Source organism: Methylobacterium sp. 092160098-2, from assembly GCF_028920805.1.
In the GTDB taxonomy this organism is placed as follows: domain Bacteria; phylum Pseudomonadota; class Alphaproteobacteria; order Rhizobiales; family Beijerinckiaceae; genus Methylobacterium; species Methylobacterium fujisawaense.
In genome coordinates this window covers 880942-996284 of record NZ_JAQPZJ010000002.1, presented here as the reverse complement: position 1 = coordinate 996284, position 115343 = coordinate 880942, and the positions used below count along the sequence as shown (strand labels likewise).

Sequence of the window (115343 nt, the reverse complement as noted above, 5' to 3'; positions counted from 1 at the left end):
GTAGCCGGATCCGCGGCCGAGAAGGCCGGCTTCCTCAAGGGCGACCTGATCGTGGCCGTCGACGGCGTCTCGATCGACCGCTTCGAGGACACCCAGGCTCTGGTCATGCCCCGCGCCGGCATGCCGACCCGTTTCGAGGTCCTCCGCGACGGCGCCTCCGTCGCGCTGGAGGCGACGCCGGCCGCGACGCTCGTCGAAGACAACTTCGGGCGACGCCACGAGATCGGCCGCATCGGACTGTTCGGCGGCAAACCCGTCTTCGAGCGCGTTCCCGTCGCCTCCGCCTTCCTGTTCGGCCTTTCCGACATGGTGTTCCAGGGGCGCCAGATGCTCGGCCTCCTGCGGGAGACCGTGTTGGGCGAGCGGCCGGTCAACCAGCTCGCAGGTCCCGCGCGGATTGCCGAGGCAGCCGGCGACGCCATACGGGGCGGCTGGGCCAATCTCCTGTTCCTCGCCGCGTTCATCAGCATCAACCTGGGCATCGTGAACCTGTTGCCGATCCCGCTCATGGACGGGGGCCTTCTCGTGTTCTGCGGCCTGGAAGGTCTCCGGGGCCGCCCCTTGGGTGCCCGGGCCCAGAAGATGGTCAACCTCGCCGGCATGGCCGCGGTGGGCGGCCTGATGGTCACGGTCGTGGCCAACGACGTCCTGTACCTGATCCACAGGTCGTAAGGGTGCCCACTCGGCGCGCGCGATCGAAGGAATGACTTTACAGTTGCGCGAGCCGCTCCTAGCATCGATCCATTCCTTCCCGAGCACATGGGGACCTGCGGTGGCGGACGACGTGGACATGACCCAGCATCTGGAGGAGGCGGCCATGTCGGGCCGGATCGCCGCCATCCGCGTGCGCACCGAAGCCACCCAGCTCGCGCCGGCCGACTGCGACGACTGCGAGGGCGAGATCCCGATGGCCCGCCGCAAGGCCGTGCCGTGGACCCGACGCTGCGTGCGCTGCCAGACGCTGGCCGAGCGCGAGTTCGGCGGACGTGCCTGAGACCTCTCTCGCGGACGGTCTCGCCAAGCTCTGCGGTGCGCTGGTCCTCTCCACGGAGCACCAGCAGATCAAGCGTCTCATCGACGACGCACGCCGGGTCCGGCTGACGCCGTCGGCAGTCGCCCTCGTCGACCGCATCCTCGACACCGCACCCTGGACCCTCGAGCATAGCCTCGATGCCATCGTGCATCCGGATGGGCGCCCCGTCTGGATCGAATTCGGCGACGAGCCGCGGCGCCGCGAGGGTCTTCCGTTCGGCGGCCGCGACGTCGATCTGATCGGCTACCTCGTGTCCCCTTCGCCTGCGGACGACAATGCCGTCGTTCTCGTGGTCGCATGGCGCCTCGCCTCCGGCACCATCCATCACGCCTACGGCGTCGTGCACTGGCACCGCCTGGACCTCGTCGCCCACGCGGCCAACGCCCGTCACCGCTACAGCCGCGTGCGCACGCAGGCGTTGGCCAGGATGATGGCGCTGTTCACCGTCTCGACGCCGTTGGGATTCCGCGACATCGTCGGAGAGATGCATCTCGGCGAGGACCGTCGTCTGGAGCAGGCCGCCCTGATGGACGGTCGTCTGGCGGCCTCGGGGGAAGTGCTGTTCGCCTTCGCATGTCTGGCCCTGCTGGCCGGATCCGAGGGCGAAGCGAAGTCCGAGGACGGATTCGAAGTCGTCGAGGCCGAGACGTCCCGGCGCGGCCTGATCGGGCGTCTCGGAGACCGGTTCGCGCGCAGAACTGTCCCACGCTTCGTGCGTCGTCCTCGTCCGGACGCTCCGTCCGTTCACATCCTGAGCTGAGGCAGTCCTGCGGAACGGCTACTCCTTGAATCCCACTCCCGCATCTGACGTATGAAATGTGATAGATGAGGGAGCATGATTTCGATCCTCCGTCCGATCAGGGGCGCGATCGGGATACGACACTCCCGCATCTGTAGTACCGCATGTGCTAGATACGGGAGTGTCGCTAGCGATTTTCATCGCACTCCCTTATATATCAAACCGCATGTGATAGGTGGGGGAGTGCGAGATGCCCGGCGAGATCGGCAAGGTCCGACGCTTCCTCTCGTCCAGGTCGGTGTTCACGCGCGTGCAGTTCCGGGAGATCGTAGGGGCGGGACAGTCGGCGAGCACGGCCGACACGCTTCTCGGCCACCATGTGAAGGCGCAGCACGTCGTGCACGCGGCTCCCGGCGTCTACGCGGCGATTCCTCCTCACCTCGCCCCGGACACGTTCACGCCGGACGCCCTCCTGGTCGCCTCCATGATCCGGGATGACGGCATCCTGGCCTATCACACCGCCCTCGGGCTGCATGGGTTGGCCTATTCCGAGGGCGGCGAGACCTTCGTCCTGAGCTGCGGCAAGCCTTGGCAGGTGGACACGATCTCGGGTCCGGTCCGCTTCGTGACCCAGCCTGCCGCCCTGCGTCGGGCGCAGATGGAGTACGACGGGGTCGAGACGATGGACCGGCGCGGTCTCGACGTCCGCGTGACCGACGTCGCCAGGACGATCGTCGACTGCCTGGAGCGGCCGGATCTCGCCGGCGGCGCGGAGGAGGTCGGACACGCGCTCGGATCCGTCGAGTTCGTCGACGTCGAAGCGGTTCTGACCACGACTTTTGCGCGCGGAAACCGTACCTTGGCGGCACTGGTAGGCTGGTGGCTCGAGAAGCGGCGGGAGGACTTCCTCGTCGACGACGAGACGCTCGACCGGCTCCGGCAGGTGGTGCCGCCGGCGACACGCGCCGTGATGGGGGCCGACCCGGAGAGCGGCGTGCGGACCGGCGACTGGAATCTGATCGTTCCTTCGGAGCTGGCCGGCCCAGCCTTCGAGGACGTGGACCCGGGGATGAGACCGTGATCTCGATCGAACGCCTGGAGCGCATCGCCGCCGAGCATGCCTTCCAGCCCGCCACCACGGAGCGCGTGATCCGCCTGACAGACGTGCTCCAGCGCCTCGCCAAGGACCCGGTCGTCGGGAAGGCGACGGCGCTCAAGGGCGGGACCGCGCTGAACCTGTTCTACCTCGGCCTCGACCGGCTCTCCGTCGACATCGATCTCAACTACGTCGCGTCCCCCGACCGCGAGACGATGCTGAAGGACCAGAAGGCCCTCAACGACCGCATTCCCCGCCTCATGAGAAGCTGGGGCTACACCGTGACCCGGGACGCATCGAGCGAACACGCCGGCGGAAAGTGGCGCTTCCGGTACAACTCGGCCTACGGCCGCCAAGGCACGTTGGAGATCGACGTCAACTATCTCTACCGAAGCCCCTTCTTCGGCGTCCATACCTTGGATAGCGTAGATCTCGGCGGATATGTAGCAGAGAACGTCCAGGTCGTTGATCTTCACGAAATATGTGCTGGCAAGCTAGTCGCTTTTGTCGCGCGGCGTGCTTCGCGCGACCTATTCGATGCTTGGCGCCTGCTTCATACCGACGGAATCGACTGGAATCTGGTCAAGAACGCCATGTGCGCGATCGGAGCCGCGTCGCGGGACCTCGATTGGCGGAACGTCAGCCTGGACGGCTACGACTACGACCTCAACGATTTCCAATCCAAGCTGCTGCCTTGCGTGAAACGCGGGCTCATCGACGACGCCGGCGGTGCCGACGCGTGGTGCCGTCGGGTGCTGGCGGAATGTCAGGACAGGCTCTCCGACCTGTACAGACCCGACGAGAACCAGATGCGCTTCCTCGACGCCGTCTACGAGGAAGGGCGGGTGGATGCCGGGCTCCTCGACGTTCCCGACGAGGTCCGGGTCAACATCGATGCGTTTCCGGCCCTCCTCTGGAAGGCCAGGAACGTGTTCGAGCACGCGGCCCGGAATGCTCCGGGTCCGCGGCTCTGACCCGCAGGATCCGGCGGGCCGATCCGGCTCTGGGACAAGCGGCACTCGTGCGGGCCACTTGTCCCGGAACTCAGGCTTTCAAATTGACGGCGCTCTCCTTGCCGCTACGCCGGTCGGCCTCGACCTCGTAGGAGATCTTCTGACCCTCGTTGAGGCCGCGCAGGCCGGCGCGCTCGACGGCGGAGATGTGCACGAACACGTCCTTGCCGCCGCTGTCGGGCTGGATGAATCCGTAGCCCTTGGTCTCGTTGAACCACTTCACGGTACCGGTAGCCATGTAGATACCCTGGTCGTTGGTCGTCTCGCGGCCGCCAACGTGGCAGGCCGCAGGGCCTGAACTGCCCGGCTTGGTGGCGTGTTCCAGGCCGGCGCGGTGAGGGCGCCTCCCCGGCGGTCCGGGCTACCTTTGCCACGTTGAGGGCGACGGTCGGACATCCCTCCCTCGAAAACGCGAACTCGATCCGATCGGCCTCGAGGGCGCGCACCTGACGCTCCAGGGCGGACTTCCTTGCATGCGTGGTCTCGATTTCGATGGCCGCGACCGAACGTTTCGAGATGCCGGAACGGACCGCAAGCTCGTCCTGGGTCCACCCGAGAAACGCCCGGGCACCCCGGATCTGCACCGGGAGGATGCTCGGGAGTTTTTTGCGGGAACGACCTTCATCTGCGGGCGCCCGCGGACGGAGATCGAGGCATCGAGCGCAGTCCGCCGGCATCTGGCACGATGGAGGGAATCTGATCCGCAGGACGAAGGCAAGGGTGGGCTTCGTGAATGCGTGCCTGACGTTGTCGAGGCCACGGCCGAACCGACGCCGTCTTCCAGGCAATCCTGTTTGTCGGGGCAGTGGGCCAGGAACGGCTGGTGTCGGCGAATCGCACGCAGTTTTACCCGACAAGACAATGGCTGACGCATTGCCTCGACCGGCCTTCTGGGAGGAAAGTTAAGGCATCATCGGATTGACGCTTTCACTCGCAATGCTTTCCGCAAACGAGACATGCCCACCCACAACCGACACGCAACCGAGTTCCTCAAGCTTGCGGAGTCTGGCAGCTAGTTTTATGTCACTTGTATCGGCATCTATCTCTCCAGAGCCTGCCACTACGTGTCGCCAATCAGCAAGCAGTTCCGGGATTGGAGCGTCATTCCCAACGCGATTGAGGCTCCATAGAATGGAAGCGTCAGCAGGCTCAAGCGTGACGGTCACGGCATTCCGGAATGCTTTCACGAAGTACAATCCGGCGGTGACGGCGGCAAGCGACACCTTTTGTTGATCGGGAGCCGCAACAGCGACACCGGAAATAGCGGCCATTGCCTGAATGATGTCGACAGCGCGAACCTTCTTCGAATTCTTGATAACATGCCGGATCGATGTTGAACTCGCCTCTCCAGCCTTCTTGATGCGAAGATTGTATAGTGCAGCCTCGTCTTCTACTCCCAGAAAGAAAAGAATATAGCCTTTGCATACATCGTAGTCTTGGTCATACACTTCAGACATCTCAAGTGCAGCTGTGGCGACGAGTTCCGAGAGTGGTTCATCCTGGTTCATAGGTCATCGTCCTTTCACAGATGCATAAATCAATTCGAATAGGCTCATTGGATCATATAACGGCAGTGGACTTGGCAGTTTTCCCAGCTCGTAAAAATGCTCATAGACCCGTGCGGCTGCGACGATATCATTTGGAACACGCTTGGCTGCTGCGTCGAAGACTATTTGTCCTACATTGTTTACGCGACTGGTGATGGGGCGGGGTGCCTCGCGAATGCCGAAACTGCCCTTGGGCGCCTTTGCCATAGCCCTGCTGACAAGATCGACTGCATAGAGAGGCGCGGAGCCGATATTTACGTAACTCCGCGCCATCGACAGCAGTCCAGCCGGCCCCCTTCCAACCTTATGGAATGAACCATCGGTCCTTCGGTAGACAAAGGATGTGTTGTTAATGATATGCGACGGAGATGAGATGGGAGTCCAGTAGGCTATAGTTCCAAGATAGCCCAGAGCATCGCCGAGGATCTGCGTAGCGGGCACGTTCATAGAGGGGAACCCGAACGATGCAGGCAACATCGCGATGACGAGTTGTGCCTTCCCGACGCGGGCAAGCTCCGACTCGACGGCTTCCCACTCGCGCCCACGGTCAACGAACATGATCGACTTGTCGTATCCCTGCGGCTTGAGCAGAGCGTAACAGTCGATGGCGTTACCCGAGTTGGCGGCCAAATAGACGACAACTTCACGCATGCCCTCTAATGGTTGGGCTGATAAATTGCCTTCCGGCCATGAGCCATCGTGCGCATAACAATCGTAGGAGACGGTCAGCGAAGGGTCCGAGCCCAGTACGCCGCCAATCGATTGCGCATTGGCATATGTCTTTAATCTGCCGTCCGGGTGCAGGAATCGCTTATCGAGGTCGACCCAGGATCCCAACGCCCACCCAAGGTGACCTGACTCGAGGTGACAGTGCAGGTGCCCGACCGCCAGTGTTTCGAGACGCTTCCCGAGGAGTACGGAGCGCGCGGAAAGCGTTGCCGTATCGACGCCGAGATGCCCGTGCAGATCGGCTCGCCTCAACGCCTCTACAAGTATCGGTTCCATACGCGCTTCGCCTGATTGATACCTTGAGTACTCCAATGGCGCATGTACCTTTATGGATTTAATTTCTGCCATCAAAACCGAAGACCGCTGCTCCAGCGATTCGCGTGAGGATGTCATGCCGATCTGGTCATATAGCTGGCGTGGGCTTGAGATTGCCAGCAAAGCATCAAGATCACCGACATTTAGGACAGCTTTAGCTGCTGCATAGGCAATCCGGAATACCGGTGGATAGTAGTCGACACTTCTAGGCTCGGCGATTGCACTCGCGATCTCCAGCAACAAGTCGTACCGCTCGACCTCCTCGTTCCAGAGATCGTCTAGAGCGGAAGACGGACTATGCGGCTCAATGGCATACTGAAAACAGAATGCGCAGTACTTTGCAAAGGCTTCGTGAACGGCGAGCGCCCGAGCAAGCGTTCGATCCTTAAGCGCGCGAATACGATTGTAGACACGCAGCGGGACCAGATCGCTGATATCTTCTTCAGGATAGCGCGAGATTACGATGTTAGTGTCGGGCCACGGGAAAATCGCCCCGAGAGCACGGTAGAGGGCACCGTGCGTCGTGTTTGCGAGAAGCGCGCCGTGCGTCTTCTCCTCCTCCTCCACCAGCAAGGGAAAGGGATGGGTGCGATTGATAAGCGTCACCCCGAACGGATCGGTGACACCGAACACGGCAGCGGCCTCGTTTTCTCGCCGTGAATGCAAGAGCATCCGGGTGCCCCATCCTTGCGACGTGGTCTCTGTTCGATCCCTGCCGCGTGAGCAGCGACGGATCGTTCGACGCCTGATTCATCATGTTGGGCGTTCATCGGAGATGTCGAGTTCGATGGGGTTATGGACCACGACCATTTATACCGACGATGCCGCGGCGGTGGCTTAGTACGCGAATTCCTGTGCAGATCGGCGTCCAGCCTATGAGCTATGGGCTTCCACGTCACGGCGGGTGCCGACGGATCGCTGACGAGGACGAACCGGACATGCGATGCGTTCGACATGAACTCCACTCCGGCCTCGAACCGTCCCGTAAAATTGTTGTCGTCGACGCTGTGGATCGCCTCCTCCGCATCTAGCCCGCGCATCCGGAGCGCCTCCCTGCGACGGCCATCCTCGACGGCGGCGCTGCCGGAAACCCGCGCGCGGCTGCAGGCAGCTGGCGACGGCGCGGCGGCACCGATCAGCCGCACGGCCTCGTCGAGGGTGGCCGCGGACTGGCGCTTGCGATCGTGCTGGATCACCAGCAGAAAGGGCTCCCCGCCGAAGACGAAGGGCGAGACTTGCCAAGTGAAGGTGCTGTCCATGGTCCGAGAGTGCCGCCGCGTAGGCTCCGGCATGCGACCAGAACGCACCCAGGCTCGGTAGGCTGCGGGGAGGTCGACGGGATCTGCGATGCGGGATCCCGGCCGATCCGCGCGAAGCGGTAGCCCGGCTATTCGGATATCAGTTTCGAAATCCGCTTGGGAGGATCAGCCTGGGCGACGCCTCCCGCACCGGGGCAAGCCGTTGCCCCGACGACCTTGCGGGACGGCCGTCGCCGTCCCCGCCCGATGGGAAGCAGGCTTCCCGTCACCCCGGCGGCCGGCGAGTGAACCCCGCTCGCCGCCGCGGACCGAGCCTTCCGGCTCGACCGCGCGTGCGCCTCATGCGCCGCTTTCCAATCCTTCGCGATCCGCCCCCAGGTCGACCACACATGCCTCCGGGCCCCGCGGGGCCCCTTCCGCATGCGCACGGCCGCGGGGAGGGTGACGTGGCCGCCGCCGTCCAGCGGCAAGGAGAGGACGGCTGCGGCCGCTCCCTCCTGGTCCGCATGGACGGTTCCGGGCGGTCGCTCGGAAAGCCCCATGGCCCTGCGGCCGATGGAGAGGGAGGCGGCCGCGTGTGCGCTCAAGCCGTAGAGGCGAGCGAACTTCACGCGGCCGATCAGGGAGGTGTAGGCCGGATTGACCCGGACCTGGCGCACGCCGGCTCGCACCAGGGCCGAGCGGAGCGCCAGGTGGAAGCTCGAATAAGCGAACGCCGATAGCTGGCGCGAACGGCGCGCACCGTCGTCCGATGTCAGCTGAGCCTTCTTCCTGCGGAAGTCGAGGCGCTCCGAGACCACCGGCGCGCCGAGCCGCTCGGCGATCGCGCGGATCTCCGCGCAGGCCTTGCGCACGAGGTCCAGCCGCCGGCCGTCCGTCAGGCCGTAGGTCGCCAGCGGGATGCGCCAGGAACCCAAGGGATTGCCGTCGTGCGAGACGTGGCACAGCGCGATGTGGTCGGCATTCAGATCGACGCCCAGGGCGCCGTTCGACCAGTCCAGCCCGACCCGCTCCGCGACCTCCTGCCCAACGGCGACGAAGGCCCGCCAGGAGGTGTCGTCGCGTAGGAACCGCCAAGATAGCGGCCGCCCTTCGGCCAGAGCCGCACGGATCGCGTCGGCGCCATGCGCGAAGCGGAGACACTTGAGATCCACGGCAGCCAGCGAGGTTCCGTCCCTGGCGGACCAGCGCCTTTCGGCAAGATGGTGGAACGCCGGCGGCAGCCGTACCTCAAGATCGAAGGAGCCGTCGTCGTGCACTGCCACCCTGACGAACTGGTTGCCCGATGGGTATGCCGCGTCTCCCTCGACCATGAACTGTGACGAGCGGGCGGCGCGCCAGTCGGCGAGCCACGCAGCGTGATCGGGGTAGCCGTTTTCGCGCAGGTGGAACTGCTTGGTGAAGAGATCGCGGGAGCCGTGACAGATACCCGGCCGCTCGAGCCGCCTCTCGGCGGCGGCGAGCAGGTCCCTTAGGCGCGACAGCCGCCGGGCGTGCTGGTGCAGCAAGTTCGGCAGGTCGGCGAGCTGCTTCTCGGCCCGATGCGGATCACCACCGGAGGCAGCCTTTAGCCCCTTGACCTGCCGGGGCAGTTCCACGAGCAGGGTGCGCTTGCGCGCGATCTGACGTTCCTTGGCCCGGATGCGGGCGCGCAGATCCTCGACTTGGACCTTGGTCAGCTCCGCCACGGCCCGGCGCTTGGCCTGGACCTGCCGAAGGATGTGGTCGAGGTTCTTGGCCGAGATGCCGGCCGGTCTCCACATAGTTCTGGCGAGCGTCCTTGCATCCTCGCCTCGGGCGAGCGCCGCGTCGACACGCCGTGCGACGGACGAGAATAAATCCGCCGCCGCCGCGAGCCCGGGCTGGTCCCCGTCGATGCGGGTCTGGAAGGTGCGGGTTAGGCTCGACACCACCGTAAGCTAGCGCACGGCGAACGGAAAGGGAACGACATGTCTCGCGAGACCGGTTGCGACCACGTGGCTCCACACCGAAATCTGAATAGCCTCAGCCCGAAGGCTCCCGCTCGTCGCGGACGAGGGGGAGGGTGCCGTGGAGGCAGCGGGGCGCGTACGCGTCCTCCGCGGCGGAGGCCGCCTCAGCGGGCGGCATGCAGAGCGACGAGCCGGCGACCGGTGAGGGAGGCCGACAGATCCCGGATGTCCGGCCGCGCCAGGAAGTCGGCGAGCGGCATCGACTGCATGGCCTTCGGCAGGTAGGGCCGCCAGGCCGAGAAGGCGCGCTCCAGGAGCTCGTCCTTGCGCCAGTCGTAGAGGGCGCCGCGGGCGACGTCGTCCGACCACCGCTTCCGCTCGCGGACGGTGACCTCGCGGATCATGTCGTGGTTGATCGGGATGGCGCCCGAGCTCAGGCCGTCCTTGTACCACTTCCAGGCGGCGGTGGCCTCTGCCGACGGATTCGTGTTGCCGAAGCTCCGGTGCTCGTTGTGGCGGATCTCCGTCGAGCCCTGCGGAACACCGAGGATGCTCGGCGTGGACAGCCGCTCGAACGTGCCGTCCGCGTTGACCCGGCGGATCGACAGGACGTGCATGGTGCCCTGCCGGCAGTAGGATTCCTTGGTGGCCACGCAGTGGTTGAGCCCGTGGGAGCCGTCCTTGTTCAGGGTCGACTGCGGTCCGGACAGACCCCACCCGCGTCCCTCGTCGGCCAGCATCCGCGGATCGGTGAGGGGCAGGATGAACAGCCCGTTCGGAGCTGTCATGGCCTGCGCGATCGGCGCCCAGCCGTCCTCGGCGACCGTCTGCAACCGCTCTATGAGTTCGGGATCGCCGCCGCGGACGACGGCGAGCATCTCCATGGCTGTGCCGTGCCAAGCCCTCGTCGCCAGGAAGGCGCCCGGGGCCGTCTTGGTGCCGATCAGGATCTGGGCGGCGACCTCGCGGGCCTGCCGGCGCTGGATCTCGCCGACGATCGGCATCTCGTCCGACGCGGCCGAGGCCGCGGGCAGCACCAGGGTGCGCGCGAACATGTCGACCATCTCCTCGAGATCGACGCAGGCCGCGCGGAGCGCCTCGACGCTCTCGTCCGGCGGCGGCGGATTCCTCCGCCATTCGGCGATGCCCTCCGCATCGAGGCCCTCAGGGGGTCTCCGCTCCATGGCGGCCTTCGCGGTCCTCTTGCGGAATTCGGCCCACTTGCCCTGGGAATCGGCCGCGAGCACGTCGAAGGTGAGCCCGACGCTCGGCAGCATCCTGCCGATCGTCGAGGCGACGGCGGCGAAGGCCTCGAAGTCCTCGCGGGTCCGGGGCACGTTCTGCGGAGAGATCGACCCCAGGGCCTCCGCGAGCTGCTCCGGCGCCATGGTGTCCGCCGCCCATTCGACGCCCTGCAGGCGCTTCAGCGCCGCCTTGGGCAGGGTCGGGCGCCCGTCCTCGCGCCGACCCATCGCCATCTCCAGGGCGTCGGCGAGCGAGCTGCCGGCGTCGATGCGCATCTTGACGGTCGGCAGGCGCGACATGGCGCCCGCGAGCAGCGGGTAGGTGCCGGCGGCCTGGCGCCGGTGGTCGGCCTTCGGGCCGTCGCCGGCGAAGAACAGGTAGGAGGAGACGTCGATCCGGTCGGCCGCACGCAACGCGTGCAGCGCCCGGGCGTCGATCCGCTCGCGCACGCCCTCGAAGCCTGCGGCATCGAGCATGTGGCCTGCCGAGACCGGATCCGACTGCGCGGCCTCGAGACCGACCAGCGCGGCGAGCGCCCCGTCCTTCGGCACCGGACGACCCGGGATCAGGCCGAAGCCGGCGAGCAGCGGGACCAGATTGGCCTCGTCGCGCTGCTCCGGGGTGACGAGGCGCACGAGTTCGGCACCGACCCCCTCGGCGCCGCCGCGGAGCGCGGCCTCCGACAGCGGCACCGGGCCGACGCCGAAGGGAACACCGTCCGCATCGGCACCGACGAGCCAGCCGATCGGCCCGTCGTCGGATCCGTCGACGACCACGAAGGCCGGGGAATCGCCGATCATCAGCGGGGCGTAGGAGGCATCGGGCTTCATCGGGCACCTCCGGCGGCGAGCAGGCGCGGACCGTTTTCGTCGTTGGTGTTCGCGGTCGACTTCTTGGTCAGGTAGTCCGTGGACCAGCCGCGCAGGGCGGGAGAGGTCCAGAAGTGGGCCCCGGCCTCGTGGAGGATGGTGAGGTACATCCCGATCTCCTCGCTCTTCGCGATGAGACGCGGCTGCTTCCCGGGCTCGGCGACGGCCTTGGCGAGGAGCTGCTTGGCCAGCGCGTTCTCGTAGATGTAGCCGTGCCGGCGCGAGCCCTGGAGAGGCAGCACGACGTCGAAGGCGCCGTCGTTCCGGGGGGTGATCGTGATCCCCGAAGGCGACAGGTCGGGCGTCGAGCGCAGTTCGGCCGCCCGTTCCTTGACGCAGGCGATCGACATGGCCGGCCCGTCGAGCTCGACCGGCACGTCCATCATGCGGTTGCGGCGCGAGACCTGCACCCCCGCCTCCACCTTGCCGTCGGTCGTGCGGTAGACGACCAGCTGGCCGATCTTCGTGTCCACCACGTGCTTCATCGCGCGGAAGAGGTTGCCGCCCAGCAGCTTGACGGTGTCGAGCTTGACCGCGTGGGAGTCGTCGAACCGGCGCAGGATCTTGTCGTACTCCTTGTTGTCCTCCAGCCCGAGGCCGATCTTGAAGACCGGATCCCCCAGCAGGGCGCGGAGCTTGATCCGGCGAGGCTCGACGTCCCCGGGGCTGACGAACTCGACCGAGTACTGCGCGGCGACGTGCTCGAAGCCGCGGGGCGGGTGGTGGATGGCGGTCACCACCCCACGCACCACGTCGCCCTCCTCGAAGCCGCCGAAGAAGATCTCGCGGCCGGGGGCGAGTTCCTTGAGCACCTCGGACAGCCGCTCGATCCGGTTCTTCTGCTCGTGCATGCGCTTGTCGCCACGCTGCAGGGCCTCCTCGACGTTGGCGAACTTGTCCGACAGGTAGGCCTCCAGGATCACGTCCCGGTTGCGCTCGAGGTGCTCCGCGACCGTGCGGCCCCGGTTCGCCGACGCGGAGGTCAGGCCCATCTCCATGGCCTGCATCAGCTGGTCGGAGCGCATCGGGTCGAGCTCGCGCTCGACGATCGCGTCGTAGACGTAGAGCGGCTCCAGGAACGCGCTGTCGGCGTGTTCCACGGCCGCGCCCTCGAAGACGGACCGCGACGTCTTCTGGACGATGCCCGCCATCTCGCGCCGCTTGAGCGGGGTCTCGCCCTTGGCCTCGAGCTCCTCCAGCGTCGCGAGGTACTCGGCGACGAGCTCGTTGACGACCTGCTCCTGCATGGCCACCGGGAGCACCACGAGGCGCGCCATGAACTCGTTGGCCGAGCGGCGCCCGACCAGGGCGTCGAGCCCGGCCTGCTGGCTCTGCGTCTCGCGGTTGGCGTCCTCGGAATCCTCGTGGTCGAACACCTGATAACCGAGGCGGCGCATCAGGTCGGGCCGCGCCTCGGCGTAGCGGGTGCACACGATGTCGCCGACCTCGTTCAGCAGATCGGGGATGTCCCGGATCAGAAGCGAGGAATCGCGGTTCGAGGTCACGTTGGCGGACAGCTTGCGCAGGCGCGCGTTCCGGATCGCCGCGTTGCGGACCTCGATCGGGAGGCCGGAGTTCAGCGTCTCGATGCGCGGACCGACGACCTGGTCGTAGCGCGCTGCCCGGCCGTAGGTCTGGACCTGCTTCAGCACGTCGGCCGCCGGCTCCAGCTCGATCATCACCCGCTTGCGCTGGTCCTTGAACCGCTTGGACGCGTGGAGATCGATGCCGGTCGACCCGGACTTGTTGATGACCAGCGCGTCGACGTCGCCGTTGTTGAAGGCGTTCTTCACGACGACCTTGTCGACGTTCGGACGGCGGACGATGCGCCCGTCCTCGATCTCGACGCCGCGGCCGGTGATCTCGTCGCAGGTGTAGCCCGCGTCGCGGATCCTGGTCTTCACGACGTCGATGGCCGAGATCGGCAGATCGGGGATGGCGTCGATGGCAGCCCGGAGCTTGCCGACCATGTCGGCGATGCGCACGTCCTCCAGCGACAGGTCGCGCTCGAAGCGGCTGCCGTCGGCGCGCATCGACGAGATCGAGCAGAGCCGCGTGACCGTCCGCTGGACCAGGGTCGAGAAGTTCGGGAAGCGCGAGCCTTCGAGGGCGTCCTCGTCCTCCGCGAGCTCGGTCAGCAGCTTCTCGATGGTGCTGTCGGCGACGATGATCGGCTTCTCGCCCTCGGCCAGGGCGGAGAGGGACCGCTCGATCGCGAGGTCGGTGTTGATCGCCGTGACGAAGAGCTTCGAGAGGGTCTGGAGCGGCGAGCCGAAGCCGGTGCGCCGGAAGACGGACGGCTTGCGGCGCGCGCCGTCCTCGGGATCGGCCTCGGCCGGCTCGACCGCGCGGTTGTTGATCTCCCGGATCTTGCGCTCGACCATCTGCTGGAGCTGCGCCATGTCGCCGAGGATCGGCGCCAGCAGATCCATGAACATGCGGTTGCGCTCGGCCAGGGCCGGATCGTGGATGGTCGTGAACTCCATCGACGACAGGTCGTGCTCGCGGCGGACCATGACGCCGTCGGCCACCAGCATGGTCGAGAAGATCTCCTGGATCGTCTCGCCGCCGCGCATGAGCATCTCGGCCAGCTTGTCCGCCGACATCCCCTCCGGCAGCAGCCGGTGGAAGAAGGACATGGACTTCGCGTTGCGGCCGAAGGTGGCCGACGCGTAGACCACGTTTCCGGCGCGCCGGACGATCTCGTTGACGTTGTTGGCCGTGTTGCTCTCGCCGGACGAGGCGTTGTGGCACTCGTCGAGGATGACGACGGTGTCCTTGTCGATCACCGAGATCAGGAAGGCGGCGCGGTCGGCCGGCGTGTGGCCGGGCCCCGGAGGCACGATGCCCCGGACGACCTTGCCCTCGGGCGAGCGCCAGAGCGGCAGCTTGTTGAGGGTCGAGTAGCTGCCCATCATCAGGTTGTTGTCGTCGGGCCAGCGGCCGTCGGCGATCAGCTTCTTCATGGCCGCCGCGTTGGCGCCCTTGAGCACGACGCCGCCGGTGGTCTCGTCGATGATGTTCGCGCCGTCGTTGAGGATCAGCGGCTTCACGAGGTCGGTCGACCGGGTGTGCGCGAGATCGCGGTAGACGTCCGAGAAGTTCATGGGCTTCTCGGTGAGGTAGACGACCTTCTTGTCCCGGAGCACCTCGCGCCGCGCGATGGCGGCCTGGGTCCGGCCCTTTCCGACGCCGGCCTGATCGGCGATCAGGAGCCCGCGGCCGCGGTCGTCGGCGTGGACGTAGAGGCCCAGGGCGTCGATCTGCTCGACCGACAGCACCTCGCCGAGTTCCTCCTTCGAGTAGCCGAATTCGGTCGCGACCAGCTGATCCAGGTCGCCGTAGCGCTTGATAACGCGGCCGAGGGCCTCGCGGGTCGCGCCTTCGAGGGCGCGCGGCACCATGGTGCTCGCGACGCCGGCCCGGCTCGCGGGCTGGTAGGGGGCCTGGTACTCGTTGCGGGCGAGCGTGCCGTCCATACGGCCGCCGAGCGACAGGCCGGCCTCGGGCGCGTCGGCGCGCATGCGGCTGGCCGCCATCTCGGACACCCAGGTCCAGAGGCCGCCGTACTCGCCGATCTCGCGGACGCGCAGCGCCTCCTCCGGAGCGACGTCGAGCGGCGCCGGGCGTCGGCTGCCGAGCGTCATCATCCGGACCGAGCTCGCGCCGGGACGCCCGGCCGCGAGCGCGCCGTCGACGTCGGCCACGCCCTCGACGACGTAGCCGCGGCCGAGCTTCTTCTGGAAGCCGACGAGCAGTTCGTCCGCATCGGGTCCGTCGGCTCGCACGGCGATCACCGAACGGCCATCGGCCGCGCGCCGGTCGAGCACGGCCTCGATGGCGGCGAGGCGCTCGCGGAGCGGCATGTCGGCGCCGAACGGCGTGCCGACGAGCGTGACGTCGTGCGCCTGGGGGCCGGGCCCCGACTGCACGACCTCGCTCCGGCCGGCCGAGGCCGAAGCGGCGGCCTTGGCGGCGGACTGCGCGCCGGGAGCCGATCCGCCCGCGACGGTGCGGGCGCCCGCGATCGGCGTCGCGATCCATTCGCCGCCCCCGATGTCGGGCACGAACACGGTCCTGCCGGAGAGCTCGGCCGAGGTGCCGGCGAGGCGCTGGGCCGCGACGGCCACGGGAAGCGAGGATCCCTCGCGCTCCTCGACGGCGAAGAGCGACGGAACGGTCTCCTGCAGGCTGCAGGCGCTGTTGTAGATGTCGCGCAGGGAGACCTTCGTCTTCGAGCCGAGCCAGCGGCCGGCGGCGCCGGCGAGGGCCGAGCGGGCGTCCGAGATCTGGCGCTCGGTGGGCTTCTCGGTCGAGAAGGCCGTGCGGGCGAACTCCGTCAGCTCGTCCTCGCGCAGGATCCGTCCGGTCTCCACCTCGCGCATCAGGCCCTCGGCCGCGACCGCGAGCGAATCCTGATCGGTGGCCCGAAGGAAGAGGCCGGGCTGCGGCGGCTGAATGTCGGCCTCGTGGACGATGTTGCCGCCCTGGTTCTTCAGGAACCGGCGCCCGTCCGCCAGCGCCAGGACCTGCTGCCGTGCCCGGTTCTGGCCCAGCGGCCGCGCGCGCGACATCTCGCCGGCGTCGACGACCGGCGCGGAGCCGTCGGTCCTGCGCGCGGCGGTCGTCGGATTGCGGTGGTCGTCGGTGATCTCGGCGACCGCCCGGGTGACCGGCTCGCAATCGGGGAAGACGCTCTTGTAGCTGTAGACGGAGGGCTGCTCGTCGGCACCGTGGCGCCGGTACCAGTTCCCCTTGCCGTCGTTCTTGAAGCCGAGCCGCTTGAAGAGCTTCTCGTCGACCTCCCTGGCCCCGCGCAGCACCAGGACGGACTCGCCCGCGGTGGTGATGACGCGACGCAGGTCGAGCCCGTACTTGGACAGGTCCGGCCACTTCCAGATGGTGGTGGGTTCGATCTCTCGGGCCATCAGCCTGTCCGCGTCTTCCGTTCGCCGGAGCTTGTTGGCGATCTTCGCAAGGGGCAACCCCGAAGGAACGAATCAGCGTGCGCCGGCGAGGCCGAGCACGAAGGAACCGAGCATCGCGGCGGCGACGGCGAGATCCCGCCAAGCCCAGTGGACCCGCGTCGTACGAGGCGTCCCGGACCGGCGCACGGCGAACAGGCCGTCGGCGTCGAGCACGACGACCAGCGCGTCTCCCGGCGACAGCCCCGCCGCCTGCGCGGCGGAACGCGGGATCGCGATCCTCCCGGGGGTCGGGGCAGGGCAGGGAGCGGTCTCCCGGTAGGAGGTCTCGACGGGGGCGGGCCTCGCGAGATTCTCCTTCACCGCCGCGAGCACGGCCGCCTCGCGGGAGAATTCGAGGAGCACCGTGCGTCGGCCGGGTCTGGCCGGATGGACCGGCATCCGCCGATCCGCGAGCACGCCGTCGAGCTCGCCGTCCGGGACGCCCAGGGTCCGCAGCACCGAGCCGTCGTCCGCGATTTCGGCCACCAGCAGCCGGTCGGCAGGCCAGTCGCACCCGAGACGTGCCACCTCGGCGGATTCGAGCACCAGCAGGAAGCTTCCGTTCACGAGGCGATCTCCCTGGCCAATCCGGTCAGCAGCGCGTCCGCATCCTCGCCCTCCGCTCTCGGCGACATGCCCAGGACGAAGTGGCGCCCTGTCTCGAAGGGGCCTTCGATCTCGATCGCGAGGATCGGGGGCCGGCCGTAGGTGCCGAGGCGGATCATCCCGGCCGCGAGGCCGGCCCGCGACGAGAATGCGGCTCGCCATGCCCAGGGACCGCCGGCACGGTCGCGGGAGCCGGGGGGAAGGAGATCCAGGGTCTCGGACGCCTGCGCGGCGAGCAGCGTGGCGGCGGAGCGGAGCCAGTAGCCACCGCCCACCCGCGCGAATTCCGTGCGGACAAGCACGCCCTGCGGAGGAATGGCGAAGGTCCCGAACTCCGAGGGGATGGCGCCCGGCAGCTCGTCGAGCCTCGGATCGGCCTCAAGGGCCGCATCGATGGATTCGACGACGGCGGTCGCGGTCTCGTGGAGCATGTCGCCGGAGAGGCACGAGATCCGCACCTTCCAGGCGTCCGCGTCCGGCCTGTTGACCACCGTCGTCCTGACGTGCGGGAGCGACCACCACCCCGGAAGGCCGATCCGGGACCGCAGCATGCCGCCGAGGCTCCTCTGCGAGACGATGCGGTCGAGGCGCTCGCCGGGCGGAGCGAGGTCGGCATCGTCGATCGAGGCCTCCGCCGCGAGGCGGTCGGAGCCGGCGATCTCCTCGGCGCGGCCGAGGATCTCGACCGCGGTCTCGAGCGCCTCGCCTCCGAGTTCCGCCGGCAGGCGGAAATCCCAATCCCCGGCCGCGGGCGCCAGAGGGACGGTCGAGATGTCGGAACCGCCGAGCGCGTCGCGGACCGCGCCGAAGCCGCCCGGCATCTCACCGAAGGCCTCGGCGCCGGCCGCCATGCCGAAGCAGCGCAGGAACAGTGCATCCGGTGGGGTGGTCGCGACGACTGCGGCCGCATCTTCGATGCGGAACCTGCTGGTGCGTCCGTGCCTGCGAGCCATTTGCCACCGAAGGAACCGCCGATGATCATACCTGACCGGATCACTTCGTTCTGACAAGGCGAAGGAATGGTTGCACGGGACTGCGATGCCGCCCATCATCCGACGATGAGCTCCGCGCGCATCAAAGCGTTCGCCGTCACGACGGCGCTGACCACCGTGGCGTCCTGGATGGGCGGTCATGCCTACGGGTTCGTCCACGACTACGGTCGGCACGCGCTCGCGGGCGGCCTCTGCCTCGCCGCGTTGACCGCCGGCGTCGTCCTGGTGCGGCGGGCCTGAGCACCCGGGCATCGGATTTTTCATCGATACGGGTCACACTCCGTCTCCGGAGATGACCATGGACCCGTTGCCCGCATCCGAGACCGGCTACTTCCTGGAGGACGGCACGCCCTACAAGGGAGGCGTCTTCGAGGATCCCAAGGGGAAGCCGTTCGGCGAAGCCGACGTCGAGTGCTGGAAGTGCGGCGGCAGCGGGCGCTGGCGCGGCCGCCGGCAGTGCTTCGCCTGCAAGGGCGAGAAGACGATCGAGGAGCAGGTCCGGCTCTACACCGGTCCGCAGCTGGAGAAGCGCGAGAAGCAGCGCCTGAAGCGCCGGGAGGCCGCGTCGGCGGCCGCCAAGGTGAAGGAGGCCGAGATCGCGACCCGGTACGTCGCGTTCAAGGACGAGAATGCTCACCTGTTCGAGCGCGCCGAGGCGCACCGGGCCGACAAGTTCGTGTCGGACATGATGGCCAAGGCCGAGATCTGGGGTTCGCTGACCTGCGCGCAGCTCGACGCGCTCGCCGAGTGCCTCGACAGGCGGGACCGGATCGCGCGCATCTACGCGGACTCGAAGCCGGTGGCTTCGCCCGGCGACCGGATCGAGGTCGAGGTGACGTGCACCGGCAGCGCGAAATGGCTGCAGAAGAAGTTCAGGGGTCGCGGCCGCGAGGAGATGTGCCTGACCGATCTCGTCGACGGAGAAGGAAACGCCTTCTACGCGATCACCCCGAACTTCGGCATGAGCGAAGGACAGCGCGCCGTCGTCAAGGGGACCGTGAAGACCCACGACGAGCGCCCGGGCTGGCACCGCACCCAGCTGATCCGCGTCGCCGTCGTGGAGGTCCTGCCGGCGCTCTCGCCGGAGGAGATGCGGGTACCGGAGACCGCGGCGCGGACGGCGGCCTTCGTCGTCGACGAGGACATGCTGGAGGCGTTGGCGCCGGCGGCCTAGGAGGCGCGTCGATCATCTCGGCGAGGGCGCGGCCTGCTGCTCCGGTGGCCCGACGCCGTCTGCGCTCGCGTCGACCGGACCGCCGGCCAGGAGTTCGATGCGACGGATCTGGGGCGCGACGAGCCCTTCCGCGAAGGCGCGCAGGTCCGTGACCCGGCCGTTCACGAGGTGCGAGTAGGCGTGGCGAAGCTCGGCGGCGATCCGTTCGAGCTCGCCCCTGTCGACTGCGACGGTTCCCGAAGGATCCATCACATCGGCGTCCCGACGACCTCGCCGATGTAGGCGTGCACCGAGCGCTCGATCACGGCATCGAGCATGGCGTCCGGAAAGGCGCCGGCCGCCGTCATGCGCTTGCGGGCGACATCGATGAAGATCGGCTCGATCCCGATTGCCGTCAGCCCCGCGACCAGCACCTCGGGCTGCATCGACGATGCGAGCGCCGCGAAGGGCCCGTCGGAGATCCGATGGAGCGAATGCCGGAGGGCGTGGGCGAGCGTCTCCGCCGTGGTCTCGATCCCTAGGGACGACAGCGCGTTCGCAACGACGCCGCTATCGGCGGATGGCGTGGTCGCGATCTTACCGGTCAACATACGAGGGCTCCAGGGGAGCGACGTTCCGCTCCTTCCCGCAGATTAGGACGCGTACGCCGCCGTTCCAATAGCCAAGTCTGCCGACACCTTCCAACGGATCGCAGATCCTTACCGGGGTCTTGCCGCCGTTGCATCCATGCGTCACCTTCGCGAAGGAATGGAGCCGGGCGTGTCGAGAGAACGGATCGGATGGATCGTCGCGGCCGGCGACGCTGCGGACCTCTCGCGTGCGGTGGGGGCCGTGCGCCAGCAGGTCTCGCGCGCCGGCATCGAGCTGCTCGCGTCTGCCGCGGCCGACGCGGCGGCCCGACTGCTGGACCTGCACCATTCGGGCATCGTCGAGCGCGCCGCCGACGGAAGTCCGCTCGCCGACGCCATGACCGATCTTCAGGGTCGTCGGGCCACCGAGCGCGCGCGCAACCGCTTCGACGCCACCCTCGACGTCGCGGTGCACGTGACGCCGGTCGCCGACCGGATCCTGATCGTGCCCGCCTGCATGCCGGCTTCGCTGGCCCTGGACTTCGATCGCCGCGACTTCCTGCTCCCCGCAACATGGTGGCAGGGGGAGCCGCCGCGGGACGTCGCGGAACGCGAATGGCGCGCGCGCGGCCGGATCTGGGCGGCCTACGACGCGCTGCCGCGCTTCGGGCGCGATCTGGTGCTCGATCTATTTGGCGACCGGCTCCCGAACCCGTCGGCGAAGACCGTCGCCAAGCGGATGCCCTCGCTGGCCGTGCGGGCGGAGCGCACGGCGCTGGCCAAGCTATCGGTCGAGCGCTTCGGCCGGCCGGAACCGCCGGGAGCGAAGGGTGCGTCCCTGGCCGAATGGCTGTCGACCCCGGAGGGGCGCGCGCGTTTCCAGGACGCCAAGCGGGACTACGCCGCGCTGCTCCGGGAACGGTTGGGCGAGGCCGCCCTGGGGCGCTACGGGGAGCGACGCTCGAAGCGGGCTCCGCGGCAGACCGGTCCGGTACCGATCGACCACGCCGACATCATGCAGACCCACGACGGCCGCACCTTCATGGCCGTGATGGATGCGGGCCTCGCGCCGTCCGCGCGGGTGCACATCCAGGTCGGGGACAATTTCATCACCGTCGTCCAGAATGGGGTCGTCAAAGGCCAGATCGACCGCATTCCCGCGCCGATCATGGACGTCCTGCGCGGCTTCAGGGACCTGATCCTGGTCGAGCTCCGGTGGGAGGGAGACCGGCGCGTCCCCAAGGCCCAGCACAGGGCGCTCGTCCAGGACATCGGCGCGAAGGGCGTGCTCGAGTCCAGCATGGCGCGATGGCAGACCAAACGACGGACGACGCGCCCGGCACGGGGCGGGATCAGCGAGGAGACCGAGCAATGGATCAGAAGCTGAGAGGGGCGTCCGGTCACGGCGCCATGGACGAGAACCTCCTGGGCCTCGCGAACCCAATGTCCACGATCCCGATCGGCCGCGAGGATCTCGTCGGCGAGGACAGGCCGGGTGCCGGATTGTCGGAGAGCGTCCGCGCTTTCGTCGCGGACGGCGGCCGCGCGCAGCTGAAGGCCGCACGCGACGCGCAGCCGCTCACGGCTCCGCCGCCGGCGTCCACCGTTCCCTCCGACGGTCCCCGTTCGGTCCAGCGCACCCGCTACGCCGACGATCCCGAAGGCGACGTTTCCGAGGGCCGGAAGGTCTGAGAGGGACCGCGGGTCCGCTCTCAACCTCGCGTCAACCACTGCCGTAGGAACCGCGCGCGGATCGCCTCCATCGCGCGTATCCTGTCCGCATGGACCGACGCATCCCCCTGCCGCCCGCCGTGGCCCGGATCTACGAGGCGGTGGCCGAACTCTCGGCCGCCTATCCGGGGCGCAGCTTCACGCCGGACGGGCACCTCGTCGGATCGATCGGAGAGGTCGTCGCTGCGGAGGCTCTTGGGATCACCCTCTACCGCGGATCGTTCCCCGGCCACGACGGCGTAGACTCGGACGGGCGCCAGGTTCAGATCAAGATGACCGCCGGCAGCGAGGTGGCGATGTACGCGACCTGCGCGCGGCTCGTCGTGCTCAGGGTCGTCTCGCCTTCGGAGGCCGAGATCGTGTTCGACGGCGAGGGCGCGCAGGCGTGGACGGCGGCCCGCAAACCTGGGAAGAACGGCCAGAGGGTGATCACGCTGAAGAAGCTTCGCGCGATCGCGGAGCAGGCAGCGAGAGACGAGATGGCCGAAGCCGCATGAAGCCGCCGCGTGGCATCGGGATCGAATCCCGCGGCGAGCGCCGCCGCCGGGAGAAGGAGGCTGCGGCCGCCTGGAGCCGCGTGCTCGACCGGCGGGCCGCCGTGCAGGCATCCGGCGCCGGCTTCCACGTCGACGACGAGCTGCGGGAATTCCTGTCGCTCTACAACGACCGGCTCGACGCGAACGTCGACAATCCCGTGCTGCCGTTCAGCTTCGGCACCATGCAGGGCTTCCTCGAGATGCGGCGGGACGGCCCGTTCGTCTCGTACGAGTTGGCCACCGAGCGCGACCATGCCTACTCGGTCGGCGACTTCGTCGAGTTCGTGCGGGAGGGCCGGTGCCAGGACGCCGGCCGCGCCCGCCTGGAGGCGCTACCCGAGGGGGTGGTCCACAACTTCACGGCCCTTGGCGACATACGCGAGCACGCGTTCGTCGATACCGACGGCGAGGCCTTCGCGGTCAGCGGCATGTCGCTGGTCCGCCGGGGATCCAGGCTTCATTGGATGATGATCGGCGGGACGGTCTGCGACCTCGCCGAGGCGACCGAGAAGCTCCAGGCCTTCTATCGGCACATCCAGGCCGAGGGCGAGATCGTGGTCAACAGGGACCAGGGGGTCGACTTCGGCCGACAGATCGCCGCCCCGCTCGGGGACCTCGACGGCGTCTGGAAGACCGTCGCGTTCGGCCTGTTCGACCTCGACCGCATGACGCACGAGAGCCGGACCTTCGCCCGCGACGAGGGGCAGTCGCGCACGATGGTGTCCGACGACCCCGCGAGCCTCGGCATCGACGACGTGTCGAAGGCGACGCCGGGGCAGGTCGAGGGCATGAAGGCCTTCGCCGCCCGCGTGGACGAGCACCGCATCGTGTTCGACGTCGCGGAGACCCTGTTCCAGCTGCCCGCCTACTTCGCCTTCCGGATCCACCTGGTCCGCGAGGTCGAGAGGCGCACGGCGGCCGGACGCGGTGCCGGTCGCGATGCGGCGCGCGTTCTCAGGGCGCCCCGCGACAGCCGGATCGGCGTACGCCGCATCGAAACCCTCGAGATCCTCAATCTGGAAGCGGGCGGCGGGACCCGGTCCTACACCCCTCCTCGGTTCCAGGTGGACGTCGGCGGGTTCTGGCGGACCCTCCGACCGGGATCGATCGGCAAGGACCGGAACGGACGGCCCGAGCCGGGCCGCACGTGGATCGACGGGCACGTCCGCTGGCGCGATCGCCCGACGCGCAGCGGTGTCGTCACCGTGAAGGCGCCTGTGGGGCCCGCCCTCGCGAGAGCCGAGCGCCTTCAGGCGGCGGGCGGCGTGGTCTCGCTCACCGCCGGGGACTGAGCCGAGAGGCCACGGGCGAGCGTCGAGGGGGAGGTCCGAATAGGCCGCGGGAATCCCGTCAACTCGCAACGGAACCGCCAGTCGGGCAGGATCGACTAGATCCTCTTCTGCGGCGGCTTCTTGAAGACGTCGAAATCGTACGGCTTCCTGGCGACCGCCTCTTCCGGCTTGTGGCCAACCATACTCTCGGTCTCGCCCCACATCTTCAGCAGGTCGAGATGCGAGAGTGGATTCTGCACCTCCCGACCCTGAGACCTCAGCTTCCGATACTCTCCCTGCCCCTGGTACACGTATCGTCCGAAGCGATCCTTGTGGATGTGCACGGGCTCCCACCGGTCCTTGGTGGTGTCGTTGCTATGGGATCTCGTGGATTTGAGCCTAAGGCCGACTATCGCCACCTCATCCGAGGGCATCATGCTCAGGTCGCGGAGATCCTTATGGATGAAGCTCAGGTCGCCGATCGCGATGGCCTCGTCGCAATGGTTTCCATCGACGCCGTCGGCCAGCTTCTCCCAGATGTCGTCCAGCCACTTGCAGTTCGGCTCGGGCCACCCCGACTTCGCGCTGTAGGGCTTGCATTCGGCGTACACCGTCAGCCTGCAATCGGTCCTGAAACCGAAGTCGGGGTCCCACTTGCCGGTCAGTCGTGGCTTCTTGACCACGAACCCGAACATGTCGAGGAGGGCAGCCCACCGGGCTTCGGTGTAGGAATCATACCAGCACCCACCATACGGCGTCTTGCGCGACGCAATGGTGTATAGACCGCCCATACCATCGCCTCTGCGCCGCAGCATGTTCATCATGCAGATGATGTCTGTCTGGCGATGGTAGAGCAGGTCGACCTGCGAGCAAATCCCTTTCCGAAGCCAGTATAATACAGCGTTATCGATCGGTGAGCGTTCGAGCGGCGGACCTTCTCCTGTCGTCCGGCAGGGTCCGGACGACAGGCTTGCGCCGGGCCACACGTCCGGATGCGGTCGCCAGGACCTATGCTGCCGCGAACACGGGGGCGTCGAGACCTAGATCGAGATCGGCCTCGACGGAGGCCTCCTTGCGGATCCGGTCGATCAGGGGTTCGGCCGCGGCCATCACCGCGTCCTCGAAGCCCGATCGCGCGAACACCTGCTCCACCACGGGCGCGTCGGCCGGCCCGGTCACGTGGAGCACGCCCTGGAACACCTTGTCCTTCCGGATCCCGACGAGGTGTCCGTCGCCGCGCGCGGCCGCGAGGGCGAGGTCCGAGATCTCGGGCATGCCCAGCGCTGCGGCCGCGCTTCGGGCATCCGTCAGCGTGCAGATCTCGCTGACGGCGAACCCGTTGCGGAAGTCGGCGGCGGCATCGAACGCATGGTCGAACCAGTCGCGACCGGGCACGCGCATCTCGAGGGCCTCGACGAAGTCGGCGGCCGCCTCCTTCATCGCCGCGAGTTTCCCGCTCTCCTCGTCCATCGCGTGGTTGTTGTACGCATCGATGGACCAGCGCCCGGGCGGCCGCGCGGGCCGTTCCAGGGCGAAGCCCTCAAGCAGACTGTGCGCCGCCTCGCGGGTCGCCGAAACGAGGCGCGGCGTGACGATGCCCCGCGAGGCCTCCCTTGCGTCCATGAGGCGGAGGAGTGCCAGGCCGGTCTGCTTCGACATGTGCCTGAGGTAGTACCGGTTCTCGGTCGTCAGGTTCCACGAGGCGCCCCTCGCCTTGGACTTGAAGTCGTCGAAGGCAAGCAGATCCGGCCGGGCGACTTCGACCAACGTATGGTCGAGCACGGTCGTGTGGATGTCGAACTTCTCCTCGACCCGGCGCGTGCGGCGGTGGCGCCAGCTGCCGGTCGTACGCTCGACGGTCCGCTTCCCGCCCTCGTTCTCGACCTCGCGGGCATCCGCGTGGACTTGGTCGACGATCTCGTCCTTACGGTGCAGCGGCACTGCCTTGAACGATCCCGTCCGGCCGATGTCGGCCATGTAGAGGAACCCGGTCGAGGTCGTGTCGCTGGAGGGTATGACGACGACCTCGAAGGCCTTTCGGGTCTGGTCGTCGGTCGGGCTGTGCTGAAGGGCGGTGATCACCGGTTCGGCGGTCCGCATCACGACCATTCCGTCGACCACGCGCATGTCGAGCCGCGCCCGGTCGGCCGCGCAGGCCTTGTACTCGCCGATCTGGTTGTGGACCATCATCTTCATCTTGCCGGACGCGCGCAGGGCATCCGGATCCTCGATGACGGTGTCCACCCAGTACCAGAGGTTGACGTCGCCGCGGGCCACCGCGAACGGGTCGACGCCTTCCTCCCTGCGGCGATCGAGACGCGCCTGGATGTCGTCCGCCGATCCGACCTCGACCCAGTAGTCGTTGTTGAAGAACAGGACCGCGCGCGGCCGGCCGTCGATGGCGGAGAAGACCGCCTGCGGGCGGTCGCTCTGCTTCTCGGGGTCCCAGGCCTTCGCCTTCTCCAGCGCCTCCAGGCGTCCGGGCATTCCGAAGCGGCCGACGAGCGGAGCCGGCCCCGAATGCTCGGGGATCTCGACGGTGGTGGTCGTCAGGCCGTAGCCGTTCGAGTCCTTCCGGGCGCCCTTGCGACGACAGAGGTACTGGTAGGGGATCGTGAGATCGACGCGCATGTCAGCGTACTCCGCCTGGAGCCATCGCGGGTGCGGCGGCGTGGAACGTACGGCCGAGGTGGCGATCGACGACCGCGGCCACGGCCTGGACGTCCACGTCGGGAGAGGTCGCCAGAAGGCGGAGGCCGTCCTCGTCCTCCGCGATCAGCGCCTGTCGGTACCCCGACCTGTAGTCGACGCCGCCGGCACCGACGACCGCGACGTGGAGCTTCGCGCGCCCGTAGGCACAGGCGGCAGTCTCGGCAGAAAGGTCGACGTCGTAGAGCCGTTCGAGCACCCGCGCGTCGAACAGCGTGGTGATCTGATGGACCGACCCGCGTTCGTCGAAGAGGATCGGATCGCCTTCCAGGTGCTGCTCCCAGGACGCGTCCGGCTTGCGGAACTCCCAGCGCAGCAGAGCCTCCTGCGCTAGGCCCCGCACGCTCCCCAGGACCTCGCCGGACTTCTCGACGAGGTTCGACGAACGCCCCTTGGACCAGGAGCCGGTGTACTGCTCGGCCTGCGAACGCCAGTCGTTCATCTGCTGCTCGGACGGTCCTTCCATGGCGGCGATGTCCTGGAGGACCTGGAGCAGCATGGGCGTCACCTCGCCCGCGCACTCGGTGAGCGCGTCGCGCAGGTCGTAGGCCTTGTCGAGCATCTCGACCCAGACCTCGTCCGGCTTCGACATGACCGCCTCGAGCGCCGCCTTCGCGGATCCGAGGACGGCCTCGCGGTGGGTCGCGGCCTCCCAGATGCCCGGGCTCAGGATCTCGATCTCGAGCTTCTCCCGAAAGCTCTCGTCCTCGGCACCGGCACGAACCGGCCTGACGCGTTCCTGATACTCGAGTGCGCGATCGAGCTCGTCGAGATCGAACACGAGGTGGTGGTTGCCGTGCACGGTTTCGCCCGGGCCGTAGGATCTCGCGGCGCCGATGGCGATGCCGCGACCCAGGTACTGGGACAGCGAGATGACCGGCATCGGCGTCCTGACGAAGACGCCGCCGTCGAACACCGCCATGTCGGCGACGCGCCGACGGTAGCGCTCGATGGTGGCGGCGCCGCCGTCGTCGTTCCAGCGCTCCGCAGGTACGCGGGCCAGCACCTTGGCGGTCCGCTGCTCGTTCGTCAGCTCCGCGACGTCGCCGAGTTCCGAACTCTGGGTGCCGCGGCTCGCGATGTGATCCAGGTAGCCGTTCTCGATGTTGCCGGCCGTGATCTGCGCGGCGAGCTTCTCGAAGGACATGTCCTCGCGCCAGAAGGAGCCCCCCGCATACAGCACGCGGACCTTCTCGTTCCTGTCGCTCCGCCCGTAGCGGTCGCTGGAATAGGTGAAGCGGTGGCGCTCCGTGACGTTGGCGACGTGCTCGGTCGTCGCCGGGTCCAGCTCCTCGAACTCCAGCACCGTGGAACCGCGCATCGGCATGTGACGCGCGTTCTGCATCCGGGGCGGAACGTACGCGACGGTGTAGGTGAAATCGAACGGCAGGCGGATCATGGGGTGTCCTCGCGACGGCGTGCGCCGGCGATCCTTCAAGAAGACAGCCTGTCGAATGCCGTCGAAAATGTCGAAGGCAGCGCCGTTCCTTCCGCGATCTCGAAGCGCAGGCGGATGTGCTCTGCGGGATCGTCCACCGGAGAACCGGTGACCGGGTGCGGGAAGAAGAAGCCGAGACCGGCCCGCTCAACCACGCCGAGGGCCACCTCGTGCGCGCCGCCGGCCTCGTCGACGAATTCGACGTGCGCCGAGCAGGAAGGCGTCGGATTCCCTTCGAGGACGGCGATCGCCCCGACGATGGCGCCGTCCATCCCGCTTCGTCCGGCTGCGCGGCCGATCTCCGCGAGGGTCAATCCGTGAGGCGCGGCTCCGATGCGGCCGCCGATGAGATTGCCGATCGACATGGGCTGGCTCCTGATCTTGGGGGTATCAGCAGGTCGGAGCAGGTGCCTCTTCGCCCGGCACCTCGATCGGCACGGCCTGGGCCGCGATCACGTGTCGGCAGCGCTGGGCCCAGTATCGGTCGAGGATCTTCTCGAAGGGCTCCTCGCTCGTCAGAGCGCCGGGCGCGTATCCCATTCGGCCCTCGACGTTGCTCAGGAACATCAACATCTTGAAGTATCCGCCCGTGGGACCGCTCGCCGGACCGGAATGGGCCTCCTCGTAGGCAGCTCTGGCGGATGCGGGATTGTTCGGGTCGAATTCGCCGAGGATCGGCATGCCTCGGCTGTTCAGGGCCATGGCGTCCACCAGGAGCATGTAGCCATTCGGATTGGGCTGTTTGAACCGAGCTTTCATTCGTCGCAATCCCGTTTCCGTTCCTTCAGCAACACCGGATCCACGCAAGCCGCAAGCGCTACAGTTCCTTCGACGGCGCGTGTTAGAAGGATTGTCGCCCACCTGCGATCTTCAGTAGGCACCGCGACGCGAGAGCAGTGCCGGGATCGTCATGAAGAGGACGACGAGGTCGTTCCAGAACGACCAGTGGCGCACGTACCATGCGTCGAGCGCGACGCGTCTGGCGTAGTCCACGTCGTTTCGACCAGCGACCTGCCAGAGCCCCGTGACGCCCGGCCTGACGAGCAGGTAGGCGTCCGCCTCTTCGCCGTAGCGCTCGAGTTCGCTCTCGACCACCGGGCGCGGCCCCACCAGGGACATGTCGCCCCTGAAGACGTTCCAGAGCTGCGGCAGCTCGTCGAGGGCGCTCCTGCGCAGGAACCGCCCGACGGGCGTGATCCTGGGGTCGTGCCGCAGCTTCCGCTCCCGCTCCCATTCGAGCCGCGCCGCGGGGTCGGCGGCCAGCAGCCGCTGGAGACGCAGATCGGCGTCGACGGTCATGCTGCGGAACTTCCAGAGGCGGAAGGTGCGGCCATGCCTGCCCACGCGGGTCTGGCTGTAGAAGGGTGAGCCGCCGTCCGACGCCGCGAGGATACCCACGATCAGGAGAGGCACCGCGCCGATCAGCAGCAGCAGCCCCGAGACGACGAGATCGAAGGCGCGCTTGAGGGTGCGGAAGGCAGGATCGCCGAGGCCCTTGCGGTCGGTCATGAACAGCACGTCGTGCCCGAACATGATCGTCGAGCGCATCGAAGAGAAGCCGATCCCCTGGACCGAGGGGCAGACCGCGTAGGGAATCCCTGCGGACACGAAGGCGCGGGCCGCCGCCGTTCCGAGATCCTCGTCTTCGCGGGAAAGCGCGATCACCGCGAGATCGGCGTCGTAGCCCCGCAGGATGGCGACTGCCTCCCTGGCCGTGCGCGGCCTCAGGCAGGCCACGACCCGATAGCCCAGGAGCGGCTCGGATTCGACGGCCTGCCGCACGCGTTGCGCCGAGTTGCCGGTCCCGACCACCAGCACCTTGAGCGTGCGGATGCCGAGGACCAGCATCGACCGCTTCACGATGGACCGCACGAGCAGGACGAAGGGTGCGAACAGCACCCAGCTGGACACGATCCAGCTACGGCTCACGTGCTCCTTCAGGGCGTACTCGATGAAGCCCTCGACGAGCAGTCCCAGGAACGCCGCCAGCACGAGTTCCTTGGCTTCCGACCAGAACGGCATCCGATCCGTGTAGTGGCCGCGGATGCGGAACACGATGCCGACGGCGAGCAGCAGTGGCAGGGCCGTCTGGATCCGCGCCGCCGCCGCGGTGTCGAAGCTGACGAACGGTGCTCCGGCCAAACCCCGACTGGCGACGCTGGCGAGAGCGAAGGAGATCAGGGCCGCCAGGGCGGCGCCGCTGACGTCGGCCGACGCGAGGAAGAGGGCGTGCCCCGTGCGGACGAGCGGCCTGCGCCAGGCGGCCGAGCGCCGATCCGGCAGGATGGTCGCGACTAGCGCCATGCGACGCCACCCATGTCGCGGATGCGGCGCATCACGCGGGGCTTCATCGGTCGGCGCAGGTCATGGTTGCGGGATGCCCAGCCGAGGAACTGGATCAGGACCCTGTCGATCCGGTAGACGCCGCGTCGCATCGCGAACCCGCGCCCCAGCCATGCGAGCGCACAGAGCATGGCCTGCCAACGCGGGAGGTGCATGAACGCGATGCGGAGCTTGTTGAGGACCGACATCTCCACGCGGTGGTTCGACGGGACGCGGCCCTGCGGGGCCCGGCGATGTACGACCGTCACCGCCGGTCGGTAGACGATCCGCCATCCGTGCGAGAGCAGCCGGTAGGAGAGGTCGAACTCCTCCATGGAGTAGAAGAACTCGGGGAGGTACGTGCCGACCTGCTCGATGGCCTCCCGGCGCAACGCGTGCCCGACGCCGATGAAGCGGAACGTGTCGATCGCCCTGTCCGGTGCGAGCCGCTTGTCGGTGTGGGGAAACTCGGCCGGATCCGCGACCCCCGTGTCGGCCTGGATGCTCCGGAACGCGACCGCGCCGATCGCCGGATCCTCCTCGAATACGCGGAGGACGGTGTCGAGCATGTCCACGCCCGCGAAGGAGGCGTCGTCGTCGAGGAAGACCAGAAGCTGGCCGAGGGAGCGGGAGATGCCGACGTTGCGCCCGCCCGCAACGCCATGGTTGACGGGCTGGCTGAGAAGCGACGCGCGGGCGAAGCCCTCAAGCATGTGGAAGCGGTCGACGCCGTCCGCATTGTTGTCGACGACGAGGAGCTCGGCGTCGCGGCCTGCGAGTGCCGGCCGCAGGTCGGCCAACGTGCGCAGGAGCGCCTCGTCGCGTCGGTAGGTGACCACGACGACGGAGAAGGTCGGGGGTGCGGAGAGGTTCGGCCGAAGGGTCGACATGCCGAAGACTTCCCCGGTTTCATTCCTTCGTCAACGCGCCTCAGCGGAAAAACCAAGTGATGCTGGCGGCCGTCTCGCCCGTAGCGCCGCAGGCGTCCGCCGCCTGCCCCGGCTCGAGGAACTTCGTGAACGTGCCGCCGGCGCCGCCGGTGACATCGATGCGGTACACGTCCCGCCCGAAATCCTTCGCCGCCATCAGCATGCAGCCGTCCGACGGAAGATCGTCCAACTCGATGGAGAAGGAATCGCCGAAGCTGGCGACCTGCGTCGGCTGCACCTCCATGCGACCTTTGAAGGAGTGCCGCAGGCCCGCGCCCGTACTGTCGACCATGCGCCGGGGTACGACGTTGGAGGAGATCAGCTCCGATGCTGTCAGCGAACTGAACGAGGATTGCGAGCTGTAGAGTTCGTAGACGGTGTTGCGCATGAGCGCGACCTCGTTGACCGCCTGCTCGACCTTCTGGTTCGTGGACGCGGAACGCATGTAGGCGAAGATGCCCGCGATGAAGATCGCGGTCAGCGCCAGCACCATCGAGATCTCGATGAGGGTGATGCCCCTCTGACGGCGGCGCTGGCGATGGTTCTGCATGGCGTCGCCCGTCGTCGAAGGAATGGCTTGCCGAAGGTTAATGCGAGGCCCGAGGCTTGACAATGGCGGACGCCACGCCCCCCGTCATTCCTTCCGGGCGCGCCAAGGAAAGCTTCCGGCCGACCCTCAGCGACAGGGCGAGCAGCCCCGGAGCCCGCTCCATAATGCGCCGCCCGGCCCCGAAGGCGAGCAGCGCGCAGCCCGCGAACGGCACGGCCCGGCGGATCTGACCTTCCCGCCACAGGGAGTGGCGGACCGATCCCATGCGCCGGATCAGGCCGCCTTCCAGCGGACGCACGACGAGGGAGGCCCCGACGCGTCCGAAATCCATCGATCGGGCCCCGACGTCCAGGGCCTCCACGTCGCGGAGCGTCGGCCGCAGGATCATCCTGGCGAGGATCCGTTCGGCTCGCGCGGCCGCGCCATCGAGATCGGCGAGATCGCTCGGCGTCAGGGAGCGGAGGTGATCGATCAGCCCGTCGAAGAGCGGGATTCCTCTGGCCTCGACCTTGTCCCGCCAGCCGGGAATCTCGAGATCGGATCGCGGCCGCCCGTCGGGTCCGAGGGTCATCGTCGTCGCACTGGGCAGGTCGGGTTCGAACAGGCCTTCGACGAGATGCCAGTGGCGTAGCAGGGCGGTGGCAGGCCGGCGGCCGGACGGTCTGTCCGCTTCGAACACGAGGCCCGCGGTCCGGGCGAAATGCGGGGCGTGGATGCCCCGGTAGTTGGCCCGGCCGAAGAGGGCGCAGCTCCAGACGTGGGCCGTGAACGTCCGCTCCAGGATCCGCATCGTGCCGCCGAAGAGGCCGGTGTCGACGAGGACGATCCGGCCGCGGTCGCCCGACGCCTCCACCAGATGCCTGTGGAAGGCGACGCGCTGCTCCAGGCATGCCGCCAGCAGGGCGATCCCCAGTGCATCGGTCCGGGCGAACAGACGGGACATGCCCTCCGCGGTCACGGGCGATCCCACCAGGGAGGAGTCCTCGGCGAGGTGAGCCCTGGCGGGGTCGAGGACGAGCCGCGCGGCGTCGCGCAGATCGCGGCCGGCGCACTCGCGGACGAACTCGTCGATCGCCTCGGGCGCATGCGGCAGTCCCACCTTCGCGGCCTGGAGCCGGGACACCATGAGATCGGCGGTCGACCCGCCGGTGCCCATGCCCAGGGAGGCGCACGCGGTCTCGTAGGCCAGCCGCATCCGGAGGCCGCCGCGGGCGCAGAAGAGCAGCGCGACGTCGTCCTCCGGACCGGCGGCGCCGGCGTGCAGGCGCAGATCCCGGGCAAAGCGCGCGAAGATCGGACCGATGACGCCGCGCCCTGCCTCGTAGGCCGGGGTGCTCACCGCGTCACCAAGCGCAGGGCCGCCTTCGCCACGCGCCGTACGGGCTCGGGCAGCCGGTCCTTGAGGCCGCCGTAGCGGTAGTCGAATTCGGGGCCGTAGGCGTGCAGCCGTTCGGGGACGGTCGTCGCGCCCTGCAGGTTGGCGGCGACCAGGGAGGCGTGGATCCCGGCGTCGCGCTCGACGGTGCCGCCCGGGGCGCGGCCCAGGCGCTGCGAGGCCCAGGCCAGCATCTCGGGGTGGACGGCCGAGAGCGGGAAGCGGAGCCCCGCCTCGGATGCGAACTCCGCCTCCGCCGCGCTGCCTTTGCGGACGAAGAGGAAGGCGTTCTGGCGGTACCAGAACGCGACCCGGCGGTCGCCCCAGAGGCGGGCGCGGAACAGGTCGACGACCTCGTAGCCGGCGGCGCGGAACAGGATGGCCCAGTGCTCTTGCCAGTTCTCGTGGATGTGGTTGGTGCCGCCCTGATAGGGGATCGCCGCCGAGAAGAGGACGCGGTCGGAAAGCTCCGTGAGGGTCCGGACGAACCGCCCGGCCTCGCTCTGGGGAAGATGCTCGGCGACCTCGAGGCTGATGGCGAGGTCGAACCGGCGTCCTCCGCTCTTGGCGGCGACGTCGGCGGGGTCGGTGACGTCGGCGGGCGCGAACAGGGCGGCGGGGATCCGCAGTCGGTCGCGGGCCACGTAGTCGCCGTCGATCCCGACGACGTCTTCGATACCCATCTCGCGGCAGACGCCCAGCCACGTTCCGATGCCGCAGCCCACGTCGACGACGGACGACGGCCGGAACCGCTCGAACAGGCAGTCGAGCACGACCGATGCGGACAGCGCGCTGGCGTCCGCCTGCTGATCGTAGAAGGCGGGATTGTAGGCGGTGGCGGCCTCAGACATGCGCGGGTTCTCCGACGATGAGGTTCCCCGCGCGGCGCATCGACCGGGCAAGGGTTAGATGGTGGCGTGGAAGGCGTACGGCGGCGATGCCGCGTCGGCGGGGCGCCTCAAGATCGCCGAGGCGGCAGTCGCCCGCGTGGAGCATCCGGTCGGCGCGCACGCCCTCGGCTTTGACGACGACGTCGAACAGCCTGCCGGCGCGCTTCGTCGCGCCATGGTCCGAGCTCGAGTAGACCCGGTCGACGTCTCCCGCGACGCCGGCATTTTCCAGCAGACGCAGTATCGCCGTCGCCGGCAGGTACATGTCGCTGACGACGATGACGCGGGTACCCCGACGCCGGACCTCGCGCAGCAGCTTCGCCAGCGGAAGATTGGGCCTCAGGTCGCAGGTCTCCTGTTCGATTTCGGCTTCCGCGAGCGGTGCCGCGGGCCCTGCAAAGGACGGGTCGAGACCCAGAGCCAGACATTGCAGGCCAAGGATCGTGTCGTGTCGTGCTTCGCGATCCTCGCGCGCGGCGGCCCGGTACTCGGCTCGTGCGGCCGCGAGACGGGTCGATGCGACGGCTTGCGGATCGACCCGGATGCCTCTTGGCTCCAGCGAAGCGGCGATCCTGAAACCGAGGCGACGGATGCGGTCCTCCTCGCTTTCGATGCCGCGCAGGAGAAGCGTGTCGAAACAGTCGACGGACAGGACGTCGGGACGATGCCATCCGATGGCCCGGCGGAGGCGCATGGCGTTCATGCGGCCCTGCCGGAGATGCGTCGGAAGCCGTAGTAGGCGCGCTTGGCGAACAGGCGTGCGGCGAGCATCGGCTGCAGCGTCCTGTCCAGATTGACGCTACGCCGCCCGGCGGCCACCAGATGGCCGAGACCGACGACGCCGGAGTCCAGGTCCTTCCGGAGAAGCCTGTTCCTGATCGCGGCGTCCCACTCGACGTGGAGATCGACGCCGGCCGCCACGGTGTTTCCAGCTACCCCCGAACTGCCCGGACGGAAGTGATAGTTCGCCAGTGCGGCGGGATGCACGCCGATGTCGAAGCGCGAGAGGAAACGGAGGTTGAAGTCCCAGTCCCCGAGCACGGGCAGAGACGGATCGTAGCGCCCGATCGTGTCGATCACCGAGCGACGGTAGACGAAGCTGATCGGCGGGAAGAGGTTGCGCTCGGCCATCTCCGAGAGGTGGACGGAGTGCAGCTCCGGATTGAACGGCTTCCTTCCGATAATCCTGATCGCGCCGTTCGCGTCGATCCGCTCGACCACCTTCGTCGTCCTGACCACGACGCCGCCCTTGGAGAGGTTCCGGGCCAGGTAGTTGATGGTCTCGGGGACGAAATGCGGGTCCCAGGTGTCGTCGTCGTCGTGGAGCACGACGAATTCGCTGTCGGTGGCTGCGAGACCGGCGTTGCTGGCCGCTTCCATCCCGAGACTTTCGGCGTGGTGGACGACCACGACCGGAACGCCGCGGCGTTCCACTTCCGCTGCGACGGCATCCACGTCGTCGCGATCGCCGCCGTCGTTCACGATCACCCAGACGAAGGTCCGATTGTACTGCCCGACGACCGATTCCATTGCCCGGCGGAGGAACAGCCCACGGTTCTTGGTCCGGGTGATGACCGCCAGCGTAGCGACCCAGGCGGTCATTGCACCACCTCGCGCGGTTCCGACTTGGTTGGGAGCACGAACCGGACTGCCCGCTTGATCCGGAAGCGTGTCGGCTCGGGAATCCGCCAGTACTGGTGGCGTGCCCACCACGCGAGGTCATGCGCGGAGCCGCGGACCCCCTGCCTGCGTACATGCAGGATGAGGTCGATGTTCCGCCGATGTCGGAGCATCAGTTCGAGGACGCGTCGTTTGCCGGCCGGTAGGAACGCGACGACACCCGCGCGCCAGTAGGATCGCCGCAGTGCCCGCCACGCCGACCTGATGGTGCCGTCCGCGGCGATCGGATCCACGATCGGCCGGTGCCCGGTCTCGCCGATGCCCTCGCCGTGCCCGACCGTCGAGATCGCCTCCGCCAAAGCCGGGGCGGGGCTGTCGACCACGCGTCGGAACAGGTCGAACACGCGATCGGAGGAATAGATTGCATCCGCCAGACCCGGGGCGGCCTCTTCGAGGCGGCGCACCCGGTCTGCCACGGCGAGCAGGACCGGGCGCATCGCGGCAGCGGCGGCCACGCGTCCCTCCTCCGCGGCCGCACGACGGCGGATCGGCACGATGATCCCGTCGCGCATCTCCAGACGATCGACGGCGAATTCGGGCGCTGCGAAGAGAAGCTCGGGTATTTCGAGACATGTGAACACGGTCTTCATCCGCGCTGCCGGAAGGCCGCGCTGGAACAGCCACCCGTTCATGACGACGTCGGCCGGCGCTTCGTTCTTCGTGCCGAGATAGGATCCGGTCAGACGGACCTGCCACCCTTCCGTGCGAAGCAGCTTGGCGAGTGCAGTCTGGATCGAGCAGCCCCACCCGATGTCCACCACGTGCGTGGTCGAGGACTCGGCCACGCCTTCCTGGCGGAGGTAGCCAAGGAGAAGTTCGCGGGCTCGGCGCGCCTGGGTCAGGATCGCGGGTGCCGCCGCATGCATGGCGGCCACGAGCTCGTGACTGGGCGGATCCTTCCCATCCGGGTTCGACAGACAGGAGCGTGCCGCGGAAACGGACGCCTCGTCGACCACGTCGACGCGCGCCAGGATCTCGGTCACGTCGAGCTCGCTCTTGCAGCCGGTCAGAAAGGCGAGCGCCGCAGTGTCGATGGCCTCAAGCGCAGCGTAGCCGACGATCTTGCGGGATCCCGCGAAGCGGATCCGACGCCTGGGATCTTCCGGGTAGAGGCGGGCGTACACCTCCTCGATCACGTAGCCGTCCCGACCGAGGAACAGCAGGGTATCCGCACCGGCTCTGTCGGCATCGCGCCTGACCTGACGCGCCATGCCGACGATCAGGGGGGCGCCGACATGAGCGGCGAACTGCGCGAAGACGCGATCAGGCCAAGCGGCCGAACCGACTTCCTCAAGGGCAAGATGTCCAATGCGATCGTGCGATGCCGTAGCGGGCGAAGGAGTGGTCGTGGGTACGGCGTCCGTCGGATAGGGGATCCCCAGGACCCGTATTCCCCGGCTACGCGCCATGTGCACGTCGGACCAGGGGTTGTCGCCCACGTGGACCCAGTTGGTTGGTACGACATCGAGATCGCGGGCGACCACATCGTACAGGGTGCCCCAGTGCTTCGTGAGCCCGTACTCCGAGGAGACGTACACGCGGTCGAAACGGTAGCCGTTGGCTTCCAGGATCCGTTCGATCTCGGCGGCCGGCAGGTACATGTCGGAGATCGCGATCAGCTCGGCATCCGGGTTGATGTCGCGAACGGCTTCGTAGAGGCGGCGTCCGGCCGGCCGTACGCCACAGAGTTCATGCTCGAGCCTGAGTTCGCAAGCCCGCGCCCGCAGGGCGAGATCGTTGCCGAGCAGCCCCTCCTCGACCATCGCGTCATAGATTTCGGAGAAGCGGATATCCTCCCGGCCCGGCTTGCGTCGGCGTGCCCGCGCCTCGGCCTCGACGCGCACCGCGCGGAAACCCGGGACGTCGATCTCGAGTCCCACGGCGTCGAAGAGATCGGTTGGATCGGCGAAGGGGCGGGCCACCAGGGTATCGAAAACGTCGAAGGAGACGAGTGTCGCGTTGCGTACGCTCGCATTCCAGTTGCAATCGGGAAACGACATGCTGATTGCACTCGCAGAAGGAATCGATATCAGTGGTTGAAGGAACGGATTTGCCGCTCTCGTCATTCCTTGCATAGCATGTGATAGCGATGCGTCACCAAGAAATTGGGCCTTCCCGCGAGGTGTGGCGGGAGATCCTCGGTTCCTTCGGACCCTGCAGGATCTCGGGTCCCGACAGTCCGGCCTTCCTCGATGCGGCGCACGACCTCGCCTGCGTCGTGACGGCCGCAGGCGAGGTCGACTTGTACGTCGCCGTCGACCGGATCCCGCCGACCGCCCTCGAAGCCCCCCGGATCGTGTTCGTCGCGACCATGCCGGGCGCTGCTGCGGACGGAGACAGGCTCCTGTCCAAGGGTTCGTACCGACGTTCGGCCGACGACGTGCTTCTCCACGATCGCTTCCGCGGCCGCGGCGTGCACGACGTCAGGCGGTACGAGCGGGACATCGCGGTGCGCGTCCGCGGCGAGTCGCGCAGGAGCGGCCGCCTCGCCGAGGAGTCGATCCGACGTCACATGGCGGCGGCGTGGCAGATCAAGCTCGGCGACGTCGTGCTCGACATCGCAGGAGGGCGAGGTTTCCGGGGGTACGTGATCGCCGGGCTGTCGCCGGCAGCCGCGGTGACGTCGCTCGTGCCGGCTTCCAGGGTCGCGGAGGCGCGGAGCCGCTTCGGAGCCGCGACCGCAGGTCGTCTGCGCTTCGAGGCCATGCGGGATATCGAAGGCGGCTTCTTGGACGAGCGCTTCGACTGCATCGTATGCAGGCACCGGCAGATCGGACCGGGGCTGCTGGAAGCGGTCGCTCCGGGAGGACGCCTCATCGTCCTCGGCGAGGTCGGACAGCCGATACCCGGCTTCCGGCGCGACGCGGATCCCTGGGCCGGGATGTCGGTCTGGATGCGCTGCCCGCTCGCCGCCGCACGGATTCCCGTCGAGGACCGCTTCTTCCTCAGCGGACGTCCCGGCACCCCGAGATCGCTCGACCCCTCCTGGATGCACGAGAACCCGGCCGTCGGCATCGCCATGGTGACGGGCCCTTCGCGCCTGCGTTCGACCGCCTCGCTGACCGAGCTCGCCGTCGACGTCGTCGATGCGACCCGTGCTGGATCGAAGGACGGCATATCGGCTCTCGTCGTTCTCGGACACCGCCTGATCGAGGGCGGCGAGGCCATGCGCGAAACCGAGTGGCTCGCGAGGGCCGCGGAACATAGGGCCCATGCCGGGACCGACGTGCCGTACGTGCGCTGGATGGCGTCCCTCGACTTCGTGGAGGCGCGCATCCACGAGACCCGGGGACGGACGCGGGAGGCCTGCGCCCTCTACAGGCGTGTCGCCGGGATGGATGCGGCCAGCTTCCATCCCTCGCTGCTCACGAAGACGGCCGAGGCGGCGATCAGGGCCGCGAGACTGGAGATGGCCGCCGGCGACCTACAGGCCGCCCGGGCGCTCCTCCGCGCGGCGGTCGCCACCACCCGCACGACCTTGGCCTCGGACCCTGCCCAGATCATGGGAGAGGAGGGGGCGCTCACCGACTTCTACATGCTCGAAGCGGCCGCGACGCTGCAGATGTCGGCATACGCGGCCATGGCGCTGAATCTCGACCGGCGCTCGGGCAGCGAGGCCCTCCGCCGTTTCCTCGCCCGGCCGCCGGAGCCCCGGATGATCTTCGGCGGTCCGGAGGCCGCCGCCGTCGCGGCCCCCGCTCCGGAACGCATCGTCCGGCGGGCCGCGCGTCGCGTGAGGAGGGCGCTGTACGCCCTCTGCCTCATGCGGCCGCCAGAGGCCTTGCTGGGCTTCGCGATGGTGCCGTTCGACTAGGCGTGCGGGCGACCGATACCTCCGCCTGGATGTCCAGCAGGTGGCGCGCCTTGCGGCGCTCGGGCAGTTCGATGAACAGGCGGTCCTCGATCGCGTCGAGGGGCAGGTGCGGCCCCGAATGGCAGCCGTCCGACGCGGCGAGGGCGACGGGGTAGACGTCGCCGCGCAGGGGCAGCTCCAGCCTGAATGTGGCCGAGAGCCTCTCTCCCGCCCGGACGGGTCCGATCCGCCGTCCCGCGACCGTCGTTCCCGTGGCGTAGAGCGTCGTCCCGCGGATGTCCTTGACCGCCATCGAGAGGTCCGGGTCGGCGACGTCGCGGAGCACTTCGACGTCGACGGTCATCTCCACGGACCCGTCCGACGCCTCCATGCGGGCTGCCGAGATCCGGACGTCGGCTCCGTCGACCCGGTCCCGGGGCGCGAGGAGGTCGAGGGCGTCTCCGGACCGCAGGACCAGCGAGTCCATCGGTCGGGCTTCGACGCCGGCCTGGGCGGGGGCCGCGTCGCGCGTTCCCGCGACGTAGTCGGCCACGACCTCGCGGACGTCGCCGACCGAGCGGAGGCGGCCCTTCTCGATCCACACGGCCCGGTCGCAGAAGCTGCTGACGCTGGCTAGGTCGTGCGAGACGAACAGGATGGTGGCGCCGTTCCGCCGGAGCTCGCGCAGTCTGGCGTAGCATCGGCCCTGGAAGACCCTGTCGCCGACGGCCAGCGCCTCGTCGATGATGAACACGTCCGGCGAGGCGGCGGCGGCGGTGGCGAACGCGAGCCTGACGTACATCCCGGACGAATAGGTCCTAACGGGACGGTCGATGAAGTCGCCGATCCCCGAGAAGGCGACGATCTGGGGGAGGGCGGCCTGGGCCTGAGCCTCCGTGCAGCCGAGGAGGCGCGCGCTCATCAGCGCGTTCTCGCGCCCGGTGAAGTCGGGTGCGAAGCCGGCGCCGAGTTCGAGGAGGGCCGCCACGCGTCCGCGGACCCTGACCTCCCCGGAGGTGGGCCGCATCGTCCCGGCCACGATCTGGAGCAGCGTCGACTTGCCCGAGCCGTTCGTGCCCAGGATCCCGACGCATTCGCCCCGGCCGACGGCGAAGGAGACGTCGTCGAGGGCGCGGTGCTCCCTGTGCCGGCGGAGGAGGCCCAGGGAGGCGAGCTCCAGGATCTGGTCGGCCGAGGACCGGAACGTCTTGAAGCGCTTCGAGATGCCTTCGATCTCGACGGCGTTGTCAGGCGACATCTGCGAAGCCTCCCTTGAGGCGGCGGAAGACGACGAGTCCGGCGGCCGCGTAGAGCCACGTGCAGACGAGGTAGAGGCCCAGGTAGGCGGGGTCGGGAACGCGGCCCGCGACGAGGACGGTCCGGACGGTCTCGAACCCGTAGGCGAGGGGGTTGGCCAGCATGATGCCCTTGAGGGCGGTCGGCACCGCTGCGATCGGGTACACCACGGGGGTCACGAACATCAGCAGCGGGACCGCGAAGCCGACGATCTGGCGCAGGTCGCGGACGTAGGCGCCCACGGCGGACAGGAGCAGCGCCGTGCCCGTGGCCAGGAACAGGAGCGTGGACAGCGCGACGGGCGCGAGAAGCCACGTCCACGGCGGCGTGCCGACGATCGCGAGGTAGGCGAGGCAGAACAGGAGCAGGGAGAAGGCCGCTCCGACCATCGAGCTGCCGATGTACGACCCGACGAGGACCTCGAGGGGGAAGGGCACCCGCTTCACCAGCGGCGCCTGGTCGTGGACTAGCGAGACCGAGCGGTAGGAGATCTCCGCGATGGCCTGCCACATGACGACGGCCGACCAGATCGACAGGGCGGCCACCGGCGCGCCGCCGCTGCCGACCTCGAAGCGGACCTGAAGGATGCCGACGAAGACTAGGGTGTAGGCGGCCATCGAGGCCAGCGGCATGCCCACGAACCACGCGAGCCCCAGGATCGAGCCCCGGTACCGCGCCGACAGGTCGCGCCGGATCATGGCGCCCAGCAGCTCCCGGTGGCTCCAGGGGATCGAGAAGAGAGCCAGGGGCGCCGGGTGCGCCTCCTTCGGACCGGAGGCCGTGCGGACGGCGACGTCGGAGGTCGTCATGCCGCCGCCTCGTCGATCTCCGCCAGGAAGGTGCGCTTCACGTCGCGACGCAGATGCTGCCTGGAGGCGTAGCTCCAGCCGCCCCGCGCGATCGACGAGAGGCGGCCGGCGTCGTGCGCGGCGAAGCGCAGGAGCACGGACGCGAGGTCCTCCACCCTGTTCCGGACGACGATCTCGTTCTCCGGTTCGGCGCCGAGTCCTTCGGTGCCGATCTCGGTGGTGAGCACGGGGACCGAGTAGGCCATCGCGTCGACGACCTTCGTCTTCACGCCGGTGCCGCTCCTGAAGGGAGCCAGGAGGACCGCGTCCTCGGTGAAGAGGGCGTCGAGATCCCGGATGTAGCCGAGGCGGTTGACGAGGCGCAGGTCGAGATCGCGGGTGACCTCCCCCGCGGCTTCGAACACGACGGGAAGGCCGGGTGCGGTCTCCTTCAGCAGGCGCGCGACCCGTTCGATCTCGATCAGGGATTCCGCGTTCGGCCCGTAGTTGTCGCCGCCGAGGAAAACGACGCGCAGGCGCTTGGCGTAGTCGCGCGGGCGGAAGGGCATCTCGTCCACGGCCGGCGGGTGGGCGGCGACGGAATGGCCCAGACGCAGGCCGAGCGACTTGGCCTCCAGAGGCGAGACCACCATCGTCCGGTCGAAGAGCTTGGGCGCCTCCCGTTCGCGTACCCGCATCCGGCGCTCCTCGATGCCGAGGAGCGCCTTCGGGATGACGTCGGCGGCGACGCGCACCGGCTTCGGCATCCGCTCGCTGAAGGCGCCGAGGACGTTGCCGGTGCCGGCCTCGCGCATCCGGCGGTATCGGAGCGAGAGGACGTCGTCCATGTCGAGGACGAGCTTGCCCCGGGGCTTGGTCGGCAGCTTCTCGACGAACTGCGCCATGCGGAGCATGTCGACCACGATCGTGTCGGGGTCGAAGGTCTCGATCGTGGCCGAGACCTGGTCGTGGGCCGCCCGCGATCCGAAGAAGGCGTCCTGGAGCGGACGACCGCCCAGGACCGCGAGGTTGACCGCGGCCTCCGGCAGCTTCGGCATCGGGAGAAGGTGGTGCTCGATGTCCGGTAGCGGGCAGGTCGCGGGATCGGCGGCGCGGCGGCCGGCGTAGAGCAGGGTCACCTGCCAGCCGCCCTCGACGGCGAAGCGCAGCGACTGGTCGATCATGCGCTGGCGCCCCGTGGCGATCGGCCAGGGCCACCGGGTGGCGATGTACATCAGGCGCTTGCGCGGCGCCGGTGCGTGGTCGGACACGACGTTGGTCATCGGCTGGCGGCCTGCATTGCGCGCTCGACGGAAGCGCTGGGGATCGGGACGAGGTTGGCGATGCCCTGGTCGAGGGCGTCCCGGATGTGCCGGCCCTGGGCGGCGCGGTCGCCTTCCGCCTCCGCCTTGCGGGCGAGGATCCAGGCCTTCACGGGGTCGCCGTCGCGCATCGAGGAGGCGAGACGTCCCGCGATCTGCGGCATCTTCGGATCGTGGACCGAGATCAGCCACGACACGTACGGCACCGCGAGCTCGGTCCGCCCGGGCGCGACGCTCCACAGCTTGGCCAGATCGGCCTCCCAGTAGACGACGTCGGGCTTGAGCGAGGCGACGAACAGCGGGTCGTTGCCGGCGACCGAGAAGATCCGCTGCCGCAGTTCGAGCGAGGCCGCGAGCACCGTGGCGCTCGGCTTCTCGTCCGCGAGCCGGCGCATCACGCAGGCGAAGTTGATGGCGTTGCCCCGGTGGTCGGCGGCGTAGGCCTTGCCGCCTGCCGGCGAGCCGGCGCGCTCGGCCTGCTCGACGAAGCGGCGGTACAGACCCGTGTTGATCTCGCGCGCCGGGAGGAGCGGGCCCGTGACGGTCGCGCAGGGCGGAGCGCTGAAGAACGAGAGCGGGAAGAACCACCGCTCCTCCTGCTGCGCCTTGCCGAAGCCGAACAGGAGCATCGAGCAGAACAGGAGCCCGAGCGAGGAGACGCCCAGGGCGGGCGCGAGGGCCGGAACCGGCATGCGCCGTGCGGGAGAGGGCTCGCGTCCGAGACCGACGCTGGCGATCGCGAGGGCGAGGAACGGTCCCATGATCCCGAGCAGGAACCAGAGCGATCCTGCGACCAGCAGGGTGGCCGAAAGGACGCCGGCGGCGGCGAGCGACCGGCGGCGGGCACAGGCCACCGGCGCCAGGAACGCCAAAAGCGTGAGGACGACGCCCGGCAGTCCGAGCGACAGGCCGGCTTCCGCCAGGAGATTGTGGCTGTGGAAGTCGGCGTTGGCGTTGAAGTCGAGGAACGTCAGGGACGCGGTCTCGGGCCCGAAGCGGAAGCGGCGCCCCGGGACGCTCCGGCCGTCCTCGGCGACCACCTCCTGGAGCGAGCCCCAGCCCCGCCCCGTCAGCAGCGCGAGCGGGTGATGCGCCATGTTGCGGGCGACGAGATCGAGGACGACGCCGCGGGACCAGATCGTTCCGTACGCCTTGCCTTCGATGGACACGTGGTCCCGCGGATCCTTGGACGGGATCGGATCGCGTGCGTCGGCGGAGACGCCGGCGACCGCGTGGCGCTCGAGAAGCGGGGGGAGGGCGGCCACGAGGACGGTGCCGCCGACGGCGGCCGCGGCGAGTGCGGCCGCCAGGACCGTCCGCGACCGGGTGCGCACGCGGCTTCGAAGGAGGAGCCAGAGGCCGTAGCCGACCGCGGACAGGCCTACCGTGAGCATGATCGAGCGGTTGCCGAAGAAGGCCAGGGCCACGACGACGATGACGGCGGCGACGAGGACGGAGGCGCGGGTCCGGATCGCCAGGAGCGGCACCGCCGCCAGCAGGCCGAGGATCGCGACCCATTCCTTGAAGTCGTAGGGGATCCAGCGCGGCTCGGGCGCGCTCCAGCCGAACGCGTACAGAAGGAACACGCAGACCGTGGAGATGGCCGCGGCGCCCGCGAGGACCGTCCGGGCCCGGCCGCGGCCTGCAACGGCGAACGCCGCCGTAAGGATGCCGACGGAGATCCACCAGAGGGCGCCCACGCCGTGCTTCAGCAGACCGAACAAGGTGCGGACGGGATCGTCGTGGAACGGCGAGAGCGCGAACGACAGGAGGCCGATGGCGATCAGGAGCAGCACCGGCGCCGAGAAGACCGCGCGCCGCACCGCCCGGTCGCCGCAGATCGCCAGGATCGTCATGATCACGGCCGCGAGGCCGGCCGACATGTGGACGGCGACGGTCGCGGTCTCGACCTGTCGCCACTGGCCGTAGTCGACGAAGGGGAGGGTGAGGACGAATGCGAAGAGCGAGCCGGCGCAGACGGCGACCAGGGCGTTGCGCGACGCTTGTAGCAGGAAGGGCAAGAGTGGCGTTCCCACGAAGGAATGACGAGACCGTCCATTCGAGTTACGCCGAGGTTCCCGGACTGACAAGCGATATGGAAGGAACGGACAAGCCGAACGGCCCTGTTAAGCCGATCTTAGAAGGAGTGGCGCACGATGCCCTCGCAAAGGAGCAGATCATGCGGGCCGCCTTTCTCCTGACCCTGACCGTCCTGACGCCGCTGCAGGCCTCGCCGGCAGCGGCGTGGCGCGACGCGCCAGACGAGATCGTCGGACGCGCCAGCGTGGTGGACGGGGACACGATCGAGGTTCGCGGCGTCCGGATCAGGCTGGCGGGGGTCGACGCGCCCGAGTCCGATCAGACCTGCTCGCGCGGGGACGGGACGACCTACCGTTGCGGTCAGGCCTCGGCCCTCTTCCTCGACCGGATGCTGGAAGGGCGGACCGTCTCCTGCCGGGGCAGGGGCGTCTCCTACGATCGGATCGTGGCCGAATGCGACGTCGGCGGGGTCGACGTCTCCTCGGCGATGGTCGCGGCCGGCTGGGCCGTGGACTATCCGCGCTACTCCCGCGGCCGCTATGCCGCGGACCAGGCCGGCGCCCGGGGGCGGCGCGACGGGGTGTGGCAGGGGGACTTCGTCCGCCCGGACGTCTGGCGGCACTCCGGCGGTAGGGGCCGCCCGTGATGGGATCGGCCGACCTCGTGCACGGGATCTGCGGCTTCGGGGTTGACGGCGCCACGCTCGTGCCCAGCCTCGCGGAGGGCATCCCCGAGGCATCCGTCCTGGAGGGCAGGCGGGTCGAACTGCACGTCTTCGGCGGCGCGGCGGAAGCGGCCGCGTTCGCCGCGGGCGTGACGAGGGCGGCGCGCAACGGCCTGCACGCGTCGGCCGGCCTGAGCGGCGCGGAACGGGTCGTGGCGCTCGACGTCTCCGAACCCGACAGGCCGGCGCCGCAGCGGTTCGCGGACTCGGTCGATCTGGTGGATCACGGCGGGCTCCAACTTCAGCGGACGTCGTCCGTCTGGTGGTCGATGCGGAACTCGCTGCCGGAAGGCCTCGCACTCGACATCTCGCCCGACGGCGCCACGGTGGAGCTGGACGTCGGCTCCCGCCGGTTCTCGCTCTCGAACGAGTGGGGCGACGTCACCGCGTCCACGACCTACCGCGCCAGCGACAGGCGCGTCTCGACCGCCCTCATGTGCAACTGGCCCACGAGCGGTCTGGATTTCGACGCCGTCGACAAGGTCCTGCGCGTCAGGATCCCGGCCGACGCGTTCGCAGCCCGGGCGGCCATCCTCCCCGAGGTCGGCCGGCTGGTGGCCGACGAGGAGTCGCGCGACGAGTTCGCGACGGTGATCGAGCGCATCCGTCGGGATCCGGCCCACTGCCGGATCGTCGAACTCATGCTCGAAGGCTGGCGACTGTCGTCCTTCGACGGCTCCGTCGTCCTGGTCCCGCCCGAGGGATCCGAGCGTCGGCTCCGCCCGGTCGCCGGATCCCTCCTCCGGAGGCTGATCGACGCCGACATGATCCGGACGCCCCGGGAGGCGTCGCGTCCGGGTGTCCGACGGAACTTCTCCTACGAGGTGGGCCCCCTCTCGGGCACCGCCGTCCGCACGCAGCCGAAGGCAGCAGAATGATCGACGATCCCCGCGAACACCTGCTCCGCAATCCGCAGTCCGCGACCGGCCTCAGCTTCGTCGAGGGGGAGCCGGTCGCCGGCGTCGGCGACCTTCCCGAGCACCACGTCGAGATCCACGTCTTCCGCGACGCGGATCGCGCGCAGTGCTTCGTCGAGGGGCTCTCGTACGCCAAGGCCAACGGCATCGCCTGGACCTGGGAGCCCGGGCGGGAGATCGGCAACCGGTGTGTCGTGACGGCCCGCCTCTGGGAGGACCGCGCGGCCGCCGAGACCATCCGCGACGCGGTCGCCCTCGTCGAGCATGCCGGCAACGATTGGGACAGCCGGGCCCGGGCCGACAGGGACAAGGAGCGGTCCGCCGCCGATGCCCGCGACCGCGAGGCGTACCGGATCCGCATGAAGCCGCTCCGGGACGCCTACGCGGAGGCGGGGGTGAAGGTCGACCAGGCGGGTCTGGACTGGACGCGCGCCTTCGAAGGTCGGGTCGTCATCCGGCATCTCGACGGCGACCGCTACGAGGTCGAGTGCGGCTCCTCGATCGTGCGCCGGGAGGGCGACGATGCGCTGATCGAGCAATATGCAGCCCATGCGGAAGCGGCCGGGTTCAGGCTCGATGCCCGGGATCTCCACGACTTCGCGCCCGTTCTGGTCGAAGGTGCCGCCGAGGCCGTCGTCACGGCGCGGCGCATGGTCGGGATCGACGACGGCTTTGCCGACATCGCGAAGCGCTACTGGCACGCGCGCTTCATGGAGACCATGCGCGTCACGCCCAACATCAGGAAGTTCCTGACGGGCGCGGCCGAGAGTGGCGTGAGGATCGATTTCGTCCGCCGGAACGTCCAGGCCAGGGCGGGCGGCGTTCTCCTGAAGCGCTCCGACATCGCCCGGCTCGTCCGCGCCGGATGGCTCTCCTCGGACCACGAGCACTTTCCGACGAAGATCGAGGTGACGGAAGCCGGCCTCGCCGCCGCGGGCCTGTCGCAGGCCGCCAAGGCAGCCTGAGGGCCGGGACGGGCCCTTCCGCTCCTTCGTTGACGGACCTCTCCATCCGGGCGATGTCTCGAAGGAATGGAAGAGGTTGCCACATGGCCCGCGCGTCCGTTCCGCTCCGTCTTCGCCACCGCATCGGGGCGGCCCTTCCCGATCAGTGCAGGGCGGCGCTCGGCAGTGCGTGCTGGTTCGCCGGTCTGCACGTTTCGACGCCCTCGCACGCCGGAGGCATGGCGATCGGAATCCTCTGCATCGTCGTCCACGCGTTCTGGATGGTCGGCTCGTGCATCGACGGCGCACGCCTCGTGGCAGGTGCCGCGACCGCCGCGGTCACCGTGGGATTGCTGATGCTGATCGTGAAGGGCGTGATCGGCGACGTCGCGGCGCCTCTCGCCGCCGCCGGCGTCGTCATGCACATGGCGCCCTCGTGGGCGCACCCGGCGACGCTCCACGCCCGCGTCACGCGCTAGGAGCCCGACGTGTCCGAGACGTTCGAAGAGGATGCGGCTCCCTGGCAGGGGGAGGGGCCGGCGTCCTTCCAGGTGCGGATCGACTCCTACGCCGGGCCGATCGAGCTGCTCCACGAGCTCGTCAAGAAGCGCAAGCTCGACATCGCGGCCGTGAGCGTCCTGGAGGTCGTGGACCAGTTCGTCGATTTCGTCGGCGCGGCCAGGGATCTGCAGCTCGACGTGCGGGCGGAATGGCTCGCGTTCGCGGCGGAGCTCGTCTACCTCAAGTCCTGCCATCTCATGCCTCCCGAGAATGCCGACGATCGCCGGAAGGCCGAGGCTTCGCTCGAGGAGAAGGCCCTCATGCTCCGGCGGCAGGACCTCGTCGTCGAGACCGCGAGGTTCCTGTCCGGACGCCGGCGCCTCGGGCGCGACTGGTTCGGGCGCGGAGGCTCGACCGAGTTCGACGGACCGCGGGCCGTCGCCGGCGCTCGGAGCGATCAGCAGTCCCTGTTCGCGGCCTGCGCCGCCGATCTGCGCCGTGCGGCTCCGCCGGCCATCCCGGCGCTCGAACCGTACGATCTGCGCCAGGTGGACGAGGCCAAGGAACGGCTCGAGCGCCTCTTCGACCGGGCCAGGGGATGGCTGAGGTTCGAGGACGTCCTGCCTCCCGCCTTCGCCGAAGGGCGCCGTCGCTCCGAAGCGGCCAGCCACTTCGTGGCGGCCCTGGAACTCGCCAAGATGGGCGTGCTCGACTTCCGTCAGGACGAACTGTTCGGACCGCTCTGGCTTCGCGCCTGCGAGCCCGGTGCCGGCGACGAGGCGGACGCGGCATGACCTGCACTCCCGACCATCTTCGCACGGCCGAGGCGATCATCTTCGTGGCCAAGGCACCCGTCACCGTGCGGACGCTCCGGCTGCAGATGCCGGATGCGGACGTCGACGCCGTGCTCGCCGAGCTGCGGCAGGTCTACGAAGGGCGCGGCTTCGGCGTGGCCGAGACTGGCGGCGGCTGGGTCTTCCGGACCCGACCGGAATGCTCGCGCCTCGCGGTCGAGTTCAAGGAGGCGCCGCTCTCGCCGCAGGCGATCGAGACGTTGGCCGCCATCGCCCTGTGGGGCCCCCTCACGTTCGCCGAGATCGAGCGCATCCGCGAGCGCGACGCCCGCGCGGTCGTGATCACCCTTGCCGACCGCCGGCTAATCCGCGCCGGGCCCAGGAGGGAAGGGCGCGTGACGGCCATGACCTGGGTCGCCGACACCCGGTTCTTCGAGATGTTCGATCTTCCAGGCCTCGCGGCGCTCCCCACCTGGGCGGAGGCGCGCAGGCCGGAGCTGGCGGATCTTTCCATCCGTCCCGAGGCCGAGGAGGAGGTCGAGGCGCCTGCCGACGATCCCGAGGTCCCGCCCCAGGAGGAGGGACATCTCGCGTGACCGCGTTTCCCGTGCGAGGCCCGGATTCGCGTGACCGCAATTCCCGGGATGGATGAGTGGTGATCGAGGCTCCGCGCCGCGGTTCGTACTCGCCGGAGGCCGGGTCGACCGGCATCTCGGGCGACGGGCCCAGTCCCGGGCGCCGGCTTCGATCCCACGGCCGGGACCACTCGCCGTCGGTAGGGGCTCGAAGCCTTGTCGCCGTACGAGGATCCGGCATAGGTCCGAGGCCCTGGCCGCTCCGTTCGCGTGACCGCAATTCCCGCTTCGAGGCCGTGGCCTGGATCGCCACCTTCGCAACGCCGGCGGGACGCGCGGAGGATTCGCGTGACCGCAATTCCCGCCCGCGCCCCCGACGAATATGCTCGGGCTCCCTCTCCGCCGGGGCCGAGCCCTTCACTCGCGTGACCGCAATTCCCGTACGGCTCTCGATGGGCGGCGAACGAAGCCGTCTGCTAAATGATTGACATGACTTAACTATCGACGCGGATACGCAGTTCGCGTGACCGCGATTCCCGTTCGGACGAGTGCTTCTCCGGCCGTCCGGCCGATCCGGTCCAACCGCTGCGCGGGGTCTCGGTCTGCATCTGGCGTGACCGCATTTCCCGGCTCCCGATCCCAACCAGGGCTCGGCACCTTCAACGAGCCGCGCGTGACCGGCTCTCCGAACTAATACCTTGCACCGATTGATCTTCTTGCCGCCAAGCGTGGAAGCGGGCGTTCGCGTGACCGCAATTCCCGGCCTCCTGGCATCCTCGCGTCCTCTCTGCCGCGATTCGGATCGGCGAGTCCACGAACTCCGCCTCGGCGCAGCGGTTCCGGGGTGGATTACCCGATCCACAGGCGAGGTCGGATCCTGTTTCGCGTGACCGCGATTCCCGTCGGATTGCCTGCGGTGGGCACGTCGATCTCGGTTCGCGTGACCGCAATTCCCGAGAGGACCGCAATGGGATCAGCGGTTTGACCTGGACGTCCTCATTTGTAGAGATCTTACGGCCGCCCGCAGCCTGTGGCGGCGTTCGCGTGACCGCGATTCCCGTTCCGGTCGTTGATTCAAAGGTGCTTTTCGGCCGCTCGTCGATGCCGCTCCACACCTCGAGGAACATGGCCTCAGACGATTCGCGTGACCGCGATTCCCGCCTAGGCCACTGCGTTTTCTCAATAATCCGCTACGATCTGGACTGCACCGACTTCGTCGGTAGCCCTTCTGTCTTCTTCCTTCGACTCGAAGGGGTGTTGATAAGTCTGGGGACTGGACGTCGACTCTTGTCGACTAATACATCGATTAAGGAGTCTACGGATCGAGCGCCGTGATTCCAACGGCTTAGCGGCCGTTCGCGTGACCGCCATTCCGGTTGTCGTGACCGGCTCTCCTGTTCGCGTGACCGGCCTTCCCGATGGCGTGACCGCTTTTCCGGCATGTGGATGGGTTGTCCACACGCCCATTCCGCTTCCAGGCGGCGTTAAGGCTCTTCCGAAAGGCCTCGGTGCCACAATTCGCGTGACCGCGTTTCCCGTCGCATTGACCGGAGACGCGCAATCCGCAGGCTCGATCCGGAACGGAGTGCGCCATGGAACTGTCGGAAGCCGAGAAGAAGCGGATCGCCCGCGACGAGCGCACCCGTCGCAACAGGCGGGGGCGCAACAACCCGTCCGCGGTTCCCGCCAAGCTGACCCGGACGTCCGCCTTCGCGCCGCGTCGCGTCGGTCTCATCGATCGTGCCATCGAACGCGTGTTCCATGTTCCCGGACACTCGGTCGTGGTGGTGAAGGGCGGAGAGCTCGGCACGCAGCACAGGGACATGATCTACGCGCTCTTCCGCCTCAAGGAGAAGATCACGTCCTACAAGATGCGCAACCCGGACGCGCCTGCGAACGGGACGACCTTCGGCGTGCCGAGCCACATCGAGATCGTGGAGAGCGTGGTCTCCTGGCGCGACCTGCTGCGGACCATGAGCAAGACCGAGCACGTGAACAATCTGATGACGGCCAAGAACGCGATGGAGGATCTGCGTCAGGTCGTCATGACCATCTACGAGGGGGATCCCGACGAGGTCATGCGGCGCCTCGAGAACGGCCGGCTTCCGCCCGGCCGCGGCCAGATCACCGGCGTGATCGATTCCGTCGAGTGGGACGGGGTCAACCTCGACAGCCGGGTGAAGGTCAGGTGGGGCCGGGGCGTGATGACGGCCATCCGGACGCGCCATCTCGTGTCGTTGAACGCGGAGGTGCAGTTCGCGCTGAGGAGCGACTACGCCAAGACCTTCTGGCCCTTCATCGACTCGAACCCGAGCCACGCCTACGTCGACGAGTCGATCCTCGCCTCGCTGGCGGCCCGCGACCTGTACGGCCCCAACGAGAGCAACGGGACCCGGTCGCAGTTCCGGCGCGACACGAAGAGCGCCTTCGAGGACATGGTCCGGGCGGGGGGGCTGAAGAAGTTCCGCATCGAGCTCCTCGGCCAGGGGCGACTGAAGATGCGGCGCTACTTCTACGAACACGCGCTCCCCCGGGCGGCCGACCGGCCCCAGCTGGAGCTGAAGCTCGATCTCGATCTGCAGCCCGCTTCCGAGGCGTCGGACGGTCAGGCTGCCGCCTAGCCGGCTGCCGCGATCCTCAGGCCGCTTCCGCGTTCGCCGAAGAGGCGAGCAGGCGCGACGCCTCCCTGGCGGTGGCCATCAGGGCTTCGAGCGCCGCCTCCGGGTCCGCGCCGCGTTCGAGGACGATCTTCAGGTGGTCGCACTGGACCACAGTCCGGACGAGGCCCAGGTTGGCCGCCGAACCCCGTAGATTGTGCACGGCTCTCGTCCGCTCGCCCTCCGGGCCGCGGACGCCGTCCGGCAGAACGTCGGCCTCGGCTTCGAATTCCGTCGCGAGGCGCCGGACGAGCTGCGGCCCGAGCTGGGATACCAGCTCCGCGACCCTGCGATCGTCCAGGACCGGTGCCTGGGAGAGCCGTTGCGGCGGGGAGGCTGTCGCATCGTCGCCGGCGAGCGCCGCCTCGAGGCGAGCGAGGTCGAACGGCTTCGACAGGAAGCCGCTCATGCCCACCTCCCTGCAACGCTCCCTCGCTTCCAGCGAGGCGTCCGCAGTCGTCGCGATGATCGGTACGGTCCCCGCCTCGCCCGGCAGTTCCCGGATGGCGAGGGTCGTCTCGAACCCGTCCATCATCGGCATGTTGAGATCCATGAGGACGAGGTCGAAGCGGCCGTCCCTGATGCGGTCCAGCGCCTCCGAACCGCTGGCCGCCAGCACCACGTCGTGCCCGAGCTTCGTCAGCAGGGCGTACGCGACCTCCTGGTTGATCCCGTTGTCCTCGACCACCAGGATCCGCCGCTCGGGCTCGAGCGCCGTCGTGGAAGCCGACACCTCGGTTCCCGACGCCGCCGGTTCGAGGTGCGGGATCTCGAAGAAGAACGTGCTGCCGTGTCCGACCTCGGACTCGAATCCCAGCTCGCCCCCGAAGGCTTCGACGATCCGACGGCAGATCGCGAGGCCGAGCCCCGTTCCCCCGAACCGCCGGGACACGGACGGATCGGTCTGCTCGAACTGGCGGAACAGCCTGTTCCTGGCCTCTTCGGGGATGCCGATGCCGGTGTCGGAGATCCTGTAGCGGAGGAACTGCGCCCCGCCGCGTTCGACCAGACTGGCCTCGATCTCGATCCAGCCCTCGTCCGTGAACTTGATCGCGTTGCCGACCAGATTCCACAGCACCTGCCGCAGCCGGTTGGGGTCGCCCTTCGACCAGCGCGGGAAGCCGGCCTGCTCGGAGTAGGTGATCGCGAGATCCTTCTCGGCGGCCTTGTTCTCCAGGATGTCGGCGACGGAACGCGCCACCTCGCTCGTCTCGAAGGCGATGCATTCGAGCTCGACGCGCCCCGCCTCCAGCTTCGAGAAGTCGAGGATGTCCTCGACGATCGACAGTAGGGCGTCGCCGCAGCGGCGGATCGTTCCGACGTAGTGCCGCTGGCGGTCGTCGAGGTCGCTGTCCGAGAGCAGGTTGGCCATCCCGATGACGCCGTTCAGCGGCGTCCGGATCTCGTGGCTCATGGTCGCCACGAATTCGCTCTTCGCCCTGTTCCCGGACTCGGCGGCCTCCTTGGCGGCCTCGAGCGCTCGGGCGGTCTGCTCGCGCTCCGTCACGTCGGTGTAGGTGCGCGTCGTGCCGCCGTCGGCCGAATGATACGTGCGGATCTCGAGGATCGAGCCGTTGCCCACGGCGCGCTTGTAGATCGGAGCCGCGTCCTTCAGGCCGCCCCCCGAGTACTCGGCATCCAGAACCGCCTGCACTGGCGTGCCGGGCGGGAAGTCCGCGAAGTGTCCCTGGGCGATCTGCCACGCGACCAGGTCGTGGACATGCCAGTTCTCCACCGCCGCCTCCTGGGGGAAGGACAGGAGGTCGTAGCCCTGCCGGTTGATCACCTTCAGCCGGTCGTCGGGCCCGAACAGAGCGATGCCCTCAGCCACCGAATTGAGCGTCGTCGTCAGGGTGCCCGACTTCTCGCGCAGGCGGCTCTCGCTGTCGGCGAGCTTCGAGGCTACGCGCTCCATACGCTTCTCGCGGATGAAGAAGTTGCCGGCGAAGGCGGCGATCACGAGCGTGAACAGGCTCGACCAGATCCAGTAGTTGCGGCGGCTGGCCTTGTACTCGGCCGTGACCTCGTGGGTCGCCAGCCCGACGTGTGCCGTCATGGGCGTGTCGCCGACGCCGTGTTCGCACATGATGCGGTCGACGCCGTCGAGATTGCTCTTGCCGAGCCGGCAGTTGTCGGCTCCCGCCTTGGCTTGGCTCGTCGACGTCCATTCCTCGCGGACGTGCCCCAGGGCGGCGGGCTTTCTCGCGGTGAGATTGCCGTCGGAGGAGATCGACATCACCCCGCTCGGTCCGACGTCGATTCCGCTGCCCGAGCCCAGCAGCGAGTCCGCGTCGACGACGGCGCCGACGATCCCGGAGAAGGATCCGGATCCGTCCTTCAGACCCACCGCCATGCTGACCGCCGGCCTGCCGGTCGGGATGTCGATGCCGCGACGGCCGACGACGATCGGCGCCCCGGACCCGTTCCTGAGCGTCCCGAGGAGACGCTGCTCTCCCAAGGTCGGCGCCCGCGCGCCGTCCACGCCGCTGGACCGGATGGCCCGGCCGTCGGCATCCAGAATGAAGATCTCGCCGATCGCCTGCAGGCGGCGGGCGTTCTCCGCCTTCCACCGACGGATGTCGAAGGCGGGATCGTCCTCGTATCGGGAGGCGACTTCGGCGAGGACGTGCTCGACCAGTTCCATGCGCATCGCCACCTGGGATGCGAGGGCGAGCGATAGGTTGTCGGCCGCCTTCTGCGCGGTTTCGATGCTCCGGGAGTAGTCCCGGGTGGTCACGTAGCCCACCCACGTCCAGATGAAGCCGATGAGCAGCAGCGTGAAGACCGCGAACAGCTCCCGTGTCGGGACCCGCCTGGAGCGGATGTTCTCGAATTCCGCCCGGGCCGTGCCGGATTGCGCTTGAGGTCTGCCGCCGTCCGAAGACGTGCGGAGTCCGTCCTGTTCCCCGGACCGGGGGTTCGACCACGGCATGGTCAGGCCACCTTGTCGCGGGGCAGGCCGGGGCAGAGCGTCCGCAGCTTCGCCAGCGAACCCTGCATCGCATCCGCGAGAGGAGCCATGTCGAGGGCCGCCCCTTCGGCCGCGTCCGCCTCCATCTTCTCCAGCATCGCGACCACGCCGGTCAGGCCGAGCGCCTTCGCCGATCCCTTGAGGTTGTGGAGCTCGCGGGCGGCGCCCTCCGGAGCGATGCCCGCAGCGAAGCGGGCGCAGCACGAGCGGGCCTCGATCTCGCACTCGTCCGCGAGACGCAGGGTGGTCTCGACGCCGATGCTCCGGATCAGGGCGTCGATGCGCGCCTCGTCGACGTTCGGCGTCTCGACGGCGTCCCGACGACGCCACGCGACGGAGGAGACGGTCCGCAGCAGGCCGTCGGCATTGAAGGGCTTGATCAGGAAGGCGTCCATCCCGGCGTCGAAGCACAGCGTGCGGCAGGTCTCGGACGCGTCGGCCGTGATGGCCACGATCGGGACCCGGCCGGGCCGCCCGACGAGCTTGCGGACGGCCCTGGCGACCTCCGGACCGTCCATGACCGGGAGTTGCACGTCCATCAGGACGACGTCCGGGTGCGAGGTCCGGGCCATCTCGAGGGCCGCCCTGCCGTCCTGCGCGACCATCACGGAGTGGCCGGCGGACTTGAGGAAGGCGATCGCCACGTCGAGATTGATCTTGTTGTCCTCCGCCAGAAGGACCCGGAGGGGGACGATCCCGGGGTCGCCGGACCGCTCCGCGGGGTCGGCCTCCTCGTTCGTGGCCGAGCAGGGGATCTCGAACCAGAACAGGTTGCCGCCACCCTCGGAGGAATAGCCTATCGTGCCTCCCAGACCTTCGACGATCCGCTTCGAGATCGCGAGCCCCAGACCGGTTCCGCCCTGGCCGGCCAGGAGTCCGTTGTCCAGCTGGGAGAACTCGCGGAAGAGCAGCGGCACCTTCCCGGCCGGGATCGGCCGCCCCGTATCCCGGATCCCGTAGCGGAGCCTGGGGCCTCCGGCGGTGTCGACCGTCGCGAGATCGACGAGGACCTCGCCGCCCGATCCCGTGAACTTCACGGCGTTCCCCAGGAGATTGAGCAGGACCTGCCGGACCCGGGATCCGTCGGTGAGCACGCGCGCGGGAACGTCGCTTCCGATCCGATGGTCGATCGAGAGCATGTTCCGCATGGCCGTCCCGGCGACGATGTCGACGACGCTGCGGAGCCCGGCCGACACGTCGAACGGACGGATGACGAAATCGGTCCGGCCGGCCTCGAGCTTGGAGAAGTCGAGGACGTCCGAAACGATCGAGAGCAGGGCGTCGCCGCACTCGCGGATCGTGGCGAGGCACTCGCGCTGACGGTCGTCCAGGCTTGTGCCGGACAGGACCTCGGACATGCCGATGACGCCGTTCAGGGGCGTCCGGATCTCGTGGCTCATGGTCGCCACGAAGGTGGTCTTCGCACGGTTGCCCGCCTCGGCGGCCTCCTTCGCCGCTTCGAGAGCCGCCTCCGCCGCCCGCTGCCGCGTGACGTCCCGGGCGGTCATGACGATGCCGCCGCCGACCAGCGGCCTCAGGACCTCCTCGATGTGCCGGCCGTCGGGAAGGCGGCATTGGCGGACGATCTGCGTGGCCGGCGCCGGCCAGTCCCGGAGCAGGCCGCCGCGGAGATCGAGGTCGGCACCGTCGATCGTGCAGCCGCTGTCGACACGGTACTGGCAGGCGTCCGCGATCGGTGCGCCGTGGGCGAGCAGTTCCGGAGGGACGCCCATCAGGGCGGGAAGCCGCCGGTTACGGACCGCGACCTTGCCGGCCGGATCGATGGTGAGGATGCCCTGGTCGATGTTGTCGAGCGTGATCTCCAGGGCGGTCGACTTCTCCTTCAGGACGGCCTCGCTCTCCCGGAGGGCCTCCGCGTTGTGGTGGGCTGCCGTCACGTCGGAGGTGATCATCACCCAGCCGTCCTCGCCGAGCGAGTTCGTCCGGATCTCCAGCACGAGGTCGGCGGCCAGTTCGTGACGGCGGACTCCCACCGTGATGTCCGGACCTCCGACGAAGCGCTCGAGGATCGCGTCGACCCGGGACCGGGAGGTGTCGCCGCCGGAATCCTCCAGCGTCATCGCGACGAAATCGCCGATCTTGAGGCCTACGATCGCCTCGGGCGGCAGCCTCGCGAGCGCGGCGGCGCGCTTGTTGACGAGGCGCAGGCGCTGATCCCTGTCGAAGACGAGGATCCCCTCGCCGGTGCTCTCCAGGACCGTCTCCAGGAAGAGCGTCTTCTCTTCGAGCGCCGCCTCGGCCCTCAGGCTCTCGGTCACGTCGCTGTAGACGCGCACGATCCGGCCCTTGGGCGCGGCGATCGTCTTCACCTGCAGGCAGGTGCCGTTCGCGAGACGCATGATGCAGACGGACTGGCCGCGGATGTCGCGGCCGCATCGCCTGATGAGCGTCTCGTAGAGTTCGTCGGGGGACAAGGAGCTCTCGAACTCGCCGTCGGCGATCTGTCTGCGGAGGCTGTCCTCGAACGTGTGTCCGACCGCGTCCTCGGGACTGGGGAAGCCCAGCCAGCCCGCCGCGAGCTTGTTGGCATGCACCAGCTTCCCGTCGACGTCGTAGAGGGCGACGCCCTGTCCGACGCCCTCCAGGGTCGCGGTCAGCATCTCCGACTTCGCTTCGAGTTCGATGTTGCCGTGCTCGATCGCCGCCGCCGCGAGCAGCTTGTTGCGATCCTCGCGGATCAGCAGGAAGGCCGCGGCCATGATGGCGGCGCTCAGCAGGCTGGCGGCGATCCCGTAGTTCCGCCGGGTGATCTCGGACTGCGCCAGGATGTCCGCCGTACCGACCCCGACGCCGACGACGAGCGGTGCGCCCGCGACGTCGCTGAAGCAGGTATGCCGGACGTTCGCGTCGATGCGGCTCTTGCGGGTGTAGCACGGCCCCGGCTCGCCGTTGACCGACTTCGATCCGGCGACCTCTCCGATCCCGTCCGACGGGGAGCGGGCCAGGATGCGGTCCCCCGCTCCGGTGACCATCGCGGCGCCGTTCGGACCGAGGTCGACCTGCCGGAAGACCTTCGTCAGCGCGTCGGGCGCGACGGAGGCGATCACGACGCCCGCGAACTCGCCGTCGGGCTTCCGGATCGGCCGCGTGACCTTGACGATGGTGCGGTTCGAGATGACCCCGTACTCGGGATCGCTGACGACCAGCGTGTCGCCCGTGGATGCCTTCTGCTCCCGGAAGTCGGGGCGGTCGCTGATGTCGATGTCGAACGGTCCCGGCGTCAGCGTGGAGGCGAGCATCCGGCCAGAGGCATCGGCCACCGAGATCTGGACGACGTCGCCCGAGGCCGGATTGAAGTCGCTGTTCCGGGCCCAGGCGTACAGATCGAACCCCGGCTCGTCGAGGGAACGCCTGACCCGTTTGATGAACTGGTCGGTGGTGCGCAGGGACCGCGAGATCGTGTCCGCGTAGAGCCGGCTCAGGTTCGAGGCTTGGCTGAACGCGTTCTCGGTGTCGTTGGCGATCTCCCGTTCGGAGACCCAGTAGGCGCCCGCCCAGATCAGGAAGATCATCGACGCCGCGAACATGACGATGCCGCGGCCGTAGGAGAGCAGGGCGTAGGGACGTCGCGACATCGGCCGACGGTTCAGACCCATGACCCTACGCCAACCTCAGATGTCCCGCTGCGACGCGGAGGCGTCGTAGTGCTGTTCGACGACCTCCCAGTTCTTGAGGAACGCCTCGACTACGGCCTTGTCGAGGCGTCCGCCCGCATCGGCCATCAGCTGGTCGCGTGCGGCGCCGATCGTGATGGCCGGCCGGCCGGTGGTGCCGGTCACGAGCGCGTCGAAGGTCGAGGCGACCTGGAAGATGCGGCGCGCGAGGTCGGGGACGCCGAGATCGGCGAGCATGATGGCCGCGTAGGCCGCGACGCGACGGTCCGACGGGGTCCGCATCGACGGCTGGTTGCTGTGGCGCTCGTGCTGGGCGAACGTCTCGGCCAGCAGATCGGCCAGATCGCGCATGCCGCTGCGCGGATCGCTGGCGCGGCGCAGCGTCATGAGGTTGCGGACGCGGGCCGTGATCTCGCTGGTGTCGAACGGCTTGGCGATGAAGTCGGTCGCGCCCGCCTCCAGGGCCGCCTCCTTGATCTCCTTGCGCTCGTTGGACGTAACCATGACGATCGGGATCGCGTCGATCGAAGGCCGCGCGCGGGCCTCCCTGATGAAGTCGACGCCGCTCATCCGTTCCATCATCTGGTCGACGAGGACGATGTCCGGCGGATCCGAGAACAGCTTCTCCAGAGCATCGCGCGGATTCTCGAAGCCGATCACGGTTGCCCCTTCGATCTTCTCGATGAGGGACGAGAGCAGGATGCGGTTGACTCTCGAGTCGTCGATGACGAAGGCGCGCATTGAATTCCGCGGAAGTGTCTGCCGGTGGTGAAACCCACACGGCGGGATTCCCTTCCGGGCACTTATCCGAATGCACGACGACGTGGAACCCCGCGCGCGACACACCCGCAGGGAGTTCCGGACATGCTCTTAACGATTGCTTGCGGCGCGTGGTCGCCTTAGGACGACCGGAAGGATGGAGACCGCCGCGCGCGGATCAGTCGAAGGGATTGGCGACCGTGGGCTGAGCCTCGTCCCCGCCGACCGCATCCGGAAGGGCGCCTTCGTCCATGACGGCGCGAAGGCGGTCGAGGACCGCGAGCACTCTCGCAAGTCGGTTGCGCCCTACGGCATCGCGCGTGAAGGAGACGGAGCCGTATAGGGCCACGGCGTCCGTACCGTTCTCGAACTTCAGTCCATCGATCTCCAGCGCCGCGGCATCGTCGGCGAACGGGACGAATTCGGCATCGGTCACCATGCGCGCAGCACCTTCTTCGCGAGCCACAAAGCGTTCTTCTCGATATATCCGACCGTGCCGCCGGCGGGGCCTGCGGCGGAGGCTTCCGCGCCCCCGCGGTTGAAGCCGTGCGGCGTGGGCTCGGGCAGGGAGGGGACGACGGCCTTGACGGACGCGGGGAGGGCGGGGAACGGATCGACGCCGCTCAGCCCGGCGAGCTCGGCGATCGAGATCGCCTTCCAGCGCATGCCCGGAACGTTGCCGACCAGATAAGCGCCGGCCTGGCCCGAACGCGGATCGTAGATCGCCTTGAACAGATGGGTCGGCACCAGTACTCGACCCTTGAGCGCCTTGACGTCGGACCCGTGGAAGATCGGGCCCGTGACCACGAAAAGCTCTCCAGAGCGTGTCGCGAGGGTGCGGGTCGCCGACTCGATGCCTTCCCACAGCCCTCGGTTGTTGTCCCTGTCCTGCGGGACCATGTTCGAGAGACTGAAGCTTTCGCCCTGGGCGATCGGGTCCGGCATGTCTCCGCTCGGAGCCAAGTGGCCCCGATCGTAGCCGGACCGCTCGTAGTCCGACAGCTCCGACCGGTCGGCGGCGGGAAGCTGCGGCTCCGCGTGGAACTGGTTCACGCGGCTGGTCTCCTTCGCCCGCCGGAGGCCGTCCCGGGTCAGGTGCTCGGCCGACCAGAGCGCGCTTCTGACGAGACCGGAGTGCAGCACCGCGAAGGCGGAGAAGCAGAGCGGAGCCGTCCTGGGGGACAGCTTCGGATTCAGAAGGTCCGGCGCGAGGCCGCCCGCGAACTTGTCGGGACAGGACGTCTGCGAGGCGGCGGCGGGTATCGTGCAGGCCATGAACGCCGCGAGGGCGGCCTGCGGGAGGTGGAGGCGCTTCGTGAGCATGGGCGTTCCCTTCTGAAACCGAAGGTCGACGGCGCGCCCGAAAAGGTCAAACGAAGGCCGCGAAGGTGAAGGAACGCAACCCGGGGGCCGATTCCTTGCCACGGCAACTACCCCGATCTATCGTTGCCCATTCCTTCCGGAGCCCGAAATGCCGCGCAGACCGCTCCTCACGATCGCGTTCGCCCTCGTCCTCGGCGGCTCCGCCCCGGCCCTCGCGGACGGTGCCCTCTACTTCATGCGGGGCGTGCCCAGCTTCGGGTCCAATCTGCAGGTCGGCGGTCACGGCGAGACGGCCATCGACATCGGCGGCGGGGAGGGCGTCCAGATCGAGTTCCAGAACGCGCCGTCCTGGCTGACGGTCGCCGAGATCCAGGAGGTCGGTCCCGGGCGCGCCCGCGCGATCCTGCACGCCGATCCGACCGAGTTCGGTCAGTTCGACGGGATCGTCGTGAGGGTGACGGACGCCAGGGGGCGTTCCGCGAGCTCCATTCCCTTCAGGGTCCAGGTCCTTCCTCCGTCCCGAAGATAGTTCCTTCGAACGGACCTCGCCGAAGGAATGACGTTTGCGCGGTAGGCGTCGGTTTCCTAATGTGCCGTGCATGGCCGGGAATTCGATCATGCTACGTCGCGCGACCGCCTTCCTGCTCTGCGCCCTGACGGCGCTGCCGCCGCAGACCGCGCTCGCCGCGACGGCCGTCTTCCGGTCCCCGACGCCGGCGGCCCAGTCGACGACGCCGATGGTGATGTCGTCGAACGTCCCGCAGGGCAGGATCGACGACCCCTATCTCGCGCAGTTCCGCGCGACGGGCGGCGTGCCTCCCTACACCTACGAGCTCGTCGCGGGGTCGGTGCCGACAGGAACCGCATTCAATCCTTCGACCGGCGACATCTCGGGCACGCCGCCGGTCTCCGGGACGTATTCCGGGATCAGGATCCGGGCCTCGGACCAGAACGGTTCGACGGCGACGTCGCTCGCCTACACCATCGTCATCTCGGGGCGGCCGCTCTCGCTGACGGCCAACATTCCGCTCACGGGCGTCCTCGGGCAGCCATACTCCGGCTCCGTGACGGCCAAGGGCGGCACCAAACCGCTCGCCTACACGATCTACAGCGGCGCGCTTCCGGACGGATTGGACATCGACACCGGTACCGGTGCGATCGCGGGCGTACCGACCGCGCGCGGGACCAGGACCTTCTCCGTGCGGGTCCTCGACTCGTCGAAGCCGACGTCGAACGTGGCGACCACGGCGCAGCAGAGCATCAGCATCGACGGCGCGCCCCTCGCCGTGAACTGCCCTCCCTGTCAGGGCGTGCAGACCGCCGTCGGCAACGCCTACGACGCGACCTTCGTCGCCACCGGCGGGCAGGGGCCCTACAGCTACCACGTCCAGTCCGGTCGGCTGCCGCCCGGGATCTCGCTGGACACCGCTACGGGACGCCTGTCCGGAACGCCGACCGCGGCCGGCACCTATCCGGACATCGTCGTGCAGGTCTCCGACGCCGACTCGCGCTACGTCCTCACCTCGCCCTTCCGGTTCGCCGTCCAGGGCAACGTGACCGTCTCGGGCGTGCCGGCGGCGTATGCGACGCTCGGCGAGAACTACTCCGCCGCGTTCCAGGCGGCCGGCGGCCGGGAACCCTACGGCTGGACCATGGTCGGCGGGCTGCCGCCGGGGCTCGCCCTCGACCCGGCCTCCGGCTCGATCGGCGGTACGCCGACCGCGCTCGGATCGTACGGCGGGCTCCAGGCGGCCGCGGCGGATGCCGACGGCCGAACGGCCGCCTCGAAGCCTTTCGCGATCTCCGTCGCGACCCCGCTGACCCTATCGGGATCCGCACCCGACGCGACCGTCGGGACGGCCTATCGAACCGCCTTAGCCGCCGACGGCGGCAGGGCGCCGTACGTCTTCTCGCTCGTCTCGGGCCCCCTCCCGCCCGGCTTGGTCCTGGGAACGTCCGGCACCCTCGCGGGCACGCCTACGGCCGCAGGCAACTACGAGGGGATCGTCGTCCGGGCCGTCGACGCCGACGGTCGCAGCGCGGTCCGCGGTCCGCTCGCCATCGCGGTCGCGGCTCCTCTGCAGGTCTCCGCGAACCCGCCGGCCGCCGTGGTCGGCGACGCCGTCGACTACTCGGCAACGGCATCCGGCGGGACGGGACCCTACACCTGTTCGCTGGCCTCGGGCCCGCTGCCGCCCGGCATCCGCCAGGAGGGCGCGGGCTCCTGCCGCTTCCTGGGTACTGCGACCGTCGAGGGCACGTATCCCGTCGCCGTGGCCGCCGTCGACGCGCGGGGGCGCACGGCCGTTTCGGAGACCGTCGACTGGCGCATCCTGGGTGCGCTGGCGGTCCGTGGCGCGCCCGCGACCGTCGGTACGGTCGGCATGCCCTATTCCGCCCTCTTCGAAGGCGTCGGCGGGACTTCGCCCTACCGATGGTCCGTCGCAGCCGGCGTCCTGCCGTCCGGCCTGACCCTGACGGCCGCAGGGTCCATCGCCGGCACGCCGACGGCCGCCGGCGTCTCGTCGGGTCTCCGGATGCGTGTCACCGACGCCGCCGGCCGCACCGGGCTGTCGGCAATCTTCTCGATCGCGGTGGGGCAGCCTCTCGCGGTCGACGGGTCGCCGTCGCCGCGCGCCACGGTCGGAACGGCCTATTCGGCCACCTTCACCGCGTCGGGAGGTCGAGGTCCCTACGTTTTCGGACCTGGCGTCGGGACGCTCCCCGCAGGTCTCTCGATCGATCCGAGCGGCCTGCTGGCCGGCCTTCCAACGACGGCCGAGACCAGGACCGACATCCAGGTCCGCGCCATCGACGCGGACGGCCGGGTCGCGTACTCGCCGGCGTTCCGGATCGCGGTGTCCGACAGGCTGACCATCGCCGGCGTTCCGCCGTCCTCGTCGACGGCGGGCGAAGCCTACGCGTTCAGCTTCCAGGCCGGCGGCGGGGCGAAGCCCTACGTCTTCTCCGTGGCCTCCGGCTCGCTCCCGACGGGTCTGACCCTATCCCCGGCCGGCTCGATCTCGGGCGCGACGACCGCGGCCGGCACGTGGTCCGACATCCGGGTCTCCGTCTCGGATCCCGACGGCCGGACCGCCTTCGGCGAACCCTTCGCGATCTCGGTCCAGGCGCCTTTGGCGATCTCGGGCACGCCCTCGAGCGCCGGGACCATCGGTCGACCCTACTCCGCGCAGTTCGCCGCCTCGGGTGGGCGAGGTCCGTACGTCTTCTCGTCGGCGGGCACGCTGCCGGACGGGATCGTCCTCGACCCGGTCTCCGGCACGCTGGCCGGATCTCCCTCCGTCGGCGGAACGTATGCCGGGCTCGTCGTCACCGTCGCCGACTCCGACGGACGGACCGCGTCGACCTCGCCCTTCGCCATCTCCGTCACGGGCGGCCTGGCGGTTGACGGGACGCCTCCGACCTTTGTGGTCCGCGGCGAGCACTACCAGGGTACGCTGTCCGCGACGGGCGGGACCGCACCCTACGCCTTCTCCCTCGGCACCGGCACCCTACCGCCCGGCGTCGCCCTCGCATCCGACGGGACGCTGGACGGCTACCCGACCGAGGTGGGCACCTACTCCTTCCGCGCCCGGGCGACGGACGCCGCGGGCGTCTCGGCCATGTCCAGGCAGTTCGACGTGCAGGTCCTCGACGTGCTCCGTCTCGTCGGCGATCTGCCCGAGAACTGGGATCTCGGGGTCGCCGGCGAGTACCTGTTCCGGGCGACCGGGGGCCGAGGCCCCTACGTCTTCTCCGTCGATCCCGGAACGCCTCTGCCGCCGGGACTCGCCATCGATCCGGCGACCGGACGGATCTCCGGCACGCCGACGCAAACCGGCGAGTACTATTCGCGGCGCATCGCCGTGACGGACGCCGACGGACGCACCGCCGGCGGCCAATGGTACATGAGCGTCCAGGAGCCGATCAGTGCCTGGATCGACGCGATCCCGCCCGCGACCCTGGGACAGCCCTTCACGGTCGACCTGCACTGCAGCGGACCGCGCTTCGGCTGCGGCTTCTCCTCCCGGTACGTACCCAACCGGCTGCCCCCGGGCCTGTCGATCACGAGCGACGCCGCCGACCCCTTCCTGGGCCACATCTCCGGCACTCCGACCTCGGCCGGCCAGTATTCCGGAGCGGGCATCTGGGTGAGCGACTCCAACGGGCGCGCCGCCTACATCGACGGCATCGACATCCTCGTCCTGGCCCCGGTCTCCGTCACGGCGAACTGGACCAGCTACGGCGTCGTCGGCCAGTCCTACGCGTCGACATTCTCCGCCTCCGGCGGCCGCTCCCCGCTGACGTTCTCCCTGGCCACGGGGACGCTGCCCGACGGTCTCGTCCTCGACCCGGATTCCGGCAGGATCTCCGGCACCCCGACGCGGGAGGACACGCAGTCCGGGATCCGGGTGCGGGCGACCGATCCGGACGGGCGTTCGGGCACGAGCGCCGCCTTCGCCCTCACGATCGGCCTTCCGCTCACGATCTCGGGCAGCGCGCCGTCGACCGGCGCCGTCGGTACGCCGTTCTCCGGCCAGTTCACCGCGGCAGGCGGCCGGAAGCCGTATTCCTACGCCCTGGCCGGGAGCCTGCCGGACGGCCTCAAGCTCGCGCCCTCGAGCGGCCTGATCTCCGGGACGCCCACGACCGCGATCACCGTAACCAACATCTCCGTGTCGGCGACCGACTCCGACGGAAGAAAGGCCTCCACGCAGCCGTTCTCGATCGCGATCTCGGGCCCGCTCGCCGTGGCCGGCACGCCTTCGACCGTCGGACGGGTCGGCAGCGCCTACATCGCCGTGTTCGCCGCGTCGGGCGGCACCGGCCCCTACACGTTCGCCCTGGCCTCGGGTGCGCTGCCCTCCGGTCTCTCGCTCTCGTCGACCGGCCGGATCACCGGCGCGCCGACGGTCGGCGGGACGTTCTCCTACGCCGTCGCGGCGACCGATGCCGCCGGCGCCACCGCGTCGACCCCCACCTTCCAGCTGACTGTGAACGCGGGCACGGCGCCGCTGGCGATCGGATCCGTCCCCGAGCCGTACGGCACGGTCGGGCAGGCCTACGAGAGCCGCTACTTCGGCATCGAAGGCACGGCACCCTACGCCTACGCGATCGCGTCCGGCGCGCTCCCGGACGGACTGATCCTCGCCGACGACGGCCGGGTGATCGGCCTGCCCACGACGAAGGGCGTCTATACGTTCCAGGTCTCCGTGACCGACGCGGCCGGGCAGACCGCCCGCACCGCGGACCAGACCATCGACGTCGCCGATCCTCTCGTCCTGTCGGAGGAGTACCGGGACATCAGGGCCATGGTCGGCGACAGCGGCGACATGGACCTCGGCGCGACCGGCGGGACCGCCCCCTACACGGTCCAGGTCGCGCAGGACTACGCCGTCCTGCCTCCGGGGATCCGGTTGGATGCCGACCATCTCCGGCTCTACGGGACCTACGCGGTGGCCAGCCAGGGCTATGCGTCGACCACCTTCAAGTACACGGTCGTCGATGCGGTGGGTCGGACGACGACCGTAGGGACCATCTGGTTCTACATCGGACCGGCGATGATCGTGGATCCGCCGCTCGACCGTGTCTACGTCAAGGGTGTCCAAGTCCCCGTCTACTGGTTCAACTACAAGCCCTCCAGCCGGCCGGCGGGCGGTCAGTCGCCCTGGACTGTCGAATACTCAACCGTGGGCGAGGGCGCGCAATTTCCGACCGGGTTCATGGAGAATCTCCAGCCGGCGGGCGACTGCGGCTGGAACTGCGGTCTCGAACCCGGCACCTCGTACTTCGGCTGGCCCGGGCATGCGCCGAGCCCGGTCACGGACGGCTACAGCTCGTTCTACTGGACGCCTTCCGGGACCGGCGCCTTCGGACCCGTCCGGATCACGCTCCGCGACAGCCAGGGCCGCGTGGCGACGGCCGTGACGCCGACCGTCACCGTCGTCGATCCGTTCACCTTCGTCGAGGCGCTCCCCGACGCCTTCGTCGGCAAGGCATACTCGGTGGACCTGCGCACGCTCGGAGGCCTTGCTCCCTACGCCTACGCCAAGATCTCGGGCATCCTTCCCGAGGGTCTCGTGCTCGATGCCGCGACCGGCCTGATCTCCGGCATTCCGACGAGGGCTGCCGGATCCTACGAAAGACTGCAGTTCGCCGTCGACTGGGCCGACCACTGGTTCCGGGACGTCAGGAGCCCCGCCTACACCCTGAAGGTCGTGGACCCGGACGCGCGCCCCGCCGGTCCGCTCGCCGTGGCGGTCGTCGGCGGCAATCCGCCGGCCCGGGTGCTGAAGGGCAGGGACGACGGGGAGAGCAACGACGTCGACGAGACCGTGAACCGGACCTTCGTCGCGGCGGGAGGCGTGCCGCCCTACAGCTTCTCCCTCGCGCCGGGCAGCGCCGGCATGCCGCTCGTCTGCAGGCCCGAGGCGTGGTGGTGCTCCCCCGGCGACGCCGACGACACCTACAAGGTCCCGGCCCTTGCGGTCGACGCCACCGGCCTCTTCAGCCGGGTGAGGATCGGATACAATCCCGGCTACGGGACCGTCTACAAGGCGGTGCCCGCCGGCCGGATCTCGGACATCCGGATCCGGGTGACGGATTCCACCGGCGCGGCGGCAGACTCCGCCCCGTTCGCCATCGATTTCCGCAAGCCGGTCGGGCTCGGGGGAAGCTTCCCGGCCAATCTGGTGGTCGGCGACGTGGTCGACATGGTCGCCACGGCGGCGGACGGATGGGAGCCGATCGTCCTGACCGACGTCGCGTTGCCTCCGGGCCTCTCGGCCACGATCTCGGGCCGGGGCGTCGCCATCAAGGGCACGGTCACCACCCCGGGTACGTACGTCGGTTCGATTGCGATCCGCGACGACTTCCCCTCGAATGCGACCTGGAGCTTCTCGACAACGGTGAGGCGGAGCGTCGACCCCCTCGCGCTGCAGTCGCCCGGGGACGTCACGGTGACGGCCGGAGACTACTTCTCCGTGCGCTGGCAGCCTCAGGGCGGCGTCGCCCCGTACTGGGTGAAGCTGCTCTCGGGATCCCTGCCCGACGGCACCGCGCTTGATGCGGGCGGCTACCTCGAAGGCACCGCGCCGAGTCCGGGCACGTGGTCCGACATCGTTCTCCAGGTCGTGGATGCGGCGGGCAGGACGGCCGTGGCGGATCCGGTCACGATCACGGTGCAGAGCAGTGCGACCACGGCGCCGTCGACCGGCGAGTGCCAGGACGGCAGCTACTGCGGGATCCGGTTCACGGCCGGAATCCCGCTGTTCGAAGGACCGATCGCGCCGAACGTTCCGATCTCGACGATAGTCGAGGCGCACTCGCCCTACTACCGTGCGCCCGGGATGATCGGCGGCACGGGCGACGGCACCACGCCGGAGACGCGCTATGGTCCGGACGCCGGGGATCCCTCGATCCTGACGTTCCAGCTGGTCAACGCCCCTTCTTGGCTGACCTGGACCGGACCGGCCGTGGTCGGCTCGATAGACGACGGCAGCACGCCGTGGTGGGGGTACTTCGTCAACGGCTACTACAACCAGCGGACCGCCCAGGCCGTGCCGCCGGCGCCGGGATCGGCGAACGACCAGACCGGCTACACGCCAGGGCCCTACGAGGGGGGCGGCGGATCAGGGGGCGGATCCGGGGGAGGCCTGCCGGGCGGCCCGCCCGTCATCGGCCTCCAATGACGACCCGCCGCGCATCTCCGGACGCGGGCGCCGCCCATGGCGCTCCTTTCATCGGCCCTTCCCGAAAGCCTTCCCCATGAACCGTCCGCTTCCCTCCGCGATGCTGGTGGTCCTCGCGCTCTCCCAGCCCGCCCCCGCCCAGATCGCGACCACCTGCACGTCCCTACCGGAGACCGTATGCGGGGAGTTCGAGATCCCCACCGGGACGTGCTCGGGCTCGGCGTGCTTCGTGGAGAGGGCGGCGAAGGTCTGCCCGGGCACGACGCCGCCCGGGGGCGTCGCGAGCGCGACGATGAGGGTCCTGGCGGACCTCGACGACTACAACGCCGGACAGGCCATGCGGAAGATCGCGGCCGCCCGGGCCGCGCTGCAGCCGGGGCAGTCGATCGTCCGGGACATCCTCTTCACGTGCCGATCGACGACGGACCAGCCCAAGCCGGCCACGGATGCCCCGCCCGACAATCCGGTGAAGCTCCCCGAGCCGGTCGAGCAGGTCTACAGGGACGTCCAGATCCGGGCCTTCGATCCCTACGGGCTGTCGACGCTCTCGCGGAAGTTCGACATCGTCGTGCGGGACGCCTCCGTCCTCTCGTTCACCGCCGGCGTGCCCCCGTTCCAGACCCTGGCGGAGGGGGATGAGGCGTCCGGTACGATCGGCGTGTTCGGCGGCGAGGGACGGGTCGTCATCGGCATGACCGGCGCACCGCCGTGGATGGTGCTGGCGCCCGACAGCTTCGCCAATCCGTCCGGCCGCAACTTCTCCGAAGACGTGATCGCCACTCCGCCGATCGGATCGGCCGGCACGTACGGCGGGATCCGCATCGTCGCCCAGGACGCAACCGGCCGCCGGACCGAGAGCCCGCCCTTCTCCGTCCAGGTGGTTCCGCAGGACGGCCTGCGCATCCCGTGGCATCAGGGCGACGTCGTCGGGAAGGTCGGCGATGACGCCAACGGCTACGTCGAGGCCAGATCCGCGAAGAAGTGGATCTCCTTCGACATCCTCGGCGGTCCCCCCGACATCAGGCTCGGCGACGGCCCGCTCCCCGTCGCCGAAGACGGCGGGGTCTACGCGTATCCGACCTTGAAGTTGCGGACCGCCGGCACGTGGTCGAACGTGGTCTACCGGGCCGTGGACGAGCGGGGGCGCAAGGCCTATTCCGCCCCCTTCAGGATCGTCGTCGCGGGTGCCGCGTCGGGCCCCTCCGGCCTCCCGCCGACGGTCTCCGCGGATCCGCCGCCGCCCCTCGGCTTCCAGAGCACCTACAACTGGACGTGGACGGTCGACGGCCAAGCCGCCGTCACCGTGGACGGCGCGCTCCCTCCGGGGCTCGGACTGTGCACGAACGGAAGCTCCGGCATCTGCGGCACGCCGACCGAATTCGGCAAGTGGAGCGGGTCGATCACGTTCACGGGCGTCGGAGGCGGCACCAAGACCATCCCGTTCCACTTCGAGAACCAGCCCGAAGGCTGGCTTCAGCCCTGCCGCGGCCGGTTCAGCCCGATGAACGACGTCCAGATCGAGGAGGACGACGACTCCTTCACGATCTCGGGCGCCAAGGATCGTACGATCTACTTCTGCACGTCGCCCTACGATCAGATGGACGGGGGTACGTGGAGCGGGCCGAACAACACCAGCTACTCGACGTGGTACAAGTCGAGTTCGAGCTATGACTTCATCTACCCGCAATCCTCGCTGCCGCTCGGGTACAGCTTCTACGGCAACGCCCTAAGCATCCCGTTCGGCGACCCGCCCGCCGAAGTGCTGGCGTGCATCGGGAGAAATCCCTTCTGCACCGACAACGTGTCGTTCGAAGCCAACGCCGTCCTCGGGGCGACGGCACCCGGGTCCCGGTCGGGGCCGGTCTATCTGACCGGCAGGGACTGGCGCGGAAGGTTCTGGGGATCGAAGAAGATCTACCTCGTCCGATGAACGATCCGCGCCCTGACCGGGAGCTCGTCCGTGTTCCCGGCCAGGGCCGTGCGGAAGGGGGTCAGACGGCGGACCTCTCCCGAGCGTCCCGTAAGCCGCGAAAGACCTCCGCCTCCCGGTCGACCGCGCGCTCCGCGAGGTGCAGTCCAAGGAACGAAGAGGCGAGGCATGCCGCGAGGGCCGCGGCGGAGGTCCGTCCGCCGTCCACGCCCTGGAACGCGCCCGCGAGGTCGAACAGGAGTTGCGCCGTGGCGGCTCCGCCCATGGCGAACGACGCCTGAGAGCCTGCCAGATGCAGCGTCTTCGGCAGATCGTGCGGCTGGGACGGCCCGTCCGTCATCCAAGGTTCGGCTGCTCTGAGAAGCGTCGCCAGCGCGGAGACCAGGATCACGGCGCTGGCGACGATCAGCGGTCCCGTCGCCCGGCAGTGGGGTCCGGCCAGCAGACGGAACGTGGCATCGGCCGCGAGACCGAAGGCGGCTCCAGTCGTCGCCACCGCGCGGATCCGAGCGCGTCCGACCTGGCGGCAGTTCGCCACCAGAGCGGCTCGGTGCGGGCAACAGACGATCTTTGCCAATTCCGCCCGTTCCTTCTAATCTCGGTGTCAGGAAGAGTTCTGCAGCGGCCGGGGCATGTCAACGGAAGCAACCGAGGCCGAAGGCGGGATGCAGGCCGCCGCCTGTCCGAAAATCTGGACACGAGACGAAAGAGCAACGATCTCCGGGATCAAGGCCCGCGCGATCGAGCTCCTTTCGGAGGCCGGCGTGACGGCGCATCGGGTGAATTTCCCCTTCGCCATCCACCACAGGGTCGTCGTGCGCTCGATCCGGCGGGGATTCGAAGGACGGGCGCATCTTCGGGCCGGCGAAGTCTCCGACCTTCTCGAGGCGTGGTCGCGGGAGAACGGAGGAGCCGAGATCTACGCGTGGCAGGCCGTCGCCCTCTCGTCCGACGCCCTGGCCGCGAAGAGCCGGATAGCCCTGCCGGACGAGATCGACACGGCCATCGACGGACTGCTGGTGGACCGGGGGCTCGGGTTCGTCCGCCATGTACGCAGACTGCTCGCGGCGTAGAGGCTTCCTTCGTTCGCAGGACGCCGCTAGCCTCGTCCATTCCTTCGAAAAGGTCCCGGAGATGAGCGTCCGTCCATTCGCCGAGGCCTTCGAAGCCCGCTTCCGCCAGATCGAGGAGGTGCTCTCCGTCGATCCGCCGCCCCAGGGCGTACGCCGGATGATCTGGGACCGCACCTGGGGGCTTCGCCGCCGTTTTCCTGCACTGCAGGATGCGCTCGCATCGACGTCTCCGTTTCCGCAGCTCGCGCTCGGCAGATCCGACGTCGAGGCCATGCGCGGGAGCCGGATCGCGTTGCCGTCCGCCGATCCCGATCCACTGCCCGAAGGCCATGAGCCGCTCGGCGGCGCCCGCTTCGCCGGATACGTCGAGCAGTCGCTCGGAGGCTCGATGGACGTCCTGTTCCTACGCTGGTGTCTTGAGAATGAGAGGGATGCGAGGTCGGCAATCCCGCCTGCGCCCGGACATGTCTCGCCCGACATCGTCTGTGCCGCCGAAGTGCGCTTCGTCGACCCGGAAGAGCGGCGCAGGTTCTGCCGAGGTCTCGTGGACAAGGCGCTGGGCATCGGACCTGAGGACCATCGGGACGCGGTCCATGGCTTCGTCTGGCATCCCCCGACCGTCGTCTTCGGCCCCGAACATCTCGCCGCATTCGCCGATGGGGCTGCACGGGCGATGTCCGCCGCCGCATGGTCGTCCGAGGCCTGCTCCGCCTCGCCCGGCACGGACCCATCCGGGGGCGCGCCCGAAACGCCACCCGACGCGCTTCTGGAAGGCTACCGCCTAGCCGGCTGCTGCGAGGCCGCGAACCGGATGTCGATCGACGACATCGTCGAGACCGCCAGGATCGCCGACGGCGGGGAGGGCCAAGCGGAGCCCGAGGAGTTCGGCCGGTTCTACGCGCTCTCGGCCTGCGGCCACGGAAGCTCGTGGTTCGATCGGCACGCCGACTTCGATCTGAAGTCCGTCAGGTTCGAGTACGTCGGGCCGGAGGTCGGGCCCGGGACGTCCGTAGACCATACCTACGTCCCGCGGTTCTGAGGGCGCATTCCTTAGCCTTCCGACGTACGCATCCACAGGCTACCGCCAACGAAGCAGCGACGCGTCGGAACGGGCCGGCCCCGACCTCGGTTGAGGGGGCGGATGGTGAATATGCCGGAACGCATTCTTCCAGCGCGGGGAATGGGGCGTGACCTTCCGAGCTTCGGATCCCGCTCGGCATCGGTCATCTCCTTCGGGCCCGCCGATCGCATCGGACCGTTGCCTCGTGGCGGCCTCAGGAGTCCGCAGGAGCGGGCCGTGCTCCCGCTCGCCCTGCTCGCCTGCGCGATGCTGGCGGCAGGAGCGACGACCGTTCTCCTCCGCCCACGCCATGGTGCGCCGGCCATCCAGGAACTCGCCGTCCTGCCGCCGCCGCGTGCCATCGTTCCTTCGCTGCCTCCGCCTCCGGAATCGTCGGTCCTGGCGCCGCCGGCACCCGTCGTCGCCGTCACGCCTTCCGATCCTTCGGCCTCTGCCGTCAAATCGACCGACCGCGTGGCGCCTTCCCCGCCTTCGGATGTCAGGCCGCCGGCCGATGAGGAACAGCCGGCCGATAGGGCATCCGCGCAGGACGAGAAGCCGAAGAGGCCGCCGGCCCGTCGCGCACGCCGTCCCGAACCGCGGCATCCGGCAGGCGACGCGCGGACCACCCGGCGCCCCGCAGGAGCCGGGGAGGTCGACATTGGACAGACCGGCGCGACGCCGCATGCCAAGCAATCGCGCGCGGCTCCTTCGTCGTCGTCCCATCCCTCGTCATGGAGCCTGCCCTCGGTGCTTCGCCCCGGAGGCTTCTGATGAACCAATGCCCTAGCTTGGGCATTGTCACGACATCGCGGCACTGCAGCGGGAGTTACCCGATCATGAGAAACGTATTCAGAACCGGCGCCCTATTGGCCGTCGCCATCGGCGCTTCCGGCTGCATTCCTTTGCGGAACGGCGGTATCGACGTGACGAGCAGTCTTTCGCCCACCTCCGGACATGCGGGTCCGAACACGTCGGCCGGGTCCTGGCAGATGCCGTTCCAGCTCCTTCCGATCGCATCCGTTCCCGGTGGCGAGCGCGACAGCGTCGTCGCCTACGTTCCACAGACCGGGTTCGTCAAAGGCAAGGCGGAGACCGTCGCGGCCATCGGACAGCCGCTCCAGGGGCAGCCCGGGGCGAACCTCGCCCTTCCGGCGTGTCGGGAGGTGGTCACCAAGGAGGCCGCGAAGAACGGCGCGAAGGACATCGAGACGGTCTCGGAGGGTCCCAGCCGGCGGGTGGCGTCGAACCGCTACGACGGGCCGGTCCGCTTCCGCATCACCTACGGGGAGCGGAACGGCGTCTTCGATGTTCGCGAGGCGACTTTGAACTGTACGGTAGACGCCAAAGGCAAGATCGTCGACGCGAAGGTCTGACCGCCGGCGCGTGCCTCGCGGTCGCCGTCCGGCAGGGCCGGCGGCGACCGCGTAAGGCCCGGGCAGGCTACGACGGCGGCCCGGCGGGATCGGATGGGGCGTCCCAGTCCGGTTCACCTGCCGACCTTGGCTCGTTTGAGAGAGCGCCGATGGGCGCCGGCCGCCGTCCCGGCGGTCTCCGCCCTGCGCTGCAGTCGCCGCCATGCCACCGCGCCCCGCAGGCTCGGCAGCCGCCATCTCGCGGCCCGGGCGAGCAGGCGGTCGAGTTCCGGAAGGTCGACGACGCCTGCGGGCATTCCGGCCGGGAACGTCGCGGATCCCGTGAAGACGACCAGGGGCCGGAGCCGACAGCCCCATCCCGCAGCACGCCTGACCGCGGCCACATGACCGTCGTTCTGGAGGAGGGGGTTGTAGAACCTCCGCTTGGCGCCTCGGCTCACCTGCGTCCACGTTCGCTCGCCGGGGCGGCCGAAGCAGGCTCCCGAGTAGTGTTTCGTCTCCAGGATGAACAGCGTGCGTCCCGCGCGCACGACGTGGTCGATCTGCGTCGCACCTCCCGACGTGCGGAGATAGATGTCGTGGAGCGCCGGAAGGCCTGTCCTCGAGACGACCCCGATCACCCGCCTCTCGCCGATCCGGCCGGCCTCCGGCGACGGCTTCGGGAACTTCCGTCCCATCGGCAACGCGGCCGCGGCGACGAGGCAGGCGCCTAGGACTGCCAACAGGATGAGAGCGAGCGGAAGCGTCACTTCGGTGTCCATGCCCCACCGGGCCGCCTTCGATCTGGACGCGGTGCGGGGTGCGGGTCAAGGTCCGCCTTGGGCTCTTCGCGTTCGAGTATCCTCGCCCACGGCCCGACGCCGGGGGTTGAACGAAGGAACCGTTCGGGCAATGCTCCCCGTTCCTTAAGAGGTTCGGACATGCCCACGGCGCTTCAGCTTCCTCCCGGCTGCCTGCTCATCGAGCGGGACGGGCTGCCGCCCGGCTGCGCGCTGCTGAAGTGGTCCGACGGCGACGTCGACATCGTCGATGCCGACCTGCGGGTACGGGCCACCGTCCGCTTCGATGTCGACGTGGAGGCCTGGGCGCTCTTCGTGCACGACGCTCCCCGGATGCCCTCCGGCGGGACGCGCCCGAGGGGCAGGCGGCTGTCGGCGGCCTGCGAACCGGAGCGGCTGCTGGCGGCGTTCGACCTGGGTGCGGAGCTCGACGCGGTGGCCTGACGAAGGCCCGCTTTGCGTCTTGCGAGGGTGCTCGGCATCCTCTCCGAAAGGTTCGGAGAGCGAAGGAATGAGCGCGCAGCGAAAGCCCGGCTGGGACCGACGGGCCGACAACGAGGTCCTCTACGGCGGCGACGTGCTTCTGACCGTATCCGAGAGCGAGGATGCGGCCGTCATCCTGACCACGTCCATCCCGTCGATGCCCCAGCGCTTCACGTCGCTCGAGGTGCGCGAGGACGGGGCCTACCTCCACCGTTCCGACGGCCAGGAGGTCCGGTTCGAGACCGATCCCCTGCTCGCCGAGATGGCGGCCGAGATCGGCTCGGTGAGGATCGAGGAGGTGGAGCTCGCCGGTGGCGATCGCCGCTTCACGCGGAACGAGGTCTACGCGATACCGGCCCTCGCAGCGGATCGCCCTGTCACGGGACCTTCCGAAAGCGAGCCGCTGTCCGCGCCCAGCTTCGGCATGTGAGGGAAACGACATGGCGGCCAGACGCGCCCCACGCGGCAGCCGGATTTCGGTCGGCGGCACCACCGAGATCGCCGGCGCCCTGATCGCCGCCTCGCTTCAGGGGGAAGGCGCCGGCGTCGTGTCGCCGACCGACGGGCCGTCGTTCCGATGGACCAAGGGCATCGACGATCCGGTCGTCGTGGACGCGTTGGCGTCCGTCCGCGAGATCTTCGCCACCGAACCCGACATGGCGATCCTCGACGTCAGGGCCGTGGCTTCGGCCGAGTGGACCGAGGGTCGGATCGACGGGCTGCTCTCCGCCGCCGGAACCGCGGATGTCGGCGCGGTCGAGGCCCTCTCGCGCAACTTCGCCTCCGGCGTCGTGCCGGAGGTCCATCGTCCGCTCTCGTCGATGGCACCGTCCGCAGGCGTCGCCTGGATCGTCCCGTACTCGCCGTTCTCGGGCGGGTGGGATGCCACGCGCGAACTCCTCGGCGTAGCCCGTAGGGTGTGGCCGGTGGCGCAGCTGCGGGCGGAGGATGCCAGGAGGTTCACGGCCGGCCGGCAGATCGGGCTCGCGATGGCCGGCGAGTTCCTTCCCGAGAGCTTGGACCGCCTCGAGGACGATGCCCCGACGAGCGCGTGGCGCTCGCATCTGGCGCAGGCGTTCGCCGATCTCGTCGGATGTGCCGTACTCCGGCGCCTGGGTTCGCACGAGGCCGCCGATCTCGTCCCGCAACTCCGCGAGGCGAGGGCCGGATTGCGGATCGTCGACGGACGTCTTCAGCGGGAGGACGTCGTCTTCGATACTGCAGCTCCTTTGCGCGCGGCAGGAGCGTTCGACGACGGCGAAGCGATCGTCCGCCGCGTTCTTGCGCATGCGCATCCCCCGGAGGACTTTCTGGGCCCCGTCACACCGGTCGAGGCCGATCGTGTGGCCTTCCTCGAAGAGACGGGCGCGGTCACCGCCTGCGACCATGATCTGCTGCCCGAGGAACTGCGTGCGGTCGCGGCCGACATGCTCTCCGCGGACCTGCAGGACGTCGTCGCGACGCTTCCGGACGATCCGCGGGCTCTGGAGCGCTTCGTCCTGTACGGAGCCTGGCGCTCGCCCATCGGTCTCCAGGAGATCTTCCGGGATATCGCCGATCAGGTGCGCCCCGAAGCCGTGGCCGCCGACGTGGTGCGGGCCGAGCACGTCCCGACCTTCACGCTGGCATGAGGCCGCAAGCCCCCGGACGATAATTGTCCCCGACGGCTGCCGAAGTCGGACATGGTCCGCGCTCGAGGGCGTATCATGCCTTCGACTGAATGGAACGGCGAGAACGAAGGAAAGGACACGACGTTAATCTAAAATGTACGGAGGCGGGCCGAAAAAGCGGCTTGTTCCTTTGCATCCGAGGCGTCGGCGCCTTAATCTGGTCGCGAAGGAACGACCGGAACCGTCATGCCGCTGCTTCGTCGCGCGATCGCGCTCACCCTGTCCGCCGTGATGGCCTTCGGCCAGCCGGCCGAGGTGCTGGCCGCGTCCTACGTGTTCCGCCAGCCGACGACAGCCGGCACCTACCCGATCCCCACCATCACCAACAACGTCGTCACCTCCCAGACCTACTACAAGGTCGACGGCCGCAGCTACTCCATCTCCTGGCAGGGCACCGGCGGACGGTCGCCATACCTGTTCGAGATGGTCGGATCGCCCCTCCCGCCGGGCTGCTCCACTCCTTTGCAGTCCGGCTCGATCCTTTCCACCGCCTGCACCTTCACGACAGAGGGGAACTACTCGGGCGTCATCGTCCAGCTGACCGACGCCAACGGCATGGTCGTGCGCGACAACGCGCCGACCATCTACGTCTCGGCTCCTTCGCCGACGCTCGGCACCTACAACTTCCCCTTCACCGGGTCCGTCGGCATCCCGTACAGCGGATCGCTGCGCATCTCCGGCGGCCGCCAGCCCTTCAACGTCTCCCGTGCCACCGGCGATCTGCCGCCCGGGCTGTCCCTCTCCACCACTCAGGACGTCAATTCCGGCGTCTGGTCGGTGGTGCTGTCCGGCTCGCCGACGACGCCCGGGAGCTTCACGTTCGACATCCTCGTCACCGATTCCAACCAGAAGCAGGTGACCTCCTCGAAGGTCAACATTTCGGTCTCCTACGGGCCGGTCTCGCTGACCCTGCGTAGCTCGAAGACGCCCGGCGTCTTCAGCGCTGTCGCCGGTAAGCCGATCCAGAATGCGGGCGTGAACATCGTCGGCGGCACGCCGCCGGTGGCCTTGTCCCAGCTCTCCGGATCGATGCCGGATGGTGTGGCCCTCGCCCAGGACGGCCTCCTGAACGGCACGCCGACCAAGCCCGGCACCTATTCGGGCATCCAGGTGAAGGCGGTCGACTCGAACGCCGCTCCCAAGTCGGCGACCTCTCCGACCTTCTCGGTGGTGGTGGCGACCGAGCTGAACGCGATCGTTTTGGGCGCCAACGACGCCTACGTCCGCAACCAGCCGATCCCGACCATCTCGACCGCCGTCTCCGGCGGCACCGCGCCGTACACCTACGCGCTGAACGGCACCGTGCCGCCTGGGCTGTCCTTCTCGACGACCAACGGCCAGATCACCGGGACGCCCACGGTCGCCGGCCAGTTCGGCGGCCTATCCGTGACGGCGACGGATGCCAACGGCTACGTCGCCCAGACCTCCGCCTTCTCCATCAACGTCGCCGACCCGCTGGTGATCTCCGGCACGCCGCCGCGGGGCGTGGCCGGCTCGGCCTACTCCTTCACCTTCGGCGCGGCCGGCGGCCAGCAGCCCTACAGCTTCTCGCTCGCCCAAGGCAGCCTGCCGTTCGGCCTCGCGCTGTCGAGTTCCGGCACGATCTCCGGCACGCCGTTCATCGCCGGCACGACGACGAACCTCGTCGTCCGCGTCACCGACGCGAACGGCACCACCCGCGACACGGCTCCCTTCTCCATCACGCTGGCCGACCAGCTGACCGTCGCCAGCGGCCCGGCCGGCGCAGCCACCACCGGCGTGGGCTACTCCTCGGCCTTCGCCGCGGCCGGCGGCACCGCGCCATATTCCTTCGCCCTGGTGTCGGGATCGCTCCCGCCCGGCCTGTCCCTTGCCACCTCCGGCGCCATCTCCGGCACGCCGACGGCGGCCGGCAGCTACGGCCCGTTCAGCGTGCGCGTCGTCGACGCGGACGGCACGATCGCCACCGCCGACGCCACCATCGTCGTCTCCTCGCCGCTGACCATCGCCGGGTCCGCTCCGGGCGGCATGGTCGGAGCCGACTACACCACGACCTTCACCGCCGCGGGCGGCTCCAGCCCCTACGCCTACGACATCGCCGCCGCCGCGCTGCCGGACGGCCTGTCGCTCGAGGCAGCCACCGGTCGGATCTCCGGAAAGCCGACGAAGGCCGGGACCTTCTCCGGCATCGTGGTCCGCGCCACCGACGCCTCGGGCCGCACGGCCCAGACGACCGTCTCCATCGCCATCGCGGCGCCGCTCCGCATCGCAGGCACCCCGGCGGATGTCGGCACGGTCGGACAGAGCTACTCCGCCTCCTTCGGCGCGTCCGGCGGCACAGGCCCCTACGCGTTCTCGCTCGCCTCGGGCACGCTGCCGGCCGGCCTGAGCCTGTCGGCGACGTCCGGTGCCATCTCCGGCACACCGACCGTCGCCGGTCTCGCCGAGGGGCTGACCGTCAAGGTGACCGACGCCGCCGGCCGCACGGCCGTCTCCGACGCCTTCCGCATCGCCGTCACCGAGGTCCTGGTGGTCGCCGGCTCGGCCTCGACCTCCGCGATCGCCGGGCAGACCTACTCGGCCCAGTTCAGCGCCTCCGGCGGTACGGGCCCCTACGCGTGGACCCTGGCGTCCGGAACGCTGCCCCCGGGCCTCTCGCTCGACGCCGCGACCGGCCTCGTGGGCGGTACGCCAACGACGCTGGGCTCCTACCCGGGGATCCAGTTGAAAGCCACGGACGCGGCGGGTCGCACCGCACTGTCGGCGATCTTCGGCATCTCGGTCTCGTCCAGCCTCGACATCGCCGGCAATCCGCCCGGGTTCGCCACGGTCGGCCAGCCCTATACCGCCGCCTTCACCGCAACAGGAGGTGTGGGCGCCAAGACCTTCTCCCTGGCGACCGGCCAGCTGCCGGCCGGCCTGACCTTCGACACCGCCACAGGTCTGATCTCGGGGACCCCGACGACCAAGGGCATGTCGCCGGCCATCGCCGTGCGGGTGCGCGACGCTTCGAACTCGGCGGCGACCGCGCCTGCCTTCGACCTGTACGTCTCCGACCCGCTCGTCGTCTCCGGCATCCCCGCCGGCGACGCCACGGTCGGCTCGGCCTACTCTGGCAACGCCACCGTCGCGGGCGGCCGCCCCGCCTACGCCTGGACGCTCGACGCCGGCACCCTGCCGCCCGGCCTGCAGCTCTCGGCGGTGACCGGCGTGATCGCCGGCACGCCCACCCAGGCGGGCACCGCCTCGGGCCTGCGCCTGCGCGTCACCGACGTCGACGGCCGCACCGGCACAACCGATCCGTTCTCCATAGCGGTGACCGCTCCGTTGACCGTGGCTGGCCAGACGGGCCCGGGCACCGTCGGCAGCGCATACTCCGCACAGTTCACCGCCGCCGGCGGCCTCGGGCCGTACGGCTACCAGATCGTCGGCGCGACCCTGCCCGCCGGCCTGACCTTCAACACGGCCACCGGCGCCATCACCGGAACGCCGACCGCCGCCGGTGCCGCCGGACCCATGCAGGTGCGGGCGACCGACACGAAGGGGCGCTTGGCCAACACCGCGAGCTTCACCATCGACGTACGCGATCCGCTGCGGCTGGTCGGCAGCAACATCGGGCCCGGTACGGTCGGGCAGGCCTACTCGGCTGGCATGATTCCGGCCGGCGGGCGTGGGCCGTTCGTACTGACCGTCGCGGAAGGCTCGCTGCCGCCTGGCCTGACGATCGAACGCACCACCGGCGCGATCGGCGGCACGCCGACGGTAGCCGGCAGCTATCCGGGCATCGTCATCGACGCCGTCGACGCCGACGGCCGCACCGCGCGCTCGGAGGCCTTCGGCATCGACGTCGCGGTCGGTCTCGCGGTCGCGGGTGTCCCGCCCCAGCCGGCGACCGTGGGCGTGCCCTACAGCTTCGCCTTCACCGCCAGCGGCGGCCAATCGCCGTACGCCTGGACGCTCGCGGGTGGTACCCTGCCGCCGGGTCTCGGCCTGGACGGCTCCGGCGCGATCGGAGGCACTCCGACCCGCGTGGGCTCGGTCTCCGGCCTGTCGGCCGTCGTCACCGACCGCGCGCGCCGGACCGGGGCTTCCCAGCCCTTCACGATCGACGTCCGCGATCCGGTCTCGGTGACGGGTGACCCGGCGCGCGTGGCCGTCCTGGGCCAGTCCTACAGCGCCGCCTTCACCGCCGCCGGCGGCCGCGGCCCGTACGTCTTCGCCATGGTGGGCACGCTCCCGGCAGGCCTGACGCTCTCGTCGAGCACCGGCACCATCTCGGGTACCCCCAGCATCGCCAACGACGCCACGGGTCTGCGCGTCCGCGCGACGGACGCCGACGGTCGGACGGGCGTGACGGATCCGTTCTCCATCTCGGCCACCACGGTCCTGGCGCTCGCGGGCTCGCCTGCCACCTTCGGGGATGTCGGAGCCGCCTACTCGGCCGGCTTCACCGCCACGGGCGGCAAGGCCCCATACGCGTTCTCGCTTGCCGCCGGCACGCTGCCCGCCGGCCTGACGCTCGACACGACCACCGGTCTGATTTCGGGCACAGCCACCGCCGCCGGCGCCGCCACCGGTCTGCAGGTCGCGGTCGTCGACGCCAACGGCACCCGCGTCGCGTCCCAGGTCTTCGCGATCGCGATCGCCGATCCGCTCTCCGCAACGGCCGACGTCGCCCGCGCCACGGTCGGCACGACCTACGCCGCCAGGATCGTCGTCTCGGGCGGACGAGCGGCCTACGCCTATGCGCTCGCCTCCGGCACGCTGCCGGCCGGGCTGAGCCTCGACACGGCCATAGGCCGGATCGGCGGCACGCCCGGTGCCGCCGGCACCAGCGGCGACATCCAGGTCCGCGTCTCCGACGCCGACGGGCGCATCGCCCTGACGCCCGCCTTCCGCATCGTCGTCGACGGACCGCTCGTCCTCGCGTCCGTTCCCGCCCAGACAGCCACCGTCGGCATCGCCTACGACTCCACTGCCGGAGCAGGCGGCGGCCGTGCACCGTACGCCTACGCCGTCGCCACAGGCGTGCTCCCCGCCGGCCTGACGCTGGACTCGACCTCGGGCCGGATCGCCGGCACGCCGACCGTGATTGGAGCCGCCGAGGGCTTGTCGATCTCCGTCACCGACGCCGACGGCCGCACTGCCAGCTCGAAGACCTTCCGCATCGACGTGCGCGACGCCATGGCGCTCGCGGGCACCGCGTCGCCCTTCGGCACCACCGGGCAGGTCTACGGCCCGTTCCAGTTCACCGCCTCCGGCGGCCGTGGCCCGTACGTCTACGAGATGGTCGGGACCCTGCCGACCGGCGTGAGCCTGTCCGGCACCGGCGTCCTGTCCGGCTCGCCCACCCGCGGCGGCACCTCGACCGGTCTGCAGGTCCGCGCCACCGACCAGGACGGCCGCACCGCCCTCTCCGCGGCCTTCGACATCCAGGTCTCCGCAGGCCTGCTCGTGACCGCCGCCCTGCCGGGCGCGGCCACCACCGGCACCGCCTACGTCGGCACGGCCTCCGCCAGCGGCGGCCGGGCGCCGTACACGTTCGGTCTGGCTACGGGCGCGCTGCCCCCAGGCCTGTCCATCGACACCGCCTCCGGCGCGGTCGGCGGCACGCCGACGACCGCCGGCTCGTACGCCGGCATCTCGGTGAAGGCGACCGACGCGGATGGTCGTGTTGCGGCCGCGACGGCTTCCACCATCGTGGTCTCCGACCCGCTCTCCGCCTCGATCAGCCCCGCCCCGGCGGTGCGCTCGACCGCCTACACCGCACAGGTCTCCGTCCAGGGCGGCCGCTCGGGCTACGCCTACGCGCTGGCCGTCGGCACCCTGCCGACCGGCCTGACGCTGAACGCGTCGACCGGTGCCATCTCCGGCACGCCCACCACCGCGCAGGTCGCCTCGAACCTGCAGGTCCGGGTCACCGACGCGGACGGCCGCACCGCGCTGACCCCCGCCTTCGCGATCTCGGTCGCCCCGGCCCTGTCGCTGTCGGTGCGCTCGCCGCTCGCGGCGACGCTCGGCACGGCCTTCACCGCCGCCGCCACCGCGGCGGGCGGCCGGACCGCCTACGGCTACGAACTGGCCGCCGGCACGCTGCCGGCCGGCCTGACCCTGGATGCGGGCACGGGCGCCATCTCCGGCACCCCGTCGGCCGTGGGTCGGTCCACCGTGACCCTGCGCGTCACCGACGCGGACGGGCGCACCGCCACGGCCGGCACGACGATCTCGGTCGTCGATCCGATGGTCCTGGCTGCATCGAACAGCGACGCCGTCGCCACGGTCGGACAGCCCTTCTCCCGCGGCCTCGCGGTGGTCGGCGGCCAGTCGCCCTACGGCTACGCGCTCGCCTCCGGCACGCTGCCGCCGGGCCTCAGCCTGTCGTCGAGCACCGGCACGATCGCCGGCACGCCGTCGCAGGCGGGGACCTTCGGCAACCTGTCGATCCTCGTGACTGACGCCGAAGGCAGAACCGCCACGACGGGCGCGTTCGTCATCGACGTGCGCTCCGCGCTCGCCTTCGCAGGCGTTCCCTCGCAGATCGCAACCGTCGGCATATCCTACGACTCCTCCGCCCTGGTGACCGGCGGCGCGCTGCCCTACGCCATCTCGCTCGCGTCCGGCACGTTGCCGGCCGGCCTGTCCCTGGACTCCGCCACGGGTCGGATCACCGGCACGCCGACCACCGTCGGCACCGCCTCGGGCCTGCAGCTCCAGGCCGTGGATCAGGCAGGCCGTGTCGCTCTCTCCGCCCCGTTCCCGATCGACGTGCGCGCCTCGGTCACCGTCGCCGGAACTCCGGCGACCGCGGCAACGATCTCGGCCGGCTACGGCCCCTACGCCTTCAACGCCGCCGGAGGCCGCAGCCCGTACACCTACGCGATGGTTGGTTCGCTCCCCTCCGGCCTCTCGCTGTCCAGTGCCGGATCGCTCTCCGGTACGCCGACTGCAGCCGGCACCTTCACCGATCTCCAGGTCAGGGCGACCGATGCCGACGGCCGTACGGGGACATCGAGCGCGTTCGCCATCACCGTCTCGCAGCCTCTGGCAATCTCCGGGTCCTCGCCCACGACAGCGACGGTCGGCACGACCTATGTCGGCGGCTACACCGCACGGAACGGGCAGCAGCCGTACGCCTTCAGCCTCGTGGCGGGCAGTCTGCCGACGGGTCTGTCCCTCGACGCGAGCTCCGGCCAGATCTCCGGCACCCCGAGCAGCACGGGGTCCTACCCGGGCATCCAGGTCCGCGTCACGGACGCGGACGGGCGCATAGCAACTGCGGCGGCCTTCGCGCTGACAGTTTCGAACCCGCTTTCGGCATCCGCCAATCCGGGTCCGGCGGTCCGCTCGAGCGCGTACTCGGCCCAGGTCGCGGCAAGCGGCGGCCGTGCGGGCTACGCATACGCCCTGGTCGCCGGAACGCTGCCGACCGGCCTGACGCTTGGCGCATCCACCGGCACGATCTCCGGCACGCCCACCACCGCGCAGGTCGCCTCCGGTCTGCAGGTGCGCGTGACGGACGCCGACGGCCGGACCGCCCTGACGGCCGTCTTCGCGATCTCCGTCGCCCCGCCGCTGTCGCTGTCCCTCGCCAACCCGATCCAGGCCACCATAGGCACCGCGCTGGCGGTCTCCGCCAACCCGGTCGGCGGGCGCTCGCCCTACGTCGTCTCGCTGGCTTCGGGCACGCTTCCGTCCGGCATCTCCCTCGATGCCGGTTCCGGCGCCATCGCCGGAACGACCTGGTCCACCGGCACCTTCGCCTTCGGCGTGACCGTGGTCGACGCCGACGGGCGTAGCGTATCTGCATCCTCGACCCTGGTCGTGCAGAACCCGGTTGCCGTCGGCGCGCCGAACACCACCGACGGCATCATCGGCTCGACCTTCACTTCCGCCCTTTCGGCATCGGGCGGCTCCGGCAGCTACAGCTTCGCTCTGGCGGCAGGTTCGCTTCCGCCCGGCCTGTCGCTGAACACGGCCACCGGCTCGATCGGTGGGACACCCAACACCGCAGGCACCTACCAGGGACTGCAGGTGCGGGCGACGGACGGCGTCGGCCGCCAAGGGCTCTCGCCCACATTCACGCTGACGATCGACTCCACCATGTCGATCTCCGGAAGCCTCGCGAACGGCTCGGTCGGTTCGTCCTACCTCGCCAACATCGCCGCCCAGGGAGGACGCGCTCCCTACGCCTACGCTCTGGCGGCCGGCACGTTGCCGACCGGCCTGACGCTGGACGGTTCGACCGGCGCGATCAGCGGCATGCCGACCGCCGGTGGCACCTACTCGGGCATCCAGGTCCGCGCCACCGACGCGCTCGGCCGCTCGGCCGCGACCGCTTCGCTGTCCATGCAGGTCCTGGCGCCGCTCGCCATCGCGGGAGCCCCGACCGCCTATGCGGTCAGGGGTACGGCCTACTCGTCGGGGATCACCGGCACCGGCGGACGGATGCCGTACGCGTTCTCCGTCGTATCCGGCAACCTGCCCTCCGGCCTGGTGCTCTCGTCCTCCGGCGCGATCACCGGAACGCCCACGGTGTCGGGGGCCTCGTTCGCCGTGCGCCTCCAGGATGCCGACGGACGGGTCGTCGTGAGTCCGACCTACACGATCACCGTGTCCGCTCCGCTGTCTCTGAGCGTGTCCTCGCAGTCCATGTACATCGCGCAGGGCGACGCCTACTCGGCCAGTCTGACCGCCGCCGGCGGCGCCGCCCCGTACAGCTTCTCGATCTCGAACGGCTACCTGCCGGATGGGCTGTCGCTCACCTCGGCGGGTGCGCAGGCCTCCATCGCCGGTACGCCGAGCTATCCCGGCCCGTCGGACATCCCGGTCATGGTGACGGACGCCGGCGGCCGGACGGCGACGGTGCGCCTCTCGATGATGGTCGCGGCGAGCGTGTCGCCCGGGGTCGGCACCTTCCGGTTCGTAGGCCTCTACGATCGGATCCTCGAGAAGGGCCACTACTACAACACCAGCAACCCGGTGGTCGGCGGCCAAGGCCCCTACAAGTTCACCGCGCCCAACGGATTGCCGGCCGGCCTGACGCTCGATCCGAACACGGGAACGATCTCGGGAACCGCCCAGCGGCCGTACGGCTCCGGAGACAACGCGTACTACAACATCTACGCCACCGATGCCGTCGGACGCGTGGCGGGGGCGTCCCTCGGGCAGTTCTACCCAGGCGGCTTCGTCGTCTCAACCATGTACGCCCAGCGCTGGGCGACCCTCGGCCGACCGTACCCCGGAGCCGCCTTCCAGGCCTACGGCGGCGCGGCACCCTACACGTTCACGGTGACCGGGCTGCCCCCGGGCCTGACCGCCAATCAGATCAACGGCGAGACCGTCTGGGTGACCGGCACGCCCAACACCGTCGGCGCGTGGACCATGGGCTGCACGGCGACGGACCGGAACGGCACCACGGTCGCGTGCCAGCAGCCGCAGACCGTGAAGGTCGAGGACGCGCCGCCCACGCCGAACGACGTCCTGCCCATATCGGCGGTGACGGCAACGAACGCCCAGGGCGGTCAGTACCAGTCCCTGCTGTACGGAAGCCTGTTGCGATGGGATCAGTACTTCTGGAACCTAGCTAAGCCGGTCTTCAAGACGGCGGGGTCCTGGGTCGACATCACGTTCCCCGAGCCGGTCCGCGCGAACGCCGTGTATTGGGTGAGTCAGCAGAGCCCCGGGGGGAACCCGTCGAGCAGCATGCAGGTCTCGGTCTCATCGGACCTCGGCGGATACGCCAACGCCAAGTACGGCCCGTCGGGGATGTGGGAGTTCGACCGGACGATCTACGGGTCGAGGTTCCGCGTCACCCTCAACTCGACATCGAGCACGGATATCGCATCCACGCCGCAGATCGCCTTCGGGCAGTATCCGAAGGGGAACAACGACGCCATCCAGGTGGGATACACGAACACCAGCAACGCGCAGAGCATGACCAACGGATCGGTCGTCGACATCGGCCCAGTCATCAACAGCGGGCTCCAGCCGCAGCCTTGGCTCTTCCCGAGCGGGTTCCGCTGGGCTCTCAAGGGGAGATATCCGTTGGTGCCGGGGTTGACGTTCAATCCGACCACCGGACGCGTGACCGGAACGGTTTCGACCGCCGGCGCGGCAAAGGGCTACTACGAGGTGTGGGTCTACGGAACGGACGACTACGGACGGGTCTACGACACCTATCCCTTCGTCATGAACAACCAGTAGCGGCACGGTCGCGAACTACGTCGCGGCGGGGTCGGTCAACTCCGCCGCGACGTATCGCCCAGGTCGACGGCCGCTTGCAGACGAGCGGTGATCCAGAGGTGGCCGCGTCGCAACGCTCGCGGGGTGCGGAACGACCGGCGCCGAGCGTGGTCTGCGACGACGACCATCGCGGATCGTGGCCGTGATCCGTAGGAGACGAGCCTGCATCTCGGCCGCCGGGCCTTCGATATCATTCCGGTGCGAAGGAATGATGGGGCTTGATGGCCTCATGCCTTTGCGTATCGGATCCGCGCGACCTATTGTGATCGCGAAGGAACCACCGGGATCGTCATGCCGCTGCTTCGTCGCGCGATTGCGCTCACCCTGTCCGCGGTGATGGCCTTCGGCCAGCCGGCCGAAGTGCTGGCCGCGTCCTACGTGTTCCGCCAGCCGACGACCGCCGGCACCTTCCCCATCCCGACCATCACCAACAACGTCGTCGCCGCGCAGACCTACTACAAGGTCGACGGACGCAGCTATTCCATCTCCTGGCAGGGCACCGGCGGCCGATCGCCGTACCTGTTCGAGATGGTCGGGTCGCCCCTGCCGCCGGGCTGCTCCACTCCTTTGCAGACCGGCTCGATCCTTTCCACAGCCTGCACCTTCGCCACCGAGGGGAACTACTCCGGCGTCATCGTCCAGCTGACCGACGCCAACGGCATGGTCGTGCGCGACAACGCGCCGACCATCTACGTGTCCGCTCCTTCGCCGACGCTCGGCACCTACAGCTTTCCCTTCACCGGATCCGTCGGCACCCCGTACAGCGGGTCCCTGCGCATCTCCGGCGGCCGCCAGCCCTTCAACGTCTCGCGCGCCACGGGCGACCTGCCGCCGGGACTGTCCCTCTCCACCACTCAGGACGTCAATTCCGGCGTCTGGTCGGTGGTGCTGTCCGGCTCGCCGACGACGCCCGGAAGCTTCACGTTCGACATCCTCGTCACCGATGCCAACCAGAAGCAGGTCACATCCTCGAAGGTCAACATCTCGATCAATTATGGACCGGTGTCGCTGACCCTGCGCAGCTCGAAACAGACGGGCGTGTTCAGTGCGGTGGCGGGCAAGCCGATCCGGAACGCCGGCGTGAACATCGTCGGCGGCACGCCGCCGGTGGTCCTGAGCCAGCTGTCAGGCTCGATGCCGCCGGGGGTCTCGCTCGCTCAGGACGGCCTGCTCGACGGCACGCCGACGGCCCCCGGCACCTACTCGGGCATCCAGCTGAAGGCGATCGATTCCAACGCAAGCCCGAAATCGGCGACCTCCCCCGCCTTCTCCGTGGTGGTGGCGACCGAGCTCGTCGCCGTCGTCCAGGGTGCATCCGACGCCTACGTCCGCAACAGCCCGATCCCGACCATCTCGACGGCCGTCTCGGGCGGCACCGCGCCCTACACCTACGCGCTGAACGGCACGCTTCCTCCGGGCCTCTCCTTCTCGACGGCCAACGGCCGGATCACCGGGACGCCCACGGTCGCCGGCCAGTTCGGCGGCCTGTCGGTGACGGCGACGGATGCCAACGGCTACGTCGCCCAGACCTCCGCCTTCTCCATCAACGTCGCCGACCCGCTGGTGATCTCCGGCATCCCGCCGCGCGGCGTGGCGGGATCGGCCTACTCCTTCACCTTCGGCGCGGCCGGCGGCCAGCAGCCCTACAGCTTCTCGCTCGCCCAGGGCAGCCTGCCGTTCGGCCTCGCGCTCTCGAGCTCCGGCACGATCTCCGGCACGCCCTTCGTTGCGGGTACGACAAGCAATCTCGTGGTGCGCGTCACCGACGCCAACGGCACGACGAAGGACAACGCCCCCTTCTCCATCACGCTCGCCGATCAGCTGACCGTCGCCAGCGGTCCGGCCGGTTCGGCCACCACCGGCCTGGGCTACTCCTCGGCCTTCGCGGCGGCCGGCGGTACGGCCCCCTATTCCTTCGCCATGGTATCGGGATCTCTCCCGCCCGGCCTGTCGCTGGCCACCTCCGGCGCCATCAGCGGCACGCCGACGGCGGCGGGCAGCTACGGCCCGTTCAGCGTGCGCGTCGTGGACGCGGACGGTACGATCGCGACCGCCGACGCGACCATCGTCGTCTCGAGCCCGCTGACCATCGCCGGGTCCGCACCGGGCGGCATGGTCGGAGCCGACTACAGCGCGACCTTCACCGCCGCGGGCGGAAGCGCGCCCTACGCCTACGACGTCGCCGCCGGCGCGCTGCCGGACGGGCTGTCGCTCGACGGTTCGACGGGCAGGATCTCCGGGCAGCCGACCAAGGCGGGCACCTTCTCCGGGATCGGGTTGAGGGCTACGGATGCCTCAGGCCGCACGGCGCAGACGACAGCGTCCATCGTCATCGCGGCGCCGCTGCGCATAGCCGGCAGCCCCTCGACGAACGGTACGGTCGGGCAGAGCTACTCCGCCTCCTTCGGGGCTTCCGGCGGCACCGCACCCTACACCTTCTCGCTCGCCTCCGGCACGCTGCCGGCCGGTCTGACGCTGTCCACGACGTCCGGCGCCATCTCCGGCATGCCGACCGTCGTTGGGGCATCCGAGGGGCTCGCCGTCAAGGTGACGGATGTCGCTGGTCGCACCGCCACATCCGACAGCTTCCGGATCGCGGTGGTCGACGTCCTGGCGGTGACCGGCTCGGCCTCGACCTCCGCCACAGCGGGTCAGGCCTACTCCGCCCAGTTCAGCGCCTCGGGCGGCTCGAGCCCCTACGCGTGGACCCTTGCGTCGGGAACGCTGCCGCCGGGCCTCTCGCTCGATGCCGCGACCGGCCTCGTCGGCGGCACGCCCACGACCCTCGGTTCCTACCCGGGCATCCAGCTGAAGGCCACGGACGCCGGCGACCGCACCGCTCTGTCCGCGATCTTCGGCATCTCGGTCTCGTCCAGCCTGTCGATCGCCGGCAACCCGGCCGGCTTCGCCACGGTCGGTCAACTGTATTCGGCTCAGTTCACCGCTTCGGGCGGCGTCGGCGCCAAGACGTTCTCGCTGGCCACCGGCCAGCTGCCGGCCGGCCTGACCTTCGATCCGGCCACCGGCCTGATCTCGGGGACTCCGACCGCCAAGGGCATGTCGCCCGCCATCGCCGTGCGCGTGCGCGATGCCTCCAACTCCGCCGCGACCGCGCCGGCCTTCGACCTGTACGTCTCGGACCCGCTCGTGGTCTTGGGCATCCCCGTCTCCGACGCCACGGTCGGCTCGACCTATTCCGGCAATGCCACGGTCGCTGGCGGCCGCGCAGCCTACGCCTGGACGCTCGACGCCGGCACCCTGCCGCCCGGCCTGCAGCTCTCCGCCGCGACGGGCGTGATCGCCGGCACGCCGACCCAGGCCGGCACCGCCTCCGGTCTGCGCCTGCGCGTCACCGACGTGGACGGCCGTACCGGCACCACCGAGCTGTTCTCCATCACCGTCGCCACGGCCCTTGCCGTCGCGGGCCAGACAGGTCCCGGCACGGTCGGGCAGGCCTATTCCGCCCAGTTCACCGCCTCGGGCGGCCTCGGCCCGTACGCCTACCAGATCGTCGGTGCGGCGCTGCCCGCCGGCCTGAGCCTGGATGCCACCTCGGGCCTGATCGCTGGCACGCCGACGACGGCAGCCGCGGGCGGCACGATGCAGATCCGTGTGACCGACGCCAAGGGGCGCACGGTCAGCACCGCGAGCTTCACGATCGACGTGCGCGATCCGCTGCGGCTCGTGCCGAGCAACATCGGGCCCGGCACGGTCGGACAGGCCTACTCCGCCGCCATGACGCCCGCCGGCGGGCGCGGTCCGTTCGTGCTGACCGTCGCGGAAGGGTCGCTTCCGCCCGGCCTGACGATCGAGCGCACCACCGGCGCCATCGGCGGCACGCCGACGGTGGCCGGGAGCTACCCGGGCATCGTGATCGCCGCCGTCGACGCCGACGGCCGCACCGCCCGCTCGGAAGCCTTCGGCATCGAGGTCGCGGTCGGCCTCGCCGTCGCCGGTGTCCCGCCCCAGCCGGCGACCGTGGGCGTGCCCTACAGCTTCGCCTTCACCGCCAGCGGCGGGCAGGCGCCGTACGCCTGGACCCTTGCGGGCGGCAACCTGCCGCCGGGCCTCGTGATCGACGGCAGTTCCGGCGCGATCGGCGGCACGCCGACCCGCGCGGGCTCGGTCACCGGCCTCTCCGCCGTCGTCACGGACCGCGCCCGCCGGACCGGGGCCTCCCAGCCCTTCACGATCGACGTGCGCGATCCGGTCTCCGTCGCGGGCGATCCGGCTCGCGTCGCCGTCCTGGGCCAATCCTACGCCGCCGCCTTCACCGCCACCGGCGGTCGCGGTCCGTACGCCTTCGCCATGGTGGGAACGCTCCCGGCAGGCCTGACCCTGTCGTCGAGCACCGGGACCATCTCCGGCACGCCCACCACGGCCGGCGACGTGACCGATCTTCGCATTCGTGCCACCGATGCAGACGGCCGCACAGCGACCTCCGCCGCCTTCTCCATCGCCACATCGGCACCGCTGGTCGTCTTCGGCACTTCGGCGGCGTACGGCGACGTGGGCGTCGCCTACTCGGCAGCCTTCACGGCGTCCGGCGGCACGTCCCCGTACGTGTTCTCCCTCTCGGCAGGCGCGCTGCCGGCCGGACTGTCGCTCGATACGGCAACCGGTCGGATCAGCGGAACGCCGACCGGGGCTGGGATGTCCTCCGGTCTGCAGGTCGCCGTCCTCGACGCGATCGGCACCAGGGTCGCGTCCCAGGTCTTCGCGATCGCGATCGCCGATCCGCTCTCGGCAGCGGCCGACGTCGCCCGCGCCACGGTCGGCACGACCTATGCCGGACGGATCGTCGTCTCGGGAGGACGGGCGGCCTATGCCTATGCCCTCGCCTCAGGCACGCTGCCTTCCGGGCTGAGCCTCGACACGGCCACCGGCCGGATCGGCGGCACGCCCGGCGCCGCCGGCACCAGCGGCGACCTGCAGGTCCGCGTCACCGATGCCGACGGGCGCATCGCCCTGACCCCCGCCTTCCGCATCCTCGTCGACGGACCACTCGTCCTCGCCTCGGTTCCGGCCCAGGTCGCCACCGTCGGTTTCGCCTACGATTCCACCGCCGCGGCGACGGGCGGCCGTGCGCCGTACGTCTACGCCCTGGCCACCGGCACGCTTCCGGCAGGCCTGACGCTCGATCCGACCACGGGCCGGATCTCCGGCACGCCGACCTCGATCGGAGCCGCGGAGGGGCTGTCGCTGGCCGTCTCCGATCTGGACGGGCGCACGGCGACCTCCAGGACCTTCCGCATCGACGTGCGGGGCGCGATGAGCGTCGCGGGTGTGCCTGCCTCGAACGCCACGGTCTCGACGACATACGGGCCCTACCAGTTCACCGCCTCGGGTGGCCGCAGCTCCTACACCTACGCCGCCGTCGGCGCGCTGCCGCCCGGCCTGACCCTCAGCTCCGCGGGCGTGCTCTCCGGCGTTCCGTACACGGCCGGCACCTACGCCGGCCTGCAGGTCCGGGCCACCGACCAGGACGGCCGCACCGGCCTGTCAGCATCCTTCTCCATCGACGTGGCGGGCCCGCTCTCGGTCACCGCCACCCTGCCGCCCACCGGCACCGTCGACACCGCCTACCAGGGACAGGTCTCGGCCACCGGCGGCCGCCCCGACTACATCTACTACGTCGCCGCGGGCAGCCTGCCGCCGGGGCTGGACCTCGATCCGATCTCCGGCGTGGTCTCCGGATCGCCGAGCCAGGTCGGCACCTTCGGCGGAGTCCAGATCGCGGCCGTGGACGCGGACGGGCGCACCCAGACGACCACCGCCTACCAGATCGTGGTCGGTGCCCCGCTGGCGCTCGCCTACTCGCCCCCGCCCGCGACGCGGGGGTCCGGCTTCGCCACCTTCCCGACCGTATCCGGCGGGCGGGCGCCGTACCGCTTCGTAATGGCCAGCGGCACGCTGCCCACCGGGTTGAACCTGAACGCCTCCTCGGGCGCGATCTCGGGCACGCCGACGGTCGTCCAGACCGCGACGCTGCAGGTGACGGTGATCGACGCCGACAACCGGCGGACCACATCCGCCCCGTTCACAATCGATGTGGCGCCGGCGCTGTCGCTCTCGCTGGCGTCCACGTTCACGATCGCGGTCGGCACCGCCACGACAATCGGCGGCACCGCCGCCGGCGGCACGGCGCCCTACGCGTTCGCTGCCAGCGGCAGCGTGCCGGGCATGACCTTCAACGCGCAGTCCGGCAGATTAGAAGGCACGCCGTCGACCGGCGGCAGCTACTCGGCCACGATCGTGGTCACGGATGCGAGCGGCCGGAGGGCGCAGGCCTCGACCACCGTGACGGCCAGCGCGCCCCTGGTGATCAAGCCGCCGGCCCTGGTCTACGTCGACTACGGCAGGGCCTACACCGGCGCGTTCACGGCCACCGGCGGCTCGCCCGGCTACACCTTCGCCTTGACGGCAGGAGCCCTGCCGTACGGCCTCTCCATGAGCAACACGGGGCAGGTCGGCGGTACCACGACGCGGTACGGCAGCTCTTTCTTCACGGTCACCGTCACCGACAAGGCAGGCCTGAAGGCCACGGTCGACGTGAACATGATCGTGACGGACGGTCTGGCACTCGACCAGGGTCGACCGCAGGATCCGGACGTCGACGAGGGCAGCCAGTCGAACGGCATTCCCTACACTTCGTGGGCAGGTCAGTTCACCGGCGGGCAGCTCCAGGTCAAGAACGCCATCGGTCCGTCCAGCGTGACGGTCACGCCGGCGTTGCCCGACGGCATGACCGCCCGGGTCGAAGACAACCAGCTGTACGTCACCGGGACGCCGACGGCGCCGCAGGCGTACGTGGCCCGCACTCTCGTGGTGACCGATTCGGCCGGGAGGACGGGGCAGTTCCAGTACGGAAGCGAAGTCCGTCCTATGGTGCAGGCCGGATGGTCCCAGGACTCGAACGCGTACCCGCGCGTCAACGAATATGCCCGTCTGAAGCTGAAGGGCGCGGCTCTCGGCGCTCGCGACTTCACCATGTCGAAGGACGGCCGCGTGGTGGCCTACTCGACCGTGGGCAAGACGCTCGGCGACGGCATCGTCAACGTCCAGGTCGATACGGGCGCGTATGTCGAACCCTACAACAACGGGTTCGCCAAGGTGCAGCGGATCCGGGCTCCCGAGGAAGCGCCGGGCTTCGGCCAGAAGATCGCGCTGTCGAGGGACGGCACGTATATGGCCGTCTCCGCTCCCTTCGCGCAGGGCAACACCACCACCGGCACCTATCAGACCGGGTACATCTACGTGTATCGCCGGAGCGGAAACACCTGGGAACAGATCACGCGGGTGGATTCCAAGGGTCTGCCGGGGCAGTTCTCGCTCGGCATCTCCGGTGATGGAAGTCGGATCGCGTATTCGTACACGGACTACTACACCCCGACCGGTCAGACCTACACGGCGGCGAGAGACAAGGTGAGTGTCCGGATCTGGAACGGCTCGGCATACGTCGAGGAGACCTCGATCCCCTGCGCCAATCCGAACAGCCAGTGCGGCATTGGCCGAGGCCAGCTGTCGTTCTCTCCGGACGGGTCGACGCTTGGCCTCGTGGGCGGCCCTTCGACGACCATCTACAAGCGGATCGGCGGAACGTGGCAGAACCAGTACTCCACGCCGTTCCATAAGGCCTACGACAATTCCGGCTTCGGGACGTTCTCGGCGGCCTTCAACACCGACGGCACCAAGATGCTGATGAGTTCGGCCCAGTACTACGGGGTCGGCGGCGGGTACGGCTGGGCCGTCTACGCCTACGTCTGGGACGGCAGGATGTGGAACGAGGTCGGCTATTCCCAGCAGTACATCACGGGTTCGAACCAGCCGAACTCGGGCTGGGCGGGTTCGTGGGACCCCTTCATCTCGGCGAGCGACGATCTCTCGACGTTCGCGCGGTTGACCCAGCGGCAGGGCTATCCCGTGCTGCACACCTGGGACGGTCGGGGCAATCCCAGCCTCGGGACGATGATCTACGACAGCGTCGGCACGATGATCGTCATGAGCGGGGACGGCAACACGATCTACTACGGCCCGAACGTGTCGAAGAGATCATGGCCCTCGTCGCGCTGATGCATCCGGCCGAGGTTCTCCGGTTCAAGTCCTGACCCGGAGAGCCTCGGCTCCACGACGAGCGGCATGGCATCGTCGGCGACATCGTGCCCGGACTCGGCCAGCCCGGCACGCCGGAGGAACGCCGAGGCCGTGCTTCCCCTGGCGGGGCGGCCGATCGACGGAACGGAGGAGCACGAGGTGGGCTACGGAAACTACGGCGGGCGTGCATGGTGCTGCGGCCGCAGGGACGACCGCTGCGATGCCGTGCTCGCGGATGGCGACATCACCTCGTCGCCCGGCATCTATCCGGGCTTCGTCCTTCCCGAGGCCCGGAGGGGCCGCAAGTTTCACGTCCTGCTGGGCGAAGGGGAAGTCATGGTCGGCCTCTACGGCCAGTCGTCCGTGACGATCCTCCACCGGGGTGAGGAGGTGCCGCTGCTCCGCTGCGTGAAGGAGCGGATCGACGGTGACTGCTACGGCGGGGATGAGGACTTCGACAGCGACGCGTGGCGCGAGGCCGAGCGTCTCGCCGAATTCGAGGTCGCCGGCTGTCGGATCCACGTGCGCTGGGTGCGCGAGGACAATTACGTGATGTACGTCCGCCTGGAGCAGGCGGACGGCGAAGTGTGGACCGGGTGGTCGGGCTTCGAGATCGGTGCCGGCTTCGACGATACCGCCGGAGCGCGCTCGGATCGGCACGACCAGACCATGTGGCGGATCTTCGACGAGATCTGGTCCGAGACCATACCTTCGCCGTGAGGCGGAGACGCGCTACTGGACGAACTTCCAGTCGATCTTTCTGATCTTTGCGTTCGGGTCGGTCAGGTTGGCCGTGCACATGTGCACGATGTCCTGGCGGATGTTCTTGCCTCCGGCCTTGACTGGGTTGGGCTTGACCATGAAGCAGATGCCGGTGGCCGGGTAGATCGTCGTGCTGTCGCTGTCGTCGTAGGTCATGAGCCTGACTCCACGGACGCGGAACGCATATCCGTAGCTGTTCTCCAGGTCGGGGGTCTGCGTCAGTTCGAAGTCGACGACCGTCTTCTTCGCCCCCCGCTCGCCGACGAATCCGGTAATGAAGTCGACCGACCCCTTGCCGTCGTCCTTGAGCAGCATGTCGTTGTTGCAGGGCTTCGAGGCGCCATCGACCTTGAGCTCGAGGCACAGTCCCTGCTGGACCTTGTCGACGGGCTCGTTCGCGGACGCGGCGCCGGCGAGCAGGATCAGGGCGGCGGCGATCGAGAGATTGCGCATGGTTCCTTCCGGGGAATACGGAAGCAATCGAGTATCAGCCGACGGATGGAAGGCATAGCGGCGGACGGGAGAAGTCCGAGGTATTCGACCGACGGTGGTAAAGCATTCGTCGCGGCACCGGCGAGCCGACCGGGGGTCGATGGGCGTCCGCGCGCAGCAGCCGCCACTCGGTGGGCCGGTCCCTAGCGTTTCCGCCGGCCGGGCGCGGCCGGAGCGGCTGCATCCCATTCCCGGTCCCGATCGGCCAGCTGCGCTGCCCGCCGCTCGGCCTCGGTCGCTCCGGCCTCCGCCTCGATCTCGATCATGGGGCGGAGGATGGGCGTGTCGGCCCCGAGCAGGCCGGCGAGCGTGGCGACCAGGCGGTCGACCTCCGACACCCAGAGCAGGCCCGGGCCATTGATGTCGGCCCGCGACCGGCCGGCAGCTTCCGCGCATGAGGCTCCGACGAGACCAAGAGCGGAAACCACGGCATCGGGTAGGGAAAGGCGTTCGACCGGCATGGCCCGAAGCCGGGCCAGCCTGCGCGTCTCGGTCGCTTCCGACGCATGCAGGTCGCGCTCGCCCGGGAGGAGCCGGGCGATCTCTTCCAGGAGAAGCGCCCTGACGAGCGCGGCGCGGGCCGGGCCGAACTTCCGTATCCCGACGATGGCGTCCGGCGACGACTGGGCGAGATGGCCGAAATCCCGGATACCGGCCTTTCGCAGGCGGGCGCGTAGGGTGGCGGTGAGGAAGCCGCGGCCGAACCCCGCCGCCGTTAGATGCCCGATCGTGTCGGAGGGTAGATCGTCGAACAGCGGGAGCCGCGCCTGGACCTCGACCATCAGGGGCGCCTTCCAGGCGCGGGGGACCTTCGAGCCGAACATCGGCGGGGCCAATACGGACATATGGCGACTCCCTCAACCGTCGACGGCCGCGGCAGCTGCGCTCAGGCTGGACCCGTCGACGAGCAATCCCCCGGTCGCCGGCAGGCCGAACTCGCTCAGGCCGGCTGGATGGGCCCGGATCTGCCGGCCGCCGCTCCGGCCAGCCGGCCGAAGTCGTAGCTCCACGTCGAGATCTCGGTCGTCCCATTCACGAGGACCGAACTGGGGACGAGGCTGGAGGTGATCTGGCTCAGGCTGCCGAGGTACTCGCGGATCAGGCGGCCGATCGACCCGGGCAGGCCCGGCAGTCTGGTAATGGCCTCAAGAAAGGCGAGGTCGATTGAGGGACCACCTGCAAGGTCCTGATCGAAAGGCTCCCGAAGGCCGGCTTCGACCAACGCCGATGCCAGAGCCGTGTAGGGGTCGGGGCGGTTCGAAGCGTGCGACGCCTTCGCGTTCATGCAGGAAGACGCTGCGGCGCCGAATGCTCGGTCAAGCCGATCCGAGGTCCTGGGGCTGTCGACCATGGTCTTGCTTCCTGTATCCGCAGGAGGAGACGGATCTAACGTTCTGCAGGCATGGCCATCGCGACCATGCTGGAGGGGGGTGACGGCAGCATCCGGGCTTCGATGCCCTTGTCCTCGAGCCGACGGGAGAGATCCTTCGCGGCCTCCTCGTCGAGCGGCCCGACGCGCAGCGCGGTGAAGATCTTCTGGCCGCCAATCCGGACGATCCGCGGCTCGAGGCCGGCGAGGGCGCTCGCCTTGGCCGAGAGCTGCCGCCAGACGCCCTGCATGCGGCTCCGCTCCCAACCGGCGAACGAAGCGAGCTGCACGACGACGGACCGCGCCGGCGCGTGTTCGGCCTCGATTGCGGGCTCCGGCAGTGCGGCGGCGGCGACGACCTCCGAGACCCGCGTCTCGGGTTCCGCCTCCGCGACCATCACCCCGCCCGTGATCATGCCGGGGTCGCCGTATCCGGACGCCTGTCCCGGTTCGGCGAAGACCATGCCGGCCAGGACAGTGCGACGGCCGGCATCCCGCCGATCCCTGGCGGGTTCGTCGGAGACGATGAAGCCGCCGGTGGCGTAGTCCTGGCCGTCCAGGAACGCGACCGCCTCGACGGCGGGGGAGGGGGCAGCGGTTGCCTTGGCCTCTGCGGCGGGGGCGGCCGCGGGCTCCGGCGGGCGCGCAGGTGCCGGGGCCGGAGCGGCGGAAGCCGCCGGGACGGGTGCAAGGGGCTGGCGCCCTGCAGGCTCCTGCTTGCGCAGCCCGATCGCGGAGAGCGCCGCGTTCAGCGAGGCGTCGTCGACCCGCGCGCCGGGGTTTCCGGGCGCATGCAGGGGAACGGGTGCGGTCGAAGCCGTCGCAGCCTTGAGGGAGGAGGGCGGCGGAACGACCGCGACGGGTTCGGGCGGAGGCTCCGGAGCCGGCATCACGTCGGGGAGGATCCCGAACTGCTTGAACTTCGGGTCCAGCCCTCCGACGCGGCGGGCCGTGACGCAGATCGCCTTCGGGAAGGAACGGGACACCTTCTCGCGCCAATCGGACGAGGCCGAGGCATCGTCGGCCGCCTTCTCGTCGGAGTAGACGAGCGAGCCGTACTGGCTGCAGGAGATGCGGAGCCAAGTCGTCCGGTCGCCCGCGGACGGGATCTCCGCCGCGGCAGTCCCGGCGTAGAGCGTCGCCAGGAGGGACAGGGCTGCCGGATATCGATTCAAGGGAGGCGCCGCCGGAAGGAACGAGGTCGATGGAAACCTTGCGGTCCAGGCTGGGCGGTGTCAACGACGAAGGAACAAATTAACCCTCTTCCGCGCGATCGGTTCCTTCACGCTGCGCGTTGGGAGGAATCGTCGCTGCACCCGATCATCGTCCGGACCCAGGCGGGCAGGAGATGCAGACGCTCTTCGGTGATGCGTCTGGACTCGGCCATCCTGCGCGGGGCGTCCGGATATCGGGCGACGTCGGCCTCGCACGTCCTGGCGAGGGTGAACCCGTATGTGTGGAGGAAGCCCTGCGGCCATTCCGCGAGGAAGTCGCCGATCCTGGCCCTGCGATCCTCGGGAAGCGCGACGTAGGCGTCCTTCCGGCTCATGATCTCCAGGAGGTCCAGGCGGACGTCCTGCATCGCGGAGACGCACATGGCTCCGTCGTCCAGCGGCGCCGCACCGCCGAGGCCCGCCACCACCGCGTGGTAGACGCGCTCGTTCTCGGCCAGGGGGTCGGGGAAGGGGATCTTGTAGGTCTCGAACTCGGCCGCGGTCTCGTGGTGCGGCCCCTGGCGGAAGCGGTAGTTCAACTCGGCCATGTTGACGAGCGGTGTTCCGGAGGACCCCGTGTAGCTCTCCAGCACGAGGAGGAAGCCGTCGCGGCGCCCCAGGATGCACAGCGTCTCCTGGACCTCGCCCAGAACCTCCTGGCGCCCACGGACCTGGAGCATCTGCACGCGGGCGAACGGCGTCTTTAGGACCAGCTCGAAGCCGGCCTTCTCCGCCACAGCCAGATAGGCGTCCAGCGGCATGTCGAGGGTCGTGTCGACGACCTCCCGGGTGGCCGGACTCACCACAGCTCGATCGCCTCCGGCTCGAGGGAGACGCCGAACCCGACGCGCCGACGCGTCGGCGACGCGGCTCCGCGCTCGCTCAGGCAGTGGTCCCGGATCACGGGCTCGAAACGCGATGCTGTCCGGAGAAGGCCGTCGGGCATCACGGTCGGCTTGAAGAACTCGAGGTGCGTCCGCGCTCTCGTTACCAGCACGTAGAAGGCTCGGAGCTCCTCGTCTACGTCGTCGGGCGCCTGGGCATAGACGGTCGGGATGTGCCCCTCGATCATGCTGGGCACGTACACCGCCGTCCATTCAAGTCCCTTGGCCGAGTGGATCGTGGTCAGGGTCAGCGGCTTCTCCTCGTCCGGATCGGCCGAGCCGGTCCGGGTCATCTCCACGGAAGCCTCGATGGTCAGGGAGCTCACGAACTCGTCGAGGTCGACGTGCTGCTGGGCGATGTCGATCACCGCCAGGACGTCCGACTTCCGGGACTTCCACTCGTCGCGGTACTCGGCCTCCATGAGCGGCTCGAGCGCGGCGAGGGCGAGACGCAGGCGGCTCGCCGGCGGCCCGCCGCGTTCGTCGTCCACCAGCCGTACGGCTTCGGCCACGGCCCCGAGGCCCTTCGTCTTGACGGCGGCATCCAGAACGATCCCGAGGGCGTTCAGGAGCGATCCGCTGGACGAGATCGCGTCGACAAGCTTCGCGGCCTTCTTCTCGCCGACTCCAGGGACGAGCTGCAGGATGCGCTGCCATGCGGGCTCGTTGCCGAGATTCAGCGAGGCGCGGGCGACGCAGAGCAGGTCGCGCACGGCGCCGGCCTCGTTCACCTTGACGCCGGCCTTGACCGTGTAGGGCACCTTCCTGGCGATCAGCTCGACCTCGACATGCCGGAAGTTCGCGGTGGACCGGACGACGATCGCCTGATCCTCCAGCTCCATCCCTTCGTTCTTCCGGTCGAGGATGGCGTCGACGATCGCCGTCGCCTCCGCGGCCTTGTCGTTCACCTCGATGATCCGCGGGAGCAGGCCGGATACGCCGGAGTGGGAGACGAGTTCGCGGGGGATCCGCTTGCGCATCGCATCCTCGACGGCGTTGGCGACCTCCAGGACCTCCGCGCTCGACCGGTAGTTCGTCTCCAGCAGATAGACCTGGGCGGAGCACTCGGAGATCAGCGTGAACATGATGTCCGGCGAGGCACCGCGGAACTGGTAGATCGACTGGGACGGGTCGCCCACGAACATCACGCGGACGTCGTGCTTGCGGAGCGCGCGCACGATCCGGATCTGAAGGGCGTTGAGATCCTGGGCCTCGTCGATCAGGGCCTCCTCGAACATCGATGCGATTGCCGGGCCGAGCCGGTCGTGCTCCAGCATCTTCGCCATCGCCTCGAGCAGGCCGTCGTAGTCGAAGAGCGCGTTCTTCCGTCGGAAGGCGGTGTAGGCCATCGACACCCGTTCGACGAAGTCGATCGCGTGGATGTACTGCGGGTACTGCGCGTGGATGACGTCGCCGATCGCCCGCTCCGTGTTGCGGCAGAAGCTCATGATCTTGTTGATCGTGGCGGCGCGCGGCAGGTTCTCGTCGTTCGTGCGGAGCGCCGCGGCCACCTTCTTGATCGCCGCGACCGCATCGTCGGTGCCGAGGATGCTGATCTTGTCCGGAAGCCGCATCGCGTGGCGGTTCTCCATCACCAGGGCGTGCGCGACGGAGTGGAACGTGCCGAGCCTGATGCGGCGCGCGTCCGGGACGTAGCGGGCAGCCCGGTCGCGCATGTTCCACGCGGCCTGCTTCGTGAAGGTGATGGCGAGGATCCGCTCCGGCTCGACCCCGTCGAGCACCAGGCGCGCGATCCTGCGGGTCAGGGTCTCGGTCTTTCCCGAGCCGGCGCCGGCCACGACGGCGACGTCGGGTTCGCAGGCCAGGACGACCGCCTGCTGCTGCTCGTTGAGGCCCGACAGGATCCGGGCGTAGGTATCCTCGGGGCCACCATATGCGTCGTTGGTCGGCGGCACCTGATACCCCGTCTCGATTCCAGGTCCCGGACCATGGAACCGAAAGATGCGTGAGGCAACCCCCGAGCCGGCTTCGTTCCTTCGCATCCATTCCTTCGTTAACAAGCCCTGCGCCGGATGCGCGAGACGTCGCCGCTTCGCCCGGGCGGATTGCCCTGGGCGCCGACCGGTGCCATCGTGGAGGCATGTCGGAGCCCTACACCCACCCCGGCGTCGGCCGCTTCTCGCCCTTGCGGGTTCACACCCCCGTGTACGCGTGCGGGGATCTCCACGGGCGTCGGGACCTGCTGGACGAGTTCCTGGGCTGGGTCGGCGACGACCGCAGGCCGGGCGAGGCCGTTACGCTGGTCTTTTTGGGCGACTACGTCGACCGGGGCCCCGAATCCCGGCAGGTCGTCGAACGGCTGATGCGCGGGCCGGATCGGCGGGACGAGACCTGGATCCCCCTCCGCGGCAACCACGACCGGATGTTCGTCGAGGCGTGGCACGACCCCGAAGGCCGGTCCGCCGGCAACTGGGCGATGAACGGCGGTCTGGCGACATCGGCCTCGTACGGCGCGTTCCTCTTCGAAGGCTTTCCGAGGCTGGTGCCCGAAGCCCATGTCACGTTCCTCGAAGGCCTCCAACTCGCGGTGGACGACGGGGAGCGCCTCTACTGCCATGCCGGCGTCCGGCCCGGCCTGGGCATCGAGTGGCAGGACGAGCACGATCTCACCTGGATCCGCGAGCCGTTCCTGGACGAGCGGCACGCCCTCGACCGCCTCGTCGTCCACGGCCATACGATCGCCCCCGACGGCCCCGATGCGACCCCCTGGCGGCTCGGGATCGATACGGGTGCCTACGCCACCGGCCGGCTCACCGGCGTGCGGTTCGACCCGGGCAATCCCGTTCCCAGGGTCTGGCAGTCCGGGATCGGGGTCCTGCCGGGCATCGAGACGCCATGGGCCCGCAGGGCGCCGGGCCCGACCCGTTGACGAAGGAACGGACTGCGGACAATTCGATCGAACCCGTTTGCCCGATTTCAGGGTTTGCGGGCGATGGTGAGGACGTCCCGACGGGCGGACGAAGGAATGGACGAAGCTCCGTGACAAGCCAGCAGACCCTGTCCTCGACCCCCGGCGCCGTCGCCGCGCGCGCCCGACGCATCCGTCGCGGCGTGGAGACCGAGGCCGCCGCCCGGAAGCAGGCGCAGGAACGGCTCGGCAAGCCCTCCCTGCAGGGGCTTCTGCAGATGCCGCTGCTGGAGGCGATCCAGGATGCCGGCGGCCGGGCGCGGCCGCGCGACCTGTACGACCGGATCGCGAACGAACTCGGCTTGGACGTGAGCGCACGCAAGGAGACGCGCACCTGCGCGGACCAGTCGTACAACCATTTCGAGCAGCAGGTCAGGTGGACCCGTCAGACGGCCGTCGCCCAGGGGCTGATCGCCAAAGGAACGCGGGGCGTCTGGGAACTGGCCGACGCCGGCCGGGAGAAGCTTCGGCGCGTCCGTCGTGGGACCGTGGTGCTGCTCTACTCAATGGACGACGGTCTCGCGATGTGGGCCCACGCCGAGGAAGCTGCCTCCGCGATCGAGCCGGGCAGCGTCGACCTGATCCTGACCTCTCCGCCTTATCCCGTGGTCTCCCGCGCCTACGGGCGGCACACGATTCCGGACTGGCTGGCCTGGATGTCGGATCTGGTCGGGCTCTGGAAGGATCTGCTGACCCCGCGGGGCACCCTGTGCGTGAACGTCATGGACGTCTTCACCCCGGGCACGCCCTGCCTCTCGCCCTATGTCGAGCGCTTCACGATCGACGCGATCGACCGGCACGGGATGCACCTCGCCGGACGGATGCCCTGGCATTCGCCGACCAAGCTCGGCCACATCGAGTGGGCGGTGAAGCAGCGGGTCAGGCTCAAGAACACCCTGGAGCATGTGATCATGTTCTCCAAGGACCCCAATCCGTCGTGGGATACGCGGCGCCTGCCGCGCGAGGAGTACGCCGAACGGTCCGAGCGCGCACTGGCGAACGACATGAAGCGGGGCACGGCCAAGCGACCGAGCGGCTACGTCATCAGGGAGGCCGACTTCGCCCGCAACGGCAACGGACCCGTACCGGGCAACCTCCTGATCGCCGGCGGCGTCACGGGATCGAGCGCGTTCGCCAAGCGGTGCCGGGAGGCCGGGGTCCCGATGCATCCCGCGCGGTTCCCCGAGGCCCTGCCGCGCCGCGTGATCCAGCTGACGACCGACGTCGGCCAGACCGTCTACGATCCGATGGCGGGCTCGAACACGACGGGCAAGGTGGCGCTCGATCTCGGCAGACGCTTCATCTCGTCCGAGCCGATGCTGGCCTATGCGGAGGCCTCGGCCATGCACTTCGACGGGCGCCCCGACTTCCGCTTCCACGGCATCGGCGGCTGACGGTTCCATCCGGCCTCAAGGAGCCAGACGCGCCATGATGGGCAAGACCGATCTGCACGAGCTGCGGCAGTCGATCCGCGCGCAGAACAGGAAGCGCGAGAACGCCGCGTCATCGGCCGACGCCGCCCCGAAGCTGACCGCACCGCAGTTGAAGCAGGTGCAAAGGGCCGTAGACGGCAAAGGCATCGTGGAATGGGGGCGGACGCGGGGGCTGGCCTCGGCGTCGTGGGAGCGGATGATGGAGCGCCTCTGCGCCCTCGGCCTCTTCCGCCGCTACGTGCATGGCGGATACGAGATCACCGACGCCGGCCGCGCCGCGCATCTGCGGCAGCGCGACGGGCGGCTTTCGCCATCACAGCGGTGAACATGACCGTGCGCTCGTCGAGGCCGAGGCCACGGAGCTGTTCTGCATGATCGACGAGTTCGGCCCGCGCACCGCCGACGTGCCCGTCCTGGGCGCAATCAACCTGCCGTTCGACGGCACAGTGCCGATCACGGACGCCTTCCACCTGCCCGACGAAATCGCCAACGCGATCCCGATCCCGATCATCCTTGCCACCGGCGCATGCGCGGCTCTGTTCGGGTTCGGCCCAGGCAGGCCGACGCCGCCCACGCCCCGATCGCCACCCTGGAGCACCCCACCCGTGAAGAATCCCCACCTCGCCGCTGTCGTCAGCCTCGTCGCCGGCGCCTACGCCGCCTATGCAGCCGCCATCGCGATCACCCTGATCGACGGGCTCGTCGCCCCAAGCCAGATGGTGAGCGCGTGGTCGGCCTTCGTCGCCCTCGGCGTCGTGCTGACCCTGGGTGGGCTGGCGAGCGCCCACCGCATGCCGCTCGCGGATATACCGTAGATCCGGGTGGCCGCCGCTCGCGCCGACTGCAGGCATCTGCAGCCAGTCCTGGCACTGGAACTTGGCTTCCGCTCAGCCCATCACATTGCGGAGCATCGGAGCTGCCGCTCCGAGAAGCATGAGGAACGACAAGCCTGCGACGATGTACTTCGGCGCCTTGCCTCGAAAGACCTGCATCGGGAGCTCCATGGAAAGGTAGCATCCGAGTTGGCACGGATCCAGTCGATCGTCCATCTCGTTCCTTCGCGGGCGCGCGCATTGGAAGGAATGGATATGGCGCTGGCCATTGACGAAAGCCTGTTTCTCGCCGACGCCTGGATGGGACGCCGCCGCATCGATCGCGTTGGCGGCGCCCCTCCGACGAGGTCGAAGTCATGAAGCAGCGACGGGTCGCGTTCCTCCTGGCCGGCGTGGCGTTGATGCCCATACTCGGCATGATCGGCTCCCATGCTTCCGGCCTGCCGCGGGAAGGAGAGGGCTATCCGGCGTACGAGACCGCGTCGCCGAGCATCGAGACGCTGTCGGAGAGTGCGCGTCCTATCGCGGCGGCCGTCGAGGACACCGAGGACGACGCCGACGACGATCGGAGCGTCGGACAGGGGAGTACTCCGCCGCCCGGGAGCGACGAGGACCGCCGCCTGTCGGAATTGAGCGTCAATCGCCTGGAGGAGATCAGACGCGCGGTCTCGCTCGCGGCGCATCCCGTCGCGCCGGCGCGCATCACCATGGCGGGGGAGGGCGTCTTCCGCGCGAAACCCGACGCAGCCGTCATCCGGCTCGGCGTGCGCTCCTACGCGGAGAAGGCCGGAGCCGCGATGGAGGCGAACGCGAAGGTCGCGCGCCGGCTCCAGGAGGCGCTGGCCGCCGCGGGCGTGAAGCCCGACGAGATCGCCACCGACCAGATCTCGCTCGAGACCGATCCGGGTCTCGTCCAGGATCCCGGGTCCGAGAGGAAGGTCCGCTACCTCGCCCAGAATTCGATCTCCGTCGACATCCGCGATCTGCCGTCGCGCGCGCCGACCTTCCTGGGCGAGATCGTCGTGGCCGCCCGCGACGCCGGAGCGACCGACGTCTCCGGACCGGAGTTCAGGCTGGTCGACGACGCCAAGGCGCAGGCTGCCGCCCGCAGGGACGCCGTTGACGACGCGATGGTGAAGGCCGCGACCTACGTGCACGCGCTCGGCGCCAAGGTCGGACGGATCGTGGAGGTCCGCGACAGCGGGGTCGGATCCGATCCCGTCGTCGCCCAGGCGATGCGCCTGGGGACCGCGCCTCCGGTGTCGACCGGCGCGCGCGAGGTCACGGCGCGGGTGACCGTCGTCTGGGAGATCGACCAGTAGCAACCCGGCTCCGTGCGACGCCTCGGGCACGGGACCGGGATCAGGATCGCGAGAGGCCGCTGCCGACGAAGGGGTTACCGCACGATGTCCACGCAACCGGCCGACATCCCCGACGACTATGCGGAGGTCTCGCTTCACGGCCTGTGGCCCCTGGTCGCCGACGGGACCGCACCGGGCGGCCTGCGCTTCGCCAAACTCGGCGCCGATCGTCCGGAGGACTGCCTGCGTTCCCCGGAGGGCCTGCCGGACGCGGAGATCTCGATTCGCACCCTGGTCGGAACGGAGGCTCGGGACGCATGGATCGCGGCCGTCGCCGAGTTCGCCGGCAACGGCGTCGTCGCGGTATCCGGCCCGTACAACTACGACGGCGCCGTCCAGCCTGTGCTGGTGATGCGCTTCGACAGGGATCGCCGACCGGCCGAGACACTGGAGGAGGCCGTGCCGCTGCTCCGCGACCTGGAGGTTCACCGGAACAGGGATCAGCGGCCGGAGCCGTCCGAGATCGGGCGCCGATGGCGGTCCCGCTACCTCGAGCGCCTGGCCGACGGCGCCCGGCGCGACGCGTTCGAGGCGAAATGGAAGGCGGAGCGCGCGGTGCTCCGCGCCTCCAAGCGCGTGTCCGACATGAGCAGCCCCGAGCGCGGGGACCGTCTGCGTTTCCAGCTCGATCCGCCGTTCGGCGTCGAGCTCCGCCTGGAGCGGGCGCCAAACGGGGTCCGCGTCCTCCTTGAGGCGAGGGGAATGGGCGACCTCGTCGGCAGCAACGCCGCCGCATGGCGCATCGCGACGGAGGCCCGGGGTTGGGACGCGTCATCGCCCGCGACGCCGGTCCTGGAGCTGCCCGTGTTCGACGAGAAGGCGCTCGGGAGAGTCGAAGGCGACGTGGACGTGCTGCTCCAGTCGGTCGCGCGCCTGACCCGGCTCTCGGCCTCGTGGAAGGTCCTCGCAGCCGCATGCGCCGACGCGGAGACCCTCAAGATGCTCAGGCGGCTCGCGATGGGCCTGCCCGTCGCCAGCACCCGCCCGCGAGACCCCGCGGCCCAGATCAGCCCGCGCACCTGCGCACCCGTGACGGTCGCCGGCGCCAGGGTCGAGAAGGCCTTCCTCGCTGGCCTGATCGAGCCGGTCTTCTGGCGGGACCGCCATCCCAGGAATCCGAGGCGGGCGATTTCGGTCGCCACGCCATTCGACATGGAGGGTATCGTATGGGGACTGACCGCGACGGGCCGGACCCTCGCGCGCACCCCCGCATCCGACGACCTGATCGACGAGGCCGCGGAGACGCAGCAGGCGGACGCCGAGCGGGCGGAGGCCTGGAACGCCGGCCGGACACCCAAGCTCGGGCGGCTGCCCGATCCGCCCGCGGGGCCGGAGATCCTGGCCGAGCGCTTCGTCGTCTCCGATCCCGCGCTGCGCGAAGCCCTCGGCGTGCTCAAGTCCAGGTTCCGCCTCGCGTTCGGGTTCCCACGCCATGCGGAGGATCTCGCGCGCGCCGGGGCCGCTATGGCGGCCGGCGTCATGGTTGTACGGGAGGACAGGCTGTACCCGGTCGAGGCGGCCGCGCCGTCCCCTGCGCCGCAACCGTGACCGGTGAGCGGGGAGCCGCAGGGGTGATCGAAGCGGCCGTGGGCCGGCGCGGCGAGGTGTCCAGTTCCCCCTGATGCGCCGACCCTCACGCGACAGCCCGACCGAGGCTTCACGGGCAGATGCAGGGGAACTGGCCCGGGTCCGCCTGTCGACGCGTGTCCGCCTGCAACAGCGCCGTGCGGGTCGCGAACACCTCGGGCACTTCAGCAGGAAGAGAGGGGGCCATAGCACACGGTGGTGGGGCCGTCCCCGCGCAGGTCGTCCGTGGTCGGCGGAGGCCTATGCGTCGCCCGCAAGGGCTCGCATCGCGATCCGCCGGACCGTCGCGTCCCGCCGGGCCTGACGCAGCACGATGCGCGCGGCCGCTCTGGCGTTGGCGGCACGCAGTTCGCCCTGGGGGCGTCCGTCGCGCAGCGCGCGCCACGCCATGGAGCGGAACCAGCGCACGTTGGCGATGGCTATCGACTGATGCGTCGGTTGCGTTTCGGGGCACGAGGGCGGGAGCAGGACGTCGGATTGCATCGGGGTGGTTCCAGGACGGCAGAGATACGCCCGTCCGCGAATAAAGTTCTAACTGCCACGCTTGTTTTCAGCGAACAATACTGAAATCTCATGTCTAGCCGAAGTCGTCGCGAATGGCGCCGGCCGCGTCCGTAAAAGCACACTACCCCTGGTTAACGGCGATGGAGGCTGGCCCGCGGCTTCGTGATCCGAACGCAATCGGGCCGGGCACGTTTGAACCGGACCGAATGCCCCCATGGAGACGATGAATGGCGGACGCCCTCTCGCCGCGGATCGCCGTGCTGCTTGTCGAAGACCATCCGCTGCAGCTCATGGAGGCCGCCTCGAACCTCCGGGATGCGGGCTACGAGGTCGCGGAGGCCGCAACGGTCGAGGCGGCCCAGGCACATCTCGCCGCCAGGCCGGAGCTCGTCGCGATGGTCGCGGACGTCGATCTGGCAGGCGAACCGCTGACCGGGTTCACGCTCGCGAAGGCGGTCGCGGCGCGCTGGCCCGAGATCGCGATCCTGCTCGTGTCCGGCCTCGTCCGGCCCTCGGATGGCGACATGCCCATGGGCGCGCACTTCCTGCGGAAGCCGTTCACGGGGGACGTGCTCGTCCGGGCGTTGCGGTCCGCTCTCGAAGCCAGGGGCGTCGGCGTCTGAGCGGACCGCGCAGGCGCCTACATCGCCGCCGGCACCTCGCATCCGAGGAGATCGATCACGCGGGCCAGGACACCTTCCGTGGCGCGGCAGATCGCGATCCGGGAGGCTTTGACCGCGTCGTCGGGTTCCGAGCCGACGGGACACTCGACGTAGAAGCGCGAGAGCTCGGCGGCGAGCGGGAAGCCGTACGCCACGAGCTCGTGCGGCGCCCGCCCGGCCGCCGCCCGATGGACCGCCGGGCCGAAACCCAGCACCGCGAGCGCCAGCCGGCGCTCGGCTGCGTGGCCGAGCACGACCGGGCCTGGTCCGGCCTCGACCTTGGCCAGCAGCGTCCGGAGACGCACGAGCGCGTAGAGCAGATACGGCCCCGTGTGCCCCTCGAAGGCGAGCGCCCGGTCCAGATCCAGCACGTAGCCGTTCGTGCGGTTGCCCGACAGGTCGGCGATCTTGAGTGCGGCCATTCCTACGGCCTCGGCGGTCGCCCGCGCGTCGACGCCCGGCTTGTCCGCGGCCACCGCCCGCGCCTTCTCGACCGCCTCGTCGAGCAGATCGTCGAGCCGCATCACGCCGCCGTCCCGCGTGCGCAGCGGCTTGCCGTCCGGCCCGTCGACGGTGCCGAACCCCAGGTGCTCGAACGCCACTCCGGAAGCCAAGCCGGCCTTGCCGGCGGCCCGGAACACTTGCTCGAAGTGGAGATGCTGACGCGCGTCCACGACGTAGAGCACGCGGGCAAGCTTCGGATCGCGCGCCCGCTGCAGGATCGTGGCGAGATCGGTCGTCGCATATAGGGCCGATCCGTCGCCCCGGGACAGGACGAGCGGTGGCATGGGCTTGCGGTCCGTCGTCTCGGCCAAGTCGACCAGCAACGCAGCTCCGTCGTGCCGGACGACGCCGGCGTCCTCGAACATGGCCAGGGTCTGAGGCACGGCCGCCTGCGCGTCGGCCTCGCCCAGGAAGAGATCGTATCCGACCCCCAGTCGCCCGCACGCGCGCCGGACGGCCAGCTTCGCCCGCGATGCGAAGAGCGCCCACAAGGCCGCAGGCCCGGGATCCCCCGCCTGGATGGCGGCGGTCATGATCCGCGCCTCCGCGAGCAGCCCGGCGTCCGCCTTGCAGGCCGCGGAGGCAGCCGGATAGAGCACGTCGAGATCCTGGTCCGGTACCGGAAGCTCCTTCGGAAAGGGCCCTTCGGTGCCGTCCTCGAACCAGGGGGCGCCCGGGTGCCGGCGCCGGATCTCGCAGACGATCTGGCCGCAGGGCAGTCCCCAGTCGCCGAGATGCGCGTCCGAGATCACGTCGTGGCCGACCGCGATCAGCATGCGCCGCAGGCTTTCTCCGATCACGAAGGAGCGCAGATGTCCGACGTGGAGTGCCTTGCCGAGATTGGGGCCGCCGAAGTCGAGGATCATCCGCTCGGGCGTATCGACAGGGCAGATCCGGCCGGCTTCCGCCATGAGCGCCGCTGCTATCGCACGATCGTCGAACCGTAGGTTGACGTATCCGGGATGCGCCACCTCCGCGGACGCGACGCCGGCGATGCCCTCGATCGCGGATGCAATGTCGGCCGCGATCGCGATCGGCGGCTTGCGCAGGATCCGCGCGGCGGGGAGCGCCGCCTGGATGGCCGCGTCGCCCATCTCGGATGCGGGGCAGGGGACGAGGCGTGCCGGGATGGCGCCCAGGCCGAGGGCGGCGAAGGCCGCGTCGAGCTCGCGCTCGACGGCCGCATGGATCACGGTGGACATGGAATGGGCTCGCGTTCGGACGTGGGACGGGCATGCGGAGGCAGGCGACCTGAGGGGTCACCTTCGTCGCTGAATGCCGGTCCGGTCCTGTCGCGAAGTCATGTTGCGACGCTAGCTTCGATGCCTTCGAGTGGCAACCGGAGAAGTCCCATTGCTTGCGTCAACGCCGCGACGCCTCCCGTCACGTCGCCCCTTCGGACTGCGGCGGATTGACGGGGAGCGGCCGCCTCGGCAAACCTTGCGGGCGAGATCCACCGGGAGGATGAAGCGATGGACGACGACATCGACGAGCCTCGGTATCATCCCGGCTACGACGGCGCTTTCAGCACCGGACAGGCGGCCGGCGCGATCCCAAACGAAACCCGGGTCTGGAAGACCGCGTCCCGGCCCAACGACACGTACCCCGACGGCACACCGGGCACCGTGATGGGATCGGTGGGGCGGCCTGGGGTCGGCATCGGCTACTTCGTGTCCTTCGACCCCAACCCGCGGCAGGTCGTGTTCATGAACGGCGAAAAGCTGACAGACAGGGAGCCGCAGCCGAGCCACGCGCTGTCCATGCACGCCTTCCACTAGGCGGGCGCAGGCGCCGTCGCCGCACGGCACCCGCACGAAGCCGTCCGATCAGCGCGGCGCGGGCGACCGCGGCCCTTCGATGGCCCATACGAACGCGTCGATCGCCGTCGGCCCCGGCCAGTCCGCCGAGCGGCCTTCGCGCATATGGTCTATGTCCGCGTCGATCGAGCGGAGCAGTTCGCCGAAATCGATGCCTTCGTCGAGGCAGAGCCCGTGGAGCGCCCGGACAAGATTTCTTGCGTCCGGCTTGGCCGACGCATCGCCCGAGACGAACACGTCCTGCCATGTCCGGCCTTCCGACACGCGCAGATCGTCGACCGACACGAGAAGCTGCCAGATCTGGGTCGCGCGATCGCCTTCGTACCCCGCTTCGCGCTCGAACTCGTCCAGCGCCATCCGGGTCGAGACCAGATAGTCGATGCCGGCATGGTTGAGGCCGAACGTCAGGGCCGCCTTACGGGCCTGCTCCACTCCGGAGGCGACGGCGTCTACTTCGGCGGTAGGGGACATTGCTTGGTTCCTTCGTCGAGGGTCTCGACAGGATGCGACAGATCGGCGAAATCCGGAACACCCCATTGCTTCGATCCGGCATGACCCTTCGCATCGCGACCACCGCCGCCCTCGCGGCACTCCTTCTCGCCGCCTCGGGCGCTCGTGCGGCAACCGTCGTCGAGGAGCGCGCTGCCGCCATGGAGGCGCTCCGCCAGCAGGAGATCACGTCTTACGCCTTCTCCACCTGCCGCTGGATCCGCCGGCGTGCCGATCCGAAGCTTCTGGAGCGCTGGCGGCGCGACAACGCGGAGATCGAGGCGACGGCGAAGCATGTCGTCGCCGACCAGGGCGGCATGACCGAGGCTCGCCGCAAGGTTCTGGAGTCGCTGGGCGCGCACGAAGGTGCCCAACTGTCGGCTTCACCCGAAGCCTGCGACGCCCTCTTCGAGAAGACGCGGTCCGGAGGGAGGGATCTCGTCTCCGTGCTGCCGGCCGGCAGCGTCTGGCTCCTGATGCAGCATGTGCGGACAGGCGGCGGCGAGATTTGGATCCTTGAGGAGCGCAGGAGGCCCGACGGAACGCTCGGTAAGACCGCGCGTCGGTATGAAGGCACGGGCGGGATCGACGCCTGCGACGAAGGCGCGGCCGCGAAGGGGCATGTCTGGACGAGGGCTGCGTTGGGCGCCGCGGGAGCCGCGGTCACCGCCCTGGATCCCGATCTTTGGCTCGCCGAGTGCATGAGATCCGACGGCGACCCGATCACGACGCGGGCCGAGGCGATCCCGAGGCATGCGACGCGGAATGATCCGTGTCGGAACGCACGTCCCATGACGCGGAGGATCGGCGCAGGCCTGTATAGGGTCGCGCCGAGTGGAATGCGTACATTCCGTTAAGACGCTGATCACACCTCGGGTAGCATACACGTTCCGAGAGGAAGGAACGGAATGCTTCGCGAAGGCACGTTTGTCCGCTTTCGAACCAATACCGATGGCAACTTCGCGACGATCTTCGCCCTGGCGATGGTTCCGTTCGTGATGGTCAGCGGCATGGGCATCGACTACGGAACGAACATCGCCGTGCGCCAGAAGGCGCAGAACGCGGTCGACGCCACCGTCCTCACGCTGGCGAAGCTGTCGACGAGCACGAGCGACCAGGACCTGCAGTCGAGAGCCGACGCGCAGGTGAAGGCCCTCCTGTCGGACCGCCGGCTTCGGAACGTGTCCGTGACGGCCAAACGCGACGGCGACACCATCCGGGTCGGGATCCTCGGCAACACGCAGACGACCCTGACTGCAATCGCCGGCTTCCGGCAGATGCCGATCGACGTCAGCGCCGTCGCCCGCCGAGGCAGCGGCAACCTCGAGGTGGCGCTCGTGCTCGACAACACGGGTTCGATGAAGGGCGCCAAGCTCGCGAACCTCAAGAGCGCGGCCACGTCCCTCGTCGAGTCGATGTTCAAGGAGGTCGACCCGGCCAAGCCGAATTCGCTCAAGATGGCGGTGGTGCCGTTCTCGATGACGGTCAACGTCGGGTCGAACTATGCGAACTCGGTCTTCATGGACACGGACGCGAGATCGTCGATCCACAAGGAGATCTTCGCGGTGAAGGATGCGACCGCGAACCGGTTCTCCCTGTTCGGGAAGATGCGCGTCGCCTGGGGCGGCTGCGTCGAGACGCGGCCCACCCCCTACGACGTCCAGGAGAGCCCCCCGACCACGGCGACCCCGGACACTCTCTACGTGCCGTTCTTCGCCCCCGACGAGAGCGATCTCGATCGGGATGCGGTCAACGACTACATGGTCGACTACCCGAGCGGTACGCGCGGCCAGAGCTCGAACGACCGTACACGCCAGGGGCAGACCGCGAAGTATGGCGCCAACCGGATCGCCACCTCGTCGAGCGCGACCCAGTCCAACACCGGGTATCGCTACGGCCCGAATTCCGGGTGCGAGATCCAGCCGCTGACCCGACTGACGACGACGAAGGCCGCGGTCACGGATGCCGTCACCGCCATGACGGTGATCGGAGACACGAACATCGCCACCGGCCTGATGTGGGGTTGGCACGTCCTCTCGCCGAACGCGCCCTTCTCCGACGGGGCGTCCTACACCGACGAGAAGACCCGCAAGTACGTGGTCCTGATGACGGACGGGCAGAACCAGAGCGCGCCGTCGTCGGCCGACAACCAGTCCTACTACTCCGGCATCGGCTTCATCTGGAACAACCGTATCGGCACGACGTCCTACGACAACGCCACGCGCACACGATACATGGACGCCCGAACCGCCCAGCTGTGCGCGAACATGAAGAAGGCCGGCATCCAGATCTTCACCGTTCGGGTCGAGGTCTCGGATGGAACCAGCGACATGCTCCGCGACTGCGCGACGTCGCCGGACATGTTCTACGACGTGCAGAACTCGAGCGCGCTGAACGACGTGTTTGCCTCGATCGGCTCCCAGATCAACGAACTCAGGATCGCGAAATGACGGGCCCCGTCTCGACCGGACGGCTCCGCGACGTCGCATGCCGGGCAGCCCTCCGCCTCGACGCGTTGCGAGGCGACGCGCGGGGCTCCGCCGCCGTCGAATTCGCCATGCTGGGGCTCCCGTTCCTGGCGATCATGGCCATGGTGTTCCAGGCGGGTCTGCACATCCTCACGCAGCAGTCGCTGGACGACGGCGTCGACCGGGCAGCCCGGGCGCTCTTCACCGGCGAGTTCCAGATGCAGGCGGATGGAACGCCGCCGCCGGACCGGATGCGGAGCCTGATCTGCAGGACCCTCGTGTTCGGGGGCTGCGCCGACCTCAGGCTCGACGTGACGAGCTCGACCACCTTCGCTTCCGCGACCCAGGCGCAGCCCTACGACCCCAAGCAGAAGAACTGGGATCCGGCCTTCGGTAAGACGTTCGCATGCCCGACAGGCGACGCGGTCGTGAGCATCACCGCGGCCATCCCCGCGCCCCTGTACTTCTCGCTCCTGTTCCCGTCCGGACAGGCGATGCCCGGCGGGAGGCAGCTCCTGGTCTCGACAGCGATCTTCCGCTCGGAGCCGTATCCCGCGGGGTCCTGCTGATGCGTGGCGCCTGGACGCGCTTCCGCCGATCGGCGGAGGGGGCGGGTGCGGTCGAGTTCGCCCTGATCGCCCCGATCATGATCCTGGTGATGCTGGCGTCGGTCGAGATCCCCCGCGCGGTCATGACGGGGCAGAGGCTGGCCCGGTCCGCCCGGACGATGGCCGACCTGATCAGCCGCCAGAACCTCGGATCACTCGACGACGTCTACGCCGCCGGCGCAGCGGTCACGCGTCCGTACGACACGACCGGCATGGGTGTCGTCCTGTCCGCGGTCGGCGTCTACGCGGACGGAACCGGGTTCGTCTCGAAAGTCTGCTCCAGCAAGGCCCGGAGTGCGACGCCGAGGAACGTGAACTCCATCATCGGTCCGGCACCAGCCGCCAGCCAGGAGGCCAAATCGCGCTACGTGATGGCGGAGGTGACCTTTCCCTACAAGCCGCTGTTCAGCATCCTGCCGGGACTGAGGAACTACACGTTCAGCTATGCGATCACGTGGCCGATCCGGAAGGGGACGACGTACAACGGCAAGCCCGA

At 69.3% G+C, this 115343-nt stretch carries 87 protein-coding genes (2 of these 87 only partly in view); 43 read left to right on the top strand and 44 right to left on the bottom strand.

The features are described from left to right. The 5 genes from PQI07_RS30295 to PQI07_RS30275 all read left to right on the top strand — a co-directional run. Nucleotides 1-672, top strand: the 3' portion of a protein-coding gene (locus tag PQI07_RS30295) for a M50 family metallopeptidase (protein ID WP_274928610.1). Its footprint begins 423 nt before the window's first position; only the last 672 of its 1095 coding nucleotides appear in the window; its start codon lies off the left edge, out of view; its stop codon occupies nucleotides 670-672. A gap of 118 nt (nucleotides 673-790) precedes the next feature. Beyond that, entirely contained in the window at nucleotides 791-994 is a 204-nt protein-coding gene (locus tag PQI07_RS30290) for a TraR/DksA C4-type zinc finger protein (protein WP_274928609.1), read from the top strand. Further along, nucleotides 987-1793, top strand: a complete 807-nt coding sequence (locus tag PQI07_RS30285; RefSeq protein ID WP_274928608.1) for a hypothetical protein — start codon at nucleotides 987-989, stop codon at nucleotides 1791-1793. Before PQI07_RS30290 ends, PQI07_RS30285 begins: the two co-directional genes overlap by 8 nt. 229 nt (nucleotides 1794-2022) lie before the next feature. After that, nucleotides 2023-2853, top strand: coding sequence for a type IV toxin-antitoxin system AbiEi family antitoxin domain-containing protein (locus PQI07_RS30280; RefSeq protein ID WP_274928607.1), 831 nt, complete (start codon nucleotides 2023-2025; stop codon nucleotides 2851-2853). Then, on the top strand, nucleotides 2850-3842 hold the full coding sequence (locus tag PQI07_RS30275) for a nucleotidyl transferase AbiEii/AbiGii toxin family protein (RefSeq protein ID WP_274928606.1): 993 nt from the start codon (nucleotides 2850-2852) through the stop codon (nucleotides 3840-3842). Before PQI07_RS30280 ends, PQI07_RS30275 begins: the two co-directional genes overlap by 4 nt. A gap of 70 nt (nucleotides 3843-3912) precedes the next feature. Here PQI07_RS30275 and PQI07_RS30270 read toward each other — a convergent pair whose 3' ends face one another. The 9 genes from PQI07_RS30270 to PQI07_RS30230 form a co-directional block, all read right to left on the bottom strand. After that, on the bottom strand, nucleotides 3913-4119 hold the full coding sequence (locus PQI07_RS30270; protein ID WP_274928605.1) for a cold-shock protein: 207 nt from the start codon (nucleotides 4117-4119) through the stop codon (nucleotides 3913-3915). Between the two features lie 664 nt (nucleotides 4120-4783). Continuing rightward, nucleotides 4784-5389, bottom strand: coding sequence for a hypothetical protein (locus PQI07_RS30265; RefSeq protein WP_274928604.1), 606 nt, complete (start codon nucleotides 5387-5389; stop codon nucleotides 4784-4786). 3 nt (nucleotides 5390-5392) lie between these two features. After that, entirely contained in the window at nucleotides 5393-7105 is a 1713-nt protein-coding gene (locus PQI07_RS30260) for a hypothetical protein (RefSeq protein WP_274928603.1), read from the bottom strand. Further along, nucleotides 7075-7731, bottom strand: coding sequence for a hypothetical protein (locus PQI07_RS30255; RefSeq protein WP_274928602.1), 657 nt, complete (start codon nucleotides 7729-7731; stop codon nucleotides 7075-7077). Before PQI07_RS30255 ends, PQI07_RS30260 begins: the two co-directional genes overlap by 31 nt. A 128-nt stretch (nucleotides 7732-7859) precedes the next feature. Then, complete coding sequence (locus PQI07_RS30250; protein ID WP_274928601.1) at nucleotides 7860-9641, bottom strand: hypothetical protein; 1782 nt, start codon at nucleotides 9639-9641, stop codon at nucleotides 7860-7862. 185 nt (nucleotides 9642-9826) lie between these two features. Then, the gene (locus PQI07_RS30245; protein WP_274928600.1) at nucleotides 9827-11737 is read right to left on the bottom strand and encodes a hypothetical protein; all 1911 of its coding nucleotides are present in this window, start codon (nucleotides 11735-11737) and stop codon (nucleotides 9827-9829) included. After that, nucleotides 11734-16704, bottom strand: a complete 4971-nt coding sequence (locus tag PQI07_RS30240) for a strawberry notch C-terminal domain-containing protein (RefSeq protein ID WP_274928599.1) — start codon at nucleotides 16702-16704, stop codon at nucleotides 11734-11736. Before PQI07_RS30240 ends, PQI07_RS30245 begins: the two co-directional genes overlap by 4 nt. Before the next feature lie 72 nt (nucleotides 16705-16776). Then, a complete protein-coding gene (locus PQI07_RS30235; RefSeq protein WP_274928598.1) occupies nucleotides 16777-17310 on the bottom strand; it encodes an AbrB/MazE/SpoVT family DNA-binding domain-containing protein in 534 nt (177 codons plus the stop codon). Beyond that, entirely contained in the window at nucleotides 17307-18302 is a 996-nt protein-coding gene (locus tag PQI07_RS30230; RefSeq protein WP_274928597.1) for a hypothetical protein, read from the bottom strand. Before PQI07_RS30230 ends, PQI07_RS30235 begins: the two co-directional genes overlap by 4 nt. 66 nt (nucleotides 18303-18368) lie before the next feature. Between PQI07_RS30230 and PQI07_RS30225 the strand changes: the two genes are divergently transcribed. Both PQI07_RS30225 and PQI07_RS30220 read left to right on the top strand, forming a co-directional pair. Continuing rightward, complete coding sequence (locus tag PQI07_RS30225) at nucleotides 18369-18581, top strand: hypothetical protein (protein ID WP_274928596.1); 213 nt, start codon at nucleotides 18369-18371, stop codon at nucleotides 18579-18581. Nucleotides 18582-18639: 58 nt separating this feature from the next. Beyond that, on the top strand, nucleotides 18640-19515 hold the full coding sequence (locus PQI07_RS30220) for a hypothetical protein (protein WP_274928595.1): 876 nt from the start codon (nucleotides 18640-18642) through the stop codon (nucleotides 19513-19515). 12 nt (nucleotides 19516-19527) lie between these two features. On the opposite strand, the gene PQI07_RS30215 is transcribed toward PQI07_RS30220, so the two are convergent. Further along, nucleotides 19528-19764 carry a hypothetical protein gene (locus PQI07_RS30215; protein WP_274928594.1) on the bottom strand — a complete coding sequence of 79 codons (237 nt, stop codon included), beginning with the start codon at nucleotides 19762-19764 and terminating at the stop codon, nucleotides 19528-19530. Continuing rightward, on the bottom strand, nucleotides 19764-20105 hold the full coding sequence (locus tag PQI07_RS30210; protein ID WP_274928593.1) for a hypothetical protein: 342 nt from the start codon (nucleotides 20103-20105) through the stop codon (nucleotides 19764-19766). The genes PQI07_RS30215 and PQI07_RS30210 overlap by 1 nt, the downstream gene beginning before the upstream one ends. 169 nt (nucleotides 20106-20274) lie before the next feature. Between PQI07_RS30210 and PQI07_RS30205 the strand changes: the two genes are divergently transcribed. From PQI07_RS30205 to PQI07_RS30190, 4 genes are all read left to right on the top strand, one after another. Then, complete coding sequence (locus PQI07_RS30205) at nucleotides 20275-21471, top strand: hypothetical protein (RefSeq protein WP_274928592.1); 1197 nt, start codon at nucleotides 20275-20277, stop codon at nucleotides 21469-21471. Beyond that, a complete protein-coding gene (locus PQI07_RS30200) occupies nucleotides 21456-21776 on the top strand; it encodes a hypothetical protein (protein ID WP_274928591.1) in 321 nt (106 codons plus the stop codon). The genes PQI07_RS30205 and PQI07_RS30200 overlap by 16 nt, the downstream gene beginning before the upstream one ends. Nucleotides 21777-21865: 89 nt before the next feature. Then, nucleotides 21866-22312 (top strand): DUF6998 domain-containing protein, encoded by a 447-nt coding sequence (locus PQI07_RS30195; protein WP_274928590.1) that lies wholly within the window; start codon nucleotides 21866-21868, stop codon nucleotides 22310-22312. Beyond that, complete coding sequence (locus PQI07_RS30190) at nucleotides 22309-23643, top strand: hypothetical protein (RefSeq protein WP_274928589.1); 1335 nt, start codon at nucleotides 22309-22311, stop codon at nucleotides 23641-23643. The genes PQI07_RS30195 and PQI07_RS30190 overlap by 4 nt, the downstream gene beginning before the upstream one ends. A 95-nt stretch (nucleotides 23644-23738) precedes the next feature. On the opposite strand, the gene PQI07_RS30185 is transcribed toward PQI07_RS30190, so the two are convergent. The 13 genes from PQI07_RS30185 to PQI07_RS30125 form a co-directional block, all read right to left on the bottom strand. Next, a complete protein-coding gene (locus PQI07_RS30185; RefSeq protein ID WP_274928588.1) occupies nucleotides 23739-24446 on the bottom strand; it encodes a hypothetical protein in 708 nt (235 codons plus the stop codon). 184 nt (nucleotides 24447-24630) lie between these two features. Next, nucleotides 24631-26253, bottom strand: a complete 1623-nt coding sequence (locus PQI07_RS30180) for a hypothetical protein (RefSeq protein WP_274928587.1) — start codon at nucleotides 26251-26253, stop codon at nucleotides 24631-24633. 1 nt (nucleotide 26254) lies between these two features. Beyond that, on the bottom strand, nucleotides 26255-27730 hold the full coding sequence (locus PQI07_RS30175; RefSeq protein WP_274928586.1) for a hypothetical protein: 1476 nt from the start codon (nucleotides 27728-27730) through the stop codon (nucleotides 26255-26257). A 35-nt stretch (nucleotides 27731-27765) separates the two neighbouring features. Then, nucleotides 27766-28041: a hypothetical protein gene (locus PQI07_RS30170; protein ID WP_274928585.1), complete on the bottom strand. Its 276-nt coding sequence runs from the start codon at nucleotides 28039-28041 to the stop codon at nucleotides 27766-27768. 118 nt (nucleotides 28042-28159) lie between these two features. Then, the gene (locus tag PQI07_RS30165; protein ID WP_274928584.1) at nucleotides 28160-28528 is read right to left on the bottom strand and encodes a hypothetical protein; all 369 of its coding nucleotides are present in this window, start codon (nucleotides 28526-28528) and stop codon (nucleotides 28160-28162) included. A gap of 111 nt (nucleotides 28529-28639) precedes the next feature. After that, complete coding sequence (locus PQI07_RS30160) at nucleotides 28640-30073, bottom strand: exopolysaccharide biosynthesis polyprenyl glycosylphosphotransferase (RefSeq protein WP_274928583.1); 1434 nt, start codon at nucleotides 30071-30073, stop codon at nucleotides 28640-28642. Next, the gene (locus PQI07_RS30155; RefSeq protein WP_274928582.1) at nucleotides 30064-30981 is read right to left on the bottom strand and encodes a glycosyltransferase family 2 protein; all 918 of its coding nucleotides are present in this window, start codon (nucleotides 30979-30981) and stop codon (nucleotides 30064-30066) included. Before PQI07_RS30155 ends, PQI07_RS30160 begins: the two co-directional genes overlap by 10 nt. Before the next feature lie 40 nt (nucleotides 30982-31021). After that, on the bottom strand, nucleotides 31022-31570 hold the full coding sequence (locus PQI07_RS30150) for a type 4 pilus major pilin (protein WP_274928581.1): 549 nt from the start codon (nucleotides 31568-31570) through the stop codon (nucleotides 31022-31024). A gap of 37 nt (nucleotides 31571-31607) precedes the next feature. Next, the gene (locus PQI07_RS30145) at nucleotides 31608-32909 is read right to left on the bottom strand and encodes a hypothetical protein (protein ID WP_274928580.1); all 1302 of its coding nucleotides are present in this window, start codon (nucleotides 32907-32909) and stop codon (nucleotides 31608-31610) included. After that, the gene (locus tag PQI07_RS30140; protein ID WP_274928579.1) at nucleotides 32906-33796 is read right to left on the bottom strand and encodes a class I SAM-dependent methyltransferase; all 891 of its coding nucleotides are present in this window, start codon (nucleotides 33794-33796) and stop codon (nucleotides 32906-32908) included. The genes PQI07_RS30145 and PQI07_RS30140 overlap by 4 nt, the downstream gene beginning before the upstream one ends. After that, the gene (locus tag PQI07_RS37800; RefSeq protein WP_342462675.1) at nucleotides 33789-34529 is read right to left on the bottom strand and encodes an HAD family hydrolase; all 741 of its coding nucleotides are present in this window, start codon (nucleotides 34527-34529) and stop codon (nucleotides 33789-33791) included. Before PQI07_RS37800 ends, PQI07_RS30140 begins: the two co-directional genes overlap by 8 nt. Before the next feature lie 5 nt (nucleotides 34530-34534). Beyond that, nucleotides 34535-35437 carry a glycosyltransferase family 2 protein gene (locus PQI07_RS30130; RefSeq protein ID WP_274928577.1) on the bottom strand — a complete coding sequence of 301 codons (903 nt, stop codon included), beginning with the start codon at nucleotides 35435-35437 and terminating at the stop codon, nucleotides 34535-34537. Further along, the gene (locus tag PQI07_RS30125) at nucleotides 35434-37515 is read right to left on the bottom strand and encodes an HAD-IA family hydrolase (RefSeq protein ID WP_274928576.1); all 2082 of its coding nucleotides are present in this window, start codon (nucleotides 37513-37515) and stop codon (nucleotides 35434-35436) included. The genes PQI07_RS30130 and PQI07_RS30125 overlap by 4 nt, the downstream gene beginning before the upstream one ends. Nucleotides 37516-37604: 89 nt before the next feature. Between PQI07_RS30125 and PQI07_RS30120 the strand changes: the two genes are divergently transcribed. Further along, nucleotides 37605-39329: a methyltransferase domain-containing protein gene (locus PQI07_RS30120; RefSeq protein ID WP_274928575.1), complete on the top strand. Its 1725-nt coding sequence runs from the start codon at nucleotides 37605-37607 to the stop codon at nucleotides 39327-39329. Here the strand turns inward: PQI07_RS30120 and PQI07_RS30115 are convergent. From PQI07_RS30115 to PQI07_RS30100, 4 genes are read right to left on the bottom strand one after another with little or no spacing between them, the layout of a single operon-like run. Beyond that, nucleotides 39277-40566, bottom strand: coding sequence for an ABC transporter ATP-binding protein (locus PQI07_RS30115; protein WP_274928574.1), 1290 nt, complete (start codon nucleotides 40564-40566; stop codon nucleotides 39277-39279). The genes PQI07_RS30120 and PQI07_RS30115 overlap by 53 nt on opposite strands. Further along, nucleotides 40556-41413, bottom strand: a complete 858-nt coding sequence (locus tag PQI07_RS30110; protein WP_274928573.1) for an ABC transporter permease — start codon at nucleotides 41411-41413, stop codon at nucleotides 40556-40558. The genes PQI07_RS30115 and PQI07_RS30110 overlap by 11 nt, the downstream gene beginning before the upstream one ends. Then, nucleotides 41410-42675: a glycosyltransferase gene (locus PQI07_RS30105; protein ID WP_274928572.1), complete on the bottom strand. Its 1266-nt coding sequence runs from the start codon at nucleotides 42673-42675 to the stop codon at nucleotides 41410-41412. The genes PQI07_RS30110 and PQI07_RS30105 overlap by 4 nt, the downstream gene beginning before the upstream one ends. Continuing rightward, entirely contained in the window at nucleotides 42672-44735 is a 2064-nt protein-coding gene (locus tag PQI07_RS30100) for an O-antigen ligase family protein (protein WP_274928571.1), read from the bottom strand. Before PQI07_RS30100 ends, PQI07_RS30105 begins: the two co-directional genes overlap by 4 nt. A 158-nt stretch (nucleotides 44736-44893) precedes the next feature. On the opposite strand from PQI07_RS30100, the gene PQI07_RS30095 reads away from it, so the two are divergent. The 7 genes from PQI07_RS30095 (at nucleotide 44894) to PQI07_RS30065 (ending at nucleotide 51830) form a co-directional block, all read left to right on the top strand. Continuing rightward, complete coding sequence (locus PQI07_RS30095) at nucleotides 44894-45400, top strand: thermonuclease family protein (RefSeq protein WP_274928570.1); 507 nt, start codon at nucleotides 44894-44896, stop codon at nucleotides 45398-45400. After that, on the top strand, nucleotides 45397-46356 hold the full coding sequence (locus PQI07_RS30090) for a hypothetical protein (RefSeq protein WP_274928569.1): 960 nt from the start codon (nucleotides 45397-45399) through the stop codon (nucleotides 46354-46356). The genes PQI07_RS30095 and PQI07_RS30090 overlap by 4 nt, the downstream gene beginning before the upstream one ends. Further along, on the top strand, nucleotides 46353-47360 hold the full coding sequence (locus tag PQI07_RS30085) for a hypothetical protein (protein WP_274928568.1): 1008 nt from the start codon (nucleotides 46353-46355) through the stop codon (nucleotides 47358-47360). The genes PQI07_RS30090 and PQI07_RS30085 overlap by 4 nt, the downstream gene beginning before the upstream one ends. A gap of 218 nt (nucleotides 47361-47578) precedes the next feature. Next, nucleotides 47579-47818, top strand: a complete 240-nt coding sequence (locus PQI07_RS30080; RefSeq protein ID WP_274928567.1) for a hypothetical protein — start codon at nucleotides 47579-47581, stop codon at nucleotides 47816-47818. A 9-nt stretch (nucleotides 47819-47827) separates the two neighbouring features. Then, the gene (locus PQI07_RS30075; RefSeq protein ID WP_274928566.1) at nucleotides 47828-48634 is read left to right on the top strand and encodes a segregation and condensation protein A; all 807 of its coding nucleotides are present in this window, start codon (nucleotides 47828-47830) and stop codon (nucleotides 48632-48634) included. After that, a complete protein-coding gene (gene scpB, locus PQI07_RS30070) occupies nucleotides 48631-49230 on the top strand; it encodes an SMC-Scp complex subunit ScpB (RefSeq protein ID WP_274928565.1) in 600 nt (199 codons plus the stop codon). The genes PQI07_RS30075 and scpB overlap by 4 nt, the downstream gene beginning before the upstream one ends. 1571 nt (nucleotides 49231-50801) lie before the next feature. Next, a complete protein-coding gene (locus PQI07_RS30065; protein WP_274928564.1) occupies nucleotides 50802-51830 on the top strand; it encodes a hypothetical protein in 1029 nt (342 codons plus the stop codon). A gap of 16 nt (nucleotides 51831-51846) precedes the next feature. Here PQI07_RS30065 and PQI07_RS30060 read toward each other — a convergent pair whose 3' ends face one another. From PQI07_RS30060 to PQI07_RS30040, 5 genes are all read right to left on the bottom strand, one after another. Beyond that, nucleotides 51847-54798: an ATP-binding protein gene (locus PQI07_RS30060; RefSeq protein ID WP_274928563.1), complete on the bottom strand. Its 2952-nt coding sequence runs from the start codon at nucleotides 54796-54798 to the stop codon at nucleotides 51847-51849. Nucleotides 54799-54800: 2 nt separating this feature from the next. After that, nucleotides 54801-58433: a PAS-domain containing protein gene (locus PQI07_RS30055; protein ID WP_274928562.1), complete on the bottom strand. Its 3633-nt coding sequence runs from the start codon at nucleotides 58431-58433 to the stop codon at nucleotides 54801-54803. Nucleotides 58434-58469: 36 nt separating this feature from the next. Continuing rightward, entirely contained in the window at nucleotides 58470-59213 is a 744-nt protein-coding gene (locus tag PQI07_RS30050; protein ID WP_274928561.1) for a response regulator, read from the bottom strand. A 196-nt stretch (nucleotides 59214-59409) separates the two neighbouring features. After that, nucleotides 59410-59670, bottom strand: a complete 261-nt coding sequence (locus tag PQI07_RS30045) for a hypothetical protein (RefSeq protein WP_274928560.1) — start codon at nucleotides 59668-59670, stop codon at nucleotides 59410-59412. Then, nucleotides 59664-60554, bottom strand: a complete 891-nt coding sequence (locus PQI07_RS30040; RefSeq protein ID WP_274928559.1) for a DNA/RNA non-specific endonuclease — start codon at nucleotides 60552-60554, stop codon at nucleotides 59664-59666. The genes PQI07_RS30045 and PQI07_RS30040 overlap by 7 nt, the downstream gene beginning before the upstream one ends. 148 nt (nucleotides 60555-60702) lie before the next feature. Between PQI07_RS30040 and PQI07_RS30035 the strand changes: the two genes are divergently transcribed. From PQI07_RS30035 to PQI07_RS30025, 3 genes are all read left to right on the top strand, one after another. After that, entirely contained in the window at nucleotides 60703-61083 is a 381-nt protein-coding gene (locus tag PQI07_RS30035; protein ID WP_274928558.1) for a hypothetical protein, read from the top strand. Nucleotides 61084-61171: 88 nt separating this feature from the next. Further along, on the top strand, nucleotides 61172-68245 hold the full coding sequence (locus tag PQI07_RS30030) for a putative Ig domain-containing protein (RefSeq protein ID WP_274928557.1): 7074 nt from the start codon (nucleotides 61172-61174) through the stop codon (nucleotides 68243-68245). Between the two features lie 76 nt (nucleotides 68246-68321). Beyond that, nucleotides 68322-70175 carry a hypothetical protein gene (locus PQI07_RS30025; RefSeq protein WP_274928556.1) on the top strand — a complete coding sequence of 618 codons (1854 nt, stop codon included), beginning with the start codon at nucleotides 68322-68324 and terminating at the stop codon, nucleotides 70173-70175. Nucleotides 70176-70236: 61 nt separating this feature from the next. Here the strand turns inward: PQI07_RS30025 and PQI07_RS30020 are convergent, their stop codons facing one another. After that, nucleotides 70237-70671 carry a hypothetical protein gene (locus PQI07_RS30020; protein ID WP_274928555.1) on the bottom strand — a complete coding sequence of 145 codons (435 nt, stop codon included), beginning with the start codon at nucleotides 70669-70671 and terminating at the stop codon, nucleotides 70237-70239. A gap of 268 nt (nucleotides 70672-70939) precedes the next feature. On the opposite strand from PQI07_RS30020, the gene PQI07_RS30015 reads away from it, so the two are divergent. The 3 genes from PQI07_RS30015 to PQI07_RS30005 all read left to right on the top strand — a co-directional run bounded on the left by PQI07_RS30015 (nucleotide 70940) and on the right by PQI07_RS30005 (nucleotide 73684). Beyond that, on the top strand, nucleotides 70940-71248 hold the full coding sequence (locus tag PQI07_RS30015) for a hypothetical protein (RefSeq protein ID WP_274928554.1): 309 nt from the start codon (nucleotides 70940-70942) through the stop codon (nucleotides 71246-71248). A 61-nt stretch (nucleotides 71249-71309) separates the two neighbouring features. Next, a complete protein-coding gene (locus tag PQI07_RS30010) occupies nucleotides 71310-72287 on the top strand; it encodes a hypothetical protein (protein ID WP_274928553.1) in 978 nt (325 codons plus the stop codon). A gap of 1013 nt (nucleotides 72288-73300) precedes the next feature. Further along, the gene (locus PQI07_RS30005; protein WP_274928552.1) at nucleotides 73301-73684 is read left to right on the top strand and encodes a hypothetical protein; all 384 of its coding nucleotides are present in this window, start codon (nucleotides 73301-73303) and stop codon (nucleotides 73682-73684) included. Nucleotides 73685-73797: 113 nt separating this feature from the next. On the opposite strand, the gene PQI07_RS30000 is transcribed toward PQI07_RS30005, so the two are convergent. Next, nucleotides 73798-74445: a nuclease-related domain-containing protein gene (locus tag PQI07_RS30000; RefSeq protein ID WP_274928551.1), complete on the bottom strand. Its 648-nt coding sequence runs from the start codon at nucleotides 74443-74445 to the stop codon at nucleotides 73798-73800. A gap of 159 nt (nucleotides 74446-74604) precedes the next feature. On the opposite strand from PQI07_RS30000, the gene PQI07_RS29995 reads away from it, so the two are divergent. The 6 genes from PQI07_RS29995 to PQI07_RS29970 all read left to right on the top strand — a co-directional run bounded on the left by PQI07_RS29995 (nucleotide 74605) and on the right by PQI07_RS29970 (nucleotide 95651). Next, nucleotides 74605-74907 (top strand): hypothetical protein, encoded by a 303-nt coding sequence (locus PQI07_RS29995; RefSeq protein ID WP_274928550.1) that lies wholly within the window; start codon nucleotides 74605-74607, stop codon nucleotides 74905-74907. 67 nt (nucleotides 74908-74974) lie between these two features. Continuing rightward, a complete protein-coding gene (locus PQI07_RS29990) occupies nucleotides 74975-75376 on the top strand; it encodes a hypothetical protein (protein ID WP_274928549.1) in 402 nt (133 codons plus the stop codon). 10 nt (nucleotides 75377-75386) lie between these two features. Further along, entirely contained in the window at nucleotides 75387-76577 is a 1191-nt protein-coding gene (locus PQI07_RS29985; RefSeq protein WP_274928548.1) for a hypothetical protein, read from the top strand. Nucleotides 76578-76802: 225 nt separating this feature from the next. Further along, nucleotides 76803-86798, top strand: coding sequence for a beta strand repeat-containing protein (locus PQI07_RS29980; RefSeq protein ID WP_274928547.1), 9996 nt, complete (start codon nucleotides 76803-76805; stop codon nucleotides 86796-86798). A gap of 330 nt (nucleotides 86799-87128) precedes the next feature. After that, on the top strand, nucleotides 87129-94910 hold the full coding sequence (locus tag PQI07_RS29975) for a putative Ig domain-containing protein (RefSeq protein WP_274928546.1): 7782 nt from the start codon (nucleotides 87129-87131) through the stop codon (nucleotides 94908-94910). A gap of 132 nt (nucleotides 94911-95042) precedes the next feature. Next, complete coding sequence (locus PQI07_RS29970; protein WP_274928545.1) at nucleotides 95043-95651, top strand: hypothetical protein; 609 nt, start codon at nucleotides 95043-95045, stop codon at nucleotides 95649-95651. Nucleotides 95652-95663: 12 nt separating this feature from the next. On the opposite strand, the gene PQI07_RS29965 is transcribed toward PQI07_RS29970, so the two are convergent. From PQI07_RS29965 to PQI07_RS29940, 6 genes are all read right to left on the bottom strand, one after another. Next, entirely contained in the window at nucleotides 95664-96146 is a 483-nt protein-coding gene (locus PQI07_RS29965; RefSeq protein WP_274928544.1) for a hypothetical protein, read from the bottom strand. A gap of 182 nt (nucleotides 96147-96328) precedes the next feature. Further along, the gene (locus PQI07_RS29960) at nucleotides 96329-97030 is read right to left on the bottom strand and encodes a hypothetical protein (RefSeq protein WP_274928543.1); all 702 of its coding nucleotides are present in this window, start codon (nucleotides 97028-97030) and stop codon (nucleotides 96329-96331) included. Between the two features lie 95 nt (nucleotides 97031-97125). Continuing rightward, a complete protein-coding gene (locus PQI07_RS29955) occupies nucleotides 97126-97470 on the bottom strand; it encodes a hypothetical protein (protein ID WP_274928542.1) in 345 nt (114 codons plus the stop codon). 101 nt (nucleotides 97471-97571) lie between these two features. Beyond that, nucleotides 97572-98729, bottom strand: a complete 1158-nt coding sequence (locus PQI07_RS29950) for an SPOR domain-containing protein (protein WP_274928541.1) — start codon at nucleotides 98727-98729, stop codon at nucleotides 97572-97574. Between the two features lie 107 nt (nucleotides 98730-98836). Then, entirely contained in the window at nucleotides 98837-99571 is a 735-nt protein-coding gene (locus PQI07_RS29945) for a hypothetical protein (protein WP_274928540.1), read from the bottom strand. Further along, nucleotides 99568-101568, bottom strand: a complete 2001-nt coding sequence (locus PQI07_RS29940; protein WP_274928539.1) for an ATP-dependent helicase — start codon at nucleotides 101566-101568, stop codon at nucleotides 99568-99570. Before PQI07_RS29940 ends, PQI07_RS29945 begins: the two co-directional genes overlap by 4 nt. A gap of 185 nt (nucleotides 101569-101753) precedes the next feature. On the opposite strand from PQI07_RS29940, the gene PQI07_RS29935 reads away from it, so the two are divergent. From PQI07_RS29935 to PQI07_RS29910, 6 genes are all read left to right on the top strand, one after another. Next, on the top strand, nucleotides 101754-102542 hold the full coding sequence (locus tag PQI07_RS29935; protein ID WP_274928538.1) for a metallophosphoesterase family protein: 789 nt from the start codon (nucleotides 101754-101756) through the stop codon (nucleotides 102540-102542). A 110-nt stretch (nucleotides 102543-102652) separates the two neighbouring features. Next, on the top strand, nucleotides 102653-103975 hold the full coding sequence (locus PQI07_RS29930; RefSeq protein WP_274928537.1) for a site-specific DNA-methyltransferase: 1323 nt from the start codon (nucleotides 102653-102655) through the stop codon (nucleotides 103973-103975). Between the two features lie 34 nt (nucleotides 103976-104009). Next, nucleotides 104010-104339 carry a hypothetical protein gene (locus tag PQI07_RS29925; protein ID WP_274928536.1) on the top strand — a complete coding sequence of 110 codons (330 nt, stop codon included), beginning with the start codon at nucleotides 104010-104012 and terminating at the stop codon, nucleotides 104337-104339. Between the two features lie 46 nt (nucleotides 104340-104385). Next, on the top strand, nucleotides 104386-104829 hold the full coding sequence (locus PQI07_RS29920; RefSeq protein WP_274928535.1) for a hypothetical protein: 444 nt from the start codon (nucleotides 104386-104388) through the stop codon (nucleotides 104827-104829). A 374-nt stretch (nucleotides 104830-105203) separates the two neighbouring features. Continuing rightward, nucleotides 105204-106169, top strand: coding sequence for an SIMPL domain-containing protein (locus tag PQI07_RS29915; RefSeq protein WP_274928534.1), 966 nt, complete (start codon nucleotides 105204-105206; stop codon nucleotides 106167-106169). Between the two features lie 84 nt (nucleotides 106170-106253). Further along, nucleotides 106254-107756, top strand: coding sequence for a hypothetical protein (locus tag PQI07_RS29910; protein ID WP_274928533.1), 1503 nt, complete (start codon nucleotides 106254-106256; stop codon nucleotides 107754-107756). A 279-nt stretch (nucleotides 107757-108035) separates the two neighbouring features. Here PQI07_RS29910 and PQI07_RS29905 read toward each other — a convergent pair whose 3' ends face one another. Next, nucleotides 108036-108278, bottom strand: a complete 243-nt coding sequence (locus PQI07_RS29905) for a hypothetical protein (RefSeq protein ID WP_274928532.1) — start codon at nucleotides 108276-108278, stop codon at nucleotides 108036-108038. A gap of 248 nt (nucleotides 108279-108526) precedes the next feature. On the opposite strand from PQI07_RS29905, the gene PQI07_RS29900 reads away from it, so the two are divergent. Continuing rightward, complete coding sequence (locus PQI07_RS29900) at nucleotides 108527-108922, top strand: response regulator (RefSeq protein WP_274928531.1); 396 nt, start codon at nucleotides 108527-108529, stop codon at nucleotides 108920-108922. A gap of 17 nt (nucleotides 108923-108939) precedes the next feature. Here the strand turns inward: PQI07_RS29900 and argS are convergent, their stop codons facing one another. Further along, a complete protein-coding gene (gene argS / locus PQI07_RS29895) occupies nucleotides 108940-110667 on the bottom strand; it encodes an arginine--tRNA ligase (protein WP_274928530.1) in 1728 nt (575 codons plus the stop codon). Nucleotides 110668-110937: 270 nt separating this feature from the next. Between argS and PQI07_RS29890 the strand changes: the two genes are divergently transcribed. Further along, the gene (locus tag PQI07_RS29890; protein ID WP_274928529.1) at nucleotides 110938-111243 is read left to right on the top strand and encodes a hypothetical protein; all 306 of its coding nucleotides are present in this window, start codon (nucleotides 110938-110940) and stop codon (nucleotides 111241-111243) included. A 48-nt stretch (nucleotides 111244-111291) separates the two neighbouring features. Here PQI07_RS29890 and PQI07_RS29885 read toward each other — a convergent pair whose 3' ends face one another. After that, nucleotides 111292-111753, bottom strand: coding sequence for a hypothetical protein (locus tag PQI07_RS29885; RefSeq protein WP_274928528.1), 462 nt, complete (start codon nucleotides 111751-111753; stop codon nucleotides 111292-111294). A gap of 80 nt (nucleotides 111754-111833) precedes the next feature. Between PQI07_RS29885 and PQI07_RS29880 the strand changes: the two genes are divergently transcribed. The 4 genes in view from PQI07_RS29880 to PQI07_RS29865 are tightly spaced (at most 51 nt apart) and all read left to right on the top strand, a layout consistent with a single transcriptional unit that may run on beyond the window. Next, the gene (locus tag PQI07_RS29880; RefSeq protein WP_274928527.1) at nucleotides 111834-112628 is read left to right on the top strand and encodes a hypothetical protein; all 795 of its coding nucleotides are present in this window, start codon (nucleotides 111834-111836) and stop codon (nucleotides 112626-112628) included. Nucleotides 112629-112679: 51 nt separating this feature from the next. Further along, entirely contained in the window at nucleotides 112680-114221 is a 1542-nt protein-coding gene (locus PQI07_RS29875; RefSeq protein ID WP_274928526.1) for a TadE/TadG family type IV pilus assembly protein, read from the top strand. Continuing rightward, nucleotides 114218-114808 (top strand): TadE/TadG family type IV pilus assembly protein, encoded by a 591-nt coding sequence (locus PQI07_RS29870; protein ID WP_274928525.1) that lies wholly within the window; start codon nucleotides 114218-114220, stop codon nucleotides 114806-114808. The genes PQI07_RS29875 and PQI07_RS29870 overlap by 4 nt, the downstream gene beginning before the upstream one ends. Next, nucleotides 114808-115343: the 5' portion of a TadE/TadG family type IV pilus assembly protein gene (locus PQI07_RS29865; RefSeq protein ID WP_274928524.1), read on the top strand. The gene runs 34 nt beyond the window's last position; only the first 536 of its 570 coding nucleotides appear in the window; it begins with the start codon at nucleotides 114808-114810; its stop codon lies beyond the right edge, outside the window. The genes PQI07_RS29870 and PQI07_RS29865 overlap by 1 nt, the downstream gene beginning before the upstream one ends.

Bases quoted from the DNA above. Each gene is read 5' to 3' on its own strand.
- PQI07_RS29890 (WP_274928529.1), top strand. From the start codon at position 110,938: ATGGACGACGACATCGACGAGCCTCGGTATCATCCCGGCTACGACGGC.
- PQI07_RS29870 (WP_274928525.1), top strand. From the start codon at position 114,218: ATGACGGGCCCCGTCTCGACCGGACGGCTCCGCGACGTCGCATGCCGG.
- PQI07_RS30110 (WP_274928573.1), bottom strand. From the start codon at position 41,413: ATGACGACCTCCGACGTCGCCGTCCGCACGGCCTCCGGTCCGAAGGAG.
- argS (WP_274928530.1), bottom strand. From the start codon at position 110,667: ATGTCCACCGTGATCCATGCGGCCGTCGAGCGCGAGCTCGACGCGGCC.
- PQI07_RS30160 (WP_274928583.1), bottom strand. From the start codon at position 30,073: ATGGCGCTAGTCGCGACCATCCTGCCGGATCGGCGCTCGGCCGCCTGG.
- PQI07_RS30085 (WP_274928568.1), top strand. From the start codon at position 46,353: ATGATCGACGATCCCCGCGAACACCTGCTCCGCAATCCGCAGTCCGCG.
- PQI07_RS29880 (WP_274928527.1), top strand. From the start codon at position 111,834: ATGACCCTTCGCATCGCGACCACCGCCGCCCTCGCGGCACTCCTTCTC.
- PQI07_RS29925 (WP_274928536.1), top strand. From the start codon at position 104,010: ATGATGGGCAAGACCGATCTGCACGAGCTGCGGCAGTCGATCCGCGCG.
- PQI07_RS30165 (WP_274928584.1), bottom strand. From the start codon at position 28,528: ATGAAAGCTCGGTTCAAACAGCCCAATCCGAATGGCTACATGCTCCTG.
- PQI07_RS30060 (WP_274928563.1), bottom strand. From the start codon at position 54,798: ATGCCGTGGTCGAACCCCCGGTCCGGGGAACAGGACGGACTCCGCACG.
- PQI07_RS30265 (WP_274928604.1), bottom strand. From the start codon at position 5,389: ATGAACCAGGATGAACCACTCTCGGAACTCGTCGCCACAGCTGCACTT.
- PQI07_RS29910 (WP_274928533.1), top strand. From the start codon at position 106,254: ATGTCCACGCAACCGGCCGACATCCCCGACGACTATGCGGAGGTCTCG.
- PQI07_RS37800 (WP_342462675.1), bottom strand. From the start codon at position 34,529: ATGCGCCTCCGCCGGGCCATCGGATGGCATCGTCCCGACGTCCTGTCC.
- PQI07_RS30115 (WP_274928574.1), bottom strand. From the start codon at position 40,566: ATGTCGCCTGACAACGCCGTCGAGATCGAAGGCATCTCGAAGCGCTTC.
- PQI07_RS30195 (WP_274928590.1), top strand. From the start codon at position 21,866: ATGGACCGACGCATCCCCCTGCCGCCCGCCGTGGCCCGGATCTACGAG.
- PQI07_RS30125 (WP_274928576.1), bottom strand. From the start codon at position 37,515: ATGTCGTTTCCCGATTGCAACTGGAATGCGAGCGTACGCAACGCGACA.
- PQI07_RS30180 (WP_274928587.1), bottom strand. From the start codon at position 26,253: ATGCGCGTCGATCTCACGATCCCCTACCAGTACCTCTGTCGTCGCAAG.
- PQI07_RS30230 (WP_274928597.1), bottom strand. From the start codon at position 18,302: ATGGCTCGCAGGCACGGACGCACCAGCAGGTTCCGCATCGAAGATGCG.
- PQI07_RS30225 (WP_274928596.1), top strand. From the start codon at position 18,369: ATGGTTGCACGGGACTGCGATGCCGCCCATCATCCGACGATGAGCTCC.
- PQI07_RS30130 (WP_274928577.1), bottom strand. From the start codon at position 35,437: ATGACCGCCTGGGTCGCTACGCTGGCGGTCATCACCCGGACCAAGAAC.
- PQI07_RS29980 (WP_274928547.1), top strand. From the start codon at position 76,803: ATGCCGCTGCTTCGTCGCGCGATCGCGCTCACCCTGTCCGCCGTGATG.
- PQI07_RS29875 (WP_274928526.1), top strand. From the start codon at position 112,680: ATGCTTCGCGAAGGCACGTTTGTCCGCTTTCGAACCAATACCGATGGC.
- PQI07_RS30270 (WP_274928605.1), bottom strand. From the start codon at position 4,119: ATGGCTACCGGTACCGTGAAGTGGTTCAACGAGACCAAGGGCTACGGA.
- PQI07_RS30240 (WP_274928599.1), bottom strand. From the start codon at position 16,704: ATGGCCCGAGAGATCGAACCCACCACCATCTGGAAGTGGCCGGACCTG.
- PQI07_RS30170 (WP_274928585.1), bottom strand. From the start codon at position 28,041: ATGGACGGCGCCATCGTCGGGGCGATCGCCGTCCTCGAAGGGAATCCG.
- PQI07_RS30040 (WP_274928559.1), bottom strand. From the start codon at position 60,554: ATGCTCACGAAGCGCCTCCACCTCCCGCAGGCCGCCCTCGCGGCGTTC.
- PQI07_RS30175 (WP_274928586.1), bottom strand. From the start codon at position 27,730: ATGATCCGCCTGCCGTTCGATTTCACCTACACCGTCGCGTACGTTCCG.
- PQI07_RS30030 (WP_274928557.1), top strand. From the start codon at position 61,172: ATGCTACGTCGCGCGACCGCCTTCCTGCTCTGCGCCCTGACGGCGCTG.
- PQI07_RS30150 (WP_274928581.1), bottom strand. From the start codon at position 31,570: ATGCAGAACCATCGCCAGCGCCGCCGTCAGAGGGGCATCACCCTCATC.
- PQI07_RS30000 (WP_274928551.1), bottom strand. From the start codon at position 74,445: ATGGACACCGAAGTGACGCTTCCGCTCGCTCTCATCCTGTTGGCAGTC.
- PQI07_RS29905 (WP_274928532.1), bottom strand. From the start codon at position 108,278: ATGCAATCCGACGTCCTGCTCCCGCCCTCGTGCCCCGAAACGCAACCG.
- PQI07_RS29985 (WP_274928548.1), top strand. From the start codon at position 75,387: ATGGCGGCCAGACGCGCCCCACGCGGCAGCCGGATTTCGGTCGGCGGC.
- PQI07_RS30140 (WP_274928579.1), bottom strand. From the start codon at position 33,796: ATGTCTGAGGCCGCCACCGCCTACAATCCCGCCTTCTACGATCAGCAG.
- PQI07_RS30210 (WP_274928593.1), bottom strand. From the start codon at position 20,105: ATGTTGACCGGTAAGATCGCGACCACGCCATCCGCCGATAGCGGCGTC.
- PQI07_RS30055 (WP_274928562.1), bottom strand. From the start codon at position 58,433: ATGTCGCGACGTCCCTACGCCCTGCTCTCCTACGGCCGCGGCATCGTC.
- PQI07_RS29935 (WP_274928538.1), top strand. From the start codon at position 101,754: ATGTCGGAGCCCTACACCCACCCCGGCGTCGGCCGCTTCTCGCCCTTG.
- PQI07_RS30095 (WP_274928570.1), top strand. From the start codon at position 44,894: ATGCGGGCCGCCTTTCTCCTGACCCTGACCGTCCTGACGCCGCTGCAG.
- PQI07_RS30255 (WP_274928602.1), bottom strand. From the start codon at position 7,731: ATGGACAGCACCTTCACTTGGCAAGTCTCGCCCTTCGTCTTCGGCGGG.
- PQI07_RS30215 (WP_274928594.1), bottom strand. From the start codon at position 19,764: ATGGATCCTTCGGGAACCGTCGCAGTCGACAGGGGCGAGCTCGAACGG.
- PQI07_RS30220 (WP_274928595.1), top strand. From the start codon at position 18,640: ATGGACCCGTTGCCCGCATCCGAGACCGGCTACTTCCTGGAGGACGGC.
- PQI07_RS30155 (WP_274928582.1), bottom strand. From the start codon at position 30,981: ATGTCGACCCTTCGGCCGAACCTCTCCGCACCCCCGACCTTCTCCGTC.
- PQI07_RS30245 (WP_274928600.1), bottom strand. From the start codon at position 11,737: ATGAAGCCCGATGCCTCCTACGCCCCGCTGATGATCGGCGATTCCCCG.
- PQI07_RS29995 (WP_274928550.1), top strand. From the start codon at position 74,605: ATGCCCACGGCGCTTCAGCTTCCTCCCGGCTGCCTGCTCATCGAGCGG.
- PQI07_RS30185 (WP_274928588.1), bottom strand. From the start codon at position 24,446: ATGATGAACATGCTGCGGCGCAGAGGCGATGGTATGGGCGGTCTATAC.
- PQI07_RS30045 (WP_274928560.1), bottom strand. From the start codon at position 59,670: ATGGTGACCGATGCCGAATTCGTCCCGTTCGCCGACGATGCCGCGGCG.
- PQI07_RS29990 (WP_274928549.1), top strand. From the start codon at position 74,975: ATGAGCGCGCAGCGAAAGCCCGGCTGGGACCGACGGGCCGACAACGAG.
- PQI07_RS29915 (WP_274928534.1), top strand. From the start codon at position 105,204: ATGAAGCAGCGACGGGTCGCGTTCCTCCTGGCCGGCGTGGCGTTGATG.
- PQI07_RS30050 (WP_274928561.1), bottom strand. From the start codon at position 59,213: ATGCGCGCCTTCGTCATCGACGACTCGAGAGTCAACCGCATCCTGCTC.
- PQI07_RS30190 (WP_274928589.1), top strand. From the start codon at position 22,309: ATGAAGCCGCCGCGTGGCATCGGGATCGAATCCCGCGGCGAGCGCCGC.
- PQI07_RS30120 (WP_274928575.1), top strand. From the start codon at position 37,605: ATGCGTCACCAAGAAATTGGGCCTTCCCGCGAGGTGTGGCGGGAGATC.
- PQI07_RS29900 (WP_274928531.1), top strand. From the start codon at position 108,527: ATGGCGGACGCCCTCTCGCCGCGGATCGCCGTGCTGCTTGTCGAAGAC.
- PQI07_RS30010 (WP_274928553.1), top strand. From the start codon at position 71,310: ATGAGCGTCCGTCCATTCGCCGAGGCCTTCGAAGCCCGCTTCCGCCAG.
- PQI07_RS29965 (WP_274928544.1), bottom strand. From the start codon at position 96,146: ATGCGCAATCTCTCGATCGCCGCCGCCCTGATCCTGCTCGCCGGCGCC.
- PQI07_RS30065 (WP_274928564.1), top strand. From the start codon at position 50,802: ATGGAACTGTCGGAAGCCGAGAAGAAGCGGATCGCCCGCGACGAGCGC.
- PQI07_RS30035 (WP_274928558.1), top strand. From the start codon at position 60,703: ATGCCGCGCAGACCGCTCCTCACGATCGCGTTCGCCCTCGTCCTCGGC.
- PQI07_RS30200 (WP_274928591.1), top strand. From the start codon at position 21,456: ATGGATCAGAAGCTGAGAGGGGCGTCCGGTCACGGCGCCATGGACGAG.
- PQI07_RS30280 (WP_274928607.1), top strand. From the start codon at position 2,023: ATGCCCGGCGAGATCGGCAAGGTCCGACGCTTCCTCTCGTCCAGGTCG.
- PQI07_RS29885 (WP_274928528.1), bottom strand. From the start codon at position 111,753: ATGTCCCCTACCGCCGAAGTAGACGCCGTCGCCTCCGGAGTGGAGCAG.
- PQI07_RS30005 (WP_274928552.1), top strand. From the start codon at position 73,301: ATGCCGTTCCAGCTCCTTCCGATCGCATCCGTTCCCGGTGGCGAGCGC.
- PQI07_RS30080 (WP_274928567.1), top strand. From the start codon at position 47,579: ATGGCGATCGGAATCCTCTGCATCGTCGTCCACGCGTTCTGGATGGTC.
- PQI07_RS30290 (WP_274928609.1), top strand. From the start codon at position 791: ATGACCCAGCATCTGGAGGAGGCGGCCATGTCGGGCCGGATCGCCGCC.
- PQI07_RS29960 (WP_274928543.1), bottom strand. From the start codon at position 97,030: ATGTCCGTATTGGCCCCGCCGATGTTCGGCTCGAAGGTCCCCCGCGCC.
- scpB (WP_274928565.1), top strand. From the start codon at position 48,631: ATGACCTGCACTCCCGACCATCTTCGCACGGCCGAGGCGATCATCTTC.
- PQI07_RS30105 (WP_274928572.1), bottom strand. From the start codon at position 42,675: ATGACCAACGTCGTGTCCGACCACGCACCGGCGCCGCGCAAGCGCCTG.
- PQI07_RS29920 (WP_274928535.1), top strand. From the start codon at position 104,386: ATGATCGACGAGTTCGGCCCGCGCACCGCCGACGTGCCCGTCCTGGGC.
- PQI07_RS29975 (WP_274928546.1), top strand. From the start codon at position 87,129: ATGCCGCTGCTTCGTCGCGCGATTGCGCTCACCCTGTCCGCGGTGATG.
- PQI07_RS30025 (WP_274928556.1), top strand. From the start codon at position 68,322: ATGAACCGTCCGCTTCCCTCCGCGATGCTGGTGGTCCTCGCGCTCTCC.
- PQI07_RS29955 (WP_274928542.1), bottom strand. From the start codon at position 97,470: ATGAACGCGAAGGCGTCGCACGCTTCGAACCGCCCCGACCCCTACACG.